The 108,712-nt window shown below is 72.6% G+C and carries 117 protein-coding genes, 5 tRNA genes, 1 other RNA gene, 1 pseudogene and 1 riboswitch (2 of these 125 running past the window's edge); of the genes and pseudogenes, 76 read left to right on the forward strand and 48 right to left on the reverse strand.

All coding sequences use genetic code 11. From position 1 onward, the window contains the following. Positions 1–361, forward strand: partial view of a DUF3097 domain-containing protein gene (locus tag JSQ78_RS01190; protein ID WP_502756127.1) — the end only. The gene continues 494 nt to the left of window position 1, outside the view; only the last 361 of its 855 coding nucleotides appear in the window; its start codon lies beyond the left edge, outside the window; it ends in the stop codon at positions 359–361. Here JSQ78_RS01190 and JSQ78_RS01195 read toward each other — a convergent pair. Then, positions 358–1,119 carry an SGNH/GDSL hydrolase family protein gene (locus JSQ78_RS01195; protein WP_211448753.1) on the reverse strand — a complete coding sequence of 254 codons (762 nt, stop codon included), beginning with the start codon at positions 1,117–1,119 and terminating at the stop codon, positions 358–360. The two genes, JSQ78_RS01190 and JSQ78_RS01195, sit on opposite strands and share 4 nt — an antisense overlap. Positions 1,120–1,165: 46 nt before the next feature. After that, positions 1,166–1,275: riboswitch (TPP riboswitch) on the forward strand. A 21-nt stretch (positions 1,276–1,296) separates the two neighbouring features. Here JSQ78_RS01195 and JSQ78_RS01200 point away from each other — a divergent pair. The 5 genes from JSQ78_RS01200 (at position 1,297) to JSQ78_RS01220 (ending at position 6,284) form a co-directional block, all read left to right on the forward strand. Beyond that, the gene (locus JSQ78_RS01200) at positions 1,297–1,920 is read left to right on the forward strand and encodes an ECF transporter S component (RefSeq protein ID WP_021011382.1); all 624 of its coding nucleotides are present in this window, start codon (positions 1,297–1,299) and stop codon (positions 1,918–1,920) included. Between the two features lie 62 nt (positions 1,921–1,982). After that, positions 1,983–3,359: an ABC transporter ATP-binding protein gene (locus tag JSQ78_RS01205; RefSeq protein WP_211448755.1), complete on the forward strand. Its 1,377-nt coding sequence runs from the start codon at positions 1,983–1,985 to the stop codon at positions 3,357–3,359. Beyond that, the gene (locus JSQ78_RS01210; RefSeq protein ID WP_249295795.1) at positions 3,356–4,114 is read left to right on the forward strand and encodes an energy-coupling factor transporter transmembrane component T family protein; all 759 of its coding nucleotides are present in this window, start codon (positions 3,356–3,358) and stop codon (positions 4,112–4,114) included. The genes JSQ78_RS01205 and JSQ78_RS01210 overlap by 4 nt, the downstream gene beginning before the upstream one ends. Next, complete coding sequence (locus JSQ78_RS01215; protein WP_211448758.1) at positions 4,114–4,581, forward strand: nucleoside/nucleotide kinase family protein; 468 nt, start codon at positions 4,114–4,116, stop codon at positions 4,579–4,581. The genes JSQ78_RS01210 and JSQ78_RS01215 overlap by 1 nt, the downstream gene beginning before the upstream one ends. A 65-nt stretch (positions 4,582–4,646) precedes the next feature. Next, positions 4,647–6,284 carry an HNH endonuclease signature motif containing protein gene (locus JSQ78_RS01220; RefSeq protein WP_211448760.1) on the forward strand — a complete coding sequence of 546 codons (1,638 nt, stop codon included), beginning with the start codon at positions 4,647–4,649 and terminating at the stop codon, positions 6,282–6,284. Between the two features lie 18 nt (positions 6,285–6,302). On the opposite strand, the gene JSQ78_RS01225 is transcribed toward JSQ78_RS01220, so the two are convergent. After that, a complete protein-coding gene (locus tag JSQ78_RS01225; protein WP_249295796.1) occupies positions 6,303–6,674 on the reverse strand; it encodes a metallopeptidase family protein in 372 nt (123 codons plus the stop codon). A 53-nt stretch (positions 6,675–6,727) separates the two neighbouring features. On the opposite strand from JSQ78_RS01225, the gene JSQ78_RS01230 reads away from it, so the two are divergent. Both JSQ78_RS01230 and JSQ78_RS01235 read left to right on the forward strand, forming a co-directional pair. After that, the gene (locus JSQ78_RS01230; protein WP_211448762.1) at positions 6,728–7,576 is read left to right on the forward strand and encodes a siderophore-interacting protein; all 849 of its coding nucleotides are present in this window, start codon (positions 6,728–6,730) and stop codon (positions 7,574–7,576) included. A 33-nt stretch (positions 7,577–7,609) separates the two neighbouring features. Further along, the gene (locus JSQ78_RS01235) at positions 7,610–7,900 is read left to right on the forward strand and encodes a DUF3253 domain-containing protein (protein ID WP_211448764.1); all 291 of its coding nucleotides are present in this window, start codon (positions 7,610–7,612) and stop codon (positions 7,898–7,900) included. 44 nt (positions 7,901–7,944) lie between these two features. Here the strand turns inward: JSQ78_RS01235 and JSQ78_RS01240 are convergent. From JSQ78_RS01240 to JSQ78_RS01260, 5 genes are all read right to left on the reverse strand, one after another. After that, positions 7,945–8,020: transfer RNA gene (locus JSQ78_RS01240), tRNA-His, on the reverse strand. Positions 8,021–8,091: 71 nt separating this feature from the next. Further along, positions 8,092–8,676 carry an oligoribonuclease gene (gene orn, locus JSQ78_RS01245; protein WP_211450442.1) on the reverse strand — a complete coding sequence of 195 codons (585 nt, stop codon included), beginning with the start codon at positions 8,674–8,676 and terminating at the stop codon, positions 8,092–8,094. Between the two features lie 69 nt (positions 8,677–8,745). Next, complete coding sequence (locus JSQ78_RS01250) at positions 8,746–9,387, reverse strand: HAD family hydrolase (protein ID WP_211448765.1); 642 nt, start codon at positions 9,385–9,387, stop codon at positions 8,746–8,748. A 40-nt stretch (positions 9,388–9,427) separates the two neighbouring features. Further along, positions 9,428–10,297, reverse strand: a complete 870-nt coding sequence (locus tag JSQ78_RS01255; protein WP_211448766.1) for a serine hydrolase domain-containing protein — start codon at positions 10,295–10,297, stop codon at positions 9,428–9,430. A 58-nt stretch (positions 10,298–10,355) separates the two neighbouring features. Beyond that, positions 10,356–10,428 (reverse strand) — tRNA-Arg (locus JSQ78_RS01260). A gap of 61 nt (positions 10,429–10,489) precedes the next feature. Between JSQ78_RS01260 and JSQ78_RS01265 the strand changes: the two genes are divergently transcribed. Both JSQ78_RS01265 and JSQ78_RS01270 read left to right on the forward strand, forming a co-directional pair. After that, entirely contained in the window at positions 10,490–11,164 is a 675-nt protein-coding gene (locus JSQ78_RS01265) for a DedA family protein (protein ID WP_349305127.1), read from the forward strand. Between the two features lie 97 nt (positions 11,165–11,261). Further along, positions 11,262–11,822: a YceI family protein gene (locus JSQ78_RS01270; protein ID WP_211448767.1), complete on the forward strand. Its 561-nt coding sequence runs from the start codon at positions 11,262–11,264 to the stop codon at positions 11,820–11,822. A gap of 69 nt (positions 11,823–11,891) precedes the next feature. Here JSQ78_RS01270 and JSQ78_RS01275 read toward each other — a convergent pair whose 3' ends face one another. Continuing rightward, positions 11,892–12,143, reverse strand: a complete 252-nt coding sequence (locus tag JSQ78_RS01275) for a hypothetical protein (RefSeq protein ID WP_211448768.1) — start codon at positions 12,141–12,143, stop codon at positions 11,892–11,894. A gap of 84 nt (positions 12,144–12,227) precedes the next feature. On the opposite strand from JSQ78_RS01275, the gene msrA reads away from it, so the two are divergent. From msrA to JSQ78_RS01310, 7 genes are all read left to right on the forward strand, one after another. Next, positions 12,228–12,752, forward strand: coding sequence for a peptide-methionine (S)-S-oxide reductase MsrA (msrA, locus tag JSQ78_RS01280; protein WP_211448769.1), 525 nt, complete (start codon positions 12,228–12,230; stop codon positions 12,750–12,752). Between the two features lie 67 nt (positions 12,753–12,819). Further along, positions 12,820–13,317, forward strand: a complete 498-nt coding sequence (locus JSQ78_RS01285; protein WP_211448770.1) for a single-stranded DNA-binding protein — start codon at positions 12,820–12,822, stop codon at positions 13,315–13,317. A 72-nt stretch (positions 13,318–13,389) separates the two neighbouring features. Beyond that, positions 13,390–13,539, forward strand: a complete 150-nt coding sequence (locus tag JSQ78_RS01290) for a hypothetical protein (protein WP_211448771.1) — start codon at positions 13,390–13,392, stop codon at positions 13,537–13,539. 77 nt (positions 13,540–13,616) lie between these two features. After that, positions 13,617–14,033: a DUF6993 domain-containing protein gene (locus JSQ78_RS01295; RefSeq protein WP_211448773.1), complete on the forward strand. Its 417-nt coding sequence runs from the start codon at positions 13,617–13,619 to the stop codon at positions 14,031–14,033. A gap of 4 nt (positions 14,034–14,037) precedes the next feature. Then, positions 14,038–15,720 carry an energy-dependent translational throttle protein EttA gene (gene ettA, locus JSQ78_RS01300; protein WP_211448775.1) on the forward strand — a complete coding sequence of 561 codons (1,683 nt, stop codon included), beginning with the start codon at positions 14,038–14,040 and terminating at the stop codon, positions 15,718–15,720. Continuing rightward, on the forward strand, positions 15,720–16,175 hold the full coding sequence (locus JSQ78_RS01305; protein WP_211448777.1) for an acyl-CoA thioesterase: 456 nt from the start codon (positions 15,720–15,722) through the stop codon (positions 16,173–16,175). The genes ettA and JSQ78_RS01305 overlap by 1 nt, the downstream gene beginning before the upstream one ends. Positions 16,176–16,226: 51 nt before the next feature. Beyond that, positions 16,227–17,780: a CoA-acylating methylmalonate-semialdehyde dehydrogenase gene (locus tag JSQ78_RS01310; RefSeq protein WP_211448779.1), complete on the forward strand. Its 1,554-nt coding sequence runs from the start codon at positions 16,227–16,229 to the stop codon at positions 17,778–17,780. Positions 17,781–17,837: 57 nt separating this feature from the next. Here JSQ78_RS01310 and JSQ78_RS01315 read toward each other — a convergent pair whose 3' ends face one another. Then, positions 17,838–18,413 (reverse strand): GNAT family N-acetyltransferase, encoded by a 576-nt coding sequence (locus JSQ78_RS01315; protein ID WP_211448781.1) that lies wholly within the window; start codon positions 18,411–18,413, stop codon positions 17,838–17,840. Continuing rightward, entirely contained in the window at positions 18,413–19,297 is an 885-nt protein-coding gene (locus JSQ78_RS01320; protein WP_211448783.1) for an acyl-CoA thioesterase, read from the reverse strand. The genes JSQ78_RS01315 and JSQ78_RS01320 overlap by 1 nt, the downstream gene beginning before the upstream one ends. 40 nt (positions 19,298–19,337) lie before the next feature. Here JSQ78_RS01320 and JSQ78_RS01325 point away from each other — a divergent pair, with 40 nt between their 5' ends. Next, a complete protein-coding gene (locus JSQ78_RS01325; protein WP_211448785.1) occupies positions 19,338–19,952 on the forward strand; it encodes a DUF8185 domain-containing protein in 615 nt (204 codons plus the stop codon). On the opposite strand, the gene JSQ78_RS01330 is transcribed toward JSQ78_RS01325, so the two are convergent. The 4 genes from JSQ78_RS01330 to JSQ78_RS01345 all read right to left on the reverse strand — a co-directional run bounded on the left by JSQ78_RS01330 (position 19,949) and on the right by JSQ78_RS01345 (position 22,510). Next, positions 19,949–20,143: a hypothetical protein gene (locus tag JSQ78_RS01330; RefSeq protein ID WP_211448787.1), complete on the reverse strand. Its 195-nt coding sequence runs from the start codon at positions 20,141–20,143 to the stop codon at positions 19,949–19,951. The genes JSQ78_RS01325 and JSQ78_RS01330 overlap by 4 nt on opposite strands. 170 nt (positions 20,144–20,313) lie before the next feature. Next, the gene (locus tag JSQ78_RS01335) at positions 20,314–20,748 is read right to left on the reverse strand and encodes an NUDIX hydrolase (RefSeq protein ID WP_211448789.1); all 435 of its coding nucleotides are present in this window, start codon (positions 20,746–20,748) and stop codon (positions 20,314–20,316) included. Then, positions 20,745–21,782, reverse strand: coding sequence for an App1 family protein phosphatidate phosphatase (locus JSQ78_RS01340; RefSeq protein ID WP_211448791.1), 1,038 nt, complete (start codon positions 21,780–21,782; stop codon positions 20,745–20,747). Before JSQ78_RS01340 ends, JSQ78_RS01335 begins: the two co-directional genes overlap by 4 nt. 35 nt (positions 21,783–21,817) lie before the next feature. After that, the gene (locus tag JSQ78_RS01345; protein WP_211448793.1) at positions 21,818–22,510 is read right to left on the reverse strand and encodes an SOS response-associated peptidase; all 693 of its coding nucleotides are present in this window, start codon (positions 22,508–22,510) and stop codon (positions 21,818–21,820) included. 49 nt (positions 22,511–22,559) lie between these two features. Between JSQ78_RS01345 and JSQ78_RS01350 the strand changes: the two genes are divergently transcribed. Beyond that, the gene (locus JSQ78_RS01350; RefSeq protein ID WP_211448795.1) at positions 22,560–23,204 is read left to right on the forward strand and encodes a TetR/AcrR family transcriptional regulator; all 645 of its coding nucleotides are present in this window, start codon (positions 22,560–22,562) and stop codon (positions 23,202–23,204) included. A gap of 3 nt (positions 23,205–23,207) precedes the next feature. Here JSQ78_RS01350 and JSQ78_RS01355 read toward each other — a convergent pair whose 3' ends face one another. Both JSQ78_RS01355 and JSQ78_RS01360 read right to left on the reverse strand, forming a co-directional pair. Continuing rightward, the gene (locus JSQ78_RS01355) at positions 23,208–23,894 is read right to left on the reverse strand and encodes a DedA family protein (RefSeq protein ID WP_502756128.1); all 687 of its coding nucleotides are present in this window, start codon (positions 23,892–23,894) and stop codon (positions 23,208–23,210) included. Continuing rightward, on the reverse strand, positions 23,891–24,667 hold the full coding sequence (locus JSQ78_RS01360) for an aminotransferase class IV (protein ID WP_211448797.1): 777 nt from the start codon (positions 24,665–24,667) through the stop codon (positions 23,891–23,893). The genes JSQ78_RS01355 and JSQ78_RS01360 overlap by 4 nt, the downstream gene beginning before the upstream one ends. Before the next feature lie 12 nt (positions 24,668–24,679). Here JSQ78_RS01360 and JSQ78_RS01365 point away from each other — a divergent pair, with 12 nt between their 5' ends. Beyond that, on the forward strand, positions 24,680–25,969 hold the full coding sequence (locus tag JSQ78_RS01365) for an anthranilate synthase component I family protein (protein ID WP_211448799.1): 1,290 nt from the start codon (positions 24,680–24,682) through the stop codon (positions 25,967–25,969). Positions 25,970–25,975: 6 nt separating this feature from the next. Here the strand turns inward: JSQ78_RS01365 and JSQ78_RS01370 are convergent, their stop codons facing one another. From JSQ78_RS01370 to JSQ78_RS01380, 3 genes are all read right to left on the reverse strand, one after another. Next, complete coding sequence (locus JSQ78_RS01370) at positions 25,976–26,326, reverse strand: ArsR/SmtB family transcription factor (protein WP_211448801.1); 351 nt, start codon at positions 26,324–26,326, stop codon at positions 25,976–25,978. Beyond that, positions 26,323–27,267, reverse strand: a complete 945-nt coding sequence (locus JSQ78_RS01375; RefSeq protein WP_211448803.1) for an SRPBCC domain-containing protein — start codon at positions 27,265–27,267, stop codon at positions 26,323–26,325. Before JSQ78_RS01375 ends, JSQ78_RS01370 begins: the two co-directional genes overlap by 4 nt. A gap of 73 nt (positions 27,268–27,340) precedes the next feature. Then, positions 27,341–27,820: an SRPBCC family protein gene (locus JSQ78_RS01380; protein WP_249295799.1), complete on the reverse strand. Its 480-nt coding sequence runs from the start codon at positions 27,818–27,820 to the stop codon at positions 27,341–27,343. Positions 27,821–27,932: 112 nt separating this feature from the next. On the opposite strand from JSQ78_RS01380, the gene leuS reads away from it, so the two are divergent. The 4 genes from leuS (at position 27,933) to holA (ending at position 34,386) form a co-directional block, all read left to right on the forward strand. Further along, a complete protein-coding gene (gene leuS, locus JSQ78_RS01385; RefSeq protein ID WP_249295801.1) occupies positions 27,933–30,476 on the forward strand; it encodes a leucine--tRNA ligase in 2,544 nt (847 codons plus the stop codon). A gap of 125 nt (positions 30,477–30,601) precedes the next feature. Next, positions 30,602–31,180 (forward strand): ComEA family DNA-binding protein, encoded by a 579-nt coding sequence (locus tag JSQ78_RS01390; protein ID WP_211448808.1) that lies wholly within the window; start codon positions 30,602–30,604, stop codon positions 31,178–31,180. After that, positions 31,180–33,378: a ComEC/Rec2 family competence protein gene (locus JSQ78_RS01395; protein WP_211448810.1), complete on the forward strand. Its 2,199-nt coding sequence runs from the start codon at positions 31,180–31,182 to the stop codon at positions 33,376–33,378. Before JSQ78_RS01390 ends, JSQ78_RS01395 begins: the two co-directional genes overlap by 1 nt. Positions 33,379–33,387: 9 nt before the next feature. After that, positions 33,388–34,386, forward strand: coding sequence for a DNA polymerase III subunit delta (gene holA, locus JSQ78_RS01400; RefSeq protein WP_211448812.1), 999 nt, complete (start codon positions 33,388–33,390; stop codon positions 34,384–34,386). A gap of 24 nt (positions 34,387–34,410) precedes the next feature. Here the strand turns inward: holA and JSQ78_RS01405 are convergent, their stop codons facing one another. Continuing rightward, positions 34,411–34,995: a helix-turn-helix domain-containing protein gene (locus JSQ78_RS01405; RefSeq protein WP_211448814.1), complete on the reverse strand. Its 585-nt coding sequence runs from the start codon at positions 34,993–34,995 to the stop codon at positions 34,411–34,413. A 98-nt stretch (positions 34,996–35,093) separates the two neighbouring features. Here JSQ78_RS01405 and speB point away from each other — a divergent pair, with 98 nt between their 5' ends. From speB to JSQ78_RS01425, 4 genes are read left to right on the forward strand one after another with little or no spacing between them, the layout of a single operon-like run. After that, positions 35,094–36,086, forward strand: a complete 993-nt coding sequence (speB, locus tag JSQ78_RS01410) for an agmatinase (RefSeq protein WP_211448816.1) — start codon at positions 35,094–35,096, stop codon at positions 36,084–36,086. Next, positions 36,073–36,462, forward strand: coding sequence for a nuclear transport factor 2 family protein (locus tag JSQ78_RS01415; protein ID WP_211448818.1), 390 nt, complete (start codon positions 36,073–36,075; stop codon positions 36,460–36,462). The genes speB and JSQ78_RS01415 overlap by 14 nt, the downstream gene beginning before the upstream one ends. A 44-nt stretch (positions 36,463–36,506) precedes the next feature. After that, positions 36,507–37,883: a purine-cytosine permease family protein gene (locus JSQ78_RS01420; RefSeq protein ID WP_211448819.1), complete on the forward strand. Its 1,377-nt coding sequence runs from the start codon at positions 36,507–36,509 to the stop codon at positions 37,881–37,883. Beyond that, positions 37,873–38,544 (forward strand): cyclase family protein, encoded by a 672-nt coding sequence (locus JSQ78_RS01425; protein ID WP_211448821.1) that lies wholly within the window; start codon positions 37,873–37,875, stop codon positions 38,542–38,544. Before JSQ78_RS01420 ends, JSQ78_RS01425 begins: the two co-directional genes overlap by 11 nt. A gap of 184 nt (positions 38,545–38,728) precedes the next feature. Here the strand turns inward: JSQ78_RS01425 and rpsT are convergent, their stop codons facing one another. Next, complete coding sequence (rpsT, locus tag JSQ78_RS01430; RefSeq protein ID WP_211448823.1) at positions 38,729–38,989, reverse strand: 30S ribosomal protein S20; 261 nt, start codon at positions 38,987–38,989, stop codon at positions 38,729–38,731. Between the two features lie 220 nt (positions 38,990–39,209). Between rpsT and lepA the strand changes: the two genes are divergently transcribed. From lepA to hemW, 3 genes are read left to right on the forward strand one after another with little or no spacing between them, the layout of a single operon-like run. Then, on the forward strand, positions 39,210–41,060 hold the full coding sequence (lepA, locus tag JSQ78_RS01435; protein WP_211448825.1) for a translation elongation factor 4: 1,851 nt from the start codon (positions 39,210–39,212) through the stop codon (positions 41,058–41,060). Further along, positions 41,057–41,692, forward strand: coding sequence for a DUF1990 domain-containing protein (locus tag JSQ78_RS01440; protein ID WP_211448827.1), 636 nt, complete (start codon positions 41,057–41,059; stop codon positions 41,690–41,692). The genes lepA and JSQ78_RS01440 overlap by 4 nt, the downstream gene beginning before the upstream one ends. A gap of 1 nt (position 41,693) precedes the next feature. Continuing rightward, positions 41,694–42,899 (forward strand): radical SAM family heme chaperone HemW, encoded by a 1,206-nt coding sequence (gene hemW, locus JSQ78_RS01445; RefSeq protein ID WP_211448829.1) that lies wholly within the window; start codon positions 41,694–41,696, stop codon positions 42,897–42,899. A gap of 3 nt (positions 42,900–42,902) precedes the next feature. On the opposite strand, the gene JSQ78_RS01450 is transcribed toward hemW, so the two are convergent. Next, positions 42,903–43,724: a DUF4870 domain-containing protein gene (locus tag JSQ78_RS01450; protein WP_211448830.1), complete on the reverse strand. Its 822-nt coding sequence runs from the start codon at positions 43,722–43,724 to the stop codon at positions 42,903–42,905. A gap of 163 nt (positions 43,725–43,887) precedes the next feature. Here JSQ78_RS01450 and hrcA point away from each other — a divergent pair, with 163 nt between their 5' ends. From hrcA to JSQ78_RS01530, 16 genes are all read left to right on the forward strand, one after another. Further along, entirely contained in the window at positions 43,888–44,901 is a 1,014-nt protein-coding gene (hrcA, locus tag JSQ78_RS01455; protein WP_211448832.1) for a heat-inducible transcriptional repressor HrcA, read from the forward strand. Further along, entirely contained in the window at positions 44,902–45,987 is a 1,086-nt protein-coding gene (locus JSQ78_RS01460) for a DnaJ C-terminal domain-containing protein (RefSeq protein WP_211448834.1), read from the forward strand. Further along, positions 45,987–46,712 carry a 16S rRNA (uracil(1498)-N(3))-methyltransferase gene (locus JSQ78_RS01465; protein ID WP_211448836.1) on the forward strand — a complete coding sequence of 242 codons (726 nt, stop codon included), beginning with the start codon at positions 45,987–45,989 and terminating at the stop codon, positions 46,710–46,712. Before JSQ78_RS01460 ends, JSQ78_RS01465 begins: the two co-directional genes overlap by 1 nt. A gap of 25 nt (positions 46,713–46,737) precedes the next feature. Further along, positions 46,738–47,082 (forward strand): histidine triad nucleotide-binding protein, encoded by a 345-nt coding sequence (locus tag JSQ78_RS01470; RefSeq protein WP_211448838.1) that lies wholly within the window; start codon positions 46,738–46,740, stop codon positions 47,080–47,082. 34 nt (positions 47,083–47,116) lie between these two features. After that, a complete protein-coding gene (locus tag JSQ78_RS01475; RefSeq protein ID WP_211450445.1) occupies positions 47,117–48,088 on the forward strand; it encodes a PhoH family protein in 972 nt (323 codons plus the stop codon). Continuing rightward, positions 48,088–48,564 carry an rRNA maturation RNase YbeY gene (ybeY, locus tag JSQ78_RS01480; protein WP_211448840.1) on the forward strand — a complete coding sequence of 159 codons (477 nt, stop codon included), beginning with the start codon at positions 48,088–48,090 and terminating at the stop codon, positions 48,562–48,564. Before JSQ78_RS01475 ends, ybeY begins: the two co-directional genes overlap by 1 nt. Next, the gene (locus JSQ78_RS01485) at positions 48,564–49,841 is read left to right on the forward strand and encodes a hemolysin family protein (protein WP_035254147.1); all 1,278 of its coding nucleotides are present in this window, start codon (positions 48,564–48,566) and stop codon (positions 49,839–49,841) included. Before ybeY ends, JSQ78_RS01485 begins: the two co-directional genes overlap by 1 nt. Next, the gene (gene era / locus JSQ78_RS01490) at positions 49,838–50,728 is read left to right on the forward strand and encodes a GTPase Era (RefSeq protein WP_211448841.1); all 891 of its coding nucleotides are present in this window, start codon (positions 49,838–49,840) and stop codon (positions 50,726–50,728) included. Before JSQ78_RS01485 ends, era begins: the two co-directional genes overlap by 4 nt. A 97-nt stretch (positions 50,729–50,825) precedes the next feature. Beyond that, the gene (locus tag JSQ78_RS01495) at positions 50,826–52,043 is read left to right on the forward strand and encodes a sensor histidine kinase (RefSeq protein ID WP_211448843.1); all 1,218 of its coding nucleotides are present in this window, start codon (positions 50,826–50,828) and stop codon (positions 52,041–52,043) included. Beyond that, positions 52,040–52,687 carry a response regulator gene (locus JSQ78_RS01500; RefSeq protein ID WP_211448845.1) on the forward strand — a complete coding sequence of 216 codons (648 nt, stop codon included), beginning with the start codon at positions 52,040–52,042 and terminating at the stop codon, positions 52,685–52,687. The genes JSQ78_RS01495 and JSQ78_RS01500 overlap by 4 nt, the downstream gene beginning before the upstream one ends. A gap of 14 nt (positions 52,688–52,701) precedes the next feature. Then, positions 52,702–53,445: an alpha/beta fold hydrolase gene (locus JSQ78_RS01505; RefSeq protein ID WP_211448846.1), complete on the forward strand. Its 744-nt coding sequence runs from the start codon at positions 52,702–52,704 to the stop codon at positions 53,443–53,445. Between the two features lie 144 nt (positions 53,446–53,589). Then, entirely contained in the window at positions 53,590–54,333 is a 744-nt protein-coding gene (locus JSQ78_RS01510) for an ABC transporter ATP-binding protein (RefSeq protein ID WP_211448849.1), read from the forward strand. Then, positions 54,330–55,730, forward strand: coding sequence for an ABC transporter permease (locus JSQ78_RS01515; RefSeq protein ID WP_211448851.1), 1,401 nt, complete (start codon positions 54,330–54,332; stop codon positions 55,728–55,730). Before JSQ78_RS01510 ends, JSQ78_RS01515 begins: the two co-directional genes overlap by 4 nt. 150 nt (positions 55,731–55,880) lie before the next feature. Continuing rightward, positions 55,881–57,644 carry a 2-isopropylmalate synthase gene (gene leuA, locus JSQ78_RS01520; protein WP_211448852.1) on the forward strand — a complete coding sequence of 588 codons (1,764 nt, stop codon included), beginning with the start codon at positions 55,881–55,883 and terminating at the stop codon, positions 57,642–57,644. Positions 57,645–57,647: 3 nt separating this feature from the next. Continuing rightward, complete coding sequence (recO, locus tag JSQ78_RS01525; protein WP_211448854.1) at positions 57,648–58,379, forward strand: DNA repair protein RecO; 732 nt, start codon at positions 57,648–57,650, stop codon at positions 58,377–58,379. Further along, complete coding sequence (locus JSQ78_RS01530; protein ID WP_211448856.1) at positions 58,376–59,155, forward strand: isoprenyl transferase; 780 nt, start codon at positions 58,376–58,378, stop codon at positions 59,153–59,155. Before recO ends, JSQ78_RS01530 begins: the two co-directional genes overlap by 4 nt. Before the next feature lie 124 nt (positions 59,156–59,279). Here JSQ78_RS01530 and JSQ78_RS01535 read toward each other — a convergent pair whose 3' ends face one another. Beyond that, positions 59,280–59,813 (reverse strand): hypothetical protein, encoded by a 534-nt coding sequence (locus tag JSQ78_RS01535; protein WP_211448858.1) that lies wholly within the window; start codon positions 59,811–59,813, stop codon positions 59,280–59,282. 99 nt (positions 59,814–59,912) lie between these two features. On the opposite strand from JSQ78_RS01535, the gene JSQ78_RS01540 reads away from it, so the two are divergent. After that, complete coding sequence (locus JSQ78_RS01540) at positions 59,913–60,113, forward strand: type II toxin-antitoxin system VapB family antitoxin (protein ID WP_211448860.1); 201 nt, start codon at positions 59,913–59,915, stop codon at positions 60,111–60,113. 2 nt (positions 60,114–60,115) lie between these two features. Further along, a complete protein-coding gene (gene vapC / locus JSQ78_RS01545; RefSeq protein ID WP_211448862.1) occupies positions 60,116–60,508 on the forward strand; it encodes a type II toxin-antitoxin system VapC family toxin in 393 nt (130 codons plus the stop codon). Here the strand turns inward: vapC and JSQ78_RS01550 are convergent. Then, a complete protein-coding gene (locus JSQ78_RS01550; RefSeq protein ID WP_211448864.1) occupies positions 60,498–61,130 on the reverse strand; it encodes a hypothetical protein in 633 nt (210 codons plus the stop codon). The two genes, vapC and JSQ78_RS01550, sit on opposite strands and share 11 nt — an antisense overlap. A gap of 189 nt (positions 61,131–61,319) precedes the next feature. Between JSQ78_RS01550 and JSQ78_RS01555 the strand changes: the two genes are divergently transcribed. From JSQ78_RS01555 to dnaG, 4 genes are read left to right on the forward strand one after another with little or no spacing between them, the layout of a single operon-like run. Further along, positions 61,320–62,699, forward strand: coding sequence for a glycine--tRNA ligase (locus tag JSQ78_RS01555; RefSeq protein WP_211448865.1), 1,380 nt, complete (start codon positions 61,320–61,322; stop codon positions 62,697–62,699). After that, positions 62,696–63,847: a tRNA dihydrouridine synthase DusB gene (gene dusB / locus JSQ78_RS01560; RefSeq protein ID WP_211448867.1), complete on the forward strand. Its 1,152-nt coding sequence runs from the start codon at positions 62,696–62,698 to the stop codon at positions 63,845–63,847. Before JSQ78_RS01555 ends, dusB begins: the two co-directional genes overlap by 4 nt. Next, positions 63,837–65,078, forward strand: coding sequence for a deoxyguanosinetriphosphate triphosphohydrolase (locus tag JSQ78_RS01565; RefSeq protein WP_211448869.1), 1,242 nt, complete (start codon positions 63,837–63,839; stop codon positions 65,076–65,078). The genes dusB and JSQ78_RS01565 overlap by 11 nt, the downstream gene beginning before the upstream one ends. Before the next feature lie 7 nt (positions 65,079–65,085). After that, complete coding sequence (gene dnaG / locus JSQ78_RS01570; RefSeq protein ID WP_211448871.1) at positions 65,086–66,951, forward strand: DNA primase; 1,866 nt, start codon at positions 65,086–65,088, stop codon at positions 66,949–66,951. Between the two features lie 10 nt (positions 66,952–66,961). Here dnaG and JSQ78_RS01575 read toward each other — a convergent pair whose 3' ends face one another. Next, positions 66,962–67,654, reverse strand: coding sequence for a hypothetical protein (locus JSQ78_RS01575; protein WP_211448873.1), 693 nt, complete (start codon positions 67,652–67,654; stop codon positions 66,962–66,964). A gap of 296 nt (positions 67,655–67,950) precedes the next feature. Continuing rightward, on the reverse strand, positions 67,951–69,123 hold the full coding sequence (locus tag JSQ78_RS01580; protein ID WP_211448875.1) for an RtcB family protein: 1,173 nt from the start codon (positions 69,121–69,123) through the stop codon (positions 67,951–67,953). Between the two features lie 96 nt (positions 69,124–69,219). Between JSQ78_RS01580 and JSQ78_RS01585 the strand changes: the two genes are divergently transcribed. Then, a tRNA-Asn gene (locus tag JSQ78_RS01585) sits at positions 69,220–69,292 on the forward strand. Between the two features lie 54 nt (positions 69,293–69,346). On the opposite strand, the gene JSQ78_RS01590 is transcribed toward JSQ78_RS01585, so the two are convergent. Further along, positions 69,347–69,514 carry a hypothetical protein gene (locus tag JSQ78_RS01590; protein WP_156905998.1) on the reverse strand — a complete coding sequence of 56 codons (168 nt, stop codon included), beginning with the start codon at positions 69,512–69,514 and terminating at the stop codon, positions 69,347–69,349. Positions 69,515–69,590: 76 nt separating this feature from the next. Next, positions 69,591–70,154 carry a peptide deformylase gene (gene def, locus JSQ78_RS01595; RefSeq protein ID WP_211448877.1) on the reverse strand — a complete coding sequence of 188 codons (564 nt, stop codon included), beginning with the start codon at positions 70,152–70,154 and terminating at the stop codon, positions 69,591–69,593. Positions 70,155–70,195: 41 nt separating this feature from the next. On the opposite strand from def, the gene JSQ78_RS01600 reads away from it, so the two are divergent. The 5 genes from JSQ78_RS01600 (at position 70,196) to JSQ78_RS01620 (ending at position 74,172) form a co-directional block, all read left to right on the forward strand. Then, entirely contained in the window at positions 70,196–71,137 is a 942-nt protein-coding gene (locus tag JSQ78_RS01600) for a DMT family transporter (RefSeq protein ID WP_249295803.1), read from the forward strand. Then, positions 71,134–72,333 (forward strand): glycosyltransferase, encoded by a 1,200-nt coding sequence (locus tag JSQ78_RS01605; protein ID WP_211448878.1) that lies wholly within the window; start codon positions 71,134–71,136, stop codon positions 72,331–72,333. Before JSQ78_RS01600 ends, JSQ78_RS01605 begins: the two co-directional genes overlap by 4 nt. A 27-nt stretch (positions 72,334–72,360) precedes the next feature. Continuing rightward, positions 72,361–72,434, forward strand: a tRNA-Ile gene (locus JSQ78_RS01610). Positions 72,435–72,546: 112 nt separating this feature from the next. Further along, entirely contained in the window at positions 72,547–73,002 is a 456-nt protein-coding gene (locus tag JSQ78_RS01615; protein ID WP_211448880.1) for a hypothetical protein, read from the forward strand. Positions 73,003–73,146: 144 nt separating this feature from the next. Beyond that, positions 73,147–74,172: an NADPH:quinone reductase gene (locus JSQ78_RS01620; RefSeq protein ID WP_211448882.1), complete on the forward strand. Its 1,026-nt coding sequence runs from the start codon at positions 73,147–73,149 to the stop codon at positions 74,170–74,172. A gap of 49 nt (positions 74,173–74,221) precedes the next feature. Here JSQ78_RS01620 and JSQ78_RS01625 read toward each other — a convergent pair whose 3' ends face one another. Next, a complete protein-coding gene (locus JSQ78_RS01625) occupies positions 74,222–74,923 on the reverse strand; it encodes a 4a-hydroxytetrahydrobiopterin dehydratase (protein WP_211448884.1) in 702 nt (233 codons plus the stop codon). A gap of 133 nt (positions 74,924–75,056) precedes the next feature. Between JSQ78_RS01625 and JSQ78_RS01630 the strand changes: the two genes are divergently transcribed. Continuing rightward, on the forward strand, positions 75,057–75,896 hold the full coding sequence (locus tag JSQ78_RS01630; protein ID WP_211448885.1) for a phosphatase PAP2 family protein: 840 nt from the start codon (positions 75,057–75,059) through the stop codon (positions 75,894–75,896). Here JSQ78_RS01630 and JSQ78_RS01635 read toward each other — a convergent pair. Next, a complete protein-coding gene (locus JSQ78_RS01635) occupies positions 75,847–77,211 on the reverse strand; it encodes an APC family permease (protein WP_211448887.1) in 1,365 nt (454 codons plus the stop codon). The two genes, JSQ78_RS01630 and JSQ78_RS01635, sit on opposite strands and share 50 nt — an antisense overlap. A gap of 63 nt (positions 77,212–77,274) precedes the next feature. On the opposite strand from JSQ78_RS01635, the gene JSQ78_RS01640 reads away from it, so the two are divergent. After that, the gene (locus JSQ78_RS01640; RefSeq protein WP_211448889.1) at positions 77,275–78,348 is read left to right on the forward strand and encodes an alanine racemase; all 1,074 of its coding nucleotides are present in this window, start codon (positions 77,275–77,277) and stop codon (positions 78,346–78,348) included. A gap of 56 nt (positions 78,349–78,404) precedes the next feature. Here JSQ78_RS01640 and JSQ78_RS01645 read toward each other — a convergent pair whose 3' ends face one another. Both JSQ78_RS01645 and JSQ78_RS01650 read right to left on the reverse strand, forming a co-directional pair. Further along, a complete protein-coding gene (locus tag JSQ78_RS01645) occupies positions 78,405–79,217 on the reverse strand; it encodes an LLM class flavin-dependent oxidoreductase (RefSeq protein WP_249295805.1) in 813 nt (270 codons plus the stop codon). Further along, on the reverse strand, positions 79,196–79,354 hold the full coding sequence (locus JSQ78_RS01650; RefSeq protein ID WP_211448891.1) for a hypothetical protein: 159 nt from the start codon (positions 79,352–79,354) through the stop codon (positions 79,196–79,198). Before JSQ78_RS01650 ends, JSQ78_RS01645 begins: the two co-directional genes overlap by 22 nt. A gap of 92 nt (positions 79,355–79,446) precedes the next feature. Between JSQ78_RS01650 and JSQ78_RS01655 the strand changes: the two genes are divergently transcribed. Together JSQ78_RS01655 and JSQ78_RS01660 are read left to right on the forward strand one after the other, a co-directional pair. After that, positions 79,447–80,283: a DUF1684 domain-containing protein gene (locus JSQ78_RS01655; RefSeq protein ID WP_211448892.1), complete on the forward strand. Its 837-nt coding sequence runs from the start codon at positions 79,447–79,449 to the stop codon at positions 80,281–80,283. A 103-nt stretch (positions 80,284–80,386) separates the two neighbouring features. Beyond that, entirely contained in the window at positions 80,387–80,914 is a 528-nt protein-coding gene (locus tag JSQ78_RS01660) for a DUF3145 family protein (RefSeq protein WP_249295806.1), read from the forward strand. 68 nt (positions 80,915–80,982) lie between these two features. Here JSQ78_RS01660 and JSQ78_RS01665 read toward each other — a convergent pair whose 3' ends face one another. From JSQ78_RS01665 to aceE, 6 genes are all read right to left on the reverse strand, one after another. Further along, positions 80,983–82,218, reverse strand: coding sequence for a beta-ketoacyl-[acyl-carrier-protein] synthase family protein (locus tag JSQ78_RS01665; RefSeq protein WP_211448894.1), 1,236 nt, complete (start codon positions 82,216–82,218; stop codon positions 80,983–80,985). 63 nt (positions 82,219–82,281) lie between these two features. Beyond that, on the reverse strand, positions 82,282–82,533 hold the full coding sequence (locus JSQ78_RS01670) for an acyl carrier protein (protein WP_021011716.1): 252 nt from the start codon (positions 82,531–82,533) through the stop codon (positions 82,282–82,284). Positions 82,534–82,569: 36 nt separating this feature from the next. Next, on the reverse strand, positions 82,570–83,583 hold the full coding sequence (locus tag JSQ78_RS01675) for a beta-ketoacyl-ACP synthase III (RefSeq protein ID WP_211448896.1): 1,014 nt from the start codon (positions 83,581–83,583) through the stop codon (positions 82,570–82,572). Further along, a complete protein-coding gene (locus JSQ78_RS01680) occupies positions 83,580–84,500 on the reverse strand; it encodes an ACP S-malonyltransferase (RefSeq protein WP_211448898.1) in 921 nt (306 codons plus the stop codon). Before JSQ78_RS01680 ends, JSQ78_RS01675 begins: the two co-directional genes overlap by 4 nt. A 5-nt stretch (positions 84,501–84,505) precedes the next feature. Beyond that, on the reverse strand, positions 84,506–85,669 hold the full coding sequence (locus JSQ78_RS01685) for a PucR family transcriptional regulator (RefSeq protein ID WP_211448910.1): 1,164 nt from the start codon (positions 85,667–85,669) through the stop codon (positions 84,506–84,508). Between the two features lie 88 nt (positions 85,670–85,757). Beyond that, positions 85,758–88,475 (reverse strand): pyruvate dehydrogenase (acetyl-transferring), homodimeric type, encoded by a 2,718-nt coding sequence (gene aceE / locus JSQ78_RS01690; RefSeq protein WP_249295807.1) that lies wholly within the window; start codon positions 88,473–88,475, stop codon positions 85,758–85,760. Positions 88,476–88,626: 151 nt separating this feature from the next. Here aceE and JSQ78_RS01695 point away from each other — a divergent pair, with 151 nt between their 5' ends. After that, on the forward strand, positions 88,627–89,085 hold the full coding sequence (locus tag JSQ78_RS01695) for a peroxiredoxin (RefSeq protein WP_211448915.1): 459 nt from the start codon (positions 88,627–88,629) through the stop codon (positions 89,083–89,085). Positions 89,086–89,286: 201 nt separating this feature from the next. Next, on the forward strand, positions 89,287–90,753 hold the full coding sequence (locus JSQ78_RS01700) for an HNH endonuclease signature motif containing protein (protein ID WP_211448917.1): 1,467 nt from the start codon (positions 89,287–89,289) through the stop codon (positions 90,751–90,753). Between the two features lie 30 nt (positions 90,754–90,783). On the opposite strand, the gene JSQ78_RS13765 is transcribed toward JSQ78_RS01700, so the two are convergent. After that, entirely contained in the window at positions 90,784–90,990 is a 207-nt protein-coding gene (locus JSQ78_RS13765; protein ID WP_249295808.1) for a VOC family protein, read from the reverse strand. Between the two features lie 39 nt (positions 90,991–91,029). Between JSQ78_RS13765 and JSQ78_RS13770 the strand changes: the two are divergent. Both JSQ78_RS13770 and JSQ78_RS13775 read left to right on the forward strand, forming a co-directional pair. Further along, positions 91,030–91,152 (forward strand): annotated as a pseudogene (locus JSQ78_RS13770) (hypothetical protein); the annotation flags it as partial. A gap of 99 nt (positions 91,153–91,251) precedes the next feature. Beyond that, on the forward strand, positions 91,252–91,473 hold the full coding sequence (locus JSQ78_RS13775; RefSeq protein ID WP_249296084.1) for a TetR family C-terminal domain-containing protein: 222 nt from the start codon (positions 91,252–91,254) through the stop codon (positions 91,471–91,473). 148 nt (positions 91,474–91,621) lie between these two features. On the opposite strand, the gene JSQ78_RS01710 is transcribed toward JSQ78_RS13775, so the two are convergent. Next, positions 91,622–91,694: transfer RNA gene (locus JSQ78_RS01710), tRNA-Val, on the reverse strand. 54 nt (positions 91,695–91,748) lie between these two features. On the opposite strand from JSQ78_RS01710, the gene JSQ78_RS01715 reads away from it, so the two are divergent. The 4 genes from JSQ78_RS01715 (at position 91,749) to rnpB (ending at position 94,859) form a co-directional block, all read left to right on the forward strand. Then, entirely contained in the window at positions 91,749–92,585 is an 837-nt protein-coding gene (locus JSQ78_RS01715) for a Nif3-like dinuclear metal center hexameric protein (protein ID WP_211448919.1), read from the forward strand. Beyond that, positions 92,576–93,316 carry a zinc ribbon domain-containing protein gene (locus JSQ78_RS01720; RefSeq protein WP_211448920.1) on the forward strand — a complete coding sequence of 247 codons (741 nt, stop codon included), beginning with the start codon at positions 92,576–92,578 and terminating at the stop codon, positions 93,314–93,316. The genes JSQ78_RS01715 and JSQ78_RS01720 overlap by 10 nt, the downstream gene beginning before the upstream one ends. A 36-nt stretch (positions 93,317–93,352) precedes the next feature. Beyond that, complete coding sequence (locus tag JSQ78_RS01725) at positions 93,353–94,453, forward strand: GNAT family N-acetyltransferase (RefSeq protein ID WP_211448922.1); 1,101 nt, start codon at positions 93,353–93,355, stop codon at positions 94,451–94,453. 48 nt (positions 94,454–94,501) lie between these two features. Beyond that, positions 94,502–94,859, forward strand: an RNA gene (gene rnpB / locus JSQ78_RS01730) — RNase P RNA component class A. A gap of 11 nt (positions 94,860–94,870) precedes the next feature. Here the strand turns inward: rnpB and JSQ78_RS01735 are convergent. The 3 genes from JSQ78_RS01735 to map form a co-directional block, all read right to left on the reverse strand. Beyond that, positions 94,871–95,365, reverse strand: a complete 495-nt coding sequence (locus tag JSQ78_RS01735; RefSeq protein ID WP_211448924.1) for a hypothetical protein — start codon at positions 95,363–95,365, stop codon at positions 94,871–94,873. Positions 95,366–95,460: 95 nt separating this feature from the next. Further along, positions 95,461–96,216, reverse strand: coding sequence for a polyphosphate--glucose phosphotransferase (ppgK, locus tag JSQ78_RS01740; RefSeq protein ID WP_249295809.1), 756 nt, complete (start codon positions 96,214–96,216; stop codon positions 95,461–95,463). 26 nt (positions 96,217–96,242) lie between these two features. Continuing rightward, complete coding sequence (map, locus tag JSQ78_RS01745) at positions 96,243–97,112, reverse strand: type I methionyl aminopeptidase (RefSeq protein ID WP_211448927.1); 870 nt, start codon at positions 97,110–97,112, stop codon at positions 96,243–96,245. 128 nt (positions 97,113–97,240) lie between these two features. Between map and JSQ78_RS01750 the strand changes: the two genes are divergently transcribed. Then, positions 97,241–97,432, forward strand: a complete 192-nt coding sequence (locus JSQ78_RS01750; protein WP_211448929.1) for an SPOR domain-containing protein — start codon at positions 97,241–97,243, stop codon at positions 97,430–97,432. 15 nt (positions 97,433–97,447) lie between these two features. On the opposite strand, the gene JSQ78_RS01755 is transcribed toward JSQ78_RS01750, so the two are convergent. Together JSQ78_RS01755 and panB are read right to left on the reverse strand one after the other, a co-directional pair. Then, positions 97,448–97,957 carry a DUF1697 domain-containing protein gene (locus JSQ78_RS01755; RefSeq protein WP_211448931.1) on the reverse strand — a complete coding sequence of 170 codons (510 nt, stop codon included), beginning with the start codon at positions 97,955–97,957 and terminating at the stop codon, positions 97,448–97,450. Between the two features lie 19 nt (positions 97,958–97,976). Further along, a complete protein-coding gene (panB, locus tag JSQ78_RS01760; protein WP_211448932.1) occupies positions 97,977–98,837 on the reverse strand; it encodes a 3-methyl-2-oxobutanoate hydroxymethyltransferase in 861 nt (286 codons plus the stop codon). Between the two features lie 65 nt (positions 98,838–98,902). Here panB and JSQ78_RS01765 point away from each other — a divergent pair, with 65 nt between their 5' ends. From JSQ78_RS01765 to JSQ78_RS01775, 3 genes are read left to right on the forward strand one after another with little or no spacing between them, the layout of a single operon-like run. Continuing rightward, a complete protein-coding gene (locus JSQ78_RS01765; protein ID WP_211448934.1) occupies positions 98,903–100,234 on the forward strand; it encodes a glutamine synthetase family protein in 1,332 nt (443 codons plus the stop codon). Positions 100,235–100,237: 3 nt separating this feature from the next. Next, positions 100,238–103,180: a bifunctional [glutamine synthetase] adenylyltransferase/[glutamine synthetase]-adenylyl-L-tyrosine phosphorylase gene (locus JSQ78_RS01770; RefSeq protein WP_211448936.1), complete on the forward strand. Its 2,943-nt coding sequence runs from the start codon at positions 100,238–100,240 to the stop codon at positions 103,178–103,180. Between the two features lie 37 nt (positions 103,181–103,217). Continuing rightward, positions 103,218–103,421 carry a zinc-ribbon domain-containing protein gene (locus JSQ78_RS01775; RefSeq protein ID WP_211448938.1) on the forward strand — a complete coding sequence of 68 codons (204 nt, stop codon included), beginning with the start codon at positions 103,218–103,220 and terminating at the stop codon, positions 103,419–103,421. A 134-nt stretch (positions 103,422–103,555) separates the two neighbouring features. On the opposite strand, the gene glnA is transcribed toward JSQ78_RS01775, so the two are convergent. Then, on the reverse strand, positions 103,556–104,980 hold the full coding sequence (glnA, locus tag JSQ78_RS01780) for a type I glutamate--ammonia ligase (RefSeq protein WP_211448940.1): 1,425 nt from the start codon (positions 104,978–104,980) through the stop codon (positions 103,556–103,558). A gap of 100 nt (positions 104,981–105,080) precedes the next feature. Further along, the gene (locus tag JSQ78_RS01785; RefSeq protein ID WP_211448942.1) at positions 105,081–105,770 is read right to left on the reverse strand and encodes a DUF4191 domain-containing protein; all 690 of its coding nucleotides are present in this window, start codon (positions 105,768–105,770) and stop codon (positions 105,081–105,083) included. Between the two features lie 93 nt (positions 105,771–105,863). Here JSQ78_RS01785 and JSQ78_RS01790 point away from each other — a divergent pair, with 93 nt between their 5' ends. Next, positions 105,864–107,141 carry a protein kinase family protein gene (locus tag JSQ78_RS01790; protein WP_211448944.1) on the forward strand — a complete coding sequence of 426 codons (1,278 nt, stop codon included), beginning with the start codon at positions 105,864–105,866 and terminating at the stop codon, positions 107,139–107,141. Here the strand turns inward: JSQ78_RS01790 and sucB are convergent. Continuing rightward, a protein-coding gene (sucB, locus tag JSQ78_RS01795; protein ID WP_211448946.1) for a 2-oxoglutarate dehydrogenase, E2 component, dihydrolipoamide succinyltransferase crosses the window boundary here: on the reverse strand, positions 107,138–108,712 show its 3' portion. Its footprint extends 318 nt past the window's final position; only the last 1,575 of its 1,893 coding nucleotides appear in the window; its start codon lies off the right edge, out of view; the stop codon is at positions 107,138–107,140. The two genes, JSQ78_RS01790 and sucB, sit on opposite strands and share 4 nt — an antisense overlap.

Here is a 108,712-nt window from a genome sequence, read left to right on the forward strand (position 1 = left end):
CGGGATCCTCGTCGACCATCTCGTGCCCGGCTCGAAGGAGACCAGGATCGCCCAGGCCGTCGAGCGCGGTCCGCACGCCGCGCACGTGCGCATCGTCGGGCATCCGTTCATCGACATCTGGCAAGCCGTGAAGCCCGCGCGGCTCGGCATCGAGCGCTGGCCCGACGTGCCGCGCGGCGAGGACTGGAAGCAGGGCACGCTCAAGCGGCTCGGGATGCCGCACCGCGACCAGCAGGACGTCGCGCGCGCGTGGCAGCGCATCCGCGGTCGCGTGCGCGACTGGAACGACCTCGAGCCGGCCCTGCTCGCGCGCGTCGAGGAGCTCATCGACTTCGTGACGACGGGGCAGTCGGGGGCCTAGGTGATCGGCGGCACCTCGACGAAGCCGGGCAGCTTCGGATCGCGGCCGTCGCCCGAGGAGCGACCCGTGAACCGGCGGCCGAGCCACGGCATCACGAACTCGCGGTAGTAGGCGACGTCGCGGCGGCCCTCGGCGGTCGAGATCGCCGCGAGGTCGCGCCACGACTCGGGTGCGGGGTGACCGAGCGCCCGCAGCACGTTGCTCGCGACGTGCGCGTGCCCGGCGGCGTTGAGGTGCAGCCGATCGCGCGACCAGAAGCGGGGGCTCCGCAGCTCGACGTCCGACCAGTTGTCCACGTAGGGCGCGTCGAGGTCGGCGACCCGCGAGACGACGGCGCGCGCGAGCGCATCGCCGCGGCGCTGCATGACGGCGCCGATGGGCATGACGCCCGAGGGGTTGCCGCCCGAGAGCATGATGGGGCGGATGCCTGCGGCCGCGATGCGGTGCGCGGCATCCGCGAGGCGCTCCCCGACGTGGTAGATCGAGACCTTCGGCCGGAGGATGTCGTTGCCGCCGCCGTTGATGCTGATCGCGTCGGGGCCGAGCGCGATGGCCGCGTCGAGCTGCTCGTGCAGGATCTGCCCGAGCTTGCGGCCGCGGATCGCGAGGTTCGCGTAGCGCACCGGTGCGCCCTGCGCGGTCGCGAGGCCCGCGGCGACGAAGTCGGCCCAGCCGCGCACCGAGCCGTCGGGCAGCTCGTCGCCCACGCCCTCGGTGAAGCTGTCGCCGATGGCCACGAAGGATCCGATGTGCTGCACCCGTCGAGCCTACGCGCGCCACCCGCTCGACGCCCCGGGCTAGACTGGCTGGCGACACGGGAGTCCGGTGCGCCGGGCTGAGAGGAAGGCTGAAGCCTTCGACCGTCAAACCTGATCTGGATCATGCCAGCGCAGGGAGGACACGCACCCGTGCCATTCCACCGAGAAGGGCACTTCATGACCACTGCATCCACTGCATCCGCTTCGTCGACCGGGCGCCGCCGCATCGGCCGCTGGCGGGTCGTCGACATCGTCGTCGCCGCCGTGCTCGGCGTCGCAACCGGCCTGCTGTTCGTGCTCTGGAACAGCGTCGGCTACGCATGGTTCAGCGTCATGGACGCGCTCACGCCCGGCTTCGGCGGCCTCGCCGTCGGCATCTGGCTGATCGGCGGCGTGCTGGGCGGGCTCATCATCCGCAAGCCGGGCGCGGCGCTCTTCGTGGAGCTGCTGGCGGCGACCGTGTCGATGCTGCTCGGCAGCCAGTGGTCGATCGAGACCGTCTACTCCGGCATCGCGCAGGGTCTGGGCGCCGAGCTGATCTTCCTGCTGTTCGCCTACCGACGCTTCGGCCTCGGCGTCGCCATGCTCGCCGGCATCGGCGCCGCCGTCGCCGCGTGGACGATCGAGCTGTTCATCTCGGGCAACCTCGCCATGAGCGGCGAGTTCCTGATGATCTACCTCGGCTGCCTCGTCGTCTCGGGCGCCCTGCTCGCCGGCGTGGTCGGCTGGCTGCTGACACGGGCGCTGGCGGCGACCGGTGTGCTCGACCGCTTCGCCTCGGGTCGGTCGCGCGGCCGGTGACCGGCTCCCGCATCCGCGCTCGCGGGTGGGGCTGGCGGCACGCCGGGCGGGAGGCGCCCGCCGTGGCCGGGCTCGACCTCGACGTCGAGCCCGGCGAGCGCGTGCTGCTGCTCGGGCCCTCCGGCGCGGGCAAGTCGACGCTCCTGTCGGCGCTCGCCGGCGTGCTCGGCGGCGACGAGGAGGGCGAGGAGACCGGCGAGCTGCTCGTCGACGGCGCCCACCCCGGGAGCCGGCGCGGCCTCGCCGGGCTCGTGCTGCAGGACCCGCAGGCCAACACGATCATGTCGCGCGTCGGCGACGACGTCGCCTTCGGCTGCGAGAACCTCGCGGTGCCGCGTGACGAGATCTGGCCGCGCGTGCTGGACGCGCTCGGCGCCGTCGGCCTCGACGTCGACCTCGACCGCTCGACCGCGGCGCTCTCGGGCGGGCAGCGGCAGCGGCTCGCGCTCGCGGGCGTCATCGCCATGCGCCCGGGCCTCATCCTGCTCGACGAGCCGACCGCGAACCTCGATCCCGTGGGCGTCGTCGAGGTGCGGGATGCGGTGGCGCGCGTCGCCGCCGCGACCGGGGCGACGCTCGTGGTCGTCGAGCACCGCGTCGACACGTGGCTGCCCGTCGTCGACCGCGTCGTCGTGCTCGAGCCGCGCGGGGGCGTCGCGGCAGAGGGCTCGCCCCACGCGGTGCTCGATGTGCACGCGGAGCGCCTCGCGGCGGGCGGCGTGTGGGTGCCGGGGCTCCCGGTCGAGGTCGCGCGCGAGCGCCGCGCGGCCGGGCCGGCGCTGCTCGTCGCCGAGGCGCTGCGGTCCGGTCGCGCTGGCGAGGCCGTGCACGAGCCCATCGGCGTCGAGGTTCGTGCAGGCGAGGCACTCGTTGTCACCGGGCGGAACGGCGTTGGCAAGTCGACCCTCGCGCTGACCCTCGCGGGACTCCTGCCGCCGGTCGCGGGCGCGGTGCGCGCGACGACGGAGCTGCGCGGCGGCGCAGCGGCCGAGGCGCCGATGCGCTGGCGACCGAAGCAGCTCGCGACGCGCATCGGCACGGTCTTCCAGCAGCCCGAGCACCAGTTCGTCGCCGCGCGCGTGCACGACGAGGTCGCGGCGGGGCTGCGGGCGCTCGGGCGGGACGACGCCCAGGTGCGCGACCGCGTCGACGCGCTGCTCGCGGCGCTGCGGCTCGACCACCTCGCCGACGTCAACCCCTTCACGCTCTCGGGCGGTGAGCAGCGGCGGCTCTCGGTCGCGACGGTCCTCGCGCCCGCGCCGCGCGTGATGGTGCTCGACGAGCCGACGTTCGGGCAGGACCGCCGCACGTGGCAGGAACTCGTCCGGCTCATCGCGTCGCTCGTCGACGACGACGGATGCGCGGTCGTCGCGGTGACCCACGACGCCGACGTCGAGCGCGTGCTCGGCGATCGCGTACTGCGGCTGGGCGCCGCGTGAAGGCGCTCGAGCGGGTGAACCCCGTCACGCCCATCCTCGCGGCGGTGCTCTACTCCATCCCGATGCTGCTCACGATCGACGTCGTCACGGCGGCCGTCGCGCTCGCCGCGTGGGCGATCGTCTTCGCGAGCGTCGGGATCGGCCCCCGCACCGTCGTGCGCCGCTCGTGGCCGCTGCTCGTCGCCGCGCCGCTCTCGGCCGTCAGCATGCTGCTCTACGCCGAGCCGGCCGGACGCATCCACGCCCAGGTCTGGCTCGCCGTCATCAGCGACCGCTCGATCGAGCTCGCGCTCGCGATCGGCCTGCGCGTGCTGGCGGTCGGCGTGCCGACGCTCGTCGCGCTCGTCGGCGTCGACCCGACGCGGCTCGCCGACGGCCTCGCGCAGGTCGCGCGGCTGCCGCACCGGTTCGTGCTCGCGGCGCTCGCGGGCACGCGCCTGTTCGGCGTGCTCGGCGAGGACTGGCGGCAGATCTCGCTCGCGCGGCGAGCCCGCGGGCTCGGCGACACGGGCGCCGTGCGGCGGTCGCTGCAAGCGGCGTTCGCGCTGCTCGTCGTCGCGCTGCGGCGCGGCGGCACGCTCGCGACCGCGATGGAGGCGCGCGGGTTCGGCGGGCCGGAGCGCACATGGGCACGGCCGTCGACGCTCGGGTGGCGCGATGCGGTGCTCGTGCTGCTCGTCGCCCTCGTGACGGCGACCGCGCTCGGCGTCTCACTCGCGGCAGGATCGTTCTCGCCGGTGTGGGAGAGGGCGTGATGCTGACGATCATCGACGGGCGATCCGGTGCAGGCAAGACCGAGCTCGCCGCGCGGCTCGCCGCCGAGACGGGCGCGCGCGTCATCCACATGGACGATCTCTACGCGGGCTGGCACGGGCTCGCGACCGGCTCGCGGCTGCTCGAGCGCGGCATCCTCGCGCCGCTCGTCGCCGGTCGCACGGCGGTGTGGCGGCGGTGGGACTGGGCGGCCGGCGACTGGGGAGACGAGGATCGCGCCGAGCCGGGGGAGCCGCTCATCGTCGAGGGCTGCGGCTCGCTCACGCTGCAGTCGCGCGAGCACGCCGGCCGGGCGCTGTGGCTCGAGGCTCCGGAGGAGGTGCGGCACGCCCGCGCGCTCTCGCGCGACGGCGAGGACTCGTGGTGGATGCTGTGGCGCGAGCAGGAGGACGCCCACGTCGCCGCGAACGACCCCGCAGCGCTCGCCGACGAGGTCATCCGCACCTGAGCTGCGCCCTCCACAGCTGCTCGCCCCGCTCCTCGCATGTGGGTGGTGCACGGGAGGATCAGGGCATGGAGACGCAGCCCGGCAGCGGAGCGGAAGCGCTCGACGCGCTGCCGCTCGAGCCGCGCTCGGCGGCCGAGATCGCCGCGGACGACGAGCTCGACGCGTTCCTCGCCGAGCTGTCGGCCCAGGTCGCGGCGATGTCGGAGGAGCAGGTCGAGGCAGCGGCCGAGCGCGGCGTGCCGATCCCGCCGCTCCCGCGAGCCCCGGAGTCGGCGGCGGAGCGGCGCTTGCGGCTCGACGGGGAGCTCCTCTCCGAGCTCGTGACGATCGAGGCGCAGTCGGCGCGGCTCGAGGGCCGGCGGCGCGCGCTGCTCGCCGAGCACATGCAGAGGATGATCGACCAGCCCGGCGACACCGGCGCGATGCTGCGCGAGATCGCGTCGTTCGCGGCGGTCGAGCTCGGTCTGACGAACCCGACCGTCGAGCGGCACATCACCGAGGCCTGGACCATCGTCCGCGAGCTCCCCGCCGCCCACGAGGCAGCCGCCGAGGGGCGCATCACCGCGAGCCACCTGCGGATCATCGAGGCCGAGACCCGCGCGCTGCGCGATGATGCGGCAGTCACGCCAGCCGATCGCGACCGGGTGGTCGCCGAGCTCGTCGATGTCGCCGAGCGCACGAGCACCGCGAGGCTGCGGTCGAAGGCGAAGCAGGTCGTGAACGATGTGCTCTCGACGCCGCTGCAGGTCCGGCACGAGACGGCTCGGCAGCGGCGGCGGGTGGAGGTGTCGGATGCGGGTGATGGGATGGCGCACCTGTACGCGTTCCTGCCGGCGCTGGAGGCGTTCGCGGTGCTCGATCGGCTGACGCAGGCGGCGCGCGGGAAGCCGAAGGAGGATCCTCGCTCGTTCGACCAGTTCCGGGCGGATGCGTTCCAGGAGCTGCTGCTGTCCGGCGTGGTGCCGGAGGACCTGCACGGCACGTCCGGCATCCGGGTCAAGCCGATGATCGCGATCCCCGCGGGCGGGCTGTGCTTCGACGGCACGGCGGCGGAGGCCGAGGCGGCCGGGCACCGGTTCCCGGCGATGCTCGACGGGAAGGTGATCGTCGACCTCGAGACCGCCAGGCGGCTGGCGGGGGAGGCGTCGACCTGGCTGCGGCTCTTCACCGACCCCGTGACGGGCGTCGCGGTCACGGTCGACTCGTACACCCCGACCGCTGGGCAGCGGCACGTCCTGCTCGGGCGCGATCAGCGCTGTCGAGCACCCGGGTGTCCGCATCCGGCCCGCCGCGCCGACCTCGACCACACCCTCGCGTGGGCCGAGGGCGGCGCGACGAGCCTCGACAACCTCGGCTTCGTCTGCCGCCGAGATCACGTCCTCAAGCACAGCTCCCGCTGGTCGGTCGAGCAGCTGCCGCACGGGGTGCTGCGCTGGACGTCACCGCTCGGGCAGGTGATCGACGACCTGCCCGAGCCGGTCGGGCCCGTGTTCACCGACATGCCGCGCACGAAGCCGAGACCGCCCACCCGCACTCGCGCTGAGCGGCGTGCCGATCAGCGCGCAGCGCTCGAGCGCCTCGGCCGCTGGGACGACCCGACCACCTGGCCCGAGCCCGATCCCGCCGCGCTTCGCGACTGGTACGGGAGTCCGGCGAGCGACGCGGTCGACGACGACCCGAACGCGCCACCGCTGCCGTTCTGATCGCGACGCGGAGGGCGGCTACGCCCAGCCCAGCTCGTGCAGCTGCTCGTCGTCGATGCCGTAGAAGTGCGCGATCTCGTGCACGATCGTCGTCCGCACCTCGGCCCGCAGCTCGTCGATCGTCTCGGTCGAGTCGAGGTGCGGGAGCCGGTAGACCATGATCCGGTCCGGCAGCTCGCCGAAGCCGTACTGGCCGCGCTCGGTGATCGCGACACCCTCGTAGATGCCGAGCAGGTCCTCCTCGGGGTGCTCGTCCTCGACGAGGAAGACGACGTTGTCGAGGCCCTCGACCATCTCGTCGGGCAGCGCGTCGAGCACCTCGGTGACGAGCGCCTCGAACGCGTCGTGGTCGAGCTCGAGCACCGCGACCGCCTCCCTCTGCATCCTCATCGTGAGCCTATCGACCGCGGTCGGACGCAGTCCCGCTGATACCGTCGAGGACGATGAGCGCCCCCGTCCGTCCCCCTCGCCCCAACCGTCCGCAGCACGTGATGGAGGTCGTCCGCGTCGAGCGGATCGCTCCGAGCATGGTGCGGATCTGGATCGGCGGCGACGGCTACGCGACCTTCGCACCCAACGCGTTCACCGACGCCTACGTCAAGATCTGGTTCGCCAAGCCCGAGCTCGGCCTGGAGCCGCCCTACGACGTCGCGGCCCTCCGCGAGTCGCTCGCGCCCGACGACCTGCCGGTCACCCGCACCTACACCGTGCGCGCGATCGCCGACGACTCCTTCGCGATCGACGTCGTCGTGCACGGCGATCAGGGCCTCGCAGGTCCATGGGCCGCGCGCGTGCAGCCGGGGGAGCGCGTCGTGTTCGGCGGCCCGGGCGGCGCCTTCGCGCCCGACGAGACCGCGGCGTGGCACCTCTTCCTCGGCGATGAGTCGTCGCTCCCGGCGATCGCGCGGAGCGTCGAGTCGCTCCCCGCGACCGCGCGCGGCGCCGCGCTCATCGAGGTGCGGGATGGGTCGGAGGAGCTCCCGTTCTCGGCTCCCGACGGCTTCGAGGTGCGGTGGCTGCACCGCGGCGAGGCGAGCGCGGACACCGTCGGACTGCTCGCCGACCAGACCGCGGCGCTCGAGCTGCCGGAGGGACGAGGCCAGGTCTTCGCGCACGGCGAGCGCGAGTCGATGAAGGCGCTCCGCGACGAGCTGCTCGTGCGCCGCGGACTCGAGCGCTCGCAGGTGTCGCTCTCGGGCTACTGGGCGCTCGGGCGCACGGAGGACCGCTTCCAGGCCGAGAAGCGCGAGCCGATCGGGCAGATCCTGCCGCCGGCGCACGCGGCCTCCTAGCCGGCCCCCAGCGCCGCGCGACACACTGACCGCATGACGCGCGCGCCCGACGGCCCGATGGAGTCGGCCATCCTCGACCTCCTGGCGCGGCGCCGCGACGGTGCGACGATCTGCCCGAGCGACGCGGCGAAGGCCGTCGCGGGCCCGGACGAGGCCGACTGGCGACCGCAGATGGATGCGGCGCGCGACGCTGCTCGCAGGCTCGTCGCCGATGGTGCCGTCGAGGTCACGCAGCGCGGCGAGGTCGTCGACCTCGACAGCGCGAAGGGGCCCATCCGCATCCGCCTCGCCCAGCGTGCCGAGCCTCCCGATGGAACCGCCTAGGAGCGGCGAAGGCCCGGAGGACATGATCCTCCGGGCCTTCCGCGTGGGGTGAGTAACGGGGCTTGAACCCGCGGCCTCCTCGACCACAACGAGGCGCTCTACCAACTGAGCTATACCCACCATGTGCGCGAGCGCAACCATGACAGCATACGACATCCGCGACGCCCGCACGACATCGGCGGGACGGTGTGTCAGCTGCCGAGGTGCTCCCCGAAGCCGTCGACGACGTCGGCCGCGATCGCCTGGAGCTCTTCGCTCGAGCGACCCGGCGCTTCCGTGAACACCGCGCGCCGGTAGTAGCGCAGCTCGCGGATCGACTCGAGGATGTCGGCGAGCGCGCGGTGGCCGCCCGCCTTCTCCGGGCTCTGGAAGTACGCGCGCGGGAACCAGCGGCGCGAGAGCTCCTTGATGCTCGAGACGTCGATCGAGCGGTAGTGCAGGAAGCCGTCGAGCGCGGGCATGTACCGCGCGAGGAACATCCGGTCGGTGCCGATCGTGTTGCCGCCGACGGGCGCCGAGCGCTCGAGCGGCACGAAGCGCTGCACGTACTCGAGCACGAGCAGCTCAGCCTCGGCGAGCGAGACGCCGTGCTCGAGCTCGGCGTCGAGCCCGCTCGTCGCGTGCATCTGGCGCACGAAGTCGTTCATCTGCTCGAGCGCGGCGTCCGACGGCTTGATGACGACCTGGAGGCCCGGGTCGAGCACCTGCAGCTCGAAGTCGGTGACGACGACCGCCACCTCGACGAGCTCGTCGACCGTGGGGTCGAGGCCCGTCATCTCGCAGTCGATCCAGACGATCCGGTCAGAGGCAGCCACACGCCGAGTCTACGGGCGGCCCGCCGACGCTCAGCCCAGCTGCGCGAAGAGCTTGTCGGCGTCGATGTCGGCGAGCGTCGCGATCGTGCGCTCGGCGGGCACGGGCGACGCGGTCAGCTGCGTCGTGAGGAACCAGAGCCGGGCACCCGCGGCTGCCGCCGAGCGGGCGCCGCTGCTCGAGTCCTCGAACGCGACGCTCCCGGATGCGTCGGCCCCGAGGCGTCGGACGGCGAGCGCGTACGGCTCGGGGTCGGGCTTCGAGCGCTCGACGTCGTCGGCCGTGACGGCGAAGCGCAGCGCGCCCGCGGGCGCCGCCTGCAGGAGCGCCTCGGCGTTCTCACGCGTCGCGTTCGTGACGAGCGCCGCGGGCACGCCCGCCTCGGCGACGCGCTCGAGCAGCGCGACGCTGCCCGGGAGCCACGGCGTCTCCTCGCGCACGGCGGCGGCCACGGTGCCTGCGACGGTGGCGATGATCGACGCGCGGTCCATCGTGACGCCGCGCTCGCGCATCCGGTCGGCCCACTCGATCATCGGCCTGCCGGTCGTCCAGTGCGCGTCAGCCACGGTCCACTCGATGCCCTGCACGCGCGCGAAGGCGCGCATCTCCTCGTGCCAGAGGGGTTCGGAGTCGATGAGCGTGCCGTCCATGTCGAACAGGAGTGCGCCGGGCATGCCTCCAGCCTGGCATGCCGCCGGGGCGCGCCCGACCGCGTCAGGCAGCGCTGCGGTGTCGGCGCACGAGCCGCTGCGCGACGCGGTCGGCGGTGCCGACGAAGCGCCCGAGGGTGTGCACGGTGACGACGCGGTCGGATGCGGTGTCGACGGCGACGAAGGACCCCGAGTCGCGCACGTGGCCGTTGTGCCAGCGCACCGTGCCCGCGACCTGCCAGCCCGGTGCCCACGCATCCGCCCCTGTGTGCCGCATCGCGGCGCTCGCGTAGCGCTCGAGGGCGTCGAAGGTGCCCCAGAGGCCGCCGGCACCGACGAAGGGGCCGGTGTGCATCGTCCACTGCGCGCGCGGCGCGCCGCTCCAGGCGCGCACGACCGGGCGTCGCTCGGCGGGCGGGTCGACGGCGACGTCGACCACCCCGAGGGGCTCGAGCACGCGCGAGCGCGCGAGCTGCCACCAGGACTGGCCGGTGAGCTCCTCGAGCGCGCGCGTGAGCACCGCGTAACCGAGGTTCGAGTACTCAGGGGCCGGCTTCGGCTCGCGTCGGAGCGCCGCGAGGGCCGGTACGACCTCCATGTCGAAGCGCCGGGTCGTGAAGGCGGCGTAGGGATCGAGCGGGTCGGTCATGCCCGCGGGCACGCGCGGCAGGCCCGAACGGTGCTCGATGAGCGTGCGGACGGTCACGGCGCCGGGCAGCAGCGTCGCAGGCAGGAGGGTCGCGACGGGTGCGTCGAGGTCGAGCTCGCCGGCCTCGGCGAGCCGGGCGGCGATCGCGGCCGTGACGGTCTTCGTGATCGAGCCCCACTCGAGCATCGGCGCGCCTCGATGCAGCGGGCCGAACCGCTCGACCACCACGCGATCGCCGTCCCGCAGTCGCTGTGCGGTGCTGCGGTCTCGCGCGAGGATGCTCACCGACCCACTCTGCCACCCACGCCGTCGAGCGCCGTCAGCGAAGGGCTGCGGCCGTCGGTGCCCCCGGCAGGAATTGAACCTGCGACCAAGAGATTAGAAGGCTCCTGCTCTATCCGCTGAGCTACGGGGGCGTGCCTTGCGACACCGGCGATCCTATCGAGTCGCCCAGCGGCCCGACCGTAGGCTGTCGTGGTGCTCCCGACGATCCTGCAGTCCACCCAGCCCTCCGACGAGCTGAGCGGCGTCGCCGGTTGGGCGGTGGGGCTGATGGAGACGATCGGCGCTCCCGGCGCCGCCGTCGCGATCGCAGCCGAGAACCTCTTCCCGCCCATCCCGAGCGAGGTCATCCTGCCGCTCGCGGGCTTCAGCGCGGCGCAGGGCACCTTCACCGTCGCCGAGGCCATCATCTGGACCACGATCGGCTCGGTCTTCGGCGCGCTCGTGCTCTACCTGCTCGGCCGCTGGCTCGGCCACGACCGGCTCGTGTCGATCGCGCGGAAGATGCCGCTCGTGCGCGCGAGCGACATCGACAAGACGACCGCGTGGTTCGCGAAGCACGGCTGGAAGACGGTGCTGTTCGGCCGCTTCCTGCCCATCTTCCGCAGCCTCATCTCGATCCCCGCCGGCATCGAGCGCATGCCGGTGCTGCTGTTCCTCGGGCTCACCCTCGTCGGCTCCGCCATCTGGAACACGATCTTCATCCTGATCGGCGTCTTCCTCGGCCGGAACTACCACGTCATCGAGCCCTACATGGACTGGTTGCAGTGGGTCGTCATCGGGCTCGTCATCGTCGTGCTCGTGTGGTTCGTGGTGCACCGGATGCTCCAGAACCGCAAGGAGGGGAAGCCGCTGCTCTCGGGCGAGTGACGGGCCGCGAGGCGCGTCGCAACGGATCGGGAATGGCTTCGCGCGATAGCGTGTTGTTCGAATTCGCACGACTTCACCGACGCCCCGAAAGGCACCCATGCTGCAGAACTTCCCCGGCTACCAGCCCGGCACCTACGTCATCGACGGCTCGCACTCGAACGTCACCTTCTCCGTCCGCCACATGATGGTCGCGAAGGTCCGCGGCGAGATCGAGGGCCTCGAGGGCACGATCGTGCTCGCTGAGAACCCCGAGGAGTCGACGATCACGGCGACCGTCGACCCGTCGACGATCAACACGAAGAACGCCGACCGCGACCAGCACCTGCGCTCCAACGACTTCTTCGCGATCGAGGAGCACCCGGAGTGGACGTTCGTCTCGACCAGCGGACGCGTCGAGGGCGACGACCTCTACGTCGACGGCGACCTGACGCTCCGCGGCGTGACGAAGCGCGTCGCGCTGCTCGTCGAGTTCGGCGGCATCGGCCCCGACACGTGGGGCAACACCCGCGCGGGCGCGTCGGCCCGCACGCGCATCAAGCGCTCCGACTTCGGCATCAGCTGGAACGTCGCGATCGAGACCGGCGGCGTCATGCTCTCCGACGAGGTCGACATCGAGATCGAGATCTCCGCGATCCAGCAGGCGCCCGTCAGCGCCTGATCCGCACCGCGAGCGGGGGCGGGGCCGGGGCGAGAGCCTCGGCCCCGCCCTCGTCGTCTCGGCAGTGGATCATGGGCCGGTGAAGCACGCGAGCGCGTCGTCGAGCGACCAGCACTGGCCGATCGGCAGCATCGCGGTGCCGCCGGGCAGCAGGCGACGCGCCTCGAACGCGGGCCCGGTCGCCGCGCCGACGCGGGCGATGTAGCCGAGGGCGAGGCCGGATGCGCTGACCACCCTCCAGAGGTCGTCGCGCACGCGCTTGGTCGCGACGTGCGGCGCGTGCGGGGCGTCGCGCCGCTGGGCGGTCGACATGATGGCCATGGCGTGCTCCTTCCTTCCTGCCTGCGACGCTACGAGCGGCCACCGACATCGGGATCGCACAGCCGCCGCCGCTACGCTGGCGGCATGCAGGAGATCGTGCTCGCCGGTGGTTGCTTCTGGTGCCTCGACGCCGCCTATCGCGTCGTCGACGGCGTCGACGACGTCGTCTCGGGCTACACGGGCGGGTCGGTGGCGCACCCGAGCTACGAGCTCGTGTGCACGGGGGCGACGGGTCACGCTGAGGCCGTGAAGGTCATCTACGACGAGGAGCGGCTGCCGACCGAGGTCGTGCTCGACATGTTCTTCACGATGCACGACCCGCGACAGCTCAACCGCCAGGGCAACGACATCGGCACGCAGTACCGCTCGGCGATGTTCTACCGCGACGAGGCCGAGCGCGAGCGCTTCGAGACCGCGATCGCCCGCGCCGCCGAGTGGTGGCCGGGAGAGATCGTCACGACGCTCGAGCCGCTCGGCGACTTCTACGACGCCGAGGACCACCACCAGGACTTCTTCGCGAAGAACCCGACGCAGGGCTACTGCCTCGCAGTGGCGGCACCGAAGGTCAACAAGATCCGCGCCGGCTTCGCGGAGTACCTGCGCGCCTGACGCGGTTCTCCACAGGCCGCGCGTCGAGGCGCTCGTCGCCTGCGCTCGCCGGTGCATCCTCGCCCGCATGAGCGAAGCAATCTCCGTGGTCGGGTCCATCGGCACCGACCCCATCCTGAAGTCCGTCGCCGGCGACCAGGTCGCCGAGTTCCGCATCGGCTGCAAGTCCCGTCGCAAGGACGGCGACGACTGGGTCGATGCCCACACCAACTGGTTCACCGTCGAGGCCTGGGGCGGCTTCGCGCGGAACGTCATCACGTCGGTCCGCAAGGGCGACGTGGTCGTGGTGCTCGGCCGCCTCAAGGTCGACCAGTGGGAGTCGGGCGAGCGCCGCGGGACGAGCGTGAAGATCCGCGCCGACCACATCGGGCACTCGATGCGCGTGAGCCCCACGTCGCGCGAGCGGCGCCCCCGCGACGACGCGGAGCAGCGCGCGGCCGAGCAGCCGGGCGCCTCGCTCGATCCGATGGAGCCGTCGCCACTCGAGCCGCAGGAGCCCGCGCTCGCGGGCGCGGGCGGCGAGCAGTGGGGCGCACCGGTCATCGGCAGCGAGACGCCGTTCTGAGCCGGCATCCCTGGTGCGCGGCGCCGCGGCCGGATAGCGTGACGATGACCCGAGGGGCGAGGAGGTCCACCGATGGAATGGCTGATGATCGTCTTCCTGGTGCTGGTCTTCGCGATCGCCACCGCGTTCCTGCTCGCGATCGATGCGGTCAGCGCCGTGCTCGCGAAGGTCGTCGTCTCGCTCGCGGGCCGCGTGCGGCGCGGCAGGGGCGCCGCGCTCTGAGCCCGCGCGGGGAACGGGGCCGCGAGCGGCCGCCGCCCTAGACTGGCCGCGTCCCGTCACGCATCGGAGGAGGGCGCGTGCGCCAGCTCACGGCAGTCGCGCTCGTCGGCGTCCTCGCGCTCGTCGGCTGCGCCGCCGATGCGCCGTCGCCGTCGCCGGCGCCGTCAGCATCCGACGCGGGTCGCAGCGCGGACGTCGACGTCGAGACCGATCCCGAGGTCGACGCGTTCCGCGCAGCGCTCGAGGGGCACTCGCCCGCCGATCCCCACGCGCTCGTCGCTGCCGTCGAGGCTGCTGGCTTCGAGCGCTCCGCGATCGAGCGCACGCGCGAGCTCGACTCGCTCGGCGAGCCGGTCACGTTCCTCGAGATCGCGGTGCGGCAGGGGGAGTCGTGCCTCCTCGGCCAGGTCGGCGAGGGCGAGGCGAATGCGCTGCGCGCCGACGCCCTCGGCGGCGGCCGGTGCCTCGTGGGCGAGATCGTCACCGTAGACTGAGGGCATGGCCGAGTACATCTTCTCCATGGTGCGCGCCCGCAAGACGGTGGGCGACAAGGTGATCCTCGACGACGTCACGACCGCGATCCTGCCGGGCGCGAAGATCGGCGTCGTCGGGCCCAACGGTGCGGGGAAGTCGACGATCCTGAAGATCATCGCCGGCCTCGACACGCCCTCGAACGGCGACGCGAAGCTCACGCCGGGCTACTCCGTCGGCATCCTGATGCAGGAGCCGGAGCTCGACGAGTCGAAGACGGTGCTCGAGAACGTGCAGGAGGCCTTCGGCCACCTGACCGCGAAGATCACGCGGTTCAACGAGATCTCCGCCGAGATGGCGAATCCCGACGCCGACTTCGACGCGCTCATGGCCGAGATGGGCACGCTGCAGGAGGAGATCGACGCCGCCGACGCGTGGGACCTCGACTCGCAGCTCGAGCAGGCGATGGACGCGCTACGCTGCCCGCCGGGCGACTGGCCCGTCACGAACCTCTCGGGCGGTGAGCGCCGCCGCGTCGCGCTCTGCAAGCTGCTGCTCGAGAAGCCCGACCTGCTGCTGCTCGACGAGCCCACCAACCACCTCGACGCCGAGAGCGTGCTGTGGCTCGAGCAGCACCTCGCGAAGTACCCCGGCGCCGTCATGGCCGTCACGCACGACCGCTACTTCCTCGACCACGTCGCGGGCTGGATCTGCGAGGTCGACCGCGGCCGCCTCTACCCCTACGAGGGCAACTACTCGACCTACCTCGAGAAGAAGGCCGAGCGCCTGCAGGTGCAGGGCAAGAAGGACGCGAAGCTCGCCAAGCGCCTCTCGGAGGAGCTCGACTGGGTGCGCTCCAACGCGAAGGGCCGCCAGGCGAAGTCGAAGGCGCGCCTCGCGCGCTACGAGGAGATGGCCGCCGAGGCCGAGCGCACCAGGAAGCTCGACTTCGAGGAGATCCAGATCCCGCCGGGCCCGCGCCTCGGCTCGATCGTCCTCGAGGCGAACGACCTCGAGAAGGGCTTCGACGACCGCCAGCTGATCGACGGACTCTCGTTCACGCTGCCGCGCAACGGCATCGTCGGCGTCATCGGCCCGAACGGCGTGGGCAAGACGACGCTGTTCAAGACGATCGTGGGGCTCGAGCCGCTCGACGGCGGCTCGCTCAAGATCGGCGAGACGGTCAAGCTCAGCTACGTCGACCAGGGCCGCGCCAACATCGACCCGAACAAGAACCTGTGGGAGGTCGTCTCCGACGGCCTCGACTACATCCAGGTCGGCAACGTCGAGATCCCCTCGCGCGCCTACGTCTCGCAGTTCGGCTTCAAGGGTCCCGACCAGCAGAAGAAGGCGGGCGTGCTCTCCGGCGGTGAGCGCAACCGCCTGAACCTCGCGCTCACGCTCAAGCAGGGCGGCAACCTGCTGCTGCTCGACGAGCCCACGAACGACCTCGACATCGAGACGCTCGGCAGCCTCGAGAACGCCCTGCTCGAGTTCCCCGGCTGCGCCGTCGTCATCACGCACGACCGGTGGTTCCTCGACCGCATCGCGACGCACATCCTCGCCTACGAGGGCACCGACGAGGAGCCCGCGAACTGGCACTGGTTCGAGGGCAACTTCGAGGCGTACGAGCAGAACAAGATCGAGCGCCTCGGTCCCGACGCCGCGAAGCCGCACCGCTCGGCCTACCGGAAGCTCACGAGGGACTGATGCGACTCGCGGTGCCGGTGACGGTCCGCTGGTCGGACCTCGATGCCTACGGGCACGTCAACAACGCATCGCTGCTGACGCTCCTCGAGGAGGCGCGCGTCGCCGCCTTCTGGGCCGGCGGGCCCGAGGGCTCGCCGTCGACGGCCATCATCGACGCCGGCCACGGGGCGACGAGCATCACGGTGATCGCCCGCCAGGAGGCGGAGTACCTCGGCCAGATCCCACACCACCGCGAGCCGATCATCGTCGACACGTGGATCGGGCACATGGGCGGCGCGAGCATGCTGCTCTGCTACGAGGTGCGCTCGCCCGACCGCGCCGAGCTGTACGCGCGGGCGACGACGACGGTGGTGATGCTGGATGCGTCCACGGGCCGGCCGCGCCGGCTCACGAGCGCGGAGCGCGAGGCCTGGGAGCCGTACCTCGAGGAGCCGATCGCGTTCCGCCGTCGCTGACGCGCCGCCGATAGGCTGGAGGGGCAACGTCGCGACCCGAGGAGGAGCCCCATGACCGACACTGCCGTCGAGCCCGAGGAGCAGATCACCGACGAGGTGAGGGACGACCCGAGCGGCCCCGACCGCATCCCGCACTTCATCGACGGGCAGCGTCGACAGGGAGCCGGTGAGACGGCGCCCGTCTTCAACCCGGCCCTCGGCACGCCCGTCTCCCAAGTGCCGCTCGCCGGCGCCGACGAGGTCGGCGAGGCGATCGCCGCCGCGAGCGCGGCGTTCCCCGCGTGGCGCGACCTCTCGATCGCGAAGCGCCAGGCGATCATGTTCCGCTTCCGCGAGCTCATCGTCTCGCGCAAGGATGAGCTCGCCGCGATCGTCACGCGCGAGCACGGCAAGGTGCACTCCGACGCACTCGGCGAGATCGCGCGCGGCATCGAGGTCGTCGAGCTCGCGACCGCCTTCCCGCTGCTGACGAAGGGCGAGTACTCCGAGAACGCCTCGACCGGCGTCGACGTCTACTCGCTGCGCCAGCCCCTCGGCGTCGTCGGCATCATCAGCCCGTTCAACTTCCCGGCGATGATCCCGCTGTGGTTCGCGCCGGTCGCGCTCGCCGCGGGCAACGCCGTCGTCATCAAGCCGAGCGAGAAGGACCCATCGGCCTCGGTCTTCATCGCCGAGCTCTTCCAGGAGGCTGGGCTGCCCGACGGCGTGCTCAACGTCGTGCACGGTGGCAAGGAGGCCGTCGACACCCTGCTGACGCATCCCGACGTCCAGGCCATCTCGTTCGTCGGCTCGACGCCGATCGCCGAGTACGTCTATGAGACCGGCTCGAAGCACGGCAAGCGCGTGCAGGCCCTCGGCGGCGCGAAGAACCACATGCTCGTGCTGCCCGACGCCGACCTCGACGTCACCGCCGACGCGGCTGTCAACGCGGGCTTCGGCTCCGCGGGCGAGCGCTGCATGGCGATCTCGGTCGTCGTCGCGATCGACTCGATCGCCGACGAGCTCGCCGCCAAGATCAAGGAGAAGATGGCGTCGATCCGCACGGGCGACGGCACGCGCGACAACGACATGGGGCCGCTCATCACGGGGCAGCACCGCGACAAGGTCGCCGGCTACATCCAGACCGCCGCCGACGACGGCGCCTCGCTCGTCGTTGACGGTCGCGACCCCGAGGTCGACGGTGACCCCAACGGCTTCTGGCTGAAGCCCACGCTCATCGACAACGTGCCCACCGACTCCGCCGCCTACAAGGAGGAGATCTTCGGCCCGGTGCTCTCGATCGTGCGCGTCTCGACCTACGAGGAGGGGCTCGAGCTCATCAACTCGAACCCCTACGGCAACGGCACCGCGATCTTCACGAACGACGGCGGCGCCGCGCGGCGGTTCCAGAACGAGGTGCAGGTCGGCATGGTCGGCATCAACGTGCCGATCCCCGTGCCGGTCGGGTACCACTCGTTCGGGGGCTGGAAGCGCTCGATCTTCGGGCAGGGCAAGGCCTACGGCAAGCACGCGTTCGAGTTCTACTCGCGCGAGAAGGTCGTCACGAGCCGCTGGCTCGACCCGAGCCACGGCGGGCTCAACCTCGGGTTCCCACAGCACGACTGAACGCGGCAGGTGAAGGCGGAGGCCCTTCCGGGCTTCCGCCTTCACCTGCTTCGACTCCTACGTGGCGCGCCGCACCGCGAAGATCAGCGACGTGCCGAGCTCGCCCGTCGCGGGGTTGACCTCGTCGTCGACGAAGCGCCCCTCGAGCTGCATGCCGAGCCGCTCCGCGACCTTCCGCGAGCCGGCGTTCTGCTCGTCGAGGTGGGCGATGACGCGGTGCGCGCCCATCGCGAAGGCGAGCTCGAGCGCCGCGCGCGCGGCCTCGGTCGCGATGCCCTTGCCCTGCTGCTCGGCCGCGATCATCCAGCCGAGCTCTGCCTGCCGGCTGCCGAGGCTCGTGATGCGCAGCATGAGATCGCCGACGAGCACCCCGTCGAGCTCGATGCCCAGCTGTGCGGCGTCGCCGTCGCGCAGGAAGACGGGCGCGCCGCCCGACGTCCAGGCCATGAGCTCGGCCTCGGTCTGGTCGCGGTTGTAGGTCCAGCGGCGCTGGCCGGGTGCGTTCCGGTAGCCGCGCACCGCGTCGAGGTCGGCGGGGGAGAGCGTGCGCAGCAGCAGCCGCTCGGTGCGCAGCGGCAGCACCGCGCGCAGCGTGCGCATCGCCTCTGCGGGCGCGATCGGCCGCACCGGCATCAGTGCTGCTGCTCCTCGGTCGGCACGCGCACCATCCCCTCTTGCGCGATCGTCGCGACGTGCGTGCCGTCGGCCTTGTAGACGAGGCCGTGGCCGAGCCCGCGGCCGCCGCCGGAGGAGCTCGTCTCGAGCTCGAGCAGCAGCCACTCGTCGACTCGCGCGCGACGGTGCCACCACACGGCGTGGTCGAGGCTCGCGGCCTTGAGGCCCGGCGTCGACCACGCGGCGCCGTGCATGCGGACGATCGGTTCGAGGATCGCGTAGTCGGAGAGGTAGGCGAGCGCCGCGCGATGCAGGGCGTCGTCGTCGGGGAGGCGGTCCTTCGCCTTGATCCAGACGTGCTGCTTGCCGTGCCGCGGGCGCGAGGGGTCCGGCAGGTAGACGGGCCCCTCGACGTGGCGGATGTCGAAGGGCCGCGCGATCACGGCTCGCGCCGAGGGGTTCTCGGCGAACGGCGCGAGCAGATCATCCGAGGAGGGCAGGTCCTCGGGCGACGGCAGTCCCTCGGGCATCGGGTGCTGCGAGCTCGGGCCGGGGTCGACGTCCTGGAACGACGAGATCATCGACATGATCGGCAGCCCGTGCTGGTAGGCCTGCACGCGCCGCGTCGAGAACGATCGGCCGTCGTGGATGCGATCGACCGCGAAGGTGATCGGCAGCTCGACGTCGCCGGGCCGCACGAAGTAGCCGTGCACCGAGTGGATGAACCGGTCCTCGGCGATCGTCCGCTGCGCCGCGACCACGGCTTGCGCCATCACCTGTCCGCCGAAGACCCTGCCGAGCGGCATCGGGTGGCTCGTGCCGGTGAAGATGTCCTCGTCCGTGCGGGCACCGGTGTCGACGAGGTCCAGGGTCTCCAGCAGGATGCGGATGCGCTCGCTCATTCGGTTCCTCTCGGGGTCTGCCGCCTAGTCTAGGGAGCGCATGCACGCCATCCTCGCCCTCGACGAACGGGCGCGCGCCGACCTCGTCCTGCTGCTCGATCGCGCCGCCGTGTTCGGCGACGGCACGGTGCGACTCGTCGCCGACGGCGACGTCGCGCTCCTCACGACGCCCATGGCGGCGGCTGCCGGACTCCTCGACTCGGGGCCCACGATCCTGGTCGCGCGAGCGTCGCGCATGCGTGAGCCGGCGCGCTTCGACGGCGTCGTGCCGCTGCCGGCGCTCCGCGATGCGCTTCGCGACGGCGCGGATGTGGAGATCCCGGATGCGGTGACCCGGCCCGCGTGGGCCGCCGTCTCACCGCCTCGGTCGGGGTGGGCGCACGCGGGCGATGTCTCGCCCGAGACGATCCGCGCGCTCGCCGCACAGGCCGCCGCCGATGTCGAGGCGGCGCTGCCGACGTCGCCCGGCGAGGCGGTGCGTCGACGCGCGGAGCGAGCGGTGTGGGCGCGGCCGGTGGACCCGAGCGGCCTCACCGCGGGCCAGGCGGCAGCGCTCGTCGCGATGCGCTTCCTCGGCGACGCCCCCGTGCGCGTGACCGCTGCCGGCGGCTGGACGCGCGCGTCGGCCCGCGCCGGCGAGGTGCTCGCGCGCTAGCCGACCGCGGACGGGGCGGCGTGCGAGCGCAGCACCCGCGCGGTCGACACGAGCAGCACGACGCCTGCTGCCGCTGCCGCGAGGCCGAGCACGAGGATGAGCGCGGATCGCGGGTTCCCGGTCATCGCGAGCATCAGCCCGCTCAGCGCGCAGCACAGCGAGCCGAGTGCGAGCATGGTGCAACCGGTCACGAGCCGCGCCACGAGCAGCGGCCGAGCGCGCAGCTGGCCGACGCGCGCGACCGCATCGCCGGCGTCCGCTCCGTCTGCGAGCGCGTCGAGCAGATGCGCGCGGATCTGCTCGACCAGGAGTACGCGCTCGGCAGGGGGCAGCGAGGCCGCCTCGAGGTCGATGGGAAGCGCTAGTGCGGGTGGCTCTCGACGTACCGCAGCAGTCCCGCAGGCACGAGGTCGAGCGCCGGGTCCTTGAAGCGGTCCACGGGGAGCCACCACAGCGGGTGGCCCGCATCCGTGACCGAGGGGAGCACCGCATCCGCCGCCGCCTCGACCGCGAGCACGAAGACGTGCTCGTGCAGGGTGTGCCCGGCGAAGTCGAAGACGTGCTCGATGACGCCGAGGAGCCGGGGCGACTCGACCGCGAGGCCGAGCTCCTCGTCGAGCTCGCGCACGATGGTGTCGGTCGCGCGCTCGCCCGGCTCGATGCCGCCGCCCGGCGGCCGGACGAACGTGCGACCGGTGACGGGATCGTCGGTGCTCGTCACGAGCAGGCGGCCGGCGGCGTCGCGGATGAGCGCGATCGCGATCGGGCGGATGCGGTCGGGCGAAGCCGGGCTCACAGGATGTCGAGCTCGGGGATGGCGCCGAGCTCCTTCGCGAGCCCACCGCCGTTCGACGACCACACCCACGGGTGCATCGAGCGCGTGTCGGCGTGCTTGCGGCCACCGGCGAGCACCGCCTCCTGCGCCGAGAGCTCGCGGATGGCGACCGCGCGCACGTGCTCGGGGTGGGCGCTCGCGAACTCGCCGTAGAGCTCCTCGTCGTGCTGGCCGTCATCGCCGACCAGCAGCCACCGCACGTGCGGCAGCTCGCGGGCGAGCCGCCGCAGCTGCGCGCGCTTGTGCTCCTTGCCGGAGCGGAAGAAGCGGTCGGGGGTGGGGCCCCAGTCCGTCAGCAGCATGCTGCCGGCGGGGTAGAGGTTGCGGGAGAGGAAGCGCGTGAGCGCCGGCGCCGCGTTCCAGGCGCCGGTCGAGAGGTAGATGAAGGGGCTCCCGGGGTGTCGCTGCGCGATGCGCTCGTAGAGCACCGCCATGCCCGGCACGGGGGAGCGCGCGTGCTCATCGAGCACGAACGCGTTCCAGGCGGCGAGGAGCGGGCGCGGCAGCGACGTCACCATCACGGTGTCGTCGATGTCGCTCACCACGCCGAAGCGCGTGGCGGGATCGACGACGAACACGGGCGCCGTGACGGGCGCGCTGCCCGCGACGGAGACGGTCACCTCGCGCCAGCCGGGCTCGAGCTGCATCGGCACGCGAGCGTCGACGAGGCCGCCGCGATCGGCGGTCACGACGTGGCGCTCGCCGCCCGCCTCGATCATCACGTCGACGTCGTTGAGTGCGAGCGACGTGAACGAGCGCCAGCCGCGCACGTTCTCGTAGAGCGCGCCGCGCTCACCGCCGGGCTCGACGAGCAGCACGCGCGCGAGCACGCGCACCCAGCCCTCGCCGCCGTAGCCGGGGTAGGTGACGATCGCGGGCATGCGGCCGGATCGCAGCGCCCCGGCCTCGCGGTGCTCGTGCACCCAGTCCTCCACGCGCGCCGCGACGTGCTTGATCGGCTCGGGGATGCGGGCGAGCGGCACCAGCTCATCCATGGGCGGCTCCTCCCGCGACTCGGTCGGGATCGACCCTACCGACTCGGCACCGGCTCGATGAGCGACGGGCCCTCCTCGCGCACGCTCCCGACGCGTCGATCGACCTCGTGCATCGCGAGCGACTCGGCGACCGAGCCCGCCTCGGCGACGACGGCCCCGAGCGCGGCCTCGCCGTCCTCGTCCGGGTCGAGCCACGCATCCCGCATCTCGGGGGAGACGACGACCGGCATGCGCTCGTGGATCTCGGCGAGCGCACCCGTCGCCGCCGTCGTGAGGATCGTCGTCGAGAGCAGCCATGAGCCGTCGGGCTGCTTCCACCAGGCGTAGAGGCCGGCGAAGCTCAGCGGGCGGTCGTCGTGGATGTAGAAGGGCGTCTTCGACTCGCCCCGCTTCTGCCACTCGAACCAGCCGTCGGCAGGCACGAGCGCGCGGCGCTCGCGGACGGCGTCGCGGAACATCGGCTTCGACGCGGCGCTCTCGGCGCGCGCGTTGAACGCGCGCGAGCCGACCGAGACGTCGTCGGCCCACGACGGCACGAGGCCCCAGCGAGCGGGCTCGAGCCGCCGGATGGGCGGCGAGTCGTCGCGCGGGGCAGGCTCGACGACGATCGGCACCGTCGTCGTCGGCGGGATGTTCCAGTTCGCCGCGGGGATCTCGCCCTGCTCGTCGACCTCGAAGAGGGCCACGAGGTCGGTCGCGGGCGTCGCCATGACGTAGCGTCCACACATGTCCGACATGCTCCCACCGCTCGGGCCCCTCGTGCGAGAGGATGGGCGCATGAACGATCGCCCGGGCAGCGGATCCTCCGTCACGGTGCGCCACGAGCCGGTGCAGGCGCGCGCGGCGCTGCGCATCGAGGCGCTCCTCGACGCCGCGGCGGCGGTCGTCGTCGACCACGGCATCGAGCACCTCACGACCGCGCTCGTCGCCGAGCGCGCCGGCGCCTCGATCGGCACCGTCTACCGCTACTTCCCCGACCGCGTCGCGGTGCTCGTCGCGCTCGCCGAGCGCAACCTCGAGCGCATCCGGCTCGCGATCGAGCGCGTGCTGCTCGCCGAGCATCCCTCGCTCATGGCGACGATCGAGGCGGTCGTGGCCGCGATGGTCGAGACGTTCCGCACGGTGCCGTCGTTCCGCTCGCTCCGCGGCGGCGAGGGGCTCGACCTCGGCCCCTCCGAGCGGCCGCCCGTCGCCCCGACCTTCGTCGACGACATGGCCGCGCACTTCCGCGAGCGCTGGGAGATCGAGCTCGACGACGAGCAGCGCCAGGCGCTCGAGCTCGCGATCGGGGCGCTCGACGCGCTCGTGACCTACGCGTTCCTGCACGACCCCGACGGCGACCCGCGCTACCTCGAGGTCGGCGTGCGCGTCATGCGCGAGCACATCGTCGCGGCGCTGCCGCAGCTCGCCGAGGGCGCGTAGCGCCTATCGCTCCTGTGGGCGCTGCCCTTCGGCGCGCTCCTCGTCGTCCTCGCGCATGTGCCGTGCCTCGACCCGCGAGACGAGCTGCTTGACGCCCCACACGACGAGGAGGAAGGCCACGATCAGCCCGACGAGCACGTAGCCCGCGCCGTGCAGGTCGTCGGCGAGCTCGCGATAGCTGCCGCCGGCCGCCCAGCCGGCGCTCGCGTAGGCCGTCGCCCACAGCACGCACGCGGGGATCGTCCAGGCGAGGAACCGCCGGTAGGACATCGGCGAGGCGCCGACGATGAGCGGCACGAGCGAGTGCGCGACCGGGAGGAAGCGCGAGAGGAAGATCGCGATGCCGCCGCGCCGCGCGAGGTACCGCTCGGTGCGGCGCCAGCGCTTCGACGCCGCCGGCCAGCGGCGCGCGAGCCACCGATCGATCGATGGGCCGAGCCAGCGCCCGATCGCGAAGCCGATCGACTCGCCCGCGATCGCCCCGAGCACCGTCGCGGCGATGAGGGCGAGCCACCACGGCCAGTCCTCGACCGCGAGGGCGGCGATGATGACGACCGTGTCGCCCGGCACGAAGAGCCCGAGCAGCACGCTCGTCTCGAGCGCCATCGCGAGGAACGCGAGCAGGGTGCGCAGCCACGGGTCGATCGAGCCGACCGTCTCGAGCACGACGTCGATGACGTCATCGATCACGAGCGGCCCGCCATCACCGGAGTGCGGAGCCCCTCGAGCCGCTCCCGCCACGAGCCGACGCGGGACGGTGCGGCGAGCTGCGGCCCGCCGACCCACGCCGCGACGCCGCGGATGCCGCGCAGCGCGTTCGCGAGCCACACCTCGGCGCCCTCGAGCTCCTCCGGGTGCGCTGCGACGCGCCGCACCTCCACGCCGTCGAGGGCGGCGACCTCCTCGATCACCGCGGCGGTCACGGAGGCCATGCGGCGGATGCGCGGGGCCGGCACGTGCAGGACACCGTCCTGCCACCACAGCAGCGCCGACCGGGATGCCTCGGCGACGCAGCCGTCCGAGCACAGGATCGGCTCGACGTCGCGGCCGACCCTCGCCGACTCCTCCTCGAGCAGCGTCTGCATCGCCTCGAGGTCGGGGCCCTTCCGCAGCGGCTCGCGGCGGGGATCGCGCGACGCGGTGACGACCTCGACCCTGTCGCTCGGCGGCGGGGCCGGCCGCATCCGCAGCCGGATGCCGGCCGGGGTGAGGTCGACGCGCGGCGACCAGCGGCCCTCAGCGGGCGCGAGTCCGACGGCGCTCCTGACGGCCGCCATCGCGTCGAGACGATCCCCGCCCGCCTCCGCCACCGCATCCGCGAACCGCAGCTGGTGCCGCTGCCACGCGAGCACGCGGCCGTCGACGACGAGCCACGAATCGGCCGCGAGCGTCGCGCCGATCGGCTCGTCGACGGGCTCGAAGCCACCCGCTGTCCAGGCGCGGACGGGGTGCTCGGCGCTCATAGGATGCACCCTATGCCAGCGACCTCTGCGCACTTGCTGCCGCACCTCGGCGCTCGCTGGTCGCTCCCGGCCGACGTCTCGCCCGAGTCGGCGTTCGCCGCGCTCGAGGCTGCCGGCGGCGACGTCGTCTGGCTCGACTCCTCGTCGAGCGGCGACCACGTGATCGGCACCGGAGCGCACGTGCTGCTCGTCGAGGACGGCCGCGCGTCGCTCGATGGCCGCCGCATCGAGGGCGACGCGCTCGAGGCGCTCGAGGCGGCGGGGGCGGCGACGCCGGGCGCGTGGGTCGGCTGGCTCGGCTTCGAGGCGGGAGTGCGGATGCTCGGGCTCGAGCCCGCGCCGGGGCGCTTCCCCGAGGCGGCGTGGCTGCTGCTCGACCGCTGGGTCGTCGTCTCGGGCGGCCAGGCGCAGCTGCAGTCGCGGAGCGGCGAGGCGTGGGCGCTCGCGGAAGTGCCGCCCGGGCGCGCGCCCTCGCGCGCGCGCATCGATCCGTCGAGCCTCCGCTGGCGCGACGACGACGCCGCCTACGCCGCGAAGGTCGAGCGCTGCCGCGACCACATCCGCGACGGCGACTCCTACGTGCTGTGCCTCACGACAGCGATCGAGGCGCCGCCGCTCGACATGGTCGCGACCCACGCGCGGCTGCGCGCCGCGAGTCCGGTGCACCATGGCGGGCTGCTCCGCATCGGCGGCGTCACGGTCTCGAGCGCGAGCCCAGAGACCTTCTTGCGCGTCGAGGGCGGTGTCGCCACCACTCGCCCGATCAAGGGCACGCGCCGCCGGGGCACCGATGACGACGAGGCGCTCGCGCGCGAGCTCTTCGAGAGCGAGAAGGAGCGCGCCGAGAACGTCATGATCGTCGACCTGTGCCGCAACGACCTGCAGCGGGTCTCGGCGCCCGGCTCGGTCGACGTCGCAGGCCTGCTCGCCGTCGAGACGTTTCCGACGGTGCACCAGCTCGTCTCGACCGTGCGCTCCCGCCTGCTGCCCGGCCTCGACCCGCTCGACGCCGTCCGAGCGCTGTTCCCCGCTGGCTCGATGACCGGCGCTCCGAAGCGCCGCACGGTCGAGCTGCTGCACGACCTCGAGGGCGCCCCGCGCGGCATCTACAGCGGATGCTTCGGGATCGTCGCGGGCGAGACGTGCCAGCTCGCGATGGTCATCCGGTCCGTCGTCGCCGACGCCGCGGGCGCCCACATCGGCGTCGGCGGGGGAGTGACGGCCCTCTCGGAGCCGGCGTTCGAGGTCGAGGAGCTGCACGTCAAGGCCGCGGCGATGCTCGCGTCGCTCGTGCCGGGCTGAGGCTCCTCAGCCGCGATCGCGATCGCGATCGCTTGCCGCGCGCGCCTCGGCCATCCGCGCGACGCGGTCGAGTCGCGACTCCCACTGCCGCCCGATCGCGTCGAGCCGGTCGGCGAGCGCGCTGAGAGTCGCGCCGATCGCCCGGTGCCGCACCGAGCGCCCCTCGCGCGTCGACTCGACGAGGCCGGCGGCCTCGAGCACCGCGAGGTGCTTCGCGATCGCCTGCCGGGAGACGGGCAGCTCCTCGGCGAGCTCGCTCGCGGAGCGCGCCCGGCTGCCGAGCAGCTCGAGGATCGCCCAGCGGGTGTCGTCGGCGAGCGCCGCGAGCTGCTGCGTCGGGGCGGCCAGTCCGCTCATGCCGCCGCCTCGAGCACGTGCCGCCGCAGGCCGTCGAGCACCATCTCCCACCCGGTGGCGTTGCCGCGCATCCGATCGTCGCGCACGTCGCCGGCCACGCGCATCCACCCCGACTCCACGACCGTGACGCGAGTGCCGTCGCCGAGCGGCTCGAGGTCGAAGCGCACGTCGCACGCCGTCGGGCCCGGTTCGGCCTCGCCGATCTCGCCCCAGCGGAACGCGAGCGTGCGCTCGGGTCGCAGCACGCGGATCGCGACCGGCCACCGCTCGCCCTCGTGCTCGAACGTGCCCGTGACGCCCTCGCGGAGGCCGCCGGGGAAGTCGCCTGGATGCCCCCACCAGGCCTCGATCGAGGCCTGGTCGGTGAGGTGCCGCCAGACGAGCGAGACGGGCGCGGGGACGTCGAGCGTGCGGGTGATCGTGCCGGCGAGCGGGTCGACCGCGGAGGGCGTCCAGCGGCGGGCGATGAGCGCGACGAGCTCGTCGAGCTCGGACGTCCAGCCCTCGCGATTGTCCTCGAGCGCGGCGCGCACGGCGAGCTCGTCGCCGAGCCGCTCGAAGCCGGTCTCGACCACGGTGACGCGCGTGCCGCCGTCGACCTCCTCGAGCGTGAAGGTCGCGAGCGTGCTGGTCTCGTCGCGGAGCGGCTCGCCGCGCCGGCCCCACCGGAACGCCCACACGTTCGGCGCGTCCGCGCGCTCGACCCGCGCGGGGAACTCGCCGGCGTCGCTCCAGCCGAAGGAGCCCGACGCGCCCTCGCCGGTGCCGTCGGGGAACGTCGCGCTGTCGCCGAACCACTCCGCGAGCGAGGCGGGCTCGGTGAGGCACTCCCATACGACCTCGATCGGGGCGCGCACCGCGATCGTTCGCGTCACGCGAGCGTTCGGCTCGTCGATCGCCGCCTGGGCGTCGTGCCGGTGCCCGGACTCCGTCTGCGACATGGCTCCTCCTGCAATCGTTCGGTTGCAGGTCACGCTAGGCGCGTGAGCAGCGAAGTGCAACCCTCGGGTTGCGTCAGTCGCTCGCCGACTCGAGGTGCTCCGCGAGGTCGACGAGCTCGTCGAGCTCGACCGTCCAGCCCGCGGCGAGCGCGCGCAGCGACTCCCGCTTCGACGCGTCGTCGCCCTCGAGCGGGAACCCCGACTCGACGAGGTGCACCTGCGTCTGGCCGTCGACGTCGCGCAGCGTCACCTCGACCGTCGACGCCTTGTCCGAGAGGATGCCCTCGGCCCAGTCGAAGACGAAGCGCGAGCCGGGCTCGAGCTCGCGGATGCGCGCGGCGAGCACGACCTCGCCCGTCCAGGCGAAGCGGCCGGTCGCGCCGGCGACGACGCCGTCGGGGAACGCGGCGATGTCGCCGAGCCAGCGCGCGAGCAGCTCGGGCTCGGTGAGGCAGCGCCACACCGTGGCGCGCTCCGCGTCGACGGCGACGATGCGCGTCACGCGCACGCCTGGCACATCGACCGTGGCGGGCGGGTTCTCGAACTCCGGCACCGTTGGGCCTCCCTCCGGCTGCCCCGATTGTGCCACGCGTCGCCTGCGGGCGAGCGCCCGTAGACTGGGAAGCCGTCGTGCCGACTCCGGCCGACGACATCCAGGAGCCCACGTGACCGACGAGACCTACGACTTCGCCCGCATCCAGCAGCGGTGGCTGCCGGTGTGGGACGAGCTGCGCCCCTTCGCGACCGACGACGAGACCGACACCCGGCCGCGGAAGTACGTGCTCGACATGTTCCCCTACCCCTCGGGCGACCTCCACATGGGGCACGCCGAGTCGTACGCCTACGGCGACGTGCTTGCGCGCTACTGGCGGCAGCAGGGCTTCAACGTGCTGCACCCGATCGGCTGGGACTCGTTCGGCCTCCCGGCCGAGAACGCGGCGATCCGGCGCGGGGCGGACCCGAAGGAGTGGACCGAGGCCAACATCGAGCAGCACAAGCGCTCGATGCGGCTGTACGCGACCGCGTTCGACTGGGACCGCATCCTCCACACATCCGACCCCTCGTACTACAAGTGGAACCAGTGGCTGTTCCTCGAGATGTACAAGACGGGCCTCGCCTACCGGAAGCCCTCGAACGTCAACTGGTGCCCCAAGGATCAGACGGTGCTCGCGAACGAGCAGGTTGTCGGCGGGCTGTGCGAGCGCTGCGACACCCCCGTGGTGAAGAAGAAGCTCACCCAGTGGTACTTCAAGATCACCGAGTACGCCGACCGCCTGCTCGACGACCTGAACCAGCTCGAGGGCCGCTGGCCCGAGAAGGTGCTGCGCATGCAGCGCAACTGGATCGGCCGCTCCGAGGGCGCCGAGGTCGAGTTCGAGATCGAGGGCCACCACTCGCGCGTGCCCGTCTTCACGACTCGCCCCGACACGCTCTACGGCGCGACCTTCATGGTCGTCGCACCCGATTCCGACCTCGCGGCCGAGCTCGCGGCGGGCGCGAGCCCCGAGGTGCGGATGCGGTTCCAGGACTACCTGGACACGGTCGGGCGGATGACCGAGATCGACCGGCAGAGCACCGAGCGCCCGAAGACGGGCGTCGACCTCGGCCGCGTCGCGATCCACCCGCTGACGGGGGAGCGGATGCCCGTGTGGGTCGCCGACTACGTGCTCGCCGACTACGGCCACGGCGCCGTCATGGCCGTGCCTGCCCACGACCAGCGCGACCTCGACTTCGCGCGCGCCTTCGACCTGCCGATCAAGGTCGTCGTCGACACGCTCGCGCCGGTCACGGGTGTCATGCCGACGATCCCGCTCGACGAGCACGGCAACGCGGTGCTGCCGGACGACCTGCCCGAGCTCGACCCCGCCTCGACCGGCGTCGCGCTGCCCGGCGAAGGCCGGATGATCAACTCCGGCGAGCTCGACGGGCTCTCGAAGGAGCACGCGATCAACCGCATGATCCAGCTGCTCGAGCGCGAGGGCGTCGGCCGCGCGGCGAAGTCGTTCCGCTTGCGCGACTGGCTCGTGAGCCGACAGCGCTACTGGGGCACGCCCATCCCGATCATCCACACGGCCGACGGGCAGGAGGTGCCGGTGCCGCTCGAGCAGCTGCCGGTCACGCTGCCCGACTCGCACGGCCTCGACCTGTCGCCGAAGGGCACGAGCCCGCTCGGCGCCGCCGAGGACTGGGTCAACGTGGCGTCGCCGATCGACGGGCGCCCCGCGCGCCGCGACGCCGACACGATGGACACGTTCGTCGACTCCTCCTGGTACTACCTGCGCTTCCTCAGCCCGAACGACGACACCCAGCCGTTCGACAAGGCGCAGGTCGAGCGCTGGGCGCCGGTCGACCGCTACGTCGGGGGCGTCGAGCACGCGATCCTGCACCTGCTCTACGCGCGCTTCATCACGAAGGTGCTGTTCGACATGGGCCACGTGCCCTTCACCGAGCCCTTCGAGTCGCTGCTCAACCAGGGCATGGTGATCCTCGACGGCGGCAAGATGTCGAAGTCGAAGGGCAACCTCGTCGAGCTCTCGGACGAGCTCGAGAAGCACGGCGTCGACGCGGTGCGGCTCGCGATGAGCTTCGCCGGCCCGCCCGAGGACGACATCGACTGGCGCGACGTGAGCCCGACCGGTGCGCAGAAGTTCCTGGCGCGCGCCTGGCGGCTCTCGAAGGAGCCGCTCGCGAAGCGCGGCGCCGACCCGAAGGGCGGCGACCGGGGGCTGCGGCGCGAGACGCACCGGTTCCTGGCGGATGCGCCGGGTCTCGTCGAGTCGCTCAAGTTCAACGTCGTCGTCGCTCGCCTCATGGAGCTGACCAACGCGACGCGCAAGGCCGTCGACTCGGGCGCCGGCGCGGCCGACCCCGCGGTGCGCGAGGCGGTCGAGACGATCGCGCTCGGCCTGTCGCTCTTCGCGCCGTACACGGCGGAGGACATGTGGGCGAACCTCGGCCACGAGCCGTCGGTCGCGAACGCGGGATGGCGGAAGCCCGACCGCTCGCTGCTCGTCGAGCAGACGGCGACGGCGATCGTGCAGGTGAACGGCAAGGTGCGCGACCGCGTCGACGTTCCCGTCGACATCGCCGATGCAGAGCTCGAGCGCCGCGCGCGGGAGCTGCCGGGCGTCGCGCGCTCGATCGGCGACGGGGTCGTGCGGCACGTCGTCGTGCGGGCGCCGAAGCTCGTGAACTTCGTCGTCGGCTGACCCGACCCGCTTGCTGGCTGAGCCGGTCCGCGCGGGCAGGGCGCTGACCGTGTCGAAGCCTTGCTGATCCACAGCCGCTCCCTGCCTCGGCACCAGCGCCGAAGCATCCGTCCTACCGTTCCCGGATGGCCGGGACGGATGCGCGCTGGCGGCTGGGCGCGGGCGCCGCAGTGCTGCTCGTCCTGGGTGCTGTCACCGGCGGCGTCGCGCAGCGCATGGTGCAGGACGCCGCGCCCGCGACGATCGTCGCGGAGCCGGTCGCGACGGCAGCCACAGAGCTCGTCGTCGATGTGCAGGGCGCGGTCGCGCGGCCGGGCGTCTACCGGCTGCCGAGCGGCTCGCGCGTGCTCGACGCGCTCGCGCGGGCCGGCGGCACGAGTGCCGAGGCTGCACCGGGCTCGCTGAACCTCGCGCGCCCCGTCGTCGACGGCGAGCAGCTCGTCGTGCCGACCGTCGAGCAGGCGGCCGCCGCCCCGCCGCCCGGTGCGCCCGGCAGCGGCGTCGCCGCTGGCGGGCTCGTGTCGCTCAACCAGGCGGATCAGGCGGCGCTCGAGTCGCTGCCGCGCGTCGGCCCGTCGCTCGCGCTCGCGATCATCGCCCACCGCGACGAGCACGGGCCCTTCACCGATCTCGCGCAGCTCGACGACGTGCCGGGCATCGGGCCGGCGCTGCTCGCGACCCTCACGCCGCTCGTGTCGCTCTGATGCGCGACCTGCGCCTCGCCCTGCCGGTCGCGATCGCGTGGGCGCTGCTCGCGACGCTCAGTCCGCACCCGGTGGTGCTCGTGCCCGCCGGGATCGCCTGCGCGGTGGTCGCGGCCGGCGGCCTGCTGCTCGCGCACGTGCTGGCGAGGCGCAGCGAGCGGGCCGCGGCACTGGTGCGGACGGTCGCGGTCGGCGCCGCGCTCGCGTGCCCGCTGCTCGCGGGCGCCGACGCGGCGGCATCGAGCGAGCTCGAGCGCTGCGACGAGCTCGTCCTGCTGCTGCTCGGAGAGGCTGCGCCAACCGAGGTCGTCGTGACGGCTTGCGACGGTGCCGGTTCGGCGCGCAGCGCGACGCTGCTGCGCGCGCCGGATGCGCCGCTCGCGATCGGCGCGACCGCGGTCGGCCGCTGCGACGCGTGGCTCGACGGATCGCGCTGGCTCCTCGCGTGCAGCTCGCTCGACGTCGGCGAACCGGCCCGCTGGGCCTCGTGGGCGGGGGCGCTGCGCGACGGACTGCTCGCGGCGTCCGCGCAGCTGCCCGGCATGGGCGGCGAGCTGCTGCCCGGTCTCACGATCGGCGACGAGCGACGCGTGAGCGCGACGCTCCGGGCCGCGATGCTCGACTCCGGGCTCAGCCACCTCACCGCGGTCTCGGGAGCGAACTGCGTCATCGTCGTCGGTGCGGCGTTCCAAGCTGCCGCAGCGGTCGGCGCTCGGCGGCCGGTCCGCGTCGCGGTCGCCGCCGCAGCGCTCGCCGGCTTCGTCGTGCTCGTCACGCCAGAGCCGTCCGTCGTGCGTGCGGGAGCGATGGCCGCGATCGCGCTCGTCGCGGTCGTCACGGGGCGGCGAGCGGGCGCCGTCGCGCTGCTCTCGCTCGCGGTGCTGCTCGTGCTCGCCGTGCAGCCGCACCTCGCGTCGAGCCCCGGCTTCGCGCTCTCGGCACTCGCCACGTGCGGCCTCATCGTGCACGGGCGCCCGATCGCCGAGGCGCTCTCGCGCGTGCTGCCGATGCCGATCGCGGCGCTCGTCGCGGTGCCGGCGGCCGCGCAGCTCTGGTGCCTGCCGGTGCTCGTCGGGCTCGACGCGAGCGTGAGCGCCGTCTCGGTGCTCGCGAACCTGCTCGCCGGACCGGCGGCGCCGATCGTCACGGTCGTCGGGCTCGCGGCGTGCCTCGCGTCGCCGCTCGCGCCCGCGGTCGCGGCGGGCCTCGCGTGGGTCGCGTGGCTCCCGGCCGCCTGGATCGCGCAGGTGGCGATGGTCGCGCAGCAGCTGCCCGCCGCCCAAGTGCCGTGGCCGGTCGCGCCCTGGGGCGCGCTCACCGCATCCGCCATGCTCGCCGCGGTGGTCGTCGGCCATGCGCGCGGCCGGATCGCGCGGGGCGTCGCGATCGCGACCGCGGTCGGGCTCATCGCCGTCGGCTCCGCCGCCTGGCCGAGCGTGCGGCTCGGCGCGCTCGCCGACTGGAGCATCGCGCAGTGCGACGTGGGGCAGGGGAGCGCCACGCTCATGCGCCACGGCAGCGCGACCGTGCTCGTCGATGCCGGCCCGGAGCCGTCCCGCATCGACGGCTGCCTCACGACGCTCGGCGTGCGCCGCATCGACCTGCTCGTGCTCACCCACTTCGACGTCGACCACGCGGGCGGCGCGAGCGCGCTGCTCGGTCGCGTCGGGCTGCTCGTGCACGGCCCGGTCGACGACCGCTCCGAGGCGCTCGTCGCCGAGCTCGCCGCGGCCGGTGCCGCGACGCACGAGGCCCGGCGCGGCGATGCGTGGGCGCTCGGCGAGATGCGCGTCGAGGCGCTCTGGCCGGTCGCCGACGAGGAGCCCGGCAACGACGCGAGCGTCGCGGTCGCGATCGACGCGCCGGGCGGCGGGCTCGAGCTCGTCGTGCTCGGCGACCTCGGTGCGCAGGCGCAATCGAGGCTCCTGCGCGCGGGCGTGCCGAACGCATCCGTCGTCGTCGTCGCCCACCACGGCTCGGCCGATCAGCTGCCCGCGCTCTACCGCCGCATCGGTGCCGCCGTCGGGCTCGTGGGCGTGGGGGAGAACGACTACGGGCACCCGACGGATGCGTCCCTCCGACTCGTGCGGGAGGCCGGCGGCCAGCCGCTGCGCACCGACGAGCACGGCACGATCGCGCTCGCGGTCGACGACGATGGCGTGCGCGTGTGGTCGGAGCGCGTCGGCGGCCCGCCGTAGGCTGGGTGCGTGGCAGCGAGCGTCCCCAAGATCGCCATCCCGAAGATCACGTGGGAGCAGGTGTCTCCCGCGCCGGTCGTGCTCGTGTTCGGCAAGGAGTCGTTCCTCGCCGATCGCGCGATGCAGCGGCTGCGCGCGCTCCTGCTCATGGAGGATCCCGAGCTCGAGATCCACGACGTCGACGCCGGCCAGTACATCGACGGCGCGCTCGAGCTCATCGCGAGCCCCTCGCTGTTCGACGAGCCGCGGCTCGTGCGCGTCGAGAACGGCGTGAAGGCGACCGACGCCCTCATCGCCGACGTGCTGCGCTACCTCGCCTCGCCCGTCGACGGCACGACCCTCGTCATCCGCCACGACGGCTCCACCGTGCGCGGCAAGAAGATGCTCGACGCGATCCGCAAGACGCCCGGCGCGATCGAGGTGGTCTGCCAGCCGCTGGGGCGCTCCGAGCTCGTGCCGTTCGTGCGCGGCGAGCTGCGATTGCTCGAGCGGGAGGCGACGCCGGGCGCGATCGCGGCACTCGTGGATGCGTTCCACTCCGACATCGCCGAGCTCGCGAACGCGGTGCGCCAAGTCGCGCTCGACACGCAGGGCGACGTGACCGAGCAGGTCGTGCGCACCTACTACTCGGGCCGCGTCGAGACGACGGCGTTCGCCGTCGTCGACGCCGTGATCGCGGGCGACGTCGCCACCGCGCTCGTCACGCTCCGGCACGCGATCGCGACCGGTGCCGATCCCGTGCCGATCGTCGCGGCGTTCGCGATGCGCTTCCGGCAGCTCGCGAAGGTCTCGGGCGCGGGCGGCGGCGACTCGCAGGCCGCGCGGCAGCTCGGCATGCAGGACTGGCAGGTGCGGAACGCCCGCAAGGATCTGCGCGGCTACTCCGACGCGACGCTGTGCGACGCGATCGAGGCGATCGCCCACGCCGACCACGCCGTGAAGGGCGCCGAGCGCGACCCGCACTACGCCGTCGAGCGGCTCGTGCGGCAGCTCGCCGCGCGCGCCTGACGGCCCGCGACCGCTGGCCGCAGGCTACGCCGAGCCGCTCCACGGGGCGGGGGCGAGCACCCAGATCGCGACCGCGTGCTCGTCGCCCGCGACCCGCCACGTGTGGGGCTCGCGGCCCGGCATGGTCAGCGCATCACCCGCTCCGACGAGCACGGTGCGGTCGGCGAAGCGGACTTCGACCGCGCCCGCGACGACGTGCAGCACCTCGACCTCGCAGCTGATCGTGTAGAGCTCCGAGCCGCCGTGCGCGCCGGGCTCGAGCTCGGAGCGCAGCACCTGCAGCTGCTCCTGCCCGCGCGGCGAGAGCATGCGCTCATCCGCACCGACGCCACCGAGGTTGATGCGCGGCGCAGCCGCCCACTGCACGAGCTGCACGTCCGGCTCCTCGAAGAGCGCGCCCACCGGCAGCGAGAGCACCTGGCACAGCTGCACGAGCGTCGCGACGCTCGGCGACGTCTCATCGCGCTCGAGCCGGCTGAGGAAGCCCTTCGAGAGCCCCGACGTCGCCGCGACCTGGCTCAGCGACATGCCCTGCGCGGTGCGCGCCGACCGCAGCTTCGCGCCGATGGCGATGGAGCTGTCGTCGGCATCGGGGTGGATGGGGCGCATGTCGATCCTCGCTGTTGGTCGCTCACCTTGACGGACGCTCCGCGACGGGCGTACGGTGACCACACTAGTTGCACAAAGCGTATCGAAAGTTGTCTAATATGCAACCCACCGAGAACCGTCCCTCGGCGCCGCGCGGACCGGTCGACGCGAGCGCGGTGCCGCGCTTCGCCGGCATCGCCACCTTCGCCCGGCTGCCGCGGCTCGACGAGGTCGGCCGCGCCGACATCGCGGTGGCGGGCGTGCCGTTCGACAGCGGCGTGAGCTACCGGCCCGGGGCGCGCTTCGGCCCGTCGCACGTGCGGGAGGCCTCGCGACTCCTGCGCCCGTACAACCCGGCGCAGGACGTCTTCCCGTTCGGCGCGCAGCAGGTCGCCGACGCGGGCGACATCGTCGCGAACCCCTTCGACCTCGAGGCGGCGGTCGCCGACATCGAGGCCGGCTCGCGCGCCCTCCACGAGAGCGCCGACCGCATCGTCGTCATCGGCGGCGACCACACGATCGCGCTGCCGCTGCTGCGCGACATCGCCAAGCAGCACGGGCCGGTCGCGGTGCTGCACTTCGACGCGCACCTCGACACGTGGGACACCTACTTCGGTGCCCCGATCACGCACGGCACGCCGTTCCGCCGAGCGTCGGAGGAGGGGCTCATCGACCTCACCGCGAGCATGCACGTCGGCACGCGCGGTCCGCTCTACGACAAGCAGGACCTCGTCGACGACGAACGGCTCGGCTTCGCGGTCGTGACGAGCGAGTTCGTCGAGGAGCACGGCGTCGCCGCCGCGATCGAGCGCATGCGCGCGCGCATCGGCTCCGCGCCGCTCTACATCTCGATCGACATCGACGTGCTCGACCCGTCGCACGCGCCCGGCACCGGCACGCCCGAGGCCGGCGGTCTCACGAGCCGCGAGCTGCTGCGCATGCTGCGCGCGCTCTCCGACCTGCACATCGTCGGCGCCGACGTCGTCGAGGTCGCCCCCGCCTACGACCACGCCCAGCTCACCGCGATCGCGGCGAGCCACGTCGTCTACGAGCTGCTGAGCGCGATGGCGCCGACGGCGGCTGCCTCCGGTGACGGCAGTGCGGACGCCTGACGCCGCCGAGGTCGAGGCCGCGGCGGCCGCGATCGTCGACGCCTTCGCAGCCACCGACGGCGAGCGCTACTTCGCCGCCTTCGCCGACGACGCATCCTTCGTCTTCCACACCGAGCCCACCCGGCTCGACAGCCGCGCCGAGTACGAGCGGCTCTGGAGCACGTGGGTCGAGAGCGGCTGGCACGTCGTCTCGTGCGCCTCGAGCGAGCCGCTCGTGCAGCCGCTGCCCGGCGGCGCCGTCTTCAGCCACACCGTCGACACGACGGTCGAGACGGGCGAGGGTCGCGAGTCGTACCGCGAGCGCGAGTCGATCGTCTTCGCCGTCGACGGCGACCGCCTCGTCGCCGTGCACGAGCACCTCTCGCCGCTCGCCTGATCACTCCCTGTCCCGTCCCAAGCCCCACCCGTCGAAGGAGACCGATGTCGCTCTACTCCCGCCTCGAACGCCGACTGGAGGCGAGCGCCGACGACGCCGGTCCCGTGCGCGGCACCTACTCGTCCAGCCGCATGCTCATGATCTGGCTCGCGGCGAACCTCGTCGTGACGACGCTGCTGACCGGGACGCTCTTCGTGCCCGACGTGCCGTACGGCCTCGTGCTCGGCCTCATCGTCGGAGGCACCGTGCTCGGTGCGTCGGTGCTCGTGCTCATCGGCGCGATCGGCACCCGCACGGGCCTGCCGACGATGGCGCTCACGCGCGGCCCGTTCGGCACTCGCGGCAGCCTGCTGCCCGCCGCCGCGAACCTCGTGATCCTGATGGGCTGGAGCTGGGTGCAGGCGATGCTCGCCGGCATCTCGCTCAACTACATCGTCGAGGCGGTCACCGGCTTCTCGAGCCCGGTGATCTTCGCCGTGCTGTGCCAGACGGTCGTCGTCATCCTGGCGATCTTCGGCCACGCGGGCGTCGCGCGCGTCGAGCCGTGGTTCGCCGCGGTCATCCTCGCGATCTCCGCCTACGTCTTCATCACCGCCTTCTCGACGTTCACGCCCGCCGAGTTCGCGGCGATCCCCGGCACCGCCGAGCCGTTCTACACGCCCGGCCTGATGTTCGACGTCGTGCTCGCGACGGCGATCTCGTGGACCGTCCTCTCGGCCGACTTCAACCGCTTCGCGCGCACGACGAAGGGCGGCGCGATCGGCTCTGGCGTCGGCTACACGCTCTCGACCGTCACCGCGATGACCGTCGGCGCGACCGCGATCGGCTACGTCGTGCTCAGCGGCGGCGAGCCGGTGGCCTTCGACCCGACGACGATCATCGATCCCTTCGGCGCGCTCTTCGCCGTCGCGATCTTCCTCTCGGTGATGGCGACAAACACGATGGTCGTCTACGGCATGGTCACCACGGTCGTGAACGCGCTGCCGGGCAAGCGCGTGCCGTTCCTCGCGAGCGCGCTCATCCTCGGCGCGATCTCGATCATCGGCGCGACCTTCTTCGGGCTGCTCGACCAGTTCACGACGTTCCTCGTCACGATCAGCGCACTCTTCGCGCCGGTGTTCGCGATCATGATCGTCGACTACTACCTGCTGCGGCGCCGTGCCTACAGCGCCGACATCCTCGAGGCGCGTGGCGGTCGCTACTGGTACACCGGCGGCGTCAACTGGATCGCCGTCGGCTCGTGGGTCGTGGGCGCGGCGCTCGCCTACGTCTGGGCGTACGTGTGGCCGCTGCCGTTCGGCGCGACCGTGCCGAGCTTCGTCGTGACCTTCGTGCTCTACCTCGCGCTCTCGTGGCCGAGCCGCGCGAAGGGCGCACCGGAGCGCGCGCCGCACCTGGCCGAGACGGCGGATGCGCGCTGAGACCGCGGGGGAGCGTCGCGGCACGATCGTCGACCTGAGCCATCCCGTCGTCGACGGGATGCAGGTCTACCCCGGCGACCCGGAGGTGCGGATCGCTCCCGCGCTCACCGTCGCAGCCGATGGCGTCGACGTCGCGAGCATCCGGATGGGTTCGCACGCCGGCACGCACGTCGACGCCCCCTCGCACTCGATCGAGGGCGGCCGCACGATGGCCGACGTCGCGCTCGACGAGCTCGTGGGGGAGGCGCTCGTCGTGCGCGTGCCCGGACTCTCGGGCGGCGACGCCTACGGCTGGCGCGAGCTCGAGGCCAGTGGCTCGCTGCCCGAGCGGCTGCCGCCGATCGTGCTCATCGACACCGGCTGGGCCGCGCGCTTCGACACCGAGCTCGCGCTGCAGCATCCCGCGCTCGCGGCGGACGCCGCGCGAGAGCTCCAGCGTCGCGGCATGCGGGTGCTCGCGGTCGACACGCTCAGCCCCGACCCGACGGGGGCGGCGGATGCGTCGTTCCCGGTCCACGAGGTCGTGCTCGGCGCAGATGGGCTCATCATCGAGAACGTCCGCGGCCTCGAGTCGCTGCCGGCGCCCGTGCGGGTCGGCTTCTTCCCGCTGCGCCTCGCGGGCGACGGCGCCCCGGTGCGTGCGGTCGCCTTCCTCGACTGACCGCTCACGCGCGGGAGTGACCGCTCGGGGGTGGAATTGACCGCTCGGGGGCGGAAGTGACCGCTCACGGGCGGAATTGACCGCTCGGGGGCGGAAGTGACCGCTCGCGGGCGGAAGTGACCGCTCGGGGGACGACGAGGGCGGGAGCCCATCGGGCCCCCGCCTGTCAGCGCTGCTGCTCAGCTCAGAGCGCGGCGACCTGCTTCGCGATCGACGACTTGCGGTTCGCGGCCTGGTTCTTGTGGATGACGCCCTTCGAGGCAGCCTTGTCGAGCTTGCGCGCCGCCACGGCGACCTTCTCCTGCGCCACGGCCTTGTCGCCGGCGGCGATGGCCTTCTTGGCCTCGCGGACAGCGGTCTTGACCTCGCTCTTGACGGCGCGGTTGCGGTCGGTCGCCTTCTGGTTGGTGAGGATGCGCTTGATCTGCGACTTGATGTTCGCCACGTGGGGTCCTGTTCTGATCGGAAGATGGTTGGCGGCGGCTTGCGCTCCTTCAGAGCCCCGCCGCGACCCGCCCTCGCGCGACGGGCACGCGGAAGAAGGGGAAGCCAACGAACGACTCTACCAGCGCGCAGCCCGCGGTCGCAACGCGGCCCGACGCATCCGCTGTGGGAGAATGGACCATTCCGCACCACTCCATCGAGACCCCCATCGAGAAGGACCCGTGAGCCCCAGAGCGACCAAGGCACTCGAGCCTGCCTCGACCGATCCCGCGAGCATCCGCAACTTCTGCATCATCGCGCACATCGACCACGGCAAGTCGACCCTCGCCGACCGGATGCTGCAGCTCACGGGCGTCGTCGACGACCGCTCGATGCGCGCGCAGTACCTCGACCGCATGGACATCGAGCGCGAGCGCGGCATCACGATCAAGTCCCAGGCCGTGCGGATGCCGTGGGAGCTCGACGGCGAGACCTTCGCCCTCAACATGATCGACACCCCCGGCCACGTCGACTTCACCTACGAGGTGAGCCGCTCGCTCGCCGCGTGCGAGGGCGCGATCCTGCTCGTCGACGCCGCGCAGGGGATCGAGGCGCAGACGCTCGCGAACCTCTACCTCGCGATGGACAACGACCTCGAGATCATCCCGGTGCTCAACAAGATCGACCTGCCGGCCGCCGACCCCGACAAGTTCGCGGCCGAGATCGCCGGGCTCATCGGCGGCGACCCCGACGACGTGCTGCGCGTGAGCGGCAAGACGGGCGTCGGCGTCGACGCGCTGCTCGACCGCGTCGTGCGCACGATCCCCGCGCCGCAGGGCGACGTCGACGGCCCCGCTCGCGCGATGATCTTCGACTCGGTCTACGACAGCTACCGCGGCGTCGTCACCTACGTGCGCATGGTCGACGGCAAGCTCTCGCCGCGCGAGCAGATCCAGATGATGTCGACCGGCGCACGCCACGAGCTGCTCGAGATCGGCGTCTCGAGCCCCGAGCCCGTCCCCGCGAAGGGCCTCGGCGCTGGCGAGGTCGGCTACCTCATCACGGGCGTGAAGGACGTGCGCCAGTCGAAGGTCGGCGACACCGTCACGACCTTCCGCGCCCCCGCGACCGAGCCGCTCAAGGGCTACGCCGACCCGAAGCCGATGGTCTTCTCCGGGCTCTACCCGATCGACGGCAGCGACTACCCGGTGCTGCGCGAGGCGCTCGACAAGCTCAAGCTGTCGGATGCGGCGCTCGTCTACGAGCCCGAGACCTCCGTCGCGCTCGGCTTCGGCTTCCGCTGCGGCTTCCTCGGCCTCCTGCACCTCGAGATCATCACCGAGCGGCTCGAGCGCGAGTTCAACCTCGACCTCATCGCGACCGCCCCGAGCGTCATCTACGAGGTGCAGACCGAGGACCGCGTCGTGCACACCGTGACGAACCCGAGCGAGTTCCCCGACGGCAAGATCCACTCGATCGTCGAGCCGATGGTGCGCGCGACGATCCTCGCGCCGAAGGACTACGTCGGCGCGATCATGGAGCTGTGCCAGTCGCGCCGCGGCACGCTCGGCGGCATGGAGTACCTCTCGGAGGATCGCGTCGAGCTGCGCTATCGCCTGCCGCTCGGCGAGATCGTCTTCGACTTCTTCGACCAGCTGAAGTCGAAGACGCAGGGCTACGCCTCGCTCGACTACGAGCTCGACGGCGAGGAGGAGGGCGACCTCGTCAAGGTCGACATCCTGCTCCAAGGCGAGCAGGTGGATGCGTTCAGCGCGATCGTGCACCGCGACAAGGCCTACGCCTACGGCGTGCTCATGGCGGGCAAGCTCAAGGAGCTCATCCCGAGGCAGCAGTTCGAGGTGCCCATCCAGGCCGCCGTCGGCGCGCGCATCATCGCGCGCGAGACGATCCGCGCGATCCGCAAGGACGTGCTCGCGAAGTGCTACGGCGGAGACATCTCCCGCAAGCGCAAGCTGCTCGAGAAGCAGAAGGAGGGCAAGAAGCGCATGAAGATGGTCGGCCGCGTCGAGGTGCCCCAGGAGGCGTTCATCGCCGCCCTCTCGAGCGGCGAGTCGAAGAAGGACGCGAAGTGAAGCCCATCCGCGAGCGCTCGACGAACTACGGCGCGGTCGGCGCCACCTCCCACTTCGACTTCACGCGCTTCCCGCCGAAGGGCTTCGAGGTCGTGCAGCGCCGCTCGCGCATCGGCCACGGCCGGCCGCGCTTCGACGCCGCAGTCGCGGCGCTGCGCACCTGGAAGGTGCAGCGGCTCGCGGGCATCGAGGTCGACGTCGTCGGCACCGAGGGCGGCACTGTCTACCGCCCGGTCGGCTTCCAGGACGGCGAGGCGACGCGCGCCGCGAGCGTCGAGCCGCAGCAGGACTTCGGGCCTGACGGCGAGCCGTTCCTGCAGCCGGGCGACTCGATCGACCAGCGCATCCGCTTCCTCGGCGTCCAGCTCCACGCCCCGATGCGCGTCATCGCGGTCGAGGAGGAGCCGAACAGCCACGGCGTGATCCTCGGCTCGCTCGAGGGCCACCCCGAGGCGGGCGAGGAGCGCTTCACCGTCGAGATCGCCGAGGACGAGACCGTCTTCCTGCACTTCCGCGCGATCGTCCGCAACGCCGCCTGGTACGCCAAGCTCGGCGCGCCCGTCTCGAAGGCGCTGCGCGCGAAGTACCACGACCGCTACATGGACGTGCTGCGCTCGATCGACGTGCGCTGACGTGGGTCGCCTGCCCGACGGCGAGGCGGCTCCCGCCGACGGCCGGCTGCCCGAGGGCACCGCGGCCGACGCGCCCTTCGGCGCCTACATCCACGTGCCGTTCTGCTCCGTGCGGTGCGGCTACTGCGACTTCAACACCTACACGGCCGACGAGCTGCGCGGGGCGAGCCGCGCGGGCTACCCCGGCGACGTCGCCGCCGAGATCCGCCTCGCGCGCGAGGTGCTCGGCGAGCTCGGCCCGCTCCGCCCGATGCAGACCGTCTTCTTCGGCGGCGGCACGCCCACCCTCCTGCCCTCGGGCGACCTCGTCTCGATGCTCGCGGGCGTGACGGATGCGTTCGGGCTCGCCGAGGGCGCGGAGGTCTCGGTCGAGGCGAACCCCGACTCGATCGACCTCGCCGGGCTCGTGCAGCTGCGCGCGGGCGGCGTGACGCGCGTCTCGATCGGCATGCAGTCGGCGGTGCCGCACGTGCTCGCCGCGCTCGACCGCACGCACGACCCCGAGCGCGTGCCGCTCGTCGTCGAGTGGGCGCGCGAGGCGGGCCTCGAGGTGAGCCTCGACCTCATCTACGGCGCGCCGGGGGAGTCGCTCGACGACTGGCAGCGATCGCTCGACGCGGTCGTCGCGATGGCGCCCGACCACGTCTCGGCCTACGCGCTCATCGTCGAGGAGGGCACCGCGCTCGCCCGACGCATCCGCCGTGGAGAGCTCGCCGCGCCCGACGACGACCTGCAGGCGGCGATGTACGAGGCGGCGGATGCGTCCCTCGGCCAGGCGGGCTACTCCTGGTACGAGATCTCCAACTGGGCGCGGGGCGACAAGGTGGCGCGCCACAACCTCGCCTACTGGCGCGGGCACGACTGGTGGGGCTTCGGCCCCGGCGCGCACAGCCACGTGGGCGGTGTGCGCTGGTGGAACGTCAAGCACCCCGCCGCGTATCGCGATCGGCTCGTCGCGGGGTCGTCGCCCGCGCTCGCGCGCGAGGTGCTCGACGACGAGACGCGCCGGGTCGAGCGCGTGCTGCTCGAGTCGCGGATCGCCGAGGGGCTCGCGATCGACGTGCTGGACGCGGAGGGGCGCCGCGCGGTCGCGGGACTCGTCGCCGATGGCCTCGTGGACGGCAGAGCCGCCCTCGCCGGCCGGGTGATCCCGACGCTGCGAGGGCGGCTGCTGGCCGACGCCGTCGTGCGGCGCCTGCTGCCGTAGGGCCTACTTCACCAGCCGCCAGTTGAACGGGTAGCGGTAGGAGCCGCCGGCGTTGACGCGCACGCCGCCGATGATCGAGAAGATCACCTGCAGCAGCGGCGGCACCCAGTAGAAGGCGCCGAGGATCGAGCCGATGCCGAAGGTGATGATGCCGAGCACGACGGCGAGCACCCAGATGCCTACGACCAGGATCGTCATGAAGATGCCGAAGTTCAGCGCCTCCTTCGACTCCTGCCGGGCGAAGGCGCTGCGGTCCTTGTAGATCAGGTAGACGATGAGCGGCCCGATCCAGCCGCCGAAGCCGCCGGTGACGATCGTCGAGAGGCCCGAGAGGTGGCCCCACATGCCGGCGTTCTTCTCGTCGACGGGCGACATCGGGGCGCCGGCCGCGTACTGCGGCTGACCGGGGGCGCCGTACTGCGGCGACCCGGGCTGGGGAGAGCCGTACTGCGGGGCGCCGTACTGCTGGCTGCCGGGCTGGCCGTAGCCCTGCTGGCCGTAGCCCTGCTGGCCGTAGCCCTGCTGGCCGTACTCGGGCTGTCCGCCGGGAGGCTGGTTGAAGGGAGCGCTGCCCTGCTGGCCGGGCTGCGGCTGGCTCCACTGGCGGTTGGGGTCTGCGCCACCCGTCCCGAACGCCGGCTGGCCCGGGGCGCCGGGTGCGCTGCCGGTCGCGGGAGCGGAGAACGGCTCGGCCGGCTGGCCGAGCGCGGGAGCTGCGGGCGCACTGGGGGCTGCGTGCTGCTCATCGGTGACCGAGAAGCCCTCGACGGAGGGGTCGGTCGAGTCGTGCTGATCGTCTCGGCGGGGCACGTTGGGGTCGGACATGGGGAGTGCCTTTCGTGAATGGTCCGCGAAGTCTGCGGACGTTCCGCACGGCCATTGTCGCCCGGGTGCCTGGGGACGCGGTGAGCGATCAGGCGCGGCGCGTGGCGGCGCGGTAGGATTGGCAGTCAGCATCGGAGAGTGCCAGTCAGGGGAGGAGCGCGGGATGGTCTCGGATCGCGGTCTCGACGTCCTCCGGGCGATCGTCGAGGACTACGTGGCCCTGCGCGAGCCGGTGGGCTCGAAGTCGATCGTCGAGCGGCACGCCTTCGGCGTCTCCGCGGCCACGATCCGCAACGACATGGCGCTCCTCGAGGAGGAGGAGCTCATCGTCGCGCCCCACACCTCCTCGGGACGCGTGCCGACCGACAAGGGCTACCGAGTCTTCGTCGACCGGCTGCAGCGCATGCAGCCGCTCACGCCCGCGCAGCGGCAGGCGATCGCGCGCTTCCTCGACGAGTCCGTCGACCGCGACGACGTGCTCGCTCGCACGGCGCGGCTGCTCTCGAGCCTCACGAACCAGGTCGCGCTCGTGCAGGTGCCGCTCCGGCGTCCCAGCGCCGTGCGCCGCGTCGAGCTCGTCGCCGTCACGGAGTCGAAGGTGCTCGCCGTGCTCATCTTCGACTCGGGCCGCGTCGAGCAGCGCCTGCTCGACGTCGGGCAGCGCATCGAGCCCGACCAGGCCTCGGTGCTCGGCCGCGCGTTCACCGAGACGATCGCCGAGCTCGCGCCCGCCGAGGCCGTCCAGCGCCTCTCGTCGACCGCCGCATCCGCCCCCGCCTCCATCGCCGCCGCGACCGGTGCCGTGGCGCAGACGCTGACCGAGATCCTGCAGGGTGCCGGCGGCGACCGCATCGTGATGGCGGGTGCCGCGAACCTCGTGCGCGAGGAGCGAGACTTCCAGGGCACCGTGACGCCCGTGCTCGATGCGATCGAGGAGCAGGTGACGCTGCTGCGCCTCTTCGACGAGATGGGCTCCGAGGGAGAGGTCGCGACCCGCATCGGGCGCGAGCTCTCGGGGCCGCTCGGCGAGGCGGCGGTCGTGGCATCGACCTACACCGCCGACGGCAGTGAAGGGCACGTGGGCGTCCTGGGCCCGACCCGGATGGACTACGCAGGGAACATGGCCGCGGTGCGCGCAGTGGCGCGCTACCTCACGCGGCTGCTGAGCGAGGACTGAGTGAGCGACCACTACGAGACACTCGGCGTCGAGCGCGACGCCACGCAGGACGAGATCAAGAAGGCGTACCGCCGCCTCGCGCGCGAGCTGCACCCCGACGTCAACCCGAGCGAGGACGCGGCGGAGCGCTTCAAGGACGTCACGCACGCCTACGACGTGCTGGGCGACCCGCAGTCGCGCGCGGAGTACGACCGCGGGCCCTCGCTCGACGGCGGGAGCTTCGGATTCGGCGACATCTTCGAGCAGTTCTTCGGCGGCGGCCGCTCGGCCGGCCCGCGCTCGCGGCGCCAGCCGGGGCAGGACAGCCTGCTGCGCGTCGACCTCGACCTGGCCGATGTCGTCTTCGGCGTGCACCGGGAGCTGCGCGTGCAGACGGCCGTGCTGTGCGAGACGTGCGACGGCGCGTGCACCGCGCCCGGCACGAGCCCGCAGCGCTGCACGATGTGCGGCGGCTCCGGCCACGTGCAGCGGCAGGTGCGGTCGCTGCTCGGCAACGTCGTGACGTCGCAGCCGTGCGCGGCGTGCCAGGGCTACGGCAGCATCATCCCCGAGCCGTGCCCGACGTGCGCCGGCCACGGCCGCGTGCGCGCCGAGCGCACGATCCCGGTCGACATCCCCGCGGGCGTCGACACGGGCCTGCGCATCCAGCTGCCCGGCCAGGGCGAGGTCGGCGAGGCCGGGGGACCGGCCGGCACGCTCTACCTCGAGATCAACGTGCGCCACCACGATGTCTTCTCCCGCTCGGGCGACGACCTGCTCGGCACGCTCGAGGTGTCGATCTCGGACGCGGCGCTCGGCGCGCGCAGCACCGTCGATGGCATCGACGGGCCGGTCGAGGTCGAGGTGCGCCCCGGCACGCAGTCGGGCGACGTCATCACGATCGGCGAGCGCGGCGTCTCGCGCCTCCGCGGCGCCGGTCGCGGCGACCTCAAGCTCGGCGTGCAGGTCGTCACGCCGCAGCGCATCGATCGCCGCACGGAGGAGCTGCTGCGCGAGCTGCGCGACCGCACGAAGGCGCCCGCGCCGCAGCTCGCGCAGTTCAAGCAGGGGCTGTTCGCGAAGATGCGCGACCGCTTGCGCCTCTGATGGCCCACTGCTACTGGCACGACGCGCTCGCGGGCGCCGAGCCGGGCGCCGTGGTGACGCTCGAGGGCGAGGAGGCGCACCACGCCGCCGTCGTCTCGCGGATGCGCCGCGGCGAGCGAGTGCTCGTGAGCGACGGCGCGGGGACGCTCGCCGAGGGGATCATCGACCGCGTCGAGCGCGACGGGGTCGATGTCGTGCTGCAGCGCGTCGAGGCGGTGCCGCAGCCGAGCCCGCGCATCGCGCTCGCCCAGGCGCTCGCGAAGGGCGACCGGGCCGAGCTCGCCGTGCAGGCCTCGACCGAGCTCGGCGTCGACGTCATCGTGCCGTGGCAGGCGCGGCGCAGCGTCGTGCAGTGGAAGGGCGATCGCGGTGACAAGGCGATCGAGCGCTGGCGGCGGATCGTCCGCGAGGCGGGCAAGCAGGCGATCCGCGCGCGGCTGCCCGAGGTGACCGGCGTCGTCGACACCGCGGGGCTCGCGGCGCTCGGCGCGCGATGGCAGCTCGTCGTGCTCGACCCGACCGCGCCCGCCTCGATCGCGGAGGTGCCGATCGAGCGCGACGCGCTGCTCGTCGTGGGACCCGAGGGGGGCATCGACCCGGGCGAGCTCGAGGCGCTCGACGCGGCCGGCGCCGTGCGCGCTCGCATGGGCGACCACGTGCTGCGCACGTCGACCGCTGGCCTCGCGGGGCTCGCTGCCCTCTCGCTGCGGCTCGGGCGCTGGTGAGCCCGGCGCGGGTAGGCTGACTGGCATGGCTGAGCCCACCGTGTTCGAGCGGATCGTCGCCCGAGAGATCCCGGCGGAGATCGTCCTCGAGACCGACCGCATCATCGCCTTCACCGACATCGCGCCGCAAGCGCCGATGCACGTCGTCGTGACGCCGAAGTCTGCGCAGTACCGCGACGTCGTCGAGCTCGCGGCCGGCGATCCCGACCTCATGGCGGAGATGGTGCAAGCGGCGCAGGCGATCGCCCGGGAGCGCGCCGAGGGCGACTTCCGGCTCGTGTTCAACACCGGCGAGCTCGCCGGGCAGACCGTCTTCCACGTGCACGCGCACGTGCTCGCCGGCGCACTCAGAGAGGGATCGCTTGCCTGACGCAACCCGTTCGATCGAGGTCGACGGCATCGAGATGGTGCGACTGCTGGGGCCGCAGGACCGGCTCCTCACGCGCCTCGAGCACGAGCACCCCGACGTGCGCGTCGCCGTGCGCGGCAACCTCGTCACGCTCGAGGGCCCCGAGCAGGATGTCGAGGTCGCCGGCCGGCTCGTGCAGGAGCTCGTCGACCTCGTGCGGCAGGGCACGGCCCTCAGCCAGACGGAGGTCGCCGAGGGCAGCCGCATCCTCCGGCAGGACAGCTCGCGGAGCCTCGCCGACGCGATCGGCGAGGTGATCCTCACGAGCAAGGGCAAGTCGATCCGCGCGAAGACCGAGGGCCAGCGCGCCTACGTCGAGTCGATCGATGCGCACACGATCGTCTTCGGCATCGGCCCCGCCGGCACGGGCAAGACCTACCTCGCAATGGCCAAGGCGGTGCAGGCGCTGCACCGCAAGGAGGTCAACCGCATCATCCTCACGCGTCCCGCGGTCGAGGCGGGAGAGCGGCTCGGCTTCCTCCCGGGGACGCTCACCGACAAGATCGACCCCTACCTCCGGCCGCTCTACGACGCGCTCAACGAGATGATGGACCCCGAGCTCGTGCCGAAGCTGCTCGCGACCGGCGTCGTCGAGGTCGCACCGCTCGCCTACATGCGCGGCCGCACGCTCAACGACTCGTTCATCGTGCTCGACGAGGCGCAGAACACCACGCCCGAGCAGATGAAGATGTTCCTCACGCGCCTCGGCTTCGGCTCGAAGATGGTCGTCACCGGCGACGCGACGCAGGTCGACCTGCCAGCCGGCACCTCTGGGCTGCAGGTCGCGCAGCAGGTGCTCGGCAAGATCGACGACATCCGCTTCGCGATGCTCACGAGCGCCGACGTCGTGCGGCACACGCTCGTCGGCGAAATCGTCGACGCCTACACGGCGCACGACCAGAAGGTGATGGCGCGGCAGGCCCGTCAGGGCCAGCCGACGCACCACTCGCGGCGAGGGCGGCACTGATGTCGATCGACCTCCTGAACGAGGCGGATGCGTCGGTCGACGAGGCGCAGCTCGTGCGGCTCGTCGCCCACCACCTCGAGAAGCTCTTCGTGCACCCCGACGCCGACGTGTCGATCGCGCTCGTCGACGTCGGCGCGATGGAGCAGCTGCACGTGCAGTGGATGGACGAGCCCGGCCCGACCGACGTGCTCTCGTTCCCGATGGACGAGCTGCGTCCCGGCAGCCACGACCGGCCGGCGCCCGCCGGCCTGCTCGGCGACATCGTGCTGTGCCCCGAGGTGGCGCAGCAGCAGGCGCTCGAGGCGAACCACTCGCTCATGACCGAGCTGCGGCTCCTCACGACGCACGGACTCCTGCACCTGCTCGGCTTCGACCACGCCGAGCCGGCGGAGCGCGACGAGATGTTCGAGCTGCAGGACACGCTGCTCGCGGCGTTCGAGGCGGTCGACAGCGGCACGCCCGGCCGCGTCCGCTGATGTTCGAGGTCGTCCTCTTCGTCGTCGCAGGGCTGCTGATCGTCTTCGGCGCCTGGCTCGCCGCGTGCGATGCGGCGCTCGGTGTCGTCTCGCGCGCCGAGCTGCAGGAGGCGGCGGTCGCCGCCCGCCGCGGCAGGAAGATGCTCGCGATCGCCGACGACCTGCGCGGCCACGTCATGACGCTCCAGTTCGGCCGCATCATGTGCGAGACGATCGCGGCGGTGCTCGTCGCGCTCGCGGTCGACTCGCTCGTCACCGAGTGGTGGATCACGCTGCTCGTCGCCGGGGGCGTCATGATCGTCGTCTCCTTCGTGCTCGTCGGCACGAGCCCGCGCGCCGTCGGCCGCCAGCACGCCGTCGCGCTTCTGCGCGCATCCGCCGGCTTCCTGCGCTTCTGGCGCGTGCTCATGGGACCCATCGCGATGCTCGTCGCGACCGTGGGCGAGAAGGTGACGCCCGGTCGGCAGCGCGAGACCGCGTTCACGACCGAGGCGCAGCTGCTGTCGATGGTCGACGCCGCCGCTGAGAGCGACGTGCTCGAGGACGAGGACCGCGAGCTCATCCACTCGATCTTCGAGTTCAACGAGACGCTCGTGCGCGAGGTGATGGTGCCGCGCCCCGACATGATCGTCGTCGAGCGCGATGTCACGGCGCAGGATGCGCTTCGGCAGTTCCTCGACAACGGCCTCTCGCGCATGCCGGTCGTGGGGGAGTCGACCGACGAGATCCTCGGCATCCTGTACTTGCGCGACGTCGTGCGCTCCCGCACGTGGCGGCCCGACGCATCCGAGACCGCCGAGGAGCTCGCGCGCCCCGCGCTGCTCGTGCCGGAGTCGAAGAAGGCCGACGACACGCTCGCGCTCATGCAGGCCGATCGCGTGCACGTCGCGATGGTCGTCGACGAGTACGGCGGCATCGCCGGGCTCGTGACGCTCGAGGACCTCGTCGAGGAGCTCGTGGGCGAGATCCACGACGAGCACGACCGGGGCCGCAGCGAGGTCGTCGAGGTCGGCGACGGCTCGTGGCGCGTCTCGGCGCGGCTGCAGATCGACGAGCTCGGCGACCTGTTCGACCTCTCGCTCGACGACGAGGAGGTCGACACCGTCGGCGGGCTCGTGCAGAAGGAGCTCGGCCGCATCGCCGAGGTCGGCGACGTCGTGCACGTCGCGGGGCTGCGCATCGAGGTGCGCTCGCTCGACGGCCGCGGGCGGCTCGCGGGCGAGATGGAGGTCTCGCGCATCGTCGAGGCCGAGACGACGGCGGAGGCCGAGGCATGAGCGAGCACCGGAGCGGATTCGTCACCTTCGTCGGGAGGCCCAACGCGGGCAAGTCGACGCTCATGAACGCGCTCGTGGGCGAGAAGATCGCGATCACGTCGTCGAAGCCGCAGACGACGCGGCACGCGATCCGCGGCGTCGTGCACCGCGACGACGCGCAGCTCGTCATCGTCGACACCCCGGGCATGCACAAGCCGCGCACGCTGCTCGGCAAGCGGCTCAATGCCGTCGTGCAGACGACGCTCGGCGACGTCGACGTCATCTGCCTGTGCGTGCCGGCCGACGAGCCGCTCGGCCCCGGCGATCGCTACATCGACCAGCAGCTCGAGGGCTTCCCGCGCGCGAAGAAGGTCGCCGTCGTGACGAAGACCGACGCCGCCTCGAAGGAGCGCGTCGCGCAGCAGCTGCTCGCGGTGAGCGAGCTGCGCGAGTGGGATGCGATCGTGCCGCTGTCGTCGGTCGCGGGCCACCAGCTCGACGTGCTCGTCGACGCGCTCGTCGAGCTGCTTCCCGAGGGGCCGCCGCTCTACGAGGCCGAGACGACGACCGAGGAGCCGCTCTCGGTGCGCATCGCCGAGCTCATCCGCGAGGCCGCGCTCGAGGGCGTGCGCGACGAGCTGCCGCACTCGATCATGGTGACGCTCGACGACGTCGTGCGCCGCGAGGACCGCGAGCTCACCGACGTCTACGCGAACCTCTGGGTCGAGCGCGACAGCCAGAAGGGCATCATCATCGGCAAGGGCGGCTCGCGGCTGCGGCAGGTGGGGGCGGATGCGCGGCGCGAGATCGAGCGCATCGTCGGCACCCAGGTGCACCTCGACCTGCGCGTGAAGGTCGCGAAGGAGTGGCAGGGCGACCCGAAGCAGCTGGGCCGCTTCGGGTTCTGACGTGCGGGTGCGGGCGGGCGCCCGCCTTGTCCCCCTGCCGGATGATTCAGCGCCCGCGCAGGCCGACGCATCCGCTGCCCGCCATACGCTGGCAGGCGTGACCGCCGACACCCTCGCGCCCGACGCGCAGCCCGCCGTCCCGGCGCGGGTGCGCGCCCCGCTCGATCGCGACGCGCTCCGCACCGACGGCCTCATCGCGGCCGTCACGCTCGGCATGCTCGCGGTGCCTACGCTGCTCATCGGCGGGCTCTTCTTCAACTGGGGCTGGCACTGGCTGCTGCTCGTGGTCGAGACCGCCGCGATCGGCGCGGCGATCCTCGTGCGCCGCCGCTGGCCGCTGCTCGCGCTCGCCGGGCTCGTCGCGCTCGCGGCCGTGCACGTCGCGCTCGCCGCACCGCTCTTCCCGGTCTGGTTCGCGGTGCTCGTGCCGCTCTACTCCGCCGGTCGCTTCTGCCGCTGGCCCGGCAGGCTCGTGGCGGCGGGGCTCTCGCTCGTCGCCTCGGTGCTCGCGGCCTACTGGATCACGACCACGGGCGGCCTCGCCGGCTACTCGCCGGGCGTGCTCGTGCCCTTCGACGAGGTGCTGCGGCTCGCGGTGGTCGTGTGGGTGCCGCCGATGCTGCTGTTCTCGATGACGATCCTGATCGGCTGGGGCGTCTCCTCGGTCGCCCGCTCGGAGGCCGCGGTCCAGGTCGCGCAGGTCTCGAGCCGGCGCGCGACCGAGCAGGAGGAGCGCGCCGCCCTCGCTCGCGACATGCACGACGTCGTCGCCCACTCGCTCGCGGTCGTCATCGCGCAGGCGAACGGCGCGCGCTACACGCGAGACCCCGCGGTGAAGGACGCGACGCTCGAGACGATCGCCGGCACCGCGAAGCAAGCGCTCGGCGATGTGCGGCTGCTGCTCGCGCAGCTGCGCCACAGCGAGGCGCCCGACCCCGTCGCGTCGCTCGACGACGTCGACGCACTCGTCGAGCGGATGCGCGGCAGCGGCCTCGACGTGCGGCTCGAGCGAGTGGGCGGCCGGCCGCCGCTGCCGCGCACGGCCGACATCGCCGCCTACCGGATCCTGCAGGAGGCGCTCACGAACGCGCTGCGGCACGGCGATCGCGACCAGCCGGTGCACGTGCGGCTCATGACGCTCGGCCCTGGCATCGTGATCGACGTGCACAACCGACTCGCCGCCGCGCCCGGCCCCATCGGTCACGGGGTGAGCGGCATGCACGAGCGCGCGAGGCTCGCGGGCGGCGACGTCTGGACGGGCGTCGAGCACGACTGGTTCCGCGTGCGCGCAGCGTTCCCGGCGGGGCTCGCATGATCCGCGTCCTCATCGTCGACGACCAGGCGCTCTTCCGCAGCGGCATCCGCATGCTCATCGAGTCGCAGCCCGACCTGCAGTGCGTCGGCGAGGCCGCCGACGGCGCGCAGGCCGTGCGGCTCGCCGAGGCGCAGCAGCCCGACGTCGTGCTCATGGACGTGCGGATGCCCGTGCTCGACGGCATCTCGGCGACCGACCGCATCGTGCGGGCGCAACCCGATGTGCGGGTCGTCGTGCTCACGACCTTCGACCTCGACGAGGCGGCCGCGCGCGCCATCCGGGCCGGCGCATCCGGCTTCGTGCTCAAGGATGCCGAGCCCGAGCTCGTGCTCGCCGCGATCCGCACGGTGCACGCCGGCAACGAGGTCGTCGCGGCGAGCGCGACGCGCGAGCTGTTCAAGGCGTTCGGCCGCCAGCGGCATTCGGCGCCGGCGGCGTTCGCCGAGCTCACCGAGCGCGAGCGGCAGATCTTCGCGCTGGCCGCGAAGGGCCTGTCGAACACCGAGATCGCCCGCAGCGAGTTCGTCTCCGAGGCGACCGTGAAGACCCACATCTCGCGCATCCTCGGCAAGCTGGGCCTGCGCGACCGCGTGCAGCTCGTCGTCTTCGCCTACGAGCACGGGCTCACGGGCGAGTCGCGCTGACCGCGCCGCGTCGCATGCACGTCGACGAGCTGGGACAGGCGGATGCGCCGCCGCTCCTGCTGCTGCACGGCGGTGGGGTCGCCGGCTGGATGTGGCGACTGACGCTTGCCGCGCTGCGGACCCCCGTGTGCGCGCTCGTGCCCGACCTGCCCGGGCACGGGCGCAGCGCCTCCGAGCCCTACCGCTCGCACGCCGACACCGTCGCCCGGCTCGAGGCGCTGCTCGAGGAGCGCGCGCCCGGGGGCGCGGTCATCGCGGGCTTCTCGCTCGGCGCGCAGCTCGCGGTGCTGCTCGCCGCCCGCCGCCCCGAGCTCGTCGCCGACGCGGTCGTCGTGAGCGCGCAAGCGAGGCCGCTGCCGCTCGCCGGCCCGACGCTCGCGCTGCTCGGGCTCAGCGCGCCGCTCGCGCGCGTGCCGTGGTTCGCAAGGCTGCAGGCCCGCGAGCTCCTCGTGCCCGACGAGCTGCTGCCCGAGTACGTCGCGGGCAGCGCCGCGACCACGCGGGCGACGCTCCTCGCGAGCGTGGGGGAGAACCTGCGCTTCACCGTGCCGGACGGCTGGGGCGCGAGCGGCAGTGCGCTCGTCGTCGTCGGCGGCAGCGAGCGGCGCGTCATGCGGGACTCGGCGAGGCTCCTGCACGAAGCGCACCCGCGCAGCGAGCTGCGCGTCGTCTCCGGCGCCGGCCACGGGCTGCCGCTCGAGCACCCGGAGCGCACGGCGGCGATGCTCGACGAGCGGCTCGCGCGGCTCGACGCGTGACGGCCGGATGCGCGGCTCCTTCTGCGCGGATCATCCTGCGCGGCTCATCCTGCGCGGATCATTCTGCGCGATCATCCCGGCGGATGACCTCGGTTCCGGCGCCCGGCTGACGACGCGCGTGAGCGCCGGCCCTTGACTGGGAGCATGCACAGCAACGCACTCCCGTCCTCGCACGCCCTCCTGCTGCGCGGCGTCACGAAGCGCTACGGCACCGGCGCCGCCGTCGTCACCGCGCTCGACGGCGTCGACCTCGCGATCGAGCCCGGCTCGATCACTGCCGTCATGGGCCCGTCCGGCTCGGGCAAGTCGACCCTCCTGCACCTCGCGGCCGGGCTCGACGCGCCGAGCGCCGGCGACGTCGTCATCGGCGGCCGATCGGTCGTCGGCCTCGACGACGACGCGCTCACGGCGCTGCGCCGCGACGAGGTGGGCGTGGTCTTCCAGTCGTTCAACCTCGTGCCGAGCCTCACCGCGCTCGAGAACGTCGAGCTGCCCGCGCGCCTCGCGGGGCGCGCGCCCGACCACGAGCGCATCGCCGCGCTGCTCGACGACCTCGACGTCGCGGCGCTCGCCGAGCGTCGCCCGCACGAGCTCTCGGGCGGCCAGCAGCAGCGCTTCGCGATCGCCCGCGCCCTCGCGCAGCGACCCGCGATCGTGCTCGCCGACGAGCCGACCGGGGCGCTCGACTCCGCGACCTCCCGCGAGGTGCAGGACATCCTCGTCGCGAGCGCCGCGGCCGGGCAGGCGATCGTCGTCGTCACCCACGACCCCGCGGTCGCCGCTCGCGCCGAGCGCATCGTGCTCCTGCGCGACGGGCGCATCGAGGAGGAGCTGCCCGCGACCGACGCCGCGACTGTCGCCCAGCGCATGCTCGAGGCCGCCCGATGAGCGGCACCGACCGCCGCGCCTCGCGCTCGGGGCTGTGGCTCGCGTTCGCCGTCTCGGCGCTCGCCGCGGGCTTCGGCACCGCGCTGTCGACCGTCATGGAGCACGCCGCGCTCGAGCTGTACGGCGAGGCGCTCATCGCAGGCAGCGAGACCGGCCGACTGCTGCTCGCGCTCGCGCAGTCGCTCCTCATCGGCGTCTCGATCGTCGTCGGCGCGATCGTCACTCGGCAGGCGCTGACCGGCGCGGTGGAGGACCGGCGCGCGGAGATCGCGCTGCGGCGGCTCCTCGGAGCGTCCTCCCGCGCCGAGCGGCGCCGCCTGCTCGGCGGCTTCGCGATCGTCGGCATCGGCGGCGCCGCCGCGGGCTGGGCGCTCGGCGTCGGCGGCGCCGTCCTCGCGAGCGAAGCCTTCGCGGCGCTGCCCGAGGGGCTCGACCTGCGCGGCCTGCCCGTCGTCGAGCCGTGGGCCGCGGTGCCTGCCGCCATCGTCGCGGTCGCCGCGGTGCTCGCGGCGCTGTTCGCGACCCGCTCGGTGCTCGCCGTCTCCCCGCTGGAGGCGCTCCGGAGCTCCGCGGTCGACGTCGAGACCACGGTGGCGCGCCGTCGCACCGGCGGCGTCGTGACGCTCGTCTCGGGTGCCGTGCTGCTCGCGGCGGCGGTGCTGCTCGGCCCCGTCTCGCCGCTCGCCGTGCTCGTCGGCTTCGCCGGCGGCGTCGTGGCGACCGCCGGCATCGTGGCGCTCGCGCCCGCGATCGCCCCGCCGCTCGTGACGCTCGCCTCGCGGGCGCTCGGACGAAGCGTGCCCGCGCGAGCCGCGGCCGGCACGCTCGCGACGCATCCGGGACGCACGTCGGCCCTCGTGCTCTCACTCTTCGCCGGGACGGCGGTCGTCACGATGATGATCGCTGCCGGCTCGTCGCTCACGACCGCGGCCCACACGATCGAGCGCGACCCCTTCTTCCAGCAGCAGCTGCGCGAGCTGATCGTCGGCGTCACGAGCGTCGTCGCCGGCATCGTCGGGTTCTCGGCGCTGCTCGGCGTGCTCGGCTTCGTCGCCTCGATGCTGCTCTCGGTGCGCCGCCGCACGCGCGAGATCGGGCTGCTGCGCACGCTCGGCCTCCGCCGCGGCCAGACGCGCTCGATGCTGCTCGCCGAGGCGGGGGCGATCACGATCGTCGCGGTCTCGACCGGCTTCGCGGTCGGCACGCTCTACGGCTGGATCGGCGCGCACGCGATGCTCTCGTCGGTGCAGGGCGTCGTCTCGACCGCGCCGTCGCTGCCGTGGCAGCTGCCGCTCGCGCTCGCGGCCGTCGGCCTCGCCGTCGCGGTCGCGACGAGCCTCCCGGCGGGGCAGCGCGCGGCGCGCATCGCACCGCTCGCCGCGGTCGCCGCGGAGTGACGCACCCGGCGCCGCACGGGCGCCGGGTGTAGTCTGATCGCATGCAGAGCGTGCTGCTCCTTCGTCGCCGCGGCGAGGCCTGAACCCCGGGCTCCCTCGTCGCGGAGGCTGTCCTGCCCGGACTACAGGAGCAAGCGACAGGAGCGATCGATGAAGAACATGCAGCAGCCGTCCGGGATGCCGGCGCACCGCTACACCCCGTACCACGAGCAGATCCGGGTCGAGCTGCCCGACCGCACGTGGCCCTCGAAGCGCATCGAGCGCGCGCCCCGCTGGTGCGCCGTCGACCTGCGCGACGGCAACCAGGCCCTCATCGACCCGATGACGCCCGACCGCAAGCTGCAGATGTTCCAGCTGCTCGTGCGGATGGGCTACAAGGAGATCGAGGTCGGGTTCCCGTCGGCGAGCCAGCTCGACTTCGACTTCGTGCGGAACCTCATCGACGGGGGGCTCATCCCCGAGGACGTCACGATCCAGGTGCTCACGCAGTGCCGCGACCACCTCATCCGCCGCACCTTCGAGGCGATCGAGGGCGCGAAGCAGGCGATCGTTCACATCTACAACTCGACGAGCGTGCTGCAGCGCGACGTCGTCTTCCGCTCCGACCGCGAGGGCGTCAAGCAGATCGCGATCGACGGTGCGAAGCTGTGCCTCGAGCTCGAGGGGATGCTCGGCGACACGCAGGTCTTCTACGAGTACAGCCCCGAGTCCTACACGGGCACCGAGCTCGACTACGCGCTCGAGGTCTGCAACGCGATCATCGAGACGCTCGACGCGCGCCCCGAGCGGCCCGTCATCATCAACCTGCCCGCGACCGTCGAGATGGCGACGCCCAACGTCTACGCCGACTCGATCGAGTGGATGCACCGGCACCTCGCGCGCCGCGAATCGGTCATCCTCTCGCTGCACCCGCACAACGACCGCGGCACGGGCGTCGCGGCCGCCGAGCTCGGCTACCTGGCCGGCGCCGACCGCATCGAGGGCTGCCTGTTCGGCAACGGCGAGCGCACCGGCAACGTCGACCTCGTCGCGCTCGGCCTCAACCTGCTGACGCAGGGCATCGACCCCGAGATCGACTTCTCCGACCTCGACGGCATCCGTCGCGTCGCCGAGCACTGCAACCAGCTGCGCGTGCACGAGCGCAGCCCGTGGGCGGGCGACCTCGTCTACACCGCCTTCTCGGGCTCGCACCAGGATGCGATCAAGAAGGGCTTCGAGCGGATGGCCGACGACGCCGCCGCCGCAGGCAAGCACGTCGACGACATGCCGTGGGCGGTGCCGTACCTGCCGATCGACCCGAAGGACGTCGGCCGCACGTACGAGGCCGTCATCCGCGTCAACTCCCAGTCGGGCAAGGGCGGCGTCGCCTACCTGCTGAAGACCGATCACGGCCTCGACCTGCCGCGCCGGCTGCAGATCGAGTTCTCGAATGTCGTGCAGGCGCGCACCGACAGCGAGGGCGGCGAGGTCTCGAGCGACGAGATCTGGACGATCTTCGGCGACGAGTACCTGCCGAGCGACCCGGTGACGGGCGCCGAGCAGTGGGGCCGCTTCGAGCTCGTGACCTTCGAGACCACCTCGTCGCACGAGGGCTCGGCGCAGCTGCACGCGCGGCTCCGCGACGGCGAGAGCGTGCGCGACGTCGCCGCGAGCGGCAACGGCCCGATCGACGCGATGCTGCAGCTGCTGCGCGGCGAGGGCGTCGACGTCAGCCTCACCGACTACGTCGAGCACACCATGAGCGCCGGCTCCGACGCGACCGCCGCGTGCTACATCGAGCTCGCGGTCGCCGGCAACGCGGTGTGGGGCGTCGGCCTCGACCCGAGCTCGACCTCGGCGGCGCTCAAGGCGATCGTCTCCGGCGTCAACCGGGGGCTGCGCATCCACGACCGCAGGGTGCAGCCGGTCGGCTGAGCCGTGCCCACGTACCGCGACGAAGGCGTCGTCCTCCGCACCCACCAGCTGGGGGAGGCCGACCGCATCGTCACGCTCCTGACGCGCGAGCACGGCAAGGTGCGCGCCGTCGCGCGGGGCGTGCGGCGCACGTCGTCGCGGTTCGGGGCCAGGCTCGAGCCGTTCATGGTCGCCGACCTGCAGCTCGCGGTCGGCCGCAGCCTCGACATCATCACGCAAGCGGTGACGCTCGGCGCCTACGCGCCGGTCATCGTGGCCGACTACCGCGCCTACACCGCGGCGACCGCGATGGTCGAGACCGCCGACCGGCTGACCGATGAGGACGGCTCGCGCCAGCAGTACCTGCTGCTCGTCGGGGCGCTCCGCTCGCTCGCGCGCGCCGAGCACGACCCGTCGCTCACGCTCGACTCCTACCTGCTGCGGGCACTCTCGATCGCGGGCTGGGCGCCGTCGTTCGGCGATTGCGCCGTGACCGGCGAGCCCGGCCCGCACCGCGCGTTCGTGCCGCAGCTCGGCGGCATGGTCTCCGACGAGGCGGCCCCGCCGGGCGCGCTCCGCATCGACCCCGCGACGCTCGAGCTGCTCGGGGCGCTGCTGACGGGCGAGTGGCAGATCGCGGAGGCGTCGCCCGCGGGCGTGCGCACGCGCGCCTCTGGCGCGGTCGCTGCCTACGTGCAGTGGCACCTCGAGCGCGGCTTGCGCTCGCTCGAGCACGTCGACCGGGGAGCGCGGTGAGCGAGGTCAGGCCGATCGACTGGACGGGCCAGCAGCCGCCGCCGTACCCCGCCGGCAGCCTGCCCTCGCACGTCGCGATCATCATGGACGGCAACGGCCGCTGGGCCAACCAGCGCGGACTCACGCGCACGCAGGGGCACGCGGCGGGGGAGGAGCGGCTGCTCGACGTCGTCGCCGGCGCGCTGCAGGTCGGCATCCAGCACCTGTCGGTCTACGCCTTCTCGACCGAGAACTGGAAGCGCAGCCCCGACGAGGTGCGCTTCCTGATGGGCTTCAACAAGGACGTGCTGCGGCGCCAGCGCGACCAGCTGGATGCGTGGGGCGTGCGGGTGCGCTGGGCCGGCCGTCGGCCGCGGCTCTGGGCGAGCGTCATCCGCGAGCTCGAGGAGGCGGAGCGCCGCACCGCCGGCAACCGGGCGATGACGCTCCAGATGTGCGTCAACTACGGCGGCACGCACGAGATCGCGGATGCGGTGCGCTCGATCGCCGAGGACGTGGCGGCCGGGCGCCTCAAGCCCTCGGGCATCGACGACAAGCTCGTGCGCCGACGCATGTACAATCCCGACGTCCCGGACGTCGACCTCTACATCCGCTCGTCGGGCGAGCAGCGCATCTCGAACTTCCTGACGCTGCAGGGCGCATACGCCGAGATGGTCTTCCTCGACCGGTTGTGGCCCGACTTCACGCGCGAGGACCTCTGGCACGCGCTCGACCAGTACACGGGCCGCGACCGTCGCTTCGGCGCGGCTGTCGACGCCCCGTCGCGACCCCGTTGATCGAGCAGTGACCGAAGGCCGCGGATCGAGATCCGCCGGCCGCGTCTCGATACGGCTCGGGGCCCGCTCGACGAGCGGGAAAGGGCGGGGCCGCTCGACGAGGCGCGCGAACCGCCGTCCGCGTTCAGGTCCTGTTGACCCAGTCGCGCAGCAGCTCGCCGATCGCCACCTCGTACTGCTGTCGGTCGAAGGAGACGCTGCGCAGAGGTGGATCAGTCCAAACCTCGCCAGTCAGGCCATCCTGATGGTTCAACGCCCGCCACTCGACGGCGTCATGCGTGAAGTGCAGTTCTGCGCTGATCGCGCCACAGGCAAGCTCGCCGCAGAGCGGGCAGAAGAGGATCGCGACGCGTCCATCGGCGAAGCGCACTGCAGCGTCCAGTCTGCGATCGCGCTCACCCAGCAGTGCCAGCAAGCTCCTCTCGATCATGTCCGGGTCGTTGTCGCCCTGCACGAGCCACGTCACCCCGTACCTCGGGTTCCTCTCGTTCGCGAACCAGTCGCCGATCGCTTCGCCATCGACTGTCCAGTCCAGGTATCGGCGCGCGGACGACCGGATGCGAATGCGTCGGATGGGTGGCCGCGCCGAGCTCATGGCGGAGCAGTAGCGCTGCCGCGATGAGGCGCCCCGGGTGCGGTTTCCCTCGACGAGCCCCACCCCCTTGATCGAGTGGCGGCGGAGGGCCGCGTACCGAGATCGGCGCGGTGGTCGATGCCCCGTCCCGGCGAGCGAGCTCGTCTGGTGTATCGTGGGTGTATGGCGCGCACCAACATCGACCTCGACGAGTCGGCCGTCGAAGCGGTCATGCGCCGCTTCTCGTTCACGACGAAGCGCGAGGCCGTGAACTACGCGCTCCGCGCTCTGGCGTCAGAGCCGCTCGACGTCGCGGGCGCTCTCGCCTTGGAGGGCTCCGGGTGGGACGCGGATCTGGACGAGCTCCGCGCATCGAGGGCCTGACCGTGCTCGTCGACACGTCTGCGTGGATCGAGTTCCTGCGCGCGACGGGATCGCGCGCGCACGTCGCGCTCCGGGACGCCCTCCGCGACGAACGCCGGCTGGTCGTCTGCGAGCCCGTGCAGATGGAGGTGCTCGCCGGCGCCCGCTCCGAGCAGCACGTCGCCGAGCTGCGCGGGCTCCTCGCCCGATGCGAGCTCGTACGCACCGTCCCGAGCGACTGGGACGACGCGGCTCGCATCTACCGGACGGGGCGTCGACAAGGAGTGACGATCCGCAAGCTCGTGGATTGCCTCATCGCCGCGATGGCGATGCGGGCAGGTGAGCCGCTGCTGTACGCCGGTGCGGACTTCGACGCGATCGCTCGCGTGACCGACCTCGACGCGGTCAGGGGATAGGCGACGGCGCGACGTCCGTCGACGCGCTGAGCCGCTCGCGCCACGGGTGGTCGTCGGCGAGGCGCTCGAGCAGCCACGCGCGGGCGCCGTCGTCGAGCGTGGGCAGCGCATCCTCGAGCCACGAGACGTCGGCCCGCTCGGCCGCGGCGTAGGCGAGCACGATCTGCGGCTTCGCGTAGCGGATGCCGTCCTTCTCGAAGAGCGCGTCCTCGAGCGGCATCGTGACGGCGGTGTCGCGTCGGAAGCGCCACGACTCGGTGTCGCTCGGGTCGAGCAGGATCTCGTACTCCCACTGGCCGTAGGCGCTGCGGCGCAACCAGATGCTCGTGGTGCCGATCGGCAGCACGTCGGAGTCGTGCGGGCGCAGCGGCTTGAGCGCGCCCTGGAAGGCCGACCACAGCTGCCAGCGGCCGCCGAGCCAGCCGCGCAGCAGGCTCAGCTCGCTGCGGGGGATGACGATGTCGATGTCAGTGCGCGGCCGCTCGACGCCGGTCGCGGCGCCGATCGCCCAGCTGCCGCCGATCCACCAGGAGCCGGAGTAGCCGTCGAGCAGCTCTGCCGCGTCGGACGGCCAGCGCTCCGCCCAGGCGCCGTAGAGCTCGCGGCCTTCCTCGCTCTGCATCCGACCTCCTCGCACACGACGGGGCGCCCGCGCCCCGAGAGAAGACACTATCTCAGCGACGCATGGCGACACCCTGCACAGCCCACCTCGAGCGCGGGCGGCAGCGCCCGCCGCGCTCGGTAGAATCGAGGTTCACGTGTCGCGCCGCGATCCAGCAGGCGCGCGCAGCCGCATCCTCGAGGAGCATCCGTGGTCCAGAACCGTCTCGACGCCGTCATCAGCCTCGCGAAGCGCCGTGGCTTCGTGTTCCAGGCGGGCGAGATCTACGGAGGCTCCCGCTCCGCGTGGGACTACGGGCCCCTCGGCGTCGCGCTCAAGGAGAACATCAAGCGCCAGTGGTGGAAGACGTTCGTGCAGGGCCGCGACGACATGGTCGGCCTCGACTCGTCGATCATCCTGCCCTCGGCCGTCTGGAACGCATCCGGTCACGTCGCGACCTTCACCGACCCGCTCGTCGAGTGCCTGCAGTGCCACAAGCGGCACCGCCAGGACCACCTCGAGGAGGCGTTCGAGGCGAAGAAGGGCCGGGGGCCCGAGTCGATGGCCGACATCACGTGCCCCGATTGCGGCACGACCGGCAAGTGGACCGAGCCGCAGCTCTTCTCGGGCCTCATGAAGACGTTCCTCGGCCCCGTCGACAACGAGGCCGGCCAGCACTACCTGCGCCCCGAGACGGCGCAGGGCATCTTCGTGAACTTCTCGAACGTGCTCACCGTCTCGCGGAAGAAGCCGCCGTTCGGCATCGGCCAGGTCGGCAAGGCGTTCCGCAACGAGATCACGCCCGGCAACTTCATCTTCCGCACGCGCGAGTTCGAGCAGATGGAGATCGAGTTCTTCACGCACCCCGACGACGCCGCCGCGTGGTTCGACCGCTGGGTCGAGGCGTGCTGGGACTGGTTCGTCGACCTCGGCGTCGACCCGGCGAACATGCGCCGCTTCGACGTGCCGGAGGAGGAGCGCGCCCACTACTCGGCCGGCACGATCGACGTCGAGTACCGCTTCGGCTTCCAGGGCTCCGAGTGGGGCGAGCTCATGGGCATCGCGAACCGCACCGACTTCGACCTCTCCTCGCACTCGGAGGCCTCGGGCAAGGACCTCGTCTACTTCGACCAGGCGTCGGGGGAGCGCTACACGCCCTACGTCATCGAGCCGTCGTTCGGCCTCACGCGCAGCCTCATGGCGTTCCTCGTCGACGCGTACGTCGAGGAGGAGGTGCCGAACGCGAAGGGCGGCACCGACACCCGCACGGTGCTGCGCCTCGACCCGCGCCTCGCGCCCGTCAAGGTCGCGGTGCTGCCGCTGTCTCGCAACGAGCAGCTGTCGCCGCTCGCGCGCGACATCGCCGCGCGCCTGCGCAAGCACTGGGCGATCGACTTCGACGACGCCGGCGCGATCGGCCGCCGCTACCGCCGCCAGGACGAGGTGGGCACGCCCTTCTGCGTCACGGTCGACTTCGACTCGCTCGAGGACGGCGCCGTCACGGTGCGCGAGCGCGACTCGATGCAGCAGCAGCGCATCGCGATCGACGACCTCGAGGCGCACCTCGCGCAGGGGCTCGTCGGAGCGTGACGACCACCGTGAGCACGCCGGCGCTGTCGATCGGGCCCATCGGCCTCGACTCGCCGGTCGTGCTCGCGCCCATGGCCGGCATCACGAACACCGCGTTCCGGCGGCTGTGCCGCGAGTACGGCGCGGGGCTGTACGTGAGCGAGATGATCACCTCGCGCGCGCTCGTCGAGCGCACCCCCGAGACGATGCGGCTCATCAGCCACCACCCCTCCGAGTCGCTGCGCTCGGTGCAGCTCTACGGCGTCGACCCGAAGACCGTCGAGACGGCCGTCGGCATCCTCGTCGACGAGGACCGCGCCGACCACATCGACCTCAACTTCGGCTGCCCCGTGCCGAAGGTGACGCGCCGCGGCGGCGGCAGCGCGCTGCCGTGGAAGCGCGACCTGTTCGGCGCCATCGTGCGCCGCGCGGCCCGGCGCGGGGGCGACATCCCCGTCACCGTGAAGATGCGCATCGGCATCGACGAGAGCCACGTCACCTACCTCGACGCGGGCCGCATCGCCGAGGACGCCGGCGTCGCCGCCGTCGCGCTCCACGGCCGCACGGCCGCGCAGCACTACTCCGGCAAGGCCGACTGGACGGCGATCGCGAAGCTCAAGCAGGCCGTCACCTCGATCCCTGTGCTCGGCAACGGCGACATCTGGCAGGCCGAGGATGCGCTGCGCATGGTCGACGAGACGGGCGTCGACGGCGTCGTGGTCGGCCGCGGCTGCCTCGGCCGCCCGTGGCTCTTCGGCGACCTCGCCGCAGCGTTCGCGGGCTCCGACACGCGGTTCCGCCCGGGCCTCGGCCAGGTGGCGGATGCGTTCCGTCGCCACGCCGAGCTGCTCGTGGAGTTCTTCGGCGAGGAGGACCGCGCGTGCCGCGACATCCGCAAGCACGTCGCGTGGTACTTCAAGGGCTACCCGGTGGGCGGCGACGCGCGCCGCGAGCTCGCGGCGGTCGAGTCGCTCGCGCACATCGACGAGCTGCTCGGCCGGCTCGACCGCGACATCCCCTACGTCGCCGAGGGCATCGAGGGCCAGCGCGGCCGCGCCGGCAGCCCCCGCACGCCCGCGCTGCCCGACGGCTGGCTCGACAGCCCCGAGCTGACGCCCGCCCAGCGCGAGGCGCTCATCGAGGACGAGAGCGACACCCGTGGCGGCTGACGCGCGCGGCTACGGCGCCCACGACGTCGAGCGCCGGCTGCCCGAGACGCACTCCTCGTCGCGCACCGACTTCTCGCGCGACCGCGCGCGGCTGACGCACTCGAGCGCGTTCCGCCGCCTCGGCCAGAAGACGCAGGTGCTCTCGCCCACGATGGGCTTCGACGACTCGCGCACGCGCTTGACCCACTCGCTCGAGGTCGCGCAGATCGGGCGCGAGATCGCGGGTGAGCTCGGCCTCGACCCCGACGTCGTCGACACCGCGTGCCTCGCGCACGACATCGGTCACCCGCCCTTCGGCCACAACGGCGAGAAGGGCCTCAACGAGTGGGCGCTCGGCATCGGCGGCTTCGAGGGCAACGCGCAGACGCTCCGCGTCATCACGCGCCTCGAGCCGAAGGTGATCCGCGATCGGCCGTACGGGCTCAACCTCACGCGCGCGAGCGTCGACGCGGCCTGCAAGTATCCGTGGCCCGCCGCATCCGACGTCCACGACGCATCCGGCCGCATCAAGTTCGGCTACTACCACGACGACTGCGAGGCGTTCGAGTGGATGCGCGAGGGCGCCCCCGAGGGACGCCCGAGCATCGAGGCGCAAGCGATGGACCTCGCCGACGACATCGCCTACTCGGTGCACGACTTCGAGGATGCGGTGGTCGGCGGCTACGTCGACGTCGCGAAGCTGCAGAGCCGCGTCGGGCACGACGAGCTCGTCTCGATGATGCTCACGTGGGTGGGGCCGGAGTACACGCGCGACGAGCTGCTCGACGCCTTCGACCGGCTCGACGATCTCGAGACGTGGCTGCGCTCGTTCGACGGCTCGCGCGCCGACCACGCGCGGCTGAAGAACCTCACGTCGAAGCTCATCGGGCGGTTCGCGAACGCGGCCATCCGGCTCACGCGCGAGACGCACGAGGGGCCGCTCGCTCGCTTCGGCGGCACGATCGAGGTGCCGCGCGAGGTGCGCGCAGAGATCGCGGTGCTCAAGGGCACGGCGGCGAGCTTCATCCTCGCCGAGCGGCGCCAGCCGATCTACGCGAGCCAGCGGCGCATCCTGCAGGAGCTGTGCGACGCGCTCGTGCGGCTCGGGCCGTCGGCGCTCGATCGCGCCTACGCCGACGACTGGGCGGCGGCGCCCGACGACGCGGCTCGCGCTCGCGTGGTCGTCGACCAGGTCGCGAGCCTCACCGATCGCGGCGCGTTCGCCTGGCACGAGCGCTACGTGGGGGACTGAAGCGGTCATGGCGGGCAGGATCCGGCGCAGCGACATCGACGAGCTGCGATCGCGCATCTCGATCGTCGACGTCGTCGGCGAGCACGTCACGCTGAAGTCGGCGGGCGTCGGGAGCATGAAGGGGCTCTGCCCCTTCCACGACGAGCGCACGCCGTCGTTCCACGTGCGGCCCGCCGTCGGCCGCTACCACTGCTTCGGCTGCGGCGAGGACGGCGACGCCTTCCAGTTCGTCATGGCGATGGACCACACGTCGTTCCAGGAGACGGTCGAGCGCTTCGCGGCGCAGCTCGGCTACACGCTCCACTACGAGGACGGCAAGCCGCAGGAGGAGACGAGCGGCCGCGTGCGTCTGCTCGCCGCGAGCCGCGACGCTGAGGCGTTCTTCCGCGAGCAGCTGCTTACGCCCGCCGCGGCGCTCGGGCAGCGCTTCCTCGGCGAGCGCGGCTTCGACCTCGCGGCCGCCGAGCGCTTCGGGGTCGGCTTCGCGCCGCAGTCGTTCGACGCGCTGAAGCACCACTTGCGCGGCAAGGGTTACACCGAGGCCGAGCTGCTCGGCGCGGGCCTGCTGAGCGAGGGCCAGCGCGGCAGCTACGACCGCTTCCGCGGCCGGCTCGTGTGGCCCATCCGCGACGTCACGGGCGCGACCGTCGGCTTCGGCGCCCGTCGGCTCTCCGACGACGACAAGGGCCCAAAGTACCTCAACTCGCCCGAGACGCCCATCTTCCGCAAGAGCCAGGTGCTCTACGGCCTCGACCTCGCCAAGCGCGACATCGCCCGCGGCCACGAGGCGGTCGTCGTCGAGGGCTACACGGATGTCATGGCGTGCCATCTCGCGGGCGTCACGACCGCGGTCGCGACGTGTGGCACCGCCTTCGGCGTCGACCACATCAAGGTGCTGCGGCGCGTGCTCGGCGACGTCTCGACGACCGACACCCGCTCGCTCGGCCGCGTCATCTTCACGTTCGACCCCGACGAGGCCGGCCAGCAGGCCGCGGCGCGCACGTTCGCCGAGGAGCAGCGCTTCGCCGCCCAGACGTTCGTCGCGGTGCCGCCGCAAGGGCTCGACCCGTGCGACCTTCGGCTCGAGCGCGGCGACGACGCGGTGCGCAAGCTCGTGCAGCAGCGCCGGCCGCTGTTCGAGTTCATGCTGCGGCGCATCGTCGCCGAGCACGACCTCGAGACGGTCGAGGGCAGGGTCGCGGCGATGCGCCGCGCGGCGCCCGTGCTGCTGTCGATCCGCGACCGCGCGCTCGCCGACGGCTACCTGCGCACGGTCGCGGGCTGGCTCGGCGTGAGCCCGGACGAGGTGCGGCGAGCGGTGCGGCAAGCGACGCCCCGGCCGACGCCGACGCCGGGCGACCGGCCCGCCGAGGCCGGCCCCGCGCATCCGCCACCCGAAGTCGCGCTGCAGCAGCTCGAGCGCGACCCCGCGTCGCGGCTCGAGCGCGATGCGATCGCGGCGCTCCTGCAGCAGCCGGCGGTCGTCGGGCGCGACCTCGCGGCCCGCGGCGCGTCGGCGTACGTCGCGAACCCGTCGCTCGCGGTGGTGCGCGACGGCATCCTCGCGTCGCTCGATCGCATCGAGGCGCCCGACTTCTCGGAGCACGTCGCGCAGGCGGTGCCGGCCGAGCTCGTGCCGCTCGTGCGCACGCTCGCGATGGCGCCCATCCCGCAGTCGTCGAAGGAGGGGGTGCGCGCCTACGTGCAGGGCATCGTCTCATCGCTCGTCGACCGCGACATCCTGCGACGGAAGGCCGAGATGCTCGGCAGCCTCCAGCGGCTCGGGGCGAGCGACCCGGAAGACTCGAAGCGGCTGCAGGAGCAGCTGCTCGAGCTCGAGCGCGAGCGGCGCTCGCTGCGCGAGGAGCTGTAGCGCGGGAGCGTCAGGGGAGCAGGAAGTTGATCTGGAAGTGCTCCGAGATGACGTCGTCGATGTGCTCGATGCCGCCCGCGTCCGGCCCGCACTCCGCGCGGATCGCGCTCGTCGTCTGGCTCGACTGGAAGTTGCGCGCGTAGATCGCCTGCACGGAGCCGTCGTCCGCCTCGCTGAAGATCGACAGGAGCACGACGCTCACGCCCTGCGACGCGGAGGGCTCGAGCGCGAACTCGTCGGCCTCCCAATCGCCGGGCGCCGTGCCGGTGATCGCCGCGAGCGTCGCCTGCGTGTTGGCGACCTCGTCGGGGTCGGCGCTGTCCTGCTGGCCCTGGTAGGCCCAGAACGTGCACCCGGTCGCGGTCTCGACGACGCTGATCGTCGGCCCGATGGGGAAGTCGGAGTCGGGCTGCACCTCGAAGTCGCTGTCGGTGATGATGCTCGTCTCCCAGCCGGGCAGCGCGCCCTCGGCGGCGATCATGCCGAGCTCCAGGACCTCGGGGAGTGCGCCGGGGTCGGGGTCGTCGGCGGATGCGCTCGGCGCGGGGGTCGCGTCGACCGTCGGTGCCGGGGCTGGCGCCGGCCCGTCCGGCTGGAGCTCGACCGGCGGCTCCGCGATGACGCAGCCCGTGAGCGACACCAGGGCGGCCGCGACGACCAGGAGCTGCGAGACGGGCGAGCGGCGGGCGGTCGAGCGGGGCATCGGGACTCCAGACGAGCGGCAGCGGTGGTGCGTCGAACGCTACCGCGTGCCGGCCCGGTGATTCCCGGGCATCGCCGAGGGCGCGCGAGCGGTCAGCCCTCGGCCTCGCCGGCGACCGCGCGCTCCTTGCGACAATCCTCGGCCTGGATCGCCTCGAGCTCGCCGGGCTCGAGGTCCGGACAACCGGCGTCTTGCTCGCTCATCGGCCTGCCCCCGTCCTCTGGGTTGCCATGCTCTCGCGAGCTGCCCGGAGCGGAGCGGCGATTGCCGCAATCCGCATGGAATCCTGAGGTCGGTCAATCGCCCTTCACGTTGACGATCTGCCGCAGGGTGTGACGGATGCGCACGAGATCGGCTGCGTCGGCCATGACGGTGTCGATGTCCTTGTAGGCCTGCGGGATCTCGTCGAGGAACGCATCCGTGCGCCGCCACTCGATGCCCCGCATCGCTTCCTCGAGCTGCGCGCGCGTGAAGGTGCGTCGCGCCCGCGATCGCGAGTACTCGCGGCCCGCGCCGTGCGGCGAAGAGTTGAGCGCCGTGCGGTTGCCGAGCCCCTCGACGACGTACGAGCGCGTGCCCATCGATCCGGGGATGAGCCCGAGGACTCCTTCGGCGGCGTCGATCGCGCCCTTCCGCGAGAGCCAGACGTCCTCGCCGAAGTGGCGCTCGCGCGCCGTGTAGTTGTGGTGGCAGTTGATGCGCTCGAGCTCGCCCGCTCCGGCGCCCGTCCAAGACTCGAACGCGGCGACGACGCGGTCCATCATCTCCTCGCGGTTGAGGAGCGCGAAGTGCTGCGCCCACTCGAGCTCGGCGATGTAGCGGTCGAACTCGCGCGTGCCCTCCTCGAGGTAGGCGAGGTCGCGGTCGGGCAGCTCGATCCGGTGCGCCTTGGCGTACGCCTGCGCCACGGCGATGTGCCGCTGCGCGATCTTGTTGCCGACCCCGCGCGAGCCGGAGTGCAGGAACAGCCAGACGCGGTCCTGCTCGTCGAGGCTGATCTCGATGAAGTGGTTGCCCGAGCCGAGGGAGCCGAGCTGCATGCGCCAGTTCTTGGCGTAGTCGGCCGGGTCGAAGCCGGCGCGCTGCGTGAGCGCCTCGAGCTCGGCGACACGATCGGCGGCGCTCGGCGTGAGGCGCTTGTTGTAGTGGCCCGCCGAGAGCGGGACCGCGCGCTCGATCGCCGTCCGCACGATGGATCGGTCGCTCGGCAGCGCGGCGGCGGTGTGCGAGGTGAGCACGGCGATCATGCCGCACCCGATGTCGACGCCGACGGCCGCCGGCATGATCGCGCCGAGGGTCGGGATGACCGAGCCGACCGTGGCGCCCTTGCCGAGGTGCGCGTCGGGCATGAGGGCGAGGTGCGGCTGGACGAACGGCATCTTCGAGGTCCGCTTCGCCTGCTCGAGCGTCTGGTCGTCGATGATCGATGCCCAGTTGTAGAGCTTGGGCGAGACTTGGGTGACGGTCATGGAGCCCTCCTTCTGGCGGCCAGCGTGCCGGTCGGGGTCGGCCGATGTGACCCCGGCCCGCGCGGGATGCTACGATGGTCGTCGCTCCCGCAGCGATCCTCGATAGCTCAATTGGCAGAGCAGCCGGCTGTTAACCGGCAGGTTGATGGTTCGAGTCCATCTCGGGGAGCGACAGGCCCTCACCCTTCGGGGTGAGGGCCTTCTTCGTGCGCGCCGGAGGCACTCAGCGGCGCCGGTTGCGGCCGCTGATCCACCCGAGCGCCGAGCTGAGGAGAGAGCCGCGTCCGCGAGCGCCGCCCGCGCCGCCCATGCCGGTCGAGCGCCTGCCGCGGGCAGAGCCGCTCGAGCGGCGTCCGGAGACGGCGTTGCGCAGCTGGGAGAGGAAGTTCATCGTGCACGCTCCTTCGTGTCGGTGCACGGAACGTAGCGCCCCCTCCTGGAGGATCGCCGGGCAGACGCGTTCCCGCTCAGGCGTCGAGGTCGTCGACCCCCGGCGTCCAGCTCAGGCCCTCGACGCCCCACTTGTTGCGCTTGATCGCCTTCTGCACGCCCTTCGTGCCGAACGCATCCAGCCGGTCGGCGTAGAGGATGCCGTCGAGGTGGTCGTACTCGTGCTGCAGGATGCGCGCGAGCCAACCGGACGCCTCGAGCTCGTAGTGCTCGCCGTGCTCGTCCTGCGCGCGCAGGATCGCGCGCTCGGCGCGCTTGAGGGCGAAGCGCTCGCCGGGGATGGAGAGGCAGCCCTCCTCCTCGTGCTCCTCAGGCACGCCGATGGGGAGCGGCGAGATCCACAGCTCGGGGTTCGCCGCGACGCCGCGCGTGCGCACGCCCTCGGAGTCGGTCCAGTCGTAGACGAACAGCCGCGTGCCGATGCCGATCTGCGGCGCCGCGAGGCCGACGCCGGGCGCGGCCTCCATCGTGGCGAACATGTCGGCGACGAGCGTCCCCAGCTCCTCGTCGAAGTCGGTGACGGGCTCGGCGACGGTGTGCAGCACGGGATCGCCCGTGATGCGGATGGGCAGAACGGTCATGTCCTCCAGGGTATCGGCGAGCCGAACGGTAGGTTTTCTTGGTGCTGTTCACCTCTCTCGACGACCTGGCGGCGGAGATCTCGCTCACGCCGATGCAGGCCCTCGGGATCCCGGTGGCGATCGTCGGCGCCGTCTTCCTCTCGGTCGGCACCCAGTTCCAGCACCGCGGCGTCGACCAGTTCGAGGGCGGCGACCAGCGCGGCGCGCACCTCGGCGGCTCGGCCGTGCTGCGGCTGCTGCGGAACCCCGCGTGGGTCGTCGGCACGCTGCTGCTCGGCCTCGCGGTCGTCATGCAGCTCGGTGCGCTCGCGCTCGCGCCGCTCATCGTCGTGCAGCCCCTCGGCGCGGTGGCGCTCGTCGTCACCGCGATCCTGAACGCGCGGCTCGCGAAGATCAAGCTCGATCACCGCACGATCCGCGCGATCGCGCTGTGCCTCGTCGGCATCGGCATCTTCGTCGGCGTCGCCGCGATCTTCGCCGTCGAGCGGCCCATCAGCGACCGGCAGCTGCTCACGGTCCTCGCGCTGCTCGTCGTGGGCCTCGCGGGCGTCGGCGTCGCGTGGTGGTTCTACCGCAAGCGCGCGAACGCGATCTTCTACATCGTCACCGCCGGCGTCCTCTACGGATTCGTCGTCACGCTCTCGAAGATCGTCATCAACCGCATCATCTCCGGCCAGTTCGAGTGGCTCACGATCGTCTGCGGCATCGGTGTCGTGATCGCCCTCGCGGCCGGCAGCTACGCCGTGCAGCTCGCCCACGCATCCGGCCCGCCCGATCTCGTGATCGCCGGCCTCACGGTCGTCGACCCGCTCGTCGCCGTGCTCATCGGCGTGACGGTGCTCGGCGAGGCCGCCGCGACGCCGCCGTGGGCCATCATCGTCTTCGCCGCCGCGGGAGCGATCGCCGTCACCGGCGTGCTGCAGCTCGCTCGGCACCATCCCCAGATCCGCCCGCTCGCCGAGGCGCCCGAGGAGACTCCATGACCGACCGACCGCTTCGCGTCCTGATCGCGACGGACACCTTCGCGCCCGACGTGAACGGCGCCGCCAAGTTCACCACCCGGCTCGCAGCGCGGCTCACGAAGCGCGGGCACGAGGTGCACGTCGTCGCCTCCTCGCTCGGCCGCGGCCGGCACGGCACGCACGTCGAGGAGCACGAGGGCGAGCGGTTCACGGTGCACCGGCTGCGGTCGCTGCTCTACCCCGGGCACGAGTGGCTGCGGTTCGCGGAGCCGTGGCGCATGTTCTCGAACGCGGCGTCGCTGCTGGACGCGCTGCGCCCCGACGTCGTGCACTTCCAGTCGCACATCGTGCTCGGCCGGGCGTTCTCGATCGAGGCCAAGAAGCGCGGCATCCGGGTCATCGGCACGAACCACCTCATGTTCGAGAACCTCATGGACCACTCGAACATCCCGCAGGCGCTGCAGGGCAAGACGGTCGACTTCGCCTGGCGCGACGCGGCGAAGGTGCTCGGCCGCTGCGACGTCGTCACGACGCCGACGCGCCGCAGCGCCGATTACCTCGAGAAGATGACGGGTCTCACGGGCGTGCACGCCATCTCGTGCGGACTGCCGGGGGACGAGTACCGGCCCAACCCGGAGCGGCAGCACGGCCGCATCGTGTTCGTCGGCCGCGTCACGAGCGAGAAGCGGCTCGAGACGCTCGTGCGCGCCGTGGCGCAGCTGTCGACCGATCTCGACTGGCACCTCGACATCGTCGGCGGCGGCGACCAGATCGACGAGCTCGCGGCGCTCGCTCGCGAGCTGCACATCAGCGACCGCGTGACGCTCACCGGCTACGTGAGCGACGAGGAGCTGCGTGAGCGCCTGCGCAGCGCCGAGGTCTTCGCGATGCCGTCGACGGCCGAGCTGCAGTCGATCGCCACGATGGAGGCCATGGCGACGGGGCTGCCCGTCGTCGCGGCCGACGCCATGGCGCTGCCGCACCTCGTGCGCGACGGTGCGAACGGCTGGCTCTTCCGGCCGGACGATGCCGTCGACCTCGCCGAGAAGCTCGAGCGCGTCCTGCGGCTGAGCGACCAGGAGTACGGCAAGTTCCGCCAGCACAGCCTCGAGATGGTCGCGCCGCACGACATCGAGCGGACGATCACCGCGTTCGAGCGCCTCTACCGGGGTGAGGACATCCGCGACCCTGACACCCGGGTCGAGCTCAGCGACTAGGCTCGACCGGTCGGGCCTCGCGCCCGCGGGGCGGTAGCTCAGCTGGTCAGAGCAGGGGACTCATAATCCCTCGGTCACGGGTTCAAGTCCCGTCCGCCCTACGAGAGGCGTTCGGGCAGAGCCCGCGATGGGCGGCTCCTCGTGCAACACTCTCCTCGGAGCGACGAGCACCCCAGCGCGGCCGCCCGATCGTCCCTCTCGAGAGGCTCGTCTATGCGACGCACGCTCGCCGCGCTCACCATCAGCGCCGCCGCAGCGGTCGGACTCACCGGCTGCGTCATCGTCCCGCCGTTCGCCGACCCGTTCAGCTACGGCTTCGTCGGCGGCTACGGCCCCTACGACCCGTCGAGCGACGACGGGTTCGACCCGGCCGAGGAGGAGATGTACCAGGAGGAGCACCGCACGTGGGAGCGGGACTTCGCCGCCTCCGTCGCCGAAGAGCTCCGCCTGATCGGCTCGGAGCTGCCGCCCGCCGAGGGCGAGCCGATCGAAGCGTTCCGGCACGTCGTCATCGGCGCCGGCTACCAGTGGTGCGACCGCCTCTACATCGACGAGGAGCGAAGGGGCGACGCCGACGAGCACGCCGAGCAGGCTGAGCTCTACGGCTGGACCGCGGACGAGTACCGCGTCATCGCCGAGGCCGCGGAGACCGAGCTGTGCGGCATGTGATCCTGGGTCGGCACTGCGATCGCTGTCGCCGCGCCTCATTCGCGCACCTCTGCCCGACGCACGGGCGCTGAGCGGCGGACCTCTCCCACGGCGACCTGGCACTGGCCAGGGAATGCTCGCGGCCGCTCGCACCTTGCACCCCTCATGCGAGCCATCGTCTACTCCCAGCCCGGATCCTCGTCCGTCCTCGAGCTCACCGACCGCGAGCCCGGGGTGCCGGGTCCGGACGAGGTGCGAGTCCGTGTCGCCGTGTCGGGCGTCAATCCGACCGACTGGAAGGCGCGCGCGGGCAGCAGGCCGCTCGAGTTCGCCGAGGTCGTCCCGAACCAGGACGGCGCGGGCGTCGTCGATGCCGTCGGTTCGGACGTCGAGGATCTGCAGGTCGGCGATCGCGTCTGGATCCACCTCGCCGCCCATCAGCGACCGACGGGGACCGCGCAGGAACTCACGGTCGTGCCTGCAGACTGCGTCGTCCGTCTGCCCGACGGCATCGGATTCGACGTCGCGGCGAGCCTCGGCGTGCCCGCGATGACCGCCCACCGCGCGCTCACCGTGCACGAGCTCGGGCCGGCGCGGCTCGCGCCCGGGGCGCTCGACGGGCGCGTCGTGCTCGTGCAGGGTGGCGCAGGCGCGGTGGGCCACGCCGCGATCCAGCTGGCAGCCTGGGCGGGCGCGACCGTGATCGCGACGGTCAGCAGCGACGAGAAGGCCGCGCTCGCGCGCGCGGCGGGGGCGCTCCTCGTGCTGCAGTACCCGGATGACGAGCTCGCGGCCAAGGTGCGCGCTGTCGCTCCGGACGGCGTCGACCACATCGTCGAGGTCGCACCGGCGCAGAACGCCGCGCTCGACGTCGAGGTGCTCGCCAACCACGGCAGCATCGCGTACTACGCGAACAACAACGGCGACGAGTTCACTGCCCCGATCGCGGCGAGCTTCGCGAAGAACGCGCGCTGGCAAGGACTGCTGCTCTACACCGTCGGTCGGGAGGCGCTCGCCGCCGCCGCGGAGGACATCACGGCCGCGCTCGAAGCCGGCGCCCTTCCGGTGGGGGAGGCCGCTGGCCTGCCTCTGACCTGGTTCCGGCTCGAGCAGACGGCAGCGGCCCACGACGCGGTCGAGGGCGGCGTCACCGGGAAGGTGCTCATCTCGGTGGACGACGACCTCCGCTGAGCTCGTCGAGCTTGACAAGGTCGCTCTTGGGGCGCGTCACTCATCCTCGCTATCCCTGCTTGACGGCTGAGGGGTCGACGCAGACGACGCCCCGGTTGCCCTCTCGGTCGGCGATCACGGTGAGCCACGGAGCCTTGCTGTCGTCGACGACCGTCCCGCCGGCGGCGAGCGCGGCCGCGATCCGCTGCGGGCCGACCTCAGGCGGTACGTAGACCTCGATGTGGAAGCGCTCCTGGTCCCGCTCCGCAGCGTCCCCGAACCACAGGTTCGGCACCCGTCCCGTGGGGTCGCGGATCTCGTCGCTCGGAGAGCCGAGGCCCCGCGCCGCCGGGTCGCCCGTCAGGAGCGCCGCCCACACCGGTGCGATCGCGGCGGAGTCTGCCGTGTCGAGTCCGAGCTCGATAGCCGTGACCGCAGCCGGGTCGGCCGTGAGTCCCTGCTCGGCCGCGATCTCGGAGATGCGCCGGGCGAGGTCGAGATCCTTCTGGGTCACCCACTGCACGACGTGCTCGTTGCCGGCGTCGTCGCGGTAGATCGCGTCGTCGCTGAGGAGCTTGAGGTCGACGTGCCCGTCGCCGAGGGCGACGCTCGGATGGTGACCGAGCGCATCCCCCGCGTCTCCCACCGCGACGAGGAAGCGCGCCCCGGCACCGAAGCCGTCGATGCGGTAGCGAGCGTGCAGCCCTTGCGCGAGCTTGCGCCAGTCGGCCAGGTCAGCGGCGGCGATCTCCTCGCCAGACAGCATGTCCATGCGACCTCCCTCGGTCAGCCGCAACGCTTGCAGAGCATGGCGGTCGGCGCAATCGCCTCTCGTGCACAGCGCCCCGGCAGGACGCGCGCGCTAGCGTCGGCGCACACGAGCGGGCGACGGCGAGGAGATCGACATGCGGGTGCAGGGCACGCCGGACGAGCACGGCACCACGGGTGAGCGGGTCCACGACGCGGGCGAGCCGGAGGTCGAGCTCGCGCGCTCGAGCTCACCGCTCGCGCGCTGGATCTCGGGGCTCACCGCGAAGCTCGGCGAGCTCGTCGGCCCCTACGGCACGCTCATCCTCACCCTCGCGATCGGCGCGGTGGTCGCGTTCGCGCTCGCCCTCGGCGCCGTCGGCGTCTACGACGCGGTCACCGACGAGGACGGCGTGGCGGGCATCGACCGCCCGCTGCTCGACGCCATCCTCACCATCCGGGATCCACGGGCGGATGCGTTCATCACGGGGTTCACGGATCTCGCGGGCACGATCGGCATGCCCCTCATCGCGATCCTGTCGCTCCTCATCCTGAGCCTTCGCCGCCGCTCGTGGACGCCCCTCGTGCTCGTCGTCGCCGCGGGCGCGGGCTCGCTGCTCATGACGGTCGCGGGCAAGGTGCTCATCGGGCGCGACCGCCCGCCGCTCACCGACGCCGTGCCGCCCTACGAGGTCTCCGCGTCGTTCCCGAGCGGGCACACGCTCAACGCGGTCGCGATCCTCGGCATCATCGCCTACCTGCTCGTGCTCCGACGCCGCTCGGTGTGGGCGCGGGCGGGGATCATCGCGATCGCGGTGGTCGCCTCACTGCTCGTCGCGGCGAGCCGCGTCTACCTCGGGCACCACTGGGTGACCGACGTCGTCGCGGGCTGGCTGCTCGGCGCGGCATGGCTCGCGATCGTCATCACCGCCCACCGGCTCTACCTGCTCACTCGTCTCGGGCACGATCGGCAGCGGGAGCCGGCGCCGGCTTCGTGACCCCGAACCGCGTCGCCGCGTAGGCGACGAGGCCGACCGCGATCGCGATCGCACCGAGGAGCCACACGTGCGGGTCCTGCTGCGTCAGCAGCAGCACGCACGAGGCGATCCCGAGCACGGGCACGAAGGTCCAGACCCGGAAGTGCTCCCGATCGACGTGCTCGCGGCGCAGCACGAGCACCGCGACGTTCGTGCTGAGGAAGACGAACAGCAGCAGCAGCACGACGGTCTCGGCGAGCGTGCCGAGGTCGCCGATGAACGTCAGGCCGATCGCGATCGCGGTCGTCACGAGGATCGCGACCCACGGCGTGCGGCGCTTCGGCAGCACACGCCCGAGCACCGAGGGCAGCAGCCCCTGCTCGGCCATGCCGTACGCGAGCCGGCTCGCCATGATCATCGTCAGCAGCGCACCGTTCGCGACCGCGATGAGCGCGATGGCGCTGAAGACCCAGCCGGGCACGGCGAGCCCCGTGGCCTCGAAGACCTCGAGCAGCGGGGCGCTCGAGTCGGCGAGCTCGTCAGCCGGCATCGCGATCGAGCTCGCGAGCCCGACGAGCACGTAGACGACGCCCGCGACGATGAGCGAGCCGAAGAGCGCGCGGGGGTAGACCCTGCGCGGGTTCCGCACCTCCTCGATGACGTTCGCGGAGGTCTCGAAGCCGACGAAGGAGTAGTAGGCGATGATCGCGGCCGAGAACGTCGCGATCGCCGGGTTGACGCCCGCGGGGAACTCGCCGACGCGCGAGACGTCGCCGCCTCCGCCGCCCATCATGAGCCCGACGGCGATGATGATGATCAGCAGGCCCGAGAGCTCGATGACGGTCATGACGACGTTGCCGGCCATCGACTCGCGGATGCCGCGCGCGTTGAGCGCGGCGACGAGCAGCAGGAAGATCGGCGCGGCCACGACGGCGGGCACCGGCACGAACTCGGCGAGGTAGTCACCGGCGAACGCGAGCGCGAGTCCCGCGGCGCTCACGACGCCAGCGGCCATCATGCTGAAGCCGACGAGGAACGAGACGATGGGGCTCTTGAACGCGCGCTGCGCGAAGACGGCCGCGCCGCCCGCTTGCGGGTACTTCGTCACGAGCTCGGCGTAGGAGCCGGCCGTCAGCAGCGCGAGGAGCAGCGCGACGATGAGCGGCACCCAAAGCGCCCCGCCGACCTCGGCGGCCATCGTGCCGGTGAGGGCGTAGACGCCCGCGCCGAGCACGTCGCCGAGGATGAACAGGAACAGCAGCGGTCCCGTGATGCCTCGCTTCAGCTTCGTCGTGATCTCGCCGCTCTTCGCCGCTGCCTGCTCGTCCACGCTCATAGCCGAAGCCTAGGTCGGCGCCCCTGCGGGAACGCCGAGCGGGGCGGCCGATAGCCTCCAGGCATGGCACCCTCGACGCCCTTCCTCGCGATCGACCTCGAGCGGATGCAGGCGAACATCGCGCGCGCGGCCGAGGCCGCCACCGCGCGCGGCATCGCCCTCCGGCCGCACGCGAAGACCCACAAGACGATCGAGATCGGGCGGATGCAGCTGGCGGCCGGGGCGCACGGGCTCACGGTCGCGACGGTCGGGGAGGCGGAGGCGTTCGCCGCCGCCGGGCTCGACGACCTCTTCATCGCCTTCCCGCTGTGGATCGACGGCGACCGCGCGGCCCGGCTGAGCCACCTCACCGCGGCCGGCGCCGCGATCTCGATCGGCGTCGACTCCGTCGAAGGCGCCGAGCGCATCGCCCGGGCCGGGCTCGCGGGTCGCGTCGCGGCGCGCGTCGAGGTCGACGTCGGCCATCACCGCTCCGGATGCGCGCCCGAGCGCGCGGGCGAGGTCGCGGTCGCCGCGGCGGGGGCGGGCATCGACGTCGAGGGCGTCTTCGCCTTCCCCGGGCACGCGTACGCGCCCGACGCTCGCGCGGAGGCCGCGCGGCAGGAGGCTGCGGGGCTCCGCGTGGCAGCGGACGCGATGCGCTCGGCGGGCCTCGCGCCGATGGTCGTCTCGGGCGGCTCGACGCCGAGCTTCGCGGCGGCGCTCGAGGTCGATTCGCCCGTCACCGAGCTGCGGCCGGGCGTGAGCGTCTTCGGCGACGCGCAGCAGTGGGAGCTCGGCACGATCGACCCGACGGCGATCGCGCTCACGGCGCACGCGACGGTCGTCTCGCACGCGGGCGGCCGGATGGTGCTCGACGCCGGCTCGAAGGTGCTCGGCCCCGATCGCGCGGCGTGGGCGAGCGGCCACGGCCGCCTGCTCGACCACCCGGAGGCGCGCATCGTGCAGCTGAGCGAGCACCACGCCGTCGTCGAGCTCCCCGGCGACCTCCCGCCGCTCGGCTCACGCGTGCGCGTGGTGCCGAACCACGTCTGCATGGCGGTCAACCTCGTCGACGAGCTGCACGTCTTCGACCGCGGCGACGACGAGCGCGCGTCGACCCGCTGGCGAGTCGCGGCTCGCGGCCGCAACGACTGAATCGCCCTGCTCATCGCCCTGGCTGATCGCGCTGGCTCATCGCCCAGGCTGATCGTTCAGGCGCCGAGCGAGCCGATCGTCTCGGCGAGCCGCGGGATGCCGTCGCCGACGTCGATGCGGCCGTCGGGGTCGAGCGCGAAGATCGGCACGCTCGTCGCGCCCGCGTCGGCGAGCGCGGCCGCGACGTCCGTGACCTCGGCCGCCGACGCATCCGCTCGCACGCTCGTGAACTGCACGACCTCGAACGGTGCGTCGAGGCCGCGCTCCGAGCGCACGGCTCGGATCGTCTCGACCGCGGCCCGCGCCGAAGCCGGCGTCGCGTCGCCCGCGAGGATCACGCCGTCGCCGAGCTCGGCCGCGAGCGCGAGCGTCTTGGGCCGCTGCGCGCCGAGGTAGAGCGGCGGCCGCGCCGCGGGCGGCCAGCGCAGCTGCACGCGGTCGAGCTGCACGTACCGGCCGCGCGCGCTCACCTCGTCGCCCGCGAGCAGCCGCGAGAGCGCCTCCGCGTGCTCGCGCAGCAGCGTGAGCGGTGACTGGGCACGCACGCCGGCCTGGCCCATCCACTCGAGGATGCCGTGCCCGACGCCCGGCAGCACGCGACCGGGCGCCATGCGCTCGAGGGTCGCGATCTCCATGGCGGTGAGCGCGACGGCGCGGAGCGGCACGGGCATGAGACCGATGCCGACGCGCAGCCGCTCGGTCGCGGCGAGCACCGCCGCCGCGGTTGCCGAGCCCGACTCGGCGAAGCAGTCCTCCCACACCCACACCTCCTCGACGCCGACTCCCTCTGCGGCGCGCGCGATCGGGACGAAGCGCTCGGGTGCGACGTCGGGAGGGAGGATGAGGCTCAGCTGCGGCATCGCGTCCATGGGCCTACGGTAGGGGGTCGCGCCGACGCCTGGGCCTCCTTGGCGAACCGGTCGGCCGCGAGCTCGTCGTCGAACACGCCGCGCACCGTGTTGTCGGGGGATTCGTCGTGCTGCACGATCCAGATCCGCTGCGCCATGCCGCGATCCTAGGCCGATCGATGCCGGCTCGGCAGGCTCGGGCACAGCCGGGCCTCGGCTGCCGCCGCACGCCGATCGGTAGGCTTGGGCCATGACCGACGCCGCCGTCACGAGCCCCGACACCACCGTGCCCGAGTCGCACCTCGCCTTCCGCCGCAAGCGCGACGCGAGCGTGCGCGGCCCGCAGGGCGCGGTCGCGCTCGTCACCACCGCGTGGGTCTCGGAGCCGACCGAGGTCGAGGGCGTGCCGGGCACGTGGGCGCCCTCGCCCGCGGGTGACGGGCTGCAGGTGACGGCGGATGCGTCGGCCGAGATCATCGTCGACGGCCAGGTGGTCGACGGGGTGGCGATGGTCTACAGCCACGACTCGATGACGCCGAGCTCGGTGCGCTTCGACGACCGTCGCACGGCATTCGTGATCGGGCCGGACTTCCACGGCCGGTTCGCGCTGCGCGTGTGGGACGCGGAGGCGGGCGACGACCGCGGCTTTGACGGCATCTCGACCTTCGACTACGACCCCGCGTGGGTCAAGCACGGCACGTTCGAGCCCGTCGACGGCGGCGTCGCCTTCGAGTACGGCAAGTCGCAGGGCGGCTCCATGCGGAAGGGCGTCTCGCCCGGCACGATCCGCTTCGAGCACGAGGGCGCATCGGTCGAGCTCGTCGCGCTGCCCGACGGCGACAGCCTGCAGATCGTCTTCGCCGACGCGACGACGGGGGAGGCCACGTACGACGTCGGCCGCTTCCTGTTCGTCAAGCCCCGGCACGACGGCACGGTCGAGCTCGACTTCAACCGCGCGATCGTGCCCCCGTGCGCGATGAGCGACCAGTTCAACTGCCCGCTCCCGCCGGCGGGCAACCGCCTCGCCTTCCCGATCGAGGCTGGGGAGCAGCGGCCGATCTTCGCGGAGGCCGCGCAGACCGAGTAGCGAATGACACGCTTGGAGTTCGCAGCCGGCGTGTGACACACTCGAGGCATCGACTCGGGCTCGTTCGACCGATGGGGAAGTCGCATCGAACGAGGGAGAGACGATGACTGCTGCGAACATGCTCAGGCGACGTCCCGCGACCACCGCGGGGGTCGTCTGGATCCACGCGTCCCAGCGCGTCATGCGCACCCACCTCGAGTGGGCCATCGGCCAGGCCGTCGGCGATGCGCTGCGCTTCGTGTGGCAGCCGCAGCCGGCCGAGCCGGGCGCCGAGCGCACCGAGGTGCACTGGACCGGGCCCGCCGGCACGGGCGCCGCGATCGCGAGCGCGCTCGCCGGCTGGCGCGACGTGCGCTTCGAGGTGACGGAGGACCCGACGCCCGGCACCGACGGCATGCGCTGGATGCATACGCCGCAGCTCGGCATCGCCGCGCGCCGCATCGACGCCGCAGGCTCCCTGCTCGTGCCCGAGGACCGCATCCGCAGCGCGATCGAGGCCGCCGGACCCGACTCGCGCGCCCTGCTCGCCGAGCTCGACGAGGCGATGGCGGGCCCGTGGGATCGCGAGCTCGAGGACTACCGCCACGCCTCCGATGCGTCGCCCGTCGCGTGGCTGCACCGCGTCGGCTGACGCCCCCCGAACGACCGAGGCCCCCGCTGCGAACAGCGGGGGCCTCGGTGCTTCGCGCCGATCAGCGCTCAGACCGAGCGGATCGCGATGACAGCGTTGTGGCCGCCGAAGCCGAACGAGTTCGACACCGCGAGCTGCGGCTCGTCGCCGAGCGGCATCGGTGCGTTCGAGATGCGCAGCGGCGCGTCGGGGTCCTGCTCGGTGACGTTGATCGTCGGCGGCGCCTGGCGCTCCTGCACCGCGAGCGCGGTGAAGATCGCCTCGAGCGCGCCCGTGCCGCCGAGCAGGTGGCCGTGGGCCGCCTTCGTCGCCGAGACGGGGATCTCGCGGATCCGCTCGCCGAAGACGCGCTCGAGCGCGCGCACCTCGGCGACGTCGCCGACGGGCGTCGACGTCGCGTGGGCGTTGATGTGGGTGACCTCGTCGGGCGTCGCACCGGCGGCCTCGAGCGCCATGTGCACGGCCCGGCTTGCGCCGAGGCCCTCGGGCTCGGGCGCGGTGATGTGGTACGAATCGGCCGTGACGCCGCCGCCGGCGAGCTCGGCGTAGATCTTCGCGCCGCGTGCGAGCGCGTGCTCCTCGGTCTCGACGACGAGCACGGCGGCGCCCTCGCCCATGACGAACCCGTCGCGGGCGATGTCGTAGGGGCGGGATGCGGTGGCCGGGTCGTCGTTGCGGCGCGAGAGCGCCTGCATCGACGAGAACGCGGCGAGCGTCAGCGGGTGGATCGCCGACTCGCTGCCGCCGGCGAGCACGACGTCGGCGAGGCCCGCCTGCAGGTGCTCGTAGGCGTTGACGAGCGCCTCGGTGCTCGAGGCGCACGCGGCGGCGACCGTGCGGGCGTAGGCGCGCGCCTCGAAGTGCATCGAGATGGCCGCGGAGGGCGCGTTCGGCATGAGCATCGGCACCGTCATGGGCAGCACGCGCCGGGGGCCGCGCTCGCGCAGCGTGTCCCAGGCGTCGAGCAGCGTCCAGAGGCCGCCGATGCCGGTCGAGAAGTCGACGCCGAGGCGCTCGGGGTCGATCTCAGGGGAGCCGGCGTCTTCGAACGCCTCCTTCGCGGCGACGAGCGCGAGCTGGCTCGAGGGGTCGAGCCGCTTCGCGACCGGCCGCTCGAGCACCGTGTCGGGCCGCACCTTCGCCTCGGCGGCGAACGTGACGGGCAGCTGCAGCTCCTGCACCCAGTCGTGCTCGAGCGAGCGCGCGCCGGACTCGCCGGCGAGCAGCGCGTCCCAGCTCTCGCGAGCGGTGCCGCCCATCGGCGTCGATGCGCCGATGCCGGTGATGACGATCTTCTTCGTCATGGCTCTCCTCACAGATCGCGCGTGCGGCCGGTCGAACCGGCCGCACGCGCAGTCAGACGGGCCTCAGGCGGCCTGGGCGTTCGTGATGTAGTCGACCGCGTCCTGGACGGTCTTGAGGTTCTTGACCTCGTCGTCCGGGATCTTGACGTCGAACTTCTCCTCGGCGTTCACGACGATGGTCATCATCGAGATCGAGTCGATGTCGAGGTCGTCGGTGAACGACTTCTCGAGCTGGACGTTCTCGGTAGCGATGCCGGTCTCGTCGTTCACGAGGTCGGCGAGCCCTGCGAGGACCTCGTCCTTGGTGTAGGCCACGGGATGTCTCCTTCTGTCGGTCGGACGGGTTGAAGTCTAGGGGAGGACCACGACCTGGGCGCCGTACACGAGACCGGCGCCGAAGCCGATCTGGAGCGCCAGGCCGCCCGAGAGCTCGGGGTGCTCCTCGAGGATGCGGTGCATCGCGAGCGGGATCGATGCCGCCGAGGTGTTGCCGGTCGTCGCGATGTCGCGGGCGATCACGACCGACTCGGGCAGCTTCAGCTGCTTCGCGAACTCGTCGATGATGCGCATGTTCGCCTGGTGGGGGATGAACGCGGCGAGGTCGCCGGGCTCGATGCCGGCGGCGTCGAGCGCCTCTCGCGCCTTCTTCGCCATCTCCCACACGGCCCAGCGGAAGACTCTCTGGCCGTCCTGGCGGAGCGTCGGCCACGCGGCGCCCTCGCGCATCGAGCCAAGCGTGTTCGTCATGCGGATGGTGTCCCACTGCGCGCCGTCGGAGCCCCACACCGAGGGGCTGATGCCGGGCTCGTCGGAGGGGCCGATGACGACGGCGCCCGCGCCGTCGCCGAGCAGGAAGCTGATCGAGCGGTCGGTCGGGTCGACGATCTCGGAGAGCTTCTCGACGCCGACGACGAGCACGTGCTCGGCCATGCCGCTGCGCACGAGCGCGTCGGCCTGGGCGACGCCGTAGGCGTAGCCCGCGCACGCGGCCGAGATGTCGAACGCGGGCGCGGGGGTCGCGCCGATGCGCTCGGTGAGCAGCGCCGCCATCGAGGGCGTCTGCACCGTGTTGCTGATGGTCGAGACGATCACGGCGTCGATGCGCGCGCCGTCGAGGCCGGCCCGCTCGATGGCCTCCTTCGCGGCCGTCTCGGCGAGGTCGACCGCCTCGATGCCCTCGGAGGCGCGCACGCGGCTGATGATGCCGGTGCGCTGCCGGATCCACTCGTCGGAGGAGTCGATCGGGCCGACGAGGTCGTCGTTGGGCACCTCGCGGTCGCCGCGCGCGGCTCCGACCGAGAGGATGCGCGCGCCCGCGCGGGTGGGGAGGCTCGTCAGGGTGGGCTTGCCCGTGGTGCTCGTCATGCTGCGGCTCCGCTCTCCAGCAGCCCAACGGCTGCCTCCAGGTCGTCGGGGGTGCTCACGCCGACCGCCGGCACGCCGCGCAGGCCGCGCTTCGCGAGCCCGACGAGCGCTCCCGCGGGGGCGAGCTCGATGATGCCGGTCACGCCCGCCTCCTGGAAGGCGGCCATGCACAGGTCCCAGCGCACGGGGCTCGAGAGCTGCCCGACGATGAGCTCGAGGAACGCCGCGCCGCTCTCGACGGCGCTGCCGTCGCGGTTCGTCCACAGCGTCGTGGTCGGGTCGGCGGTGGGGGTGGATGCGGCCTTCGCGCGGAAGCGCTCGACGGCCGGCTCCATGAAGCTCGTGTGGAAGGCGCCGGCGGTCTGCAGCGGGATGACGCGAGCGCGAGCGGGCGGCGCCTCGCTGAGCGCCGAGAGCGCGTCGAGCGGGCCCGCGACGACGACCTGGCCGCCGCCGTTGTAGTTCGCCGGCTGGAGGCCGAGCTCCGCGAGCCGCGTCTCGAGCTCCGTCTCGTCGGCGCCGATCACGGCGGCCATCCCCGTGGGAGTCGCGGCAGCCGCATCCGCCATCGCGCGCGAGCGCTCGCCGACGAGCGCCATCGCGTCCTCGGCCTCGAGCACGCCCGCGGCGACGGCCGCGGTGATCTCGCCGACGGAGTGGCCGGCGACGCCGCTCGCGAGGCTCGCGCGCTCGCCGAGGGCGTCGAGCGCGAGGATGCCCGCGGCGACGATGAGCGGCTGGGCGACGCGCGTGTCGCGGATGGTGTCGGCGTCGCTCGCGGTGCCGTGCTCGATGAGGTCGATGCCCGCGGCCTCGCCGAGGGCCGCGAGGCGCGCTCGAGCGCCGGGCAGCTCGAGCCACGGGGAGAGGAAGCCGGGCTTCTGCGAGCCCTGCCCGGGAGCGACGATGACGATCACGTCGTTCATCCTCCCACCGCACCCTTGCCCGGCGAGGCATGGCGGCTCGGCTGCGGCGGCCGCTGGGCGCGCTCGCGCGAGGCGTCGTGGATCGCGCCGAGGATGATCGCGGTGTGCATGGCGAGCGCCTCGCGGGCGCCCGTCGCGTCCCAGCCGATGATCTCGCTGATGCGCTTGAGCCGGTAGCGCACGGTGTTGGGGTGCACGAAGAGCTCGCGCGCGGTCGCTTCGAGCGAGCGACCGGTGTCGAGGTAGCACGCGAGGGTCGCGAGCAGGTCGGAGGAGTGGTCGCGCAGCGGCTGGTAGACGGTCCGGACGAGCTGCTGGCGGGCGAGCGGGTCGCCGGCGAGCGCCCGCTCGGGCAGCAGGTCGTCGGCGCGCACGGGCCGCGGCGTGCGCCGCCACGCGTCGGCGACGGCGAAGCCCGCGAGGGCGGCCTTCGCGCTCTTCGCGGCGTCGGTGATGCCGGGCACCGCGGGGCCGAGCACGAGGTGCCCCTCGCCGAAGCCCTCGGCGAGCTGCGCGGCGATCGCGAGGAACTCGATCGGCTCCGGCTCGCGCTCGTCCTCGCTCGCGGCCTCGCGACCGATCACGACGACGAGCCGCGTGCCCTGCACCCCGACCAGCACGTCGCATCCGGCATGCCTCGCCTTCCGGCGCACGACGTCGACGTCGAGCATGCGCGGAGCGACGCCCACGAGCACGGCGCACTCGCCGCGGCCGTGCCAGCCGAGCGCCGCCGAGCGGCTCGGCAGCTCGTCGTCGTGCTCGCCCGTGAGGATCGAGTCGACGACGAGCGCTTCGAGGCGCGCGTCCCACAGGCCGCGAGACTCGGCGGCGCGCGCGTAGACGTCGGCGGCCGCGAACGCGATCTCGCGCGAGTAGCGCAGGATCGGCTCGCGCATGGCCGGGTCGGCGTCGCCGATGCGCTCCTCGAAGACCGACACGACCGTGCGGATGAGCTGCAGCGTCTGCTGCAGGCTCACGCTGCGCAGCAGCTCGCGGGGGGCGGCCGCGAAGACGTCGGCCGCGATCCACGGCTGCGCCTCCGGGTCCTCGTGCCACGCGATGAACGACGTGATGCCCGATTGCGCGACGAGGCCGACCGCGCTGCGCCGCGACGGCGGCATCGTGCGGTACCACGGCAGCCGGTCGTCGAGCGCGCGCATCACCTGCGTCGCGAGGTCACCGGAGGTGCGGCGCAGCCACGCGAGCTGCTGCGCCTTCAGCTCGGCGTCAGCGGTCAGCGGCGGCCGCCTAGGAGTCGCCGCCGACGGTGCCGGACACGCCGGCGTTCACGTCGTGGATGCTGTACTTCGCGATCGCCTGCTGCACCATGCCGAGCGGCACCTTGCCCTGCTTCGCGAGCGCGTCGAGCGCGCGCACGACCACGGAGTGGCTGTCGATCTTGAAGAAGCGGCGGGCGGCGGCGCGGGTGTCGGCGAAGCCGAAGCCGTCGGCACCGAGCGTCGCGTAGTCGCCGGGGACCCACTCGCGGATCTGGTCGGGCACCGCGCGCATGTAGTCGCTCGTCGCGACGAACGGGCCGTCGGCCTCCGACAGGCGCTGCGTGACGTACGGCACCTTCGCGGGCTCCTGCGGGTGGAGCAGGTTGTGCTCGTCGGCCTCGAGGCCGTCGCGACGCAGCTCGCTCCACGACGTCACCGACCAGATGTCGGCCGAGATGCCCCAGTCGGTGCCGAGCAGCTCCTGCGCGTGGTGGAGCCACGGCAGGGCGACGCCCGAGCCGAGCAGCTGCACCTTGATCGGGTGGTGATCGCTCGTCGAGACGCGGTGGATGCCGCGGCGGATGCCCTCGACGTCGACGCCCTCGGACTCGGCCGGCTGCACCATCGGCTCGTTGTAGACGGTGAGGTAGACGATGACGTTCTCGGGCTCCTCGCCGTACATGCGCTCGAGGCCCATCTGCGTGATGTGGGCGATCTCGTAGCCGTAGGCGGGGTCGTAGGCGAGCACCGCGGGGTTCGTCGACGCGAGCAGCGGCGAGTGGCCGTCGGCGTGCTGCGTGCCCTCGCCCGCGAGCGTCGTGCGGCCCGCGGTCGCGCCGATGAGGAACCCGCGCCCCATCTGGTCGGCGGCCGCCCAGATCGAGTCGCCCGTGCGCTGGAACCCGAACATCGAGTAGAAGACGTAGATGGGGATGAGCGGCTCGCCGTGCGTCGAGTACGACGTCGCCGCCGCGGTGAACGCCGCCATCGCGCCCGCCTCGTTGATGCCGACGTGCACGATCTGGCCGTCGGGCGCCTCGCGGTATTTCAGCAGCAGGTCGCGGTCGACCGACGTGTAGTTCTGGCCGTGCGGGTTGTAGATCTTCGCGGTCGGGAAGAACGCGTCGATGCCGAACGTGCGGGCCTCGTCCGGGATGATCGGCACGAAGCGGTCGCCCCAGCCCTTGTCGCGCAGCAGGTCCTTGAGGAGCCGCACGAAGGCCATCGTCGTGGCGACCTGCTGCTTGCCCGAGCCCTTCTTGGGCATGTCGTAGGTCTTGTCCTCGGGCAGCGGGATGATCGTGTGCTTCGAGCGGCGCTCGGGCGTGAAGCCGCCGAGCTCGCGGCGGCGCTCGAGCATGTACTGGATCTCGGGGGAGTCCATGCCGGGGTTCCAGTACGGCGGGTGGTACGGATCGCTCTCGAGCTGCTTGTCGGAGATGTCGATCTGCATCGCGTCGCGGAACGACTTGAGGTCGTCGAGCGTGAGCTTCTTCATCTGGTGGGTCGCGTTGCGGCCCTCGAAGCTCTTGCCGAGGCCGTAGCCCTTGATCGTCTTCGCGATGATGACGGTCGGCTGGCCCTTGTGCTCGGTCGCCGCCTTGTAGGCCGCGTAGACCTTGCGGTAGTCGTGGCCGCCGCGCTTGAGCGCCCAGATCTCGTCGTCCGAGAGGTGCTTGACCATCTCGAGCGTGCGCGGGTCGCGGCCGAAGAAGTGCTCGCGCACGAACAGGCCCGACTCCGCCTTGTAGGTCTGGTAGTCGCCATCCGGCGTCGCGTTCATGAGGTCGCGGAGGGCGCCCTCGTGGTCCTGCTCGAGGAGCGCATCCCACTCACGGCCCCAGATGACCTTGATGACGTTCCAGCCGGCGCCGCGGAAGAACGACTCGAGCTCCTGGATGATCTTGCCGTTGCCGCGCACCGGGCCGTCGAGGCGCTGGAGGTTGGCGTTGATGACGAAGTTGAGGTTGTCGAGCCCGTCGTTCGCCGCGAGCTGCAGCGCGCCGCGCGACTCGACCTCGTCCATCTCGCCGTCGCCGAGGAACGCCCACACCTGCGAGTCGAGCTCGCTCTTGATGCCGCGGTTGACGAGGTAGCGGTTGGCCTGCGCCTGGTAGATCGCGTTGATGGGGCCGAGGCCCATCGAGACCGTCGGGAACTGCCAGAAGTCGGGCATCATCCGCGGGTGCGGGTAGGAGGGGATGCCGTTGGGCGCCTTCGACTTCTCCTGGCGGAAGGCGTCCATCTGCGCCTCGCTCAAGCGGCCCTCGAGGAACGCGCGGGCGTACATGCCGGGGGAGGCGTGGCCCTGGTAGAAGATCTGGTCGCCGCCGCCGGGGGCGTCCTGGCCGCGGAAGAAGTGGTTGAGGCCGACCTCGTAGAGCGACGCCGAGGAGGCGTAGGTCGAGATGTGGCCGCCGACCCCGATGCCGGGCGCCTGGGCGCGGTGCACCATGATGGCCGCGTTCCAGCGGATCCAGCGGCGGTAGGTGCGCTCGAGCGCCTCGTCGCCGGGGAACTCGGGCTCGGCGTCGGGCGCGATGGTGTTGAGGTAGTCCGTCGTGGGCACCATCGGCACGCCGAGGTGCAGCTCCTTCGAGCGCTTCAGCAGGCTCAGCATGATCTCGCGCCCGCGCTGGTGGCCGTTCGCCTCGACGAGCTGCGAGAGCGACTCCTGCCACTCGGCGGTCTCGCTCGGGTCGGGGTCGTTCACGTGGGCCGAGTACGGGTCCTGGTCGTTCAGCACCGAAGCTCCTGACGTCGATTGGGCGCGTGCGCTCCTGGGTGGCGGGCGCAACCCCTCCACTCTATCCACCGGCCGGTCCTCGAAGGGCGCGCGCGGGGGTGCTCTGGCACGATGGTCGAGCGGATGCGCGAGATCACTTGAGGAGGCCCGCATGGCACTGCAGATCGGCGACGAGGCACCCGACTTCACGCTCACGGATCACACGGGGGAGGCTGTGACGCTCTCGGAGCTCCGCGGCCGTCCCGTCGTGCTCGTCTTCTACCCGGCGGCCTTCACCGGGCGTTGCACGGGAGAGCTGTGCTCGATCCGCGACGAGATCAGCGACTTCGAGGGCTCCGAGGCCGAGGTGCTCGCCATCTCGGTCGACACCGCGGCGTCGCTCCGCGTCTTCGCCGAGCAGGAGGGCTTCTCGTTCCGCCTGCTGAGCGACTTCTGGCCGCACGGAGCGGTCGCGCAGGCCTACGACGCATTCCTGCCGGAGCGCGGCGTCGCGACCCGTGCGACCTACGTCATCGACCGCGAGGGTCGCATCGCCGACCACTTCCGCGTCGCGACGACCGAGTCGCGCGACCTCGAGGCGTACCGCGAGGCGCTCGCGAAGGTCGCCTGACCTTCCCGCCGCGGGGCCGCTCCGCCCCGCTGCCGCTCGCTGAGCCGCTCCGCCGCGGCAGGCGGCTGAAGCGTGTCGAAGCGCCGTCGCGGCGCCGGCCGAGTTCTCCACAGGCCCCTCGATCCTCGAACAGACATTCGAGTGGCTCGGTAGAATCGGGGGACAGCGACGGCGTCGGTGTGGTCGTGTTGGAGGGTCGTGATGGACGGGCAGCAGCGGCAGGGCAGGTCGCCCGAGGCTGCTCGCCTGCGCGAGCGGCTGGCCGCGGTGCAGGCGGATGTCGAGGCGATCCTGGCCGCGTTCGGGTCCATGGGCGATGTCGAGCGCTGGGATGCGTTCGCCGCTGTCGGCGAGCTGGCCCGGCTGGCCGATGGCGCGCTGGTGCGGGTGGCGGGGGTGGTGGAGCGTTCGGTGCCGGCGATGGATGCGCCGAACCAGGCGCGCACGTTCGGCTACCACTCGACGAAGACCGCGCTGCGGCACGAGGCGGGCGTCTCGGCCTCGCGGGCGAAGGCGATCCTGCAGCTCGCGCGGGCGTCGACGCCGCGGGTGGGGTCGACCGGGCTGCCGCTGGAGCCGCTCTACCCGCACGTCGCGGGCGCGCTGGAGGACGGGTCGATCGCGATCGACCAGGGCCGGGCGATCGTGGGGGTGCTGGAGTCCGCCGGCGGCCGCGCCGACCCCGACGCCCGGCTGGCCGCGGAGGAGGACCTCGTGGGTGCGGCGGTGGGGGAGCAGCGTCCGGGCGAGCGCGGCTACGACGACGCGGTCCCCACCCCGCCGGAGCTGCTGGCGGTCACGGCGCGGCAGTGGCTCTCCGCGCTCGACCCCGACGGGGCGGAGCCGCGTGAAGATCAGCAGGTCGCCGAGCGCGAGTTCACGCTCGCGCAGTGCGCGGACGGGGTCTTCCGCGGCCGGGTCGCGTTCCCGCCGGTGGAGGGGGCGGAGGTGATGGCGGTGCTGGCCGCCTACGACTCGCCGCGCACCGGCGACGGCTTCGAGAACCCCGACGCGCCGGCCGATGATGAGCGCACCGACGCGCAGCGGCACGCGGACGTGCTGGTGGGCCTGTTCCGCGCCCACGCCCGCTCGGGCGAGCCGCCCCGGCCCGGCGGCGACGCGCCGACGCTGCTGGTCGCGATCACCCAGGCGCAGCTCGACAAGCACGCCGAGGGGCGGCCGGCGACGTGCGACATCGTCGAGACCGGCGAGACCGTCCCGGCCGGGCTCGCGGCCCGGATCGTCTGCGACGGGTTCGTGCAGGCCGCGCTCGTCGACAGCGACGGCCACGTCCTCAAGCTCGGCCGCCGCAAGCGGCTGTTCTCCCTCTGGCAGCGGATCGCGATCATGCTCCGCGACCGCCACTGCCAAGGCCCCGACTGCCACATCCCCGCCACCTGGGGCGACGTGCACCACGTCATGCGCTGGGCCGACGGCGGCCCCACCGACACCGACAACGGCATCCTGCTATGCCCGACGTGCCATCGCGAGGTCCACAGCGGCAGACTCCGCATCGACAGGATCGGCACCCGCTGGCGCGTCACCCGCACCCTCCTGCCACCCATCCGCAGACCCCGACGACGCCAGCGCGAACGCATCGCGGGATGGCTCGGAGCAAGCCCTACCCGACTCGGCACGACGCCTCCGTCGGTCCCGATGCGCACCTAGGCCGTCCGACGCGAAGGGACGGCAGATCGCTCAGCCGTCGAGGTGGGCCTTGGCGAACGCCGCGCTCGGCGCGATCGGCTGGATCACGTCGAGCAGCGCCCCATCCGGCGCTTCGAAGATGCAGTGCCAATGCCCGAAGTCCTCGTCGCGCAAGGGGAGCCGCGGCTCGAGCCCGAGCTCGCGCGTGAGCCGCTCGTGCACCGCGTCGACGTCGTCCACCTCGAGGTTCAGCAGCACGCCGCTCGGCAGCGCTCGGCGCCCGGCGGGGATCGTCGGATGGTCGTGTGCCAGGATCGCGAGCTCGAAGTCGCCCAGTCGCAGGGGCACGTACCACTCGGTCTCGTACGAGCGAGCGCGCAGTTCGCCGCCCGAGGCGTCGCCGCGGTCTCTCTCGACGATGTGGCACGCGCGGCGGGGGTGACGCGCGGGGCGGTCTACCACCACTGCGGCCGCGAGGCTGGGGTGCTCGCCCCAGTGGTCGACCGTCTGCACGGGGAGGTGGCCGAACGCGTGGTCGCCGCCGCCGACGAGGCCGACGAGGATCCGCTCGAGCGGCTGCGCGCTGGATCGCACGCCTTCCGAGACGCCATCACCGCCCGCGCGACCGCTCGCATCCTGCTCGTCGACGCGCCAGCAATCCTCGGCTGGGAGGCGTGGCGGCGGAGCGACGCCGAGCACTCGGGTGCCCACCTCCGCGACGCGCTCGAGGAGCTGGGGTGAGCGCCGCCTGCTCGCCGCGCAGCTCTCCGGAGCGATGAACGAGAGCGCGGTCTGGGTCACCGCCCAGCCCGACCCGGCTGCGGCGCTGCGGTCGGCGCACTCGGCACTCGACCGGCTGCTTCGGGCCACAGTCGATCGAGGCCGCTCGTGGGCGGTGCCGGGCTCGAACCGGCGACCCCTTCGGTGTAAACGAAGTGCGCTACCAGCTGCGCCAACCGCCCTCGACCATCATCGCACCGACCGCGGTGGCCCCGTGCGCTCCCTAGGATGGGGCCATGACGACCGTGGCGGATGTGCAGCGTGCCGTCGAGGCGCTCTGGCCCGCCGCGACCGCCGAGGACTGGGACGCCGTCGGGCTCGTCGCGGGCGATCCCGCTGACGAGGTGTCGCGCATCCTGCTCGCCGTCGATGCGACCGAGGCCACTGCGGCCGAGGCCGTCGAGCGCGGCGACGACCTGCTGCTCGTGCACCACCCGCTGCTGCTCCGCGGCGTCTCGAGCGTCGCCGCGACGACGCCCGCCGGCCGCGTCATCACGCGGCTCGTACGCGAGCGCGTCGCGCTGCTCGCCGCACACACGAACGCCGACGCCGTCGACCGCGGCACGAGCGGCGAGCTCGCCGCGATGCTGCGCCTCGCGGGCGCCGAGCCGATCGTCGTCAACCGCGTCGACGACGCCAAGGGGCTCGGTCGCGTGGGCGACCTGCCCGAGCCGGTCTCGCTCTCGGGCCTCGCTCGCACCCTCGCGCAGCTGCTGCCCGCCGTCGCGGGCGGCGTGCGCGTCGCGGGTGATCCCGAGCGCTCGGTGCGCCGCGTCGCGATCTGCGGCGGCGCGGGCGACTCGCTGCTGCGCGAGTCGGCGGTGCTCGGCGCGGACGTCTACATCACGAGCGACCTGCGCCACCACCCGGCCTCCGATGCCCGAGAGCGGCACATCGCTGGCGAGGGCCCCGCGCTCATCGACGTCTCCCACTGGGCGAGCGAGTCGCTGTGGCTGCGGCCCGCCGCCGAGCAGCTGCGCTCGGCGCTCCCGGGCGTCGCCGTCGAGGTGAGCGAGATCAGGACCGACCCATGGGACTTCGCCGTCCCCCAGGAGGAGCACGCATGGCACTGAAGGCCTCGAACCACGAGCAGCGCCGACTGCTCGAGCTGCAGGACGTCGACACCCGCATCGTGCGGCTGACCGCGAAGGCGAAGGCGCTGCCGCAGGCCAAGCGCATCGCCGAGCTCGACGCGCGGCTCGCCGAGCTCGACCGCGAGGTGCTCGACCGGCTCGGCGCGCACGACGACGCGACCGCAGAGGTCGCCCGCACCGAGAGCGACGTCAAGGTCGTCGAGGCGCGGCTGCAGCGCAACCGCGAGCGGCTGCCCTCCATCACCGACGCGAAGGTCGCGACCGCGACCGAGCACGAGATCGTGACGCTCGAGCGCCGGCGCAGCGACCTCGAGGATCTCGAGCTCGAGGCCATGCAGGCGCAGGAGGACGCCGCGACCGCGCTCGAGCAAGCGCGCGCGGCGGCCGGCGAGGCGCGCGCCGAGCGCGACCGCCTCGACGCCGAGCGCTCCGCCGAGGCCGCTGGCATCGAGCGCGAGCTCGAGGATGCTCGAGCCGAGCGCGAGCAGCGCACCGCCGTCATCTCGCCCGAGCTGCTCGCGCTCTACGAGCGCCAGCGCGCCCGCTACGGCATCGGCGCGACGCTCCTGCAGCGCCGCACGTCGGTCGCCTCGGGCGTCGAGCTCACCGCCGCCGAGCTCTACACGATCCAGTCGGCCGCCGACGACGACGTGCTGCTCGACCCCAACTCCTCCGCGATCCTCGTGCGCACGGAGGAGAGCGGCATCTAGCGCGGGCCGCCCAGGCGCGCCCGTACGATGCGAGGCATGGGCAGCGGCCTCCACGTCGAGCAGGTCGCCGACGAGGCGGGCCTGGATGCCTTCCTGCGCCTCGGGCACGACACCCACGGCGGGCTCGCGGTGCCGCTCCCCGAGCGCACCGTGCGCAGCTGGTTCAAGGGCTGGCACCCGCATCCGCACCCCATCGCGCTGCTGCTCGCGCGCCGCGGCGACGAGCCCGTCGGCCGCGCGGTCGTGCACCGCGACGACCGCCTCGACGCCCGGCTCGGCTCCCGCGCGCTCGTGTTCGGCGCGCTCGTCGCCCCCGACGCATCCGTCGTCGACGCCCTGGTCGACGACTTCGAGGCGCGCGCGGCGAGCGCGGGCGCGACAGAGCTCTTCGGGCCAGCGCAGCTGCTGCCCAACCAGTCGGGCGGCGTCATCACCGGCGGCTTCGAGGAGCGCGGCTTCCTCGACTCGGCGTGGAACCCGCCGTGGCTCCCCGACGCGCTCGAGGCCCGGGGGTTCGAGCGCTGGTACGAGGCCGACACCTGGATCGTCGAGGTCGTCGACGACGACGGACCGAGCGAGGCCGAGCTCGACCGAGCCGGCATCCGCATCGACGAGGTGACGCGCTTCGGGCTCGGTCGTGGCCTGCGGGCGCTCCTGCCGCTGCTCAACGACTCGTTCGCGCTGCTGCCGACCTTCACGCCCTACTCGCGCGAGGAGCTGCGCGCGCAGACCGACGGGCTGTGGTGGCTGCACGAGGAGGGGCTCTTCCTCATCGCCCGCGACGAGCAGGAGGAGCCCGTCGCGTTCGTGCTCGCGGTGCTCGACCCCTCGCGCGTGCTGCAGCGCTCGGGCGGCCGGCTCGGTCCGCGCGAGCGCTGGGAGCTCATCGCTCGGCGCGGCGCGCTGCGCCGCGAGGCGGTGCTCGTCATGCAGGGCGCGAGGCCGCACGCGCAGGGCAAGGGCATCGTCACGCTCCTGACGCGGCGGCTGCACGCCAACCTCGCCGAGCTCGGCTGCACGACGCTGCGCTCGACGCTCGTCGGGCGCATGAACCCCGGCTCGGTGCGGCAGTTCACGCGCTTCGGCGGCCGCCCGCTCCACGCGACCGCCTACTACCGCAAGGCGCTCGAGCGGTGAGGGGCGGATGCCTCAGGCCGGCACGGGCGGGTACCCTGGGGTCGTGAACCGGTCGGCTAGGCGGTCGCGTCGCCGCTCCCTCGGGAGCGGTGCCGAGGAACGTCCGGGCTCCGCAGAGCAGGGCGGTGGATAACGTCCACCCGGGGCAACCCGCGAGAAAGTGCAACAGAGAGCAGGTCCACCGGTCGGGCGACCGATCGGCCAGGAGTGAAACGGTGGGGCAAGAGCCCACCAGCGTCGCGTGCGAGCGCGGCGGCTAGGCAAACCTCGCCCGGAGCAAGACCAGACAGCGGATCATGGGGCTGCTCGTCCCGTCCGCGGGTAGGTCGCTGGAGGGCTGCAGCAATGCATCCCCGAGAGAGATGACCGTCCACGACAGAACCCGGCGTATCGGCCGGCCGGTTCACACCACCGCCGTCAGACGACGAGGCTCCAGCGCACCGCGAGCCACAGCGCGATGTGCGCGTCGCTCGCTGCCCGGCCGACCCGCGGCGGCACGAGGTCGTGGTCGCGCACGAGCGAGTACTCGCTCACGATCACGTCGATCGGCGCCGCCCAGCCGCGCGTCGCGACGAGCACGCCTTCCCCTGAGCGCAGCGTGAGCGCGAACGGCAGCACCCGGTAGCGCAGCTCGAGCGCTGCGCCGGCCAACGCGGCGTCGCCGGTGACGCGCATCGACGCCCGGCGCACGATCCCGCCCGGTCGCTCCTCGGTGAGCGTCGCGACGCGCTCCCCGCCCAGGAGCACCGGCACGCCGTCGACCTCGGGTCGGCACCAGGGCTCGGCGCGCTGCGCGGCGAGGGTCCTGCGATCGGTGCGGTCGAGCTCGACGACCGCTTCGCCGACGCTCGCGCGCACGCGGGCGCCGTCGAGCTCGACCGTCACCGGTCCCCAGGAGGTGCGGCGGAACATCCGCCACTCCCGCCGCCCCTGCGCGCCTCGGCGCTCGTCTGCGTGCTTCCGGTGCCGGGCGCGACGATCGCGACCCGGCCGTGCGCGCCGCTCGCTCACACCCCGCGCGCGAGCGCGGCGGCGCCGATGATGCCCGCGTTGTTGCGCAGCGCGGCCGGCACGATCGGTGTCGTGAGCTGCAGCAGCGGCAAGAACTTCTCCGACGACTTCGACACCCCGCCGCCGACGACGAACAGGTCGGGGGAGAAGATGAACTCGAGGTGGCTGTAGTAGCGCTGCAGCCGCTCGGCCCACTCCTCCCAGCTGAGGTCCTCGCGCTCGCGCACCTTGTTCGAGGCACGCGTCTCGGCGCCGACGCCGTCGAGCTCGAGGTGGCCCAGCTCGGCGTTCGGGACGAGCACCCCGTTGTAGATGAGGGCGCCGCCGATGCCGGTGCCGAGCGTCGTCAGGATGACGAGACCCGACGCATCCTTCGCCGCCCCGTAGTGGTCCTCGGCGAAGCCCGCGGCGTCCGCATCGTTGACGAAGTGGATGTCGCGGCCGAGAGCCCGCTCGAAGAGCTGCTCGGCCTCGAGCCCGATCCAGGACTTCGACACGTTCGCGGCGCTCATCGTGCGACCGTGCCGCACGATCGCGGGGAAGGTGACGCCGATGGGCGTCTCGTCGTCGATCTCGAGCAGCTCGACGAGGCCCACGACTGCGTCGCGGATCGCGTCCGGCTCGCCGCCCGCGGGCGTCGGCACCTTTACGCGATCGCTCAGCAGGGTGCCGGTGCGCACGTCGACGAGCGCCGCCTTCACACCCGTGCCGCCGATGTCGACGCCGACTGCCTGATCGCTGGAGCTGGTCACGCTTGCCGATCCTGCCATGGATCGGATCAGGCCGACGGCAGGGTCAGGATCTCGGCACCGCCCTCGCGCACGACGATCGTGTGCTCGAACTGCGCCGTGATGGATCGGTCGCGCGTGACGATCGTCCAGCCGTCGTCCCAGCCATCCCACTCGTGCGTGCCGAGCGTCAGCATCGGCTCGATCGTGAAGACCATGCCGGGCACCATCTCGGTGTCGTACTGCTCGGTGTCGTAGTGGGGGATGATGAGCCCCGAGTGGAACGATGTGCCCACGCCGTGGCCGGTGAAGTCGCGCACGACGCCGTAGCCGAAGCGCTTGGCGTACTGCTCGATCGAGCGGCCGATGACGTTGACGCGGCGGCCGGGCATCGCGACCTTGATCGCGCGCCGCAGCGCCTCCTCGGTGCGCTCGACGAGCTGCGTCACCTCGTCGCTCGCCTGGCCGACGATGAACGTGCGGTTCGAGTCGCCGTGCACGCCGTCCTTGAACGCCGTGATGTCGATGTTGACGATGTCGCCGGCCTCGAGCACCGTGTCGTCGGGGATGCCGTGGCAGACGACCTCGTTGACGCTCGAGCACACCGACTTCGAGAAGCCGCGGTAGCCGAGCGTCGACGGGTAGGCGCCGTGGCTCGTGACGAAGTCGTGGCCGATGCGGTCGAGCTCGTCGGTCGTGACGCCGGGTCGCACCGCCGCGCCGACGGCGGCGATCGCGTCGGCGGCGATCGTGCCCGCCGCGCGGATGCGGTCGATCGTCGCCTCGTCGTAGACGTCGCCGCCGACGTGCTTCGCGGGGCGCGGCTTGCCGACGTACTCGGGGCGGGCGATGGATGGGTCCACGGGCCTCAGGGGAGAGACGCGACCGGGGATCAGGTGACCTCGCACGTCCTTCGGCATAGGCTCCATCCTAGGCAGACGGCCTAGGCAGACGGCCTAGGCAGACGGCCGAGGCAGACGGCCGAGGCAGACGGCCGAGGCAGACGGCCGAGGCAGACCGACCCGCGGCGGATCCCGAGGAGGCGCGCATGACCGAGTACTGGTACAACCTGGAGACCGGCGTCGTCGAGGAGGGCATGGTCTCGCCCGGCTACGACCGCGCTGGCCCCTTCGCCACTCGCGAGGAGGCGGCACGCGCCCCCGAGATCATCAAGGAGCGCTCGCGGAAGTGGGCGGCTGAGGAGGCCGCAGAGGACGACTGGGGCGGCTCCTCCCGCTGACCGGGCCGCGCAGCGTCAGGCGACCGCGACGATGCGGCGCAGCGTGCGCAGGTTGCGGGTCGTGACGCGATCCTTCGCCTGCCGCTCGAGCGCCTTGCCGAACGGGCTCGAGAGCGTCGTGCCCTTCGGGTTCGACCAGTGGACGACCGCGTCGCCCGCGGCGATCGCCTCGCCCTCGCCCGGCTCGAACGCGGCGAGCTCCGCCGCGATCCCCGGCTCGAGCGCGAACACGACGTAGGGCGTGTGGTCGTCGTCCTCGCCGTGCGGGTAGTCGGCGATGATGCGCTCGAGGTCGTCGATCGCGACGCCGAGCACCCGGATGCGCCTGCCGTACCGCGCCTCGAGCGCGACCTCCGCCGCCCGAGCCGCGCCCGACGCATCCGCCGCCGTCACCACGGCGTTGCCGCTCGCGAGCACCGTCACGACGTCGTCGAGCCCCGCGTCCTCGAGCAGCGCCTTGAGGTCGGCCGATCGCACGGTGACGCCGCCGACGTTCACGCCGCGGAGGAGCAGGGCGATGCGCATGGGATCGCGCTCCCCCCGACTACTCGTACTCATGCTCCGGCGCCGGGTAGGCGCCGGAGGAGACGTCCTCGCGGAACGCGTTCGCGGCATCCTCGAGGTCCTGGCCGATCTGCGCGTACTGCTTGACGAAGCGGGGGATCCGCCCGGTCGTGAAGCCCGCCCAGTCGGTCCAGACGAGCAGCTGGCCGTCGCAGTGCGGGCCCGCGCCGACCGAGATCGTCGGGATCGTGAGCGCCTCGGTCACCGCGCGCGCCGACTCCGAGGGCACCATCTCGAGCACGACCGCGAACGCGCCGGCTGCCTCGACGGCCTTCGCATCGCGCAGCAGCTTCTCGGCGCCTTCCGCGCCGCGGCCCTGGATGACGTGGCCGCCGAGCCCGTGCTCGGCCTGCGGCGTGAAGCCGACGTGCGCCATCACCGGGATGCCCGCCTCGACGATGTGGCGGATCTGCTCGGCCGAGCGCTCGCCGCCCTCGAGCTTGACGGCGTGCGCGCCGGTCTCCTTCATGAAGCGGATGGCGGTGTGCACGGCTTCGCGCGGATTCGTCTCGTAGGAGCCGAACGGCAGGTCGGCGACGACGAGCGCCCGCTTCGCGCCGCGCGCGACCGCGCGGGTGAGGGGGATGAGCTCGTCGACCGTCACCGGCAGCGTCGTGTCGTAGCCGAAGACGGTGTTGCCCGCCGAGTCGCCCACGAGCAGGAAGTCGATGCCCGCGCGGTCGAAGATGCCGGCCGAGAGGTAGTCGTAGCTCGTGAGGCCGACGATCTTCACCCCGTCGCGCTTCGCCTGCTGGAAGTGCCGGATCCTCACGCGCTTGGGGCTCGCTGCCCCGCCGCCGTAGGGCGCTGCGGGCTCCTGCGCGCTGTCGCTGAATGCCATGCGGCCGAGCCTATCGACAGGCGCGCGCCCACTAGCCTGAGGGCAGGCCTTCAGGAGGGACTCGGATGGACAAGCAGCGGGACTTCGTGCTCCGGACGATCGAGGAGCGCGGCGTCAAGTTCGTGCGGCTGTGGTTCACGGATGTGCTCGGCACGCTCAAGTCGGTCGCGATCGCGCCTGCCGAGGTCGAGGGCGCCTTCACCGAAGGGCTCGGCATCGACGGCTCGTCGATCGAGGGGCTCTCGCGCTCCTCGGAGGCCGACGTCATCGCGAACGCCGATCCGTCGACGTTCCAGGTGCTGCCGTGGCGCGGCGAGATCGACCCGACCGCGCGCATGTTCTGCGACATCGCCACCCCCGACGGGCAGCCCGCGGCCGCCGATCCGCGGCACGTGCTCAAGCGCACGCTCGCGAAGGCCGCCGACCTCGGGTTCAGCTTCTACACGCATCCCGAGTGCGAGTTCTACCTGCTCAAGTCGGCCGACGTCCACAACCCCGAGCCCGTCGACCGCGCCGGCTACTTCGACAACGTGCCCGGCGGCACGGCGCACGACTTCCGGCGCGCGAGCGTGCGGATGCTCGAGGACATCGGCATCTCGGTCGAGTTCAGCCACCACGAGGCTGGCCCGGGCCAGAACGAGATCGACCTGCGCTACGCCGACGCGCTCTCGACCGCCGACAACATCATGACGTTCCGCACGGTCGTGAAGGAGGTCGCGATCCAGGAGGGCGTCTACGCGACCTTCATGCCGAAGCCCTTCGAGGGGCAGCCCGGCAGCGGCATGCACACCCACATGTCGCTGTTCGAGGGAGAGCGGAACGCCTTCCACGACCCCTCCGGCCAGTACCAGCTCTCGAAGGTCGGGCGGCAGTTCGTCGCGGGCCTCCTGCACCACGCGCCCGAGTTCACGGCGGTGACGAACCAGTTCGTCAACTCCTACAAGCGCATGTGGTCGGGTGACGAGGCGCCGAGCTACGTCTCGTGGGGCCACAACAACCGCTCCGCGCTCGTGCGCGTGCCGCTCTCGAAGCCCAACAAGGCGACGTCGGCGCGCGTCGAGTACCGCGGGCTCGACTCGGCGGCCAACCCCTACCTCGCCTTCTCGGTGCTGCTCGCCGCGGGCCTCAAAGGCATCGAGGAGGGCTACGAGCTGCCCGAGGAGGCGACCGACGACGTGTGGGCGCTCTCGAACAAGGAGCGCCGCGCGCTCGGCTTCACGCCGCTGCCGGCGAGCCTCGACCGGGCGCTGCAGCACATGGAGGAGTCGGAGCTCGTCGCCGAGACGCTCGGCGAGCAGGTCTTCGAGTACTTCCTGCGCAACAAGCGCGAGGACTGGCAGCGCTACCGCGCCCAGGTCACGCGCGTCGAGCTCGAGTCGAACCTCCTCTCGCTCTAGCGCATGCGCATCCCGTCGCCGCGCGCTCGGCTGGCGCAGCTCGGGTTCCGCGAGCCGAGCCGTGCCGCGGCGTGCCTCGAGGAGCTCCCGGATGCGTGGCGGGGCACGGGCAGGACGGCCCTCGTCGAGGCCGCGGCGCGCGCCGCCGACCCCGACACGGCGCTCGAGTCGGCGGTGCGGCTCGAGCGCGCCGGCGTCTCGCTCGACGAGGCGCTCGCCGACGCGGGCTCGCGCGAGTCGCTCCTGCGCGTGCTCGGCGGCTCGATGGGCATCGCCGAGCACCTCGAGCGGCACGCCGAGGACCTCGACGTCGCTGCCCGGCCGATGGCGCCCGCACCAGCCGAGCGCTACGTCGACAGCCTGATCGAGTCGGTCGACGCATCCGCCGCAGCCGACGGGGTCGCCCCGGTCGCCCGGAAGCCGCGGGTCGAGGCGATCGCCGCGATGCGCGGCCGCTACCGGCGCCACCTCACCGAGCTCGTCGCGTGGGACCTCGGGCTCGACGACCCGGGTGCTTCGGTCGACGTCGTCTCGGCGGCGCTCGCCGACCTCGCCGCCGCCGCGCTCGAAGCGGGCCTCGCGATCGCCCGCGCCGCCGCGCGCGAGCGGTACGGCGACGACGCCGACCGCGTGCGGCTCGCGGTGATCGCGATGGGCAAGACCGGCGCGCGCGAGCTCAACTACCTCAGCGACGTCGACGTCATCTGGGTGCACGAGGCCGAGGGGGTCGAGGATCCGAGGGCGACGCAGATCGCGACGCTGCTCGCGCGCGAGACGACGGCTGCGTGCGCGCAGTTCCAGAAGGCGCCGCCGCTGTGGGAGGTCGACGCGAACCTGCGCCCAGAGGGCAAGGACGGCGCGCTCACGCGCACGCTCGCCTCGCACGTCGCGTACTACGACCGGTGGGCGAAGTCGTGGGAGTTCCAGGCGCTGCTCAAGGCCCGCGCGGTCGCGGGCGACGCCGAGCTCGGCGCCGCCTACGAAGCGGCCGTGCGCTCGAAGGTGTGGGAGTCGTCGAGCCGCGACGGCTTCGTCGAGTCGGTGCAGCGGATGCGCGAGCGGGTGAGCGAGCACATCCCGGCCGACGAGGTGGCGCGGCAGCTCAAGCTCGGGCCCGGGGGCCTGCGCGACATCGAGTTCACGGTGCAGCTGCTGCAGCTCGTGCACGGCGCCGACGACGAATCGGTGCGGCAGCGCAGCACGCTCGAGGCGCTCGACTCGCTCGCCGAGCTCGGCATCATCGGCCGCGCCGACCGCGACGAGTTCAGCGATCACTACCGGTTCCTGCGCGTGCTCGAGCACCGCATCCAGTTCTGGCGCATGCGTCGCACGCACCTCATGCCGGTAGAGCCCGACGAGCTGCGGCGGCTCGCGCGCTCGGCGGGTCTGCCGGATGCCGCGGCGCTCACCGAGCGCTGGCAAGCGGTGCGGCGCGCGGTGCGCTCGCTCCACGAGCGGCTCTTCTACCGGCCGCTGCTCGGCGCCGTCGCGTCGCTCGGCCACGACGACGTGCGGCTCACGCCAGAGCACGCCGCGAAGCGGCTCGAGGCCTCCGGCTACGCCGACGCGCGCGGCGCCCTCGGCCACATCGCCGAGCTCACGGGCGGGGTGACGCGCCGGGCGCAGATCCAGCGGCTGCTGCTGCCGGTGCTGCTCGGCTGGTTCGCGGAGGGCGTCGACCCCGACATGGGGCTGCTCGCGTTCCGACGGCTGAGCGAGGCGCTCGGCGAGAGCCCCTGGTTCCTGCGCATGCTGCGCGACTCGCCCGTCGCCGCGCGCCGGCTCACGAAGCTGCTCTCGTCGTCGCGCCTCATCGGCTCGCTCATGGAGCGCATCCCCGAGGCCGCGTCGTGGCTCGACGGCGACGAGCAGCTGCGGCCGCGCTCGGAGGAGTCGCTCCGCGAGGAGGCGGCCGCCGTGCTCGGTCGCCACCGCGGCGACCCGGATGCGCTGCGGAACGCACTGCGGGCGCTCCGCCGCCGCGAGCACTTGCGGGTCGCGATGGCGAGCGCGCTGCAGCGCATCGACGAGTCGACCGTCGGCGTCGCGCTCACCGCGATCGCGGGGGCCCTCGTCGACGCCGCGCTCGCGCTCCACACGCCCGAGGGGCTGCGGCTCGCGACCATCACGCTCGGTCGCACGGGCGGTCGCGAGATCGGCTTCGGCAGCGACATCGACGTCATGCACGTCGCGGCCGGCGAGGGCGACCCGATCGCGGTCGCGACGACCGTCATCCGCAAGGTGCAGGAGACGCTCGCCGACCCGTCGCTGCCGTTCGAGCTCGATGCGGCGCTCCGGCCCGAGGGACGGCAAGGGCCGATCGTCCGCACGATCGACAGCTACCGCGCCTATTACGAGCGCTGGTCGGAGCCGTGGGAGGCGCAGGCGCTCCTGCGTGCGCGGCCCTTCGCGGGCGACGCGGAGCTCGCGGCCGAGCTCATGGCGATCATCGACGAGCGCCGCTACCCGGCGGAGCTGCCCGCCTCGGCGGCGCGCGAGGTGCGGCGCATCAAGGCGCGCGTCGAGTCGGAGCGGCTGCCGAAGAACGCCGATCGGCGTCGCCACCTCAAGCTCGGCGACGGCGCGCTGAGCGATGTCGAGTGGCTCGTGCAGCTGCTGCAGCTGCAGCACGCGGGACACGAGCCGAGCCTGCGCACGCCCTCGACGCTCGAGGCCCTCGCCGCCGCCGCCCGCGCCGACCTCATCAGCGATCGCGACGCCGAGATCCTGCGCGAGGCGTGGACGCTCGCGACCCGGCTCCGCAACGGGCTCGCGCTCGCTCGCGCCCGCTCGATCGACGTGCTGCCGAACGAGCGCACCGAGCTCGAGGCCGTCGCGCGCCTCATCGGCATGCCCGCGCGCTCGGCGCTCGCGCTCGAGGAGCAGTACCTCGCGGTCACCCGCCGCTCGCGCCGCGTCTTCGACCGCCTCTTCTATGACGCCTGACCAGGCTCCTCGCAAGCGAGCGGCCTACGCTGGCGCGATGTTCTTCATCTTCGGCTTCGGCCCCAAGCAGGAGGAGCTCGGTCCTGGGCTCACCCGCACGTGCGTCCGCTGCGGCAACACGGCGGTGTGGCAGCGCATCCGCGAGTCGAAGCGCTTCACGCTCTTCTTCATCCCCATCGCCCGCTGGGGCAAGCGCGAGTTCGAGGCCTGCCCGATCTGCGGCTACGCGGTCTCCGCCTGAGCGCATCCGCAGAGTGTCGGCACTCTGCGGTGCCGAGTGCGCGAGATCGCAGAGTCCCGGCACTCTGCGCCAGATCCGCCCGTCGACGCCGAGAGCCGGCCACCCGCAGGTGACCGGCTCTCGCGCAGGGAGCGTCAGACGCCGTAGTAGAGCTCGAACTCGTACGGGTGCGGGCGGAGCGCCATCGGCAGGATCTCGGTCTCGCGCTTGAGCGAGATCCACGTGTCGATGAGGTCCTTCGTGAAGACGTTGCCCTCGAGCAGGAACTCGTGGTCGTTCTCGAGCGCGACGAGCGCCTCCTCGAGCGTGCCCGGCACCTGCGGGATGCCCTTGGCCTCCTCGGGCGGCAGCTCGTAGAGGTCCTTGTCGATCGGGTCCATCGGCTCGATGCGGTTGCGGATGCCGTCGAGGCCCGCCATCATCTGCGCCGCGAACGCGAGGTACGGGTTCGACGCCGCGTCGGGCGCGCGGAACTCGATGCGCTTCGCCTTCGGGTTCGAGCCCGTGATCGGGATGCGGATCGCGGCCGAGCGGTTGCCCGCCGAGTAGACGAGGTTGACCGGCGCCTCGAAGCCCTTCACGAGGCGGCGGTAGGAGTTGATCGACGGGTTCGTGAACGCGAGCACCGCCGGCGCGTGCGCGAGCAGGCCGCCGATGTACCAGCGAGCCGTGTCGGAGAGGTTGCCGTAGCCGTTCTCGTCGAAGAAGAGCGGCTTGCCCTCGAGCCACAGCGACTGGTGCGTGTGCATGCCCGAGCCGTTGTCGCCGAAGAGCGGCTTCGGCATGAACGTCGCCGTCTTGCCCCACTCGAGCGCCGTGTTCTTCACGATGTACTTGAAGGCGAGGATCTCGTCGGCCGCCTTGACCATCGTGTTGAAGCGGTAGTTGATCTCGGCCTGGCCGCCGGTGCCGACCTCGTGGTGGCTGCGCTCGACCTGCAGGCCGATCGCCTCGAGCTTGAGGCAGATGTCGTCGCGCAGGTCGGCCTGCTTGTCGACGGGGGAGACGGGGAAGTAGCCGCCCTTGAAGGGCGTCTTGTAGCCGAGGTTGCCGCCCTCCTCGACGCGACCGCTGTTCCAGGCGCCCTCCTCCGAGTCGACGGAGTGGAACGACTGGTTCGCCGTGACGGAGTAGCGCACGTCGTCGAAGATGTAGAACTCCGCCTCGGGGGCGAAGAACGCGGTGTCGGCGATGCCCGTGGAGGCGAGGTACTGCTCGGCCTTGTGCGCGACCTGACGCGGGTCGCGGTGGTAGATCTCGCCCGTGCGCGGGTTGTAGATGTCGAAGATCATCACGAGCGTCTTGTGCTCGCGGAACGGGTCGAGGTAGGCGGTCGACACGTCGGGGATGAGCTGCATGTCGGACTCGTTGATGGTCGCGAAGCCGCGGATCGAGGAGCCGTCGAAGAGCTGGCCGACCGAGAAGAACTCCTCGTCCACCGTCGACGCGGGGATGTTGAAGTGCTGCTGCACCCCGGGGAGGTCGGTGAACCGGATGTCGAGGAACTTCACCTCCTCGTCCTTGATGAAGGCGAGGGCCTCGGACGGGTCCTTGAACATGGTGCTCCTGACTTGGCGGTTCGGTTGAGCTGGTGCCTGACCTCGACGCTACGCGGGAGCCGTTGCCCGGCCGTGACGCCGATGTTTCGGCGGTGTTACGTCAGCGCGGCCGGCCGGGTCGCACCCGGCGGGGATCGATGCCCTTCGGGATGGGCAGGTTCGTCTGCCCGAGCGAGGTGAGCCGGTTCGCGACCGCCATCACCTCGGCGCGGCTCAGCACCTTCTTCAGCCGGCGCATCGACTTCGTCATCTTGCGCAGCTCGAGCGCCGAGTCGGGCCCGATCTCGAGCACGTTGACCGGCACGTTCGGCACGATGCGCTTGAGCTTGCGCTGCTCCTCGCCCACGAGTCGCGCGACGCGCTCTCGCGGGCCCTCGGCGATCAGCACGATGCCGGGCTTGCCGACCGCGCGGTAGACGGCGTCCTGCGTGCGCGGGTTGACCGCGACAGGCATCTCGCTCGTCGACCAGTTGCCGCGCAGGCCGCTCTTGAGCACGGCGCCCACGGCGCCGGGGCGGCCCTCGATCTGCGAGAACGCGATCTTCTCGGCGCGCCACGTGAGCGTCATCATCATGAGCATCAGGCCGATGAGCACGCCCGAGATCACCCAGAGGACGAACCACAGCACGTCCTGTCGCATCACGATCGCGAGCACGACGACGACGATGATGGGCCCGAAGAAGGCGAGCAGCATCAGCGGCAGCGCCGCCTTGTCGTTCTTGCGGGTCATCTGGAAGATGGACCACATCGTCTTGAGCCTGCCGGGCTCCTTCTCGGTCTCGCGCGCCATGCTCCCCAGGATACCGGGGCGCGGAGCCTCCGCTCTCCACAGCGAGGTGCGGATTCCGCTCGCTCCCTCCCGCCGCCGTGGCATGGTCGCGCCGTGGATGTCGAGGCAGCGTCGATCGCCGGCTACCCGCTCGTGCGCGCGGTGCGGCGGTCGTTCGATCGCGAGGTCTGGGTGGCGGATGCGTCTGGGCGCGGCGTCGAGGTGCACCGTGCCCTCGCGGGCGGTGATGCGCCGCTCGCGCGCGAGGCCGAGGCGCTGCTGGTCGCCGAGCACGAGCACCTGCTGCCCGTCGTCGACGTCGCGACCGACGACGGCGTCGTCGTGGTGCGGCAGCTCGAGCCGCGCGACCTCGCCGACTGGCTGCTCGAGCGCGGCGAGCCCGAGCCCGGGGAGGCCGTCACCGCGCTCGCGCCGATCGCGGCGGCGCTCGGCGCCCTCCACGCGATCGGCGCCGTCGCGGGCGGCGTGACGGCGCACGACGTGCGCGTCGACGCCGACGGCGCGCCGCTGCTCGCCGCCGAGGGCGCGCACCTCGAGACCGACCGCCCGACCGAGGCGTGGCGGGAGGCGAGCGACGGCGTCGCGGCCGACGCGCTCGGCTGGCGTGAGCTCGCGCTGCTGCTCGCCGACGCGAGCGGGCAGCCGCTGCCGCAGTCGGTCGAGGCGGCCGTCGAGCGCCGCGACCTCGCTGCCGCGGGCGCAGCCCTCATCGCCGCGTGGCCCGCGCTGCCGCTCGCGCTCGACCCGCCCGTCGCGCGCGGCGAGCCGGCACCGTCGCGGATGCGTCCGCGCGAGCGGGCGAGCGGGCTCGAGGCGGTGTGGGCTCGCGTCGCGCTGCTGCTCGAGCGGCTCCCGCGGGGCGCGCCGGTCGCAGCACGGTTGCTCGACTCGGCGCGCGCCGTGCGCCCGCGCTACTGGGCCGTCGGCGGCGGGGGCGTCGTCGCGCTCGTCGTGGCGGCGGTGCTGCTGGGCGGCAGCGGTCCGCCGGTGGCGGACGCGGCGGCGGAGCCATCGCCGACGCCGACCCTCGGCGACGTGGCTGCCGCGCCGCCCCCGGCGGTGCCGACCGCGCAGCCGCCGCCGGGCGGCGTGGCGGCCGACCCGCTCGCGGGCGCGGCCGTGCTGCTCGCCGAGCGCGAGGCGTGCCTCGATGCGGACGACGCGGCGTGCCTCGTCGGGCTGCACGAGCCCGACAGCCCGCTGCTCACCGCTCCAGCGCCATGGCGGATGCCCGACGACGGGGTGCTCGAGGTCGTGCAGCAGCTCGGCGACGCGTGGCTGCTGCGCGTGGTGTCCGGAGACGAGCCTGCCTCGGTGCTCGTCATGAGCACCGAGGCAGGCTGGACCCTTCGGGACGCGTGGTCTGACTAGACCTCGAACGCACCCGACTCGAGGCGCTGCTTGACCGCCGCGAGGTAGCGGGCGGCGTCGGCGCCGTCGATGATCCGGTGGTCGTACGACAGGGCGAGGAACACCATCGATCGGATCGCGATCGAGTCCTGGCCGTCGACCGAGACGACGACCGGGCGCTTCACGACCGTGCCGACGCCGAGGATCGCGCGCTGCGGCTGGAACACCACGGGGGTGTCGAAGAGCGCGCCGCGCGAGCCGGTGTTCGTGAGCGTGAAGGTGCCGCCGGCCAGCTCGTCGGGCTTGAGCTGGTTGTCGCGCGTCCGCTGCGCGAGATCGGCGATCTCGGCGGTCAGCTCGCGGATGCTCTTCGACGACGCGTCGCGGATGACCGGCGTGAGCAGGCCGCGCTCGGTGTCGACCGCCATCGCGAGGTTCTCGGTCTCGGGATAGGTGATCGTCTCGCCGTCGTCCGTCGCGTTGATGAGCGGGTGCGCCTTGAGCGCCTCGACCGCCGCTTGCGTGAAGAACGGCAGGAAGGTGAGCTTGTTGCCCGTCTCCTGCTGGAACGAGGCCTTCTTCGCCTCGCGCAGCTGCGCGACCTTCGTCACGTCGACCTCGACGACGGTCGTGAGCTGGGCGAGCTCCTGCATCGACTCGACGGCGCGCTTCGCGACGACCTTGCGCAGGCGCGACATCTTCGCGGTCGTGCCGCGCAGCGGCGAGACCTCGACGGGAGCCGGTGCGGCCTCGGCCGCGGGCGCTGCCTGCGGGGCCTCGGCGGGCTTCGCCTCGGCTGCCGCGAGCACGTCCTCCTTGCGGATGCGGCCGCCGACGCCCGTGCCCGAGATCGAGCCGAGGTCGACGCCGCGCTCGTTCGCGAGCTTGCGGACGATCGGTGTCACGTAGACGCCGGTCGACGCGGGCTGCGCGGGCGACGCCGACGCCGACGGAGCGGCGGGTGCCTGCGCCGCGGAATCCGACTGCGCGGGCTTCGACGGCGCGGGCGGTGCCGGCTGCTTCGGCGCCTCGGCCTTCGGGGCCTCCTGCTTCGGCGCCTCGGCAGCGGGTGCCGCCTGCTGGTCCTCGGCCTCGGGTGCCTTCGCGGGTTCGGGCTGTTCGGTCGAGGGCTTCGCGGGCTCGGGCTGCTCGGCCGGCGTCGCGTCCTGCTCCTCGGCGGAGCTCGACGACGGCGCGGGCTCGTCGGTCGCGGCGTCGTCGGTCGTCGGCTCGCCGCCGGACGGCGCGCTCGCCGAGCCGCCGACGCGCGCGATGACGCTGCCGACCTCGACCGTGTCGTCCTCGGCCACGAGCAGCTCCGAGATGGTGCCGGCCACGGGGGAGGGGACCTCGGTGTCGACCTTGTCGGTCGAGATCTCGACGATCGGCTCGTCGACCTCGATCTCGTCGCCGACCGCCTTGAGCCAGCGGATGATCGTGCCTTCGGTGACGCTCTCGCCGAGCTCCGGGAGCTTGATGTCGGTGCCGCCGCTCGACTGCTGCTCGTCGGCCTGCGGCGCGGGCGCCGACTCCTGCTGCTCGTCGGCCTGCTTCGAAGGCGACTCCTGCGCCTCGGCGGCCGACTCGTCGTC

The organism is Agrococcus sp. Marseille-Q4369 (assembly GCF_018308945.1).
In the GTDB taxonomy this organism is placed as follows: Bacteria; Actinomycetota; Actinomycetes; order Actinomycetales; family Microbacteriaceae; genus Agrococcus.

Bases quoted from the DNA above. Each gene is read 5' to 3' on its own strand.
- JSQ78_RS01200 (WP_021011382.1), top strand. From the start codon at position 1,297: ATGACCACTGCATCCACTGCATCCGCTTCGTCGACCGGGCGCCGCCGC.
- JSQ78_RS01215 (WP_211448758.1), top strand. From the start codon at position 4,114: ATGCTGACGATCATCGACGGGCGATCCGGTGCAGGCAAGACCGAGCTC.
- JSQ78_RS01220 (WP_211448760.1), top strand. From the start codon at position 4,647: ATGGAGACGCAGCCCGGCAGCGGAGCGGAAGCGCTCGACGCGCTGCCG.
- JSQ78_RS01225 (WP_249295796.1), bottom strand. From the start codon at position 6,674: ATGAGGATGCAGAGGGAGGCGGTCGCGGTGCTCGAGCTCGACCACGAC.
- JSQ78_RS01230 (WP_211448762.1), top strand. From the start codon at position 6,728: ATGAGCGCCCCCGTCCGTCCCCCTCGCCCCAACCGTCCGCAGCACGTG.
- JSQ78_RS01235 (WP_211448764.1), top strand. From the start codon at position 7,610: ATGACGCGCGCGCCCGACGGCCCGATGGAGTCGGCCATCCTCGACCTC.
- orn (WP_211450442.1), bottom strand. From the start codon at position 8,676: ATGACGGGCCTCGACCCCACGGTCGACGAGCTCGTCGAGGTGGCGGTC.
- JSQ78_RS01250 (WP_211448765.1), bottom strand. From the start codon at position 9,387: ATGCCCGGCGCACTCCTGTTCGACATGGACGGCACGCTCATCGACTCC.
- JSQ78_RS01270 (WP_211448767.1), top strand. From the start codon at position 11,262: ATGCTGCAGAACTTCCCCGGCTACCAGCCCGGCACCTACGTCATCGAC.
- JSQ78_RS01275 (WP_211448768.1), bottom strand. From the start codon at position 12,143: ATGGCCATCATGTCGACCGCCCAGCGGCGCGACGCCCCGCACGCGCCG.
- msrA (WP_211448769.1), top strand. From the start codon at position 12,228: ATGCAGGAGATCGTGCTCGCCGGTGGTTGCTTCTGGTGCCTCGACGCC.
- JSQ78_RS01285 (WP_211448770.1), top strand. From the start codon at position 12,820: ATGAGCGAAGCAATCTCCGTGGTCGGGTCCATCGGCACCGACCCCATC.
- JSQ78_RS01290 (WP_211448771.1), top strand. From the start codon at position 13,390: ATGGAATGGCTGATGATCGTCTTCCTGGTGCTGGTCTTCGCGATCGCC.
- ettA (WP_211448775.1), top strand. From the start codon at position 14,038: ATGGCCGAGTACATCTTCTCCATGGTGCGCGCCCGCAAGACGGTGGGC.
- JSQ78_RS01305 (WP_211448777.1), top strand. From the start codon at position 15,720: ATGCGACTCGCGGTGCCGGTGACGGTCCGCTGGTCGGACCTCGATGCC.
- JSQ78_RS01310 (WP_211448779.1), top strand. From the start codon at position 16,227: ATGACCGACACTGCCGTCGAGCCCGAGGAGCAGATCACCGACGAGGTG.
- JSQ78_RS01315 (WP_211448781.1), bottom strand. From the start codon at position 18,413: ATGCCGGTGCGGCCGATCGCGCCCGCAGAGGCGATGCGCACGCTGCGC.
- JSQ78_RS01320 (WP_211448783.1), bottom strand. From the start codon at position 19,297: ATGAGCGAGCGCATCCGCATCCTGCTGGAGACCCTGGACCTCGTCGAC.
- JSQ78_RS01325 (WP_211448785.1), top strand. From the start codon at position 19,338: ATGCACGCCATCCTCGCCCTCGACGAACGGGCGCGCGCCGACCTCGTC.
- JSQ78_RS01340 (WP_211448791.1), bottom strand. From the start codon at position 21,782: ATGGATGAGCTGGTGCCGCTCGCCCGCATCCCCGAGCCGATCAAGCAC.
- JSQ78_RS01345 (WP_211448793.1), bottom strand. From the start codon at position 22,510: ATGTGTGGACGCTACGTCATGGCGACGCCCGCGACCGACCTCGTGGCC.
- JSQ78_RS01350 (WP_211448795.1), top strand. From the start codon at position 22,560: ATGAACGATCGCCCGGGCAGCGGATCCTCCGTCACGGTGCGCCACGAG.
- JSQ78_RS01360 (WP_211448797.1), bottom strand. From the start codon at position 24,667: ATGAGCGCCGAGCACCCCGTCCGCGCCTGGACAGCGGGTGGCTTCGAG.
- JSQ78_RS01365 (WP_211448799.1), top strand. From the start codon at position 24,680: ATGCCAGCGACCTCTGCGCACTTGCTGCCGCACCTCGGCGCTCGCTGG.
- JSQ78_RS01370 (WP_211448801.1), bottom strand. From the start codon at position 26,326: ATGAGCGGACTGGCCGCCCCGACGCAGCAGCTCGCGGCGCTCGCCGAC.
- JSQ78_RS01375 (WP_211448803.1), bottom strand. From the start codon at position 27,267: ATGTCGCAGACGGAGTCCGGGCACCGGCACGACGCCCAGGCGGCGATC.
- JSQ78_RS01390 (WP_211448808.1), top strand. From the start codon at position 30,602: ATGGCCGGGACGGATGCGCGCTGGCGGCTGGGCGCGGGCGCCGCAGTG.
- JSQ78_RS01395 (WP_211448810.1), top strand. From the start codon at position 31,180: ATGCGCGACCTGCGCCTCGCCCTGCCGGTCGCGATCGCGTGGGCGCTG.
- JSQ78_RS01405 (WP_211448814.1), bottom strand. From the start codon at position 34,995: ATGCGCCCCATCCACCCCGATGCCGACGACAGCTCCATCGCCATCGGC.
- speB (WP_211448816.1), top strand. From the start codon at position 35,094: ATGCAACCCACCGAGAACCGTCCCTCGGCGCCGCGCGGACCGGTCGAC.
- JSQ78_RS01420 (WP_211448819.1), top strand. From the start codon at position 36,507: ATGTCGCTCTACTCCCGCCTCGAACGCCGACTGGAGGCGAGCGCCGAC.
- JSQ78_RS01425 (WP_211448821.1), top strand. From the start codon at position 37,873: ATGCGCGCTGAGACCGCGGGGGAGCGTCGCGGCACGATCGTCGACCTG.
- JSQ78_RS01450 (WP_211448830.1), bottom strand. From the start codon at position 43,724: ATGTCCGACCCCAACGTGCCCCGCCGAGACGATCAGCACGACTCGACC.
- hrcA (WP_211448832.1), top strand. From the start codon at position 43,888: ATGGTCTCGGATCGCGGTCTCGACGTCCTCCGGGCGATCGTCGAGGAC.
- JSQ78_RS01465 (WP_211448836.1), top strand. From the start codon at position 45,987: ATGGCCCACTGCTACTGGCACGACGCGCTCGCGGGCGCCGAGCCGGGC.
- JSQ78_RS01470 (WP_211448838.1), top strand. From the start codon at position 46,738: ATGGCTGAGCCCACCGTGTTCGAGCGGATCGTCGCCCGAGAGATCCCG.
- JSQ78_RS01475 (WP_211450445.1), top strand. From the start codon at position 47,117: ATGGTGCGACTGCTGGGGCCGCAGGACCGGCTCCTCACGCGCCTCGAG.
- ybeY (WP_211448840.1), top strand. From the start codon at position 48,088: ATGTCGATCGACCTCCTGAACGAGGCGGATGCGTCGGTCGACGAGGCG.
- JSQ78_RS01485 (WP_035254147.1), top strand. From the start codon at position 48,564: ATGTTCGAGGTCGTCCTCTTCGTCGTCGCAGGGCTGCTGATCGTCTTC.
- era (WP_211448841.1), top strand. From the start codon at position 49,838: ATGAGCGAGCACCGGAGCGGATTCGTCACCTTCGTCGGGAGGCCCAAC.
- JSQ78_RS01500 (WP_211448845.1), top strand. From the start codon at position 52,040: ATGATCCGCGTCCTCATCGTCGACGACCAGGCGCTCTTCCGCAGCGGC.
- JSQ78_RS01505 (WP_211448846.1), top strand. From the start codon at position 52,702: ATGCACGTCGACGAGCTGGGACAGGCGGATGCGCCGCCGCTCCTGCTG.
- JSQ78_RS01510 (WP_211448849.1), top strand. From the start codon at position 53,590: ATGCACAGCAACGCACTCCCGTCCTCGCACGCCCTCCTGCTGCGCGGC.
- JSQ78_RS01515 (WP_211448851.1), top strand. From the start codon at position 54,330: ATGAGCGGCACCGACCGCCGCGCCTCGCGCTCGGGGCTGTGGCTCGCG.
- leuA (WP_211448852.1), top strand. From the start codon at position 55,881: ATGAAGAACATGCAGCAGCCGTCCGGGATGCCGGCGCACCGCTACACC.
- JSQ78_RS01540 (WP_211448860.1), top strand. From the start codon at position 59,913: ATGGCGCGCACCAACATCGACCTCGACGAGTCGGCCGTCGAAGCGGTC.
- JSQ78_RS01550 (WP_211448864.1), bottom strand. From the start codon at position 61,130: ATGCAGAGCGAGGAAGGCCGCGAGCTCTACGGCGCCTGGGCGGAGCGC.
- dnaG (WP_211448871.1), top strand. From the start codon at position 65,086: ATGGCGGGCAGGATCCGGCGCAGCGACATCGACGAGCTGCGATCGCGC.
- JSQ78_RS01575 (WP_211448873.1), bottom strand. From the start codon at position 67,654: ATGCCCCGCTCGACCGCCCGCCGCTCGCCCGTCTCGCAGCTCCTGGTC.
- JSQ78_RS01580 (WP_211448875.1), bottom strand. From the start codon at position 69,123: ATGACCGTCACCCAAGTCTCGCCCAAGCTCTACAACTGGGCATCGATC.
- JSQ78_RS01590 (WP_156905998.1), bottom strand. From the start codon at position 69,514: ATGAACTTCCTCTCCCAGCTGCGCAACGCCGTCTCCGGACGCCGCTCG.
- def (WP_211448877.1), bottom strand. From the start codon at position 70,154: ATGACCGTTCTGCCCATCCGCATCACGGGCGATCCCGTGCTGCACACC.
- JSQ78_RS01605 (WP_211448878.1), top strand. From the start codon at position 71,134: ATGACCGACCGACCGCTTCGCGTCCTGATCGCGACGGACACCTTCGCG.
- JSQ78_RS01615 (WP_211448880.1), top strand. From the start codon at position 72,547: ATGCGACGCACGCTCGCCGCGCTCACCATCAGCGCCGCCGCAGCGGTC.
- JSQ78_RS01620 (WP_211448882.1), top strand. From the start codon at position 73,147: ATGCGAGCCATCGTCTACTCCCAGCCCGGATCCTCGTCCGTCCTCGAG.
- JSQ78_RS01625 (WP_211448884.1), bottom strand. From the start codon at position 74,923: ATGGACATGCTGTCTGGCGAGGAGATCGCCGCCGCTGACCTGGCCGAC.
- JSQ78_RS01630 (WP_211448885.1), top strand. From the start codon at position 75,057: ATGCGGGTGCAGGGCACGCCGGACGAGCACGGCACCACGGGTGAGCGG.
- JSQ78_RS01635 (WP_211448887.1), bottom strand. From the start codon at position 77,211: ATGAGCGTGGACGAGCAGGCAGCGGCGAAGAGCGGCGAGATCACGACG.
- JSQ78_RS01640 (WP_211448889.1), top strand. From the start codon at position 77,275: ATGGCACCCTCGACGCCCTTCCTCGCGATCGACCTCGAGCGGATGCAG.
- JSQ78_RS01645 (WP_249295805.1), bottom strand. From the start codon at position 79,217: ATGGACGCGATGCCGCAGCTGAGCCTCATCCTCCCTCCCGACGTCGCA.
- JSQ78_RS01650 (WP_211448891.1), bottom strand. From the start codon at position 79,354: ATGGCGCAGCGGATCTGGATCGTGCAGCACGACGAATCCCCCGACAAC.
- JSQ78_RS01655 (WP_211448892.1), top strand. From the start codon at position 79,447: ATGACCGACGCCGCCGTCACGAGCCCCGACACCACCGTGCCCGAGTCG.
- JSQ78_RS01660 (WP_249295806.1), top strand. From the start codon at position 80,387: ATGACTGCTGCGAACATGCTCAGGCGACGTCCCGCGACCACCGCGGGG.
- JSQ78_RS01665 (WP_211448894.1), bottom strand. From the start codon at position 82,218: ATGACGAAGAAGATCGTCATCACCGGCATCGGCGCATCGACGCCGATG.
- JSQ78_RS01675 (WP_211448896.1), bottom strand. From the start codon at position 83,583: ATGACGAGCACCACGGGCAAGCCCACCCTGACGAGCCTCCCCACCCGC.
- JSQ78_RS01685 (WP_211448910.1), bottom strand. From the start codon at position 85,669: ATGCGCGCGCTCGACGACCGGCTGCCGTGGTACCGCACGATGCCGCCG.
- JSQ78_RS01695 (WP_211448915.1), top strand. From the start codon at position 88,627: ATGGCACTGCAGATCGGCGACGAGGCACCCGACTTCACGCTCACGGAT.
- JSQ78_RS01700 (WP_211448917.1), top strand. From the start codon at position 89,287: ATGGACGGGCAGCAGCGGCAGGGCAGGTCGCCCGAGGCTGCTCGCCTG.
- JSQ78_RS01715 (WP_211448919.1), top strand. From the start codon at position 91,749: ATGACGACCGTGGCGGATGTGCAGCGTGCCGTCGAGGCGCTCTGGCCC.
- JSQ78_RS01720 (WP_211448920.1), top strand. From the start codon at position 92,576: ATGGCACTGAAGGCCTCGAACCACGAGCAGCGCCGACTGCTCGAGCTG.
- JSQ78_RS01725 (WP_211448922.1), top strand. From the start codon at position 93,353: ATGGGCAGCGGCCTCCACGTCGAGCAGGTCGCCGACGAGGCGGGCCTG.
- JSQ78_RS01735 (WP_211448924.1), bottom strand. From the start codon at position 95,365: ATGTTCCGCCGCACCTCCTGGGGACCGGTGACGGTCGAGCTCGACGGC.
- map (WP_211448927.1), bottom strand. From the start codon at position 97,112: ATGCCGAAGGACGTGCGAGGTCACCTGATCCCCGGTCGCGTCTCTCCC.
- JSQ78_RS01750 (WP_211448929.1), top strand. From the start codon at position 97,241: ATGACCGAGTACTGGTACAACCTGGAGACCGGCGTCGTCGAGGAGGGC.
- JSQ78_RS01755 (WP_211448931.1), bottom strand. From the start codon at position 97,957: ATGCGCATCGCCCTGCTCCTCCGCGGCGTGAACGTCGGCGGCGTCACC.
- panB (WP_211448932.1), bottom strand. From the start codon at position 98,837: ATGGCATTCAGCGACAGCGCGCAGGAGCCCGCAGCGCCCTACGGCGGC.
- JSQ78_RS01765 (WP_211448934.1), top strand. From the start codon at position 98,903: ATGGACAAGCAGCGGGACTTCGTGCTCCGGACGATCGAGGAGCGCGGC.
- JSQ78_RS01770 (WP_211448936.1), top strand. From the start codon at position 100,238: ATGCGCATCCCGTCGCCGCGCGCTCGGCTGGCGCAGCTCGGGTTCCGC.
- JSQ78_RS01775 (WP_211448938.1), top strand. From the start codon at position 103,218: ATGTTCTTCATCTTCGGCTTCGGCCCCAAGCAGGAGGAGCTCGGTCCT.
- glnA (WP_211448940.1), bottom strand. From the start codon at position 104,980: ATGTTCAAGGACCCGTCCGAGGCCCTCGCCTTCATCAAGGACGAGGAG.
- JSQ78_RS01785 (WP_211448942.1), bottom strand. From the start codon at position 105,770: ATGGCGCGCGAGACCGAGAAGGAGCCCGGCAGGCTCAAGACGATGTGG.